The organism is Shewanella sp. 10N.286.48.B5 (genome assembly GCF_002874355.2).
Classification (GTDB): domain Bacteria; phylum Pseudomonadota; class Gammaproteobacteria; order Enterobacterales; family Shewanellaceae; genus Shewanella.
On sequence record NZ_MCVG02000001.1, the window covers coordinates 2,306,860 to 2,422,202 of the forward strand.

The 115,343-nt window shown below is 41.6% G+C and carries 94 protein-coding genes, 1 tRNA gene and 1 pseudogene (2 of these 96 only partly in view); 37 read left to right on the forward strand and 59 right to left on the reverse strand.

Features of this window, described 5'->3' with window-relative positions; all coding sequences use genetic code 11:
* From uvrC to rnm, 22 genes are all read right to left on the reverse strand, one after another.
* Nucleotides 1–309, reverse strand: the 5' end (the start) of a protein-coding gene (gene uvrC / locus BCU57_RS09895) for an excinuclease ABC subunit UvrC (RefSeq protein ID WP_102440277.1). Its footprint begins 1,524 nt before the window's first position; the window shows 309 of its 1,833 coding nt (coding positions 1–309); the start codon lies at nucleotides 307–309; its stop codon lies beyond the left edge, outside the window.
* 51 nt (nucleotides 310–360) lie between these two features.
* The gene (gene uvrY, locus BCU57_RS09900) at nucleotides 361–1,005 is read right to left on the reverse strand and encodes a UvrY/SirA/GacA family response regulator transcription factor (protein WP_102440278.1); all 645 of its coding nucleotides are present in this window, start codon (nucleotides 1,003–1,005) and stop codon (nucleotides 361–363) included.
* Nucleotides 1,006–1,269: 264 nt separating this feature from the next.
* The gene (locus tag BCU57_RS09905; RefSeq protein ID WP_102440279.1) at nucleotides 1,270–1,866 is read right to left on the reverse strand and encodes a hypothetical protein; all 597 of its coding nucleotides are present in this window, start codon (nucleotides 1,864–1,866) and stop codon (nucleotides 1,270–1,272) included.
* Nucleotides 1,867–2,142: 276 nt separating this feature from the next.
* Entirely contained in the window at nucleotides 2,143–3,165 is a 1,023-nt protein-coding gene (locus BCU57_RS09910; protein ID WP_102440280.1) for a two-component system response regulator, read from the reverse strand.
* Between the two features lie 45 nt (nucleotides 3,166–3,210).
* Nucleotides 3,211–8,001, reverse strand: coding sequence for a response regulator (locus tag BCU57_RS09915; protein ID WP_102440281.1), 4,791 nt, complete (start codon nucleotides 7,999–8,001; stop codon nucleotides 3,211–3,213).
* 155 nt (nucleotides 8,002–8,156) lie between these two features.
* The gene (locus tag BCU57_RS09920; RefSeq protein WP_157936096.1) at nucleotides 8,157–8,807 is read right to left on the reverse strand and encodes an ion channel; all 651 of its coding nucleotides are present in this window, start codon (nucleotides 8,805–8,807) and stop codon (nucleotides 8,157–8,159) included.
* A 20-nt stretch (nucleotides 8,808–8,827) separates the two neighbouring features.
* Entirely contained in the window at nucleotides 8,828–9,946 is a 1,119-nt protein-coding gene (locus tag BCU57_RS09925; RefSeq protein ID WP_102440283.1) for an AI-2E family transporter, read from the reverse strand.
* Nucleotides 9,947–10,169: 223 nt separating this feature from the next.
* Nucleotides 10,170–11,222: a DUF2955 domain-containing protein gene (locus tag BCU57_RS09930; protein ID WP_102440284.1), complete on the reverse strand. Its 1,053-nt coding sequence runs from the start codon at nucleotides 11,220–11,222 to the stop codon at nucleotides 10,170–10,172.
* Nucleotides 11,212–12,393, reverse strand: a complete 1,182-nt coding sequence (locus tag BCU57_RS09935; RefSeq protein WP_102440285.1) for an HlyD family secretion protein — start codon at nucleotides 12,391–12,393, stop codon at nucleotides 11,212–11,214. Before BCU57_RS09935 ends, BCU57_RS09930 begins: the two co-directional genes overlap by 11 nt.
* A gap of 518 nt (nucleotides 12,394–12,911) precedes the next feature.
* Complete coding sequence (locus BCU57_RS09940; protein WP_102440286.1) at nucleotides 12,912–13,883, reverse strand: phosphoribosyltransferase family protein; 972 nt, start codon at nucleotides 13,881–13,883, stop codon at nucleotides 12,912–12,914.
* A 983-nt stretch (nucleotides 13,884–14,866) separates the two neighbouring features.
* Nucleotides 14,867–15,370 carry a hypothetical protein gene (locus BCU57_RS09945; protein WP_413211424.1) on the reverse strand — a complete coding sequence of 168 codons (504 nt, stop codon included), beginning with the start codon at nucleotides 15,368–15,370 and terminating at the stop codon, nucleotides 14,867–14,869.
* An 87-nt stretch (nucleotides 15,371–15,457) separates the two neighbouring features.
* A tRNA-Ser gene (locus BCU57_RS09950) sits at nucleotides 15,458–15,548 on the reverse strand.
* A 132-nt stretch (nucleotides 15,549–15,680) separates the two neighbouring features.
* Nucleotides 15,681–16,016, reverse strand: a complete 336-nt coding sequence (locus BCU57_RS09955) for a hypothetical protein (RefSeq protein WP_102437417.1) — start codon at nucleotides 16,014–16,016, stop codon at nucleotides 15,681–15,683.
* A 559-nt stretch (nucleotides 16,017–16,575) separates the two neighbouring features.
* Entirely contained in the window at nucleotides 16,576–17,553 is a 978-nt protein-coding gene (locus BCU57_RS09960; protein WP_413211454.1) for a transposase, read from the reverse strand.
* 318 nt (nucleotides 17,554–17,871) lie between these two features.
* Complete coding sequence (locus BCU57_RS09965; protein WP_102436887.1) at nucleotides 17,872–18,351, reverse strand: type II secretion system protein; 480 nt, start codon at nucleotides 18,349–18,351, stop codon at nucleotides 17,872–17,874.
* Nucleotides 18,352–18,738: 387 nt separating this feature from the next.
* Entirely contained in the window at nucleotides 18,739–19,845 is a 1,107-nt protein-coding gene (locus BCU57_RS09970) for a DEAD/DEAH box helicase (protein ID WP_413211425.1), read from the reverse strand.
* Nucleotides 19,846–19,861: 16 nt separating this feature from the next.
* Entirely contained in the window at nucleotides 19,862–20,197 is a 336-nt protein-coding gene (locus tag BCU57_RS09975; protein WP_102437417.1) for a hypothetical protein, read from the reverse strand.
* A gap of 244 nt (nucleotides 20,198–20,441) precedes the next feature.
* Entirely contained in the window at nucleotides 20,442–21,314 is an 873-nt protein-coding gene (gene rluB, locus BCU57_RS09980; protein WP_076537086.1) for a 23S rRNA pseudouridine(2605) synthase RluB, read from the reverse strand.
* On the reverse strand, nucleotides 21,315–21,902 hold the full coding sequence (gene scpB, locus BCU57_RS09985) for an SMC-Scp complex subunit ScpB (RefSeq protein WP_102437419.1): 588 nt from the start codon (nucleotides 21,900–21,902) through the stop codon (nucleotides 21,315–21,317).
* A 33-nt stretch (nucleotides 21,903–21,935) separates the two neighbouring features.
* The gene (locus tag BCU57_RS09990) at nucleotides 21,936–22,724 is read right to left on the reverse strand and encodes a segregation and condensation protein A (RefSeq protein ID WP_102437421.1); all 789 of its coding nucleotides are present in this window, start codon (nucleotides 22,722–22,724) and stop codon (nucleotides 21,936–21,938) included.
* 241 nt (nucleotides 22,725–22,965) lie between these two features.
* On the reverse strand, nucleotides 22,966–23,586 hold the full coding sequence (locus tag BCU57_RS09995; RefSeq protein ID WP_076537094.1) for an L-threonylcarbamoyladenylate synthase: 621 nt from the start codon (nucleotides 23,584–23,586) through the stop codon (nucleotides 22,966–22,968).
* Nucleotides 23,583–24,443 carry an RNase RNM gene (rnm, locus tag BCU57_RS10000; protein ID WP_102437423.1) on the reverse strand — a complete coding sequence of 287 codons (861 nt, stop codon included), beginning with the start codon at nucleotides 24,441–24,443 and terminating at the stop codon, nucleotides 23,583–23,585. The genes BCU57_RS09995 and rnm overlap by 4 nt, the downstream gene beginning before the upstream one ends.
* 475 nt (nucleotides 24,444–24,918) lie before the next feature.
* On the opposite strand from rnm, the gene BCU57_RS10005 reads away from it, so the two are divergent.
* The 9 genes from BCU57_RS10005 to xthA all read left to right on the forward strand — a co-directional run bounded on the left by BCU57_RS10005 (nucleotide 24,919) and on the right by xthA (nucleotide 33,716).
* Nucleotides 24,919–26,469, forward strand: a complete 1,551-nt coding sequence (locus tag BCU57_RS10005; protein WP_102437424.1) for an anthranilate synthase component 1 — start codon at nucleotides 24,919–24,921, stop codon at nucleotides 26,467–26,469.
* A gap of 38 nt (nucleotides 26,470–26,507) precedes the next feature.
* Nucleotides 26,508–27,143, forward strand: coding sequence for an aminodeoxychorismate/anthranilate synthase component II (locus BCU57_RS10010; RefSeq protein ID WP_102437589.1), 636 nt, complete (start codon nucleotides 26,508–26,510; stop codon nucleotides 27,141–27,143).
* Nucleotides 27,143–28,183, forward strand: a complete 1,041-nt coding sequence (gene trpD / locus BCU57_RS10015) for an anthranilate phosphoribosyltransferase (RefSeq protein WP_102437425.1) — start codon at nucleotides 27,143–27,145, stop codon at nucleotides 28,181–28,183. Before BCU57_RS10010 ends, trpD begins: the two co-directional genes overlap by 1 nt.
* Nucleotides 28,183–29,634, forward strand: a complete 1,452-nt coding sequence (gene trpCF, locus BCU57_RS10020) for a bifunctional indole-3-glycerol-phosphate synthase TrpC/phosphoribosylanthranilate isomerase TrpF (protein WP_102437426.1) — start codon at nucleotides 28,183–28,185, stop codon at nucleotides 29,632–29,634. The genes trpD and trpCF overlap by 1 nt, the downstream gene beginning before the upstream one ends.
* Nucleotides 29,635–29,707: 73 nt before the next feature.
* Nucleotides 29,708–30,913, forward strand: coding sequence for a tryptophan synthase subunit beta (trpB, locus tag BCU57_RS10025; protein ID WP_102437427.1), 1,206 nt, complete (start codon nucleotides 29,708–29,710; stop codon nucleotides 30,911–30,913).
* A gap of 10 nt (nucleotides 30,914–30,923) precedes the next feature.
* Nucleotides 30,924–31,748 (forward strand): tryptophan synthase subunit alpha, encoded by an 825-nt coding sequence (gene trpA, locus BCU57_RS10030; protein ID WP_413211426.1) that lies wholly within the window; start codon nucleotides 30,924–30,926, stop codon nucleotides 31,746–31,748.
* Nucleotides 31,749–32,043: 295 nt separating this feature from the next.
* Nucleotides 32,044–32,589, forward strand: coding sequence for a septation protein A (locus BCU57_RS10035; protein ID WP_076537104.1), 546 nt, complete (start codon nucleotides 32,044–32,046; stop codon nucleotides 32,587–32,589).
* 18 nt (nucleotides 32,590–32,607) lie between these two features.
* Nucleotides 32,608–32,907 (forward strand): YciI family protein, encoded by a 300-nt coding sequence (locus BCU57_RS10040; RefSeq protein WP_102437429.1) that lies wholly within the window; start codon nucleotides 32,608–32,610, stop codon nucleotides 32,905–32,907.
* A complete protein-coding gene (xthA, locus tag BCU57_RS10045) occupies nucleotides 32,907–33,716 on the forward strand; it encodes an exodeoxyribonuclease III (protein ID WP_102437430.1) in 810 nt (269 codons plus the stop codon). Before BCU57_RS10040 ends, xthA begins: the two co-directional genes overlap by 1 nt.
* Nucleotides 33,717–34,009: 293 nt before the next feature.
* Here the strand turns inward: xthA and BCU57_RS10050 are convergent, their stop codons facing one another.
* The 6 genes from BCU57_RS10050 to BCU57_RS10075 all read right to left on the reverse strand — a co-directional run bounded on the left by BCU57_RS10050 (nucleotide 34,010) and on the right by BCU57_RS10075 (nucleotide 41,181).
* Entirely contained in the window at nucleotides 34,010–35,506 is a 1,497-nt protein-coding gene (locus BCU57_RS10050) for a pepsin-like aspartic protease (protein WP_102437432.1), read from the reverse strand.
* Nucleotides 35,507–35,801: 295 nt separating this feature from the next.
* Complete coding sequence (locus BCU57_RS10055; RefSeq protein WP_102437433.1) at nucleotides 35,802–38,045, reverse strand: xanthine dehydrogenase family protein molybdopterin-binding subunit; 2,244 nt, start codon at nucleotides 38,043–38,045, stop codon at nucleotides 35,802–35,804.
* A 2-nt stretch (nucleotides 38,046–38,047) separates the two neighbouring features.
* A complete protein-coding gene (locus tag BCU57_RS10060) occupies nucleotides 38,048–38,512 on the reverse strand; it encodes a (2Fe-2S)-binding protein (RefSeq protein WP_102437434.1) in 465 nt (154 codons plus the stop codon).
* 3 nt (nucleotides 38,513–38,515) lie between these two features.
* Nucleotides 38,516–39,148: a nucleotidyltransferase family protein gene (locus tag BCU57_RS10065; RefSeq protein WP_102437435.1), complete on the reverse strand. Its 633-nt coding sequence runs from the start codon at nucleotides 39,146–39,148 to the stop codon at nucleotides 38,516–38,518.
* Nucleotides 39,148–40,191, reverse strand: a complete 1,044-nt coding sequence (locus tag BCU57_RS10070) for an XdhC family protein (RefSeq protein ID WP_102437437.1) — start codon at nucleotides 40,189–40,191, stop codon at nucleotides 39,148–39,150. The genes BCU57_RS10065 and BCU57_RS10070 overlap by 1 nt, the downstream gene beginning before the upstream one ends.
* A 345-nt stretch (nucleotides 40,192–40,536) precedes the next feature.
* Nucleotides 40,537–41,181, reverse strand: a complete 645-nt coding sequence (locus tag BCU57_RS10075; RefSeq protein WP_102437439.1) for an MBL fold metallo-hydrolase — start codon at nucleotides 41,179–41,181, stop codon at nucleotides 40,537–40,539.
* Between the two features lie 269 nt (nucleotides 41,182–41,450).
* On the opposite strand from BCU57_RS10075, the gene BCU57_RS10080 reads away from it, so the two are divergent.
* Nucleotides 41,451–42,749, forward strand: a complete 1,299-nt coding sequence (locus BCU57_RS10080) for an alpha/beta fold hydrolase (RefSeq protein WP_102437441.1) — start codon at nucleotides 41,451–41,453, stop codon at nucleotides 42,747–42,749.
* A 284-nt stretch (nucleotides 42,750–43,033) separates the two neighbouring features.
* Here BCU57_RS10080 and BCU57_RS10085 read toward each other — a convergent pair whose 3' ends face one another.
* The gene (locus tag BCU57_RS10085) at nucleotides 43,034–45,019 is read right to left on the reverse strand and encodes a DNA topoisomerase III (RefSeq protein WP_102437443.1); all 1,986 of its coding nucleotides are present in this window, start codon (nucleotides 45,017–45,019) and stop codon (nucleotides 43,034–43,036) included.
* Between the two features lie 403 nt (nucleotides 45,020–45,422).
* On the opposite strand from BCU57_RS10085, the gene BCU57_RS10090 reads away from it, so the two are divergent.
* The gene (locus BCU57_RS10090) at nucleotides 45,423–47,372 is read left to right on the forward strand and encodes a multiheme c-type cytochrome (RefSeq protein ID WP_102437445.1); all 1,950 of its coding nucleotides are present in this window, start codon (nucleotides 45,423–45,425) and stop codon (nucleotides 47,370–47,372) included.
* A gap of 171 nt (nucleotides 47,373–47,543) precedes the next feature.
* Here BCU57_RS10090 and purF read toward each other — a convergent pair whose 3' ends face one another.
* From purF to fabB, 9 genes are all read right to left on the reverse strand, one after another.
* Nucleotides 47,544–49,055: an amidophosphoribosyltransferase gene (gene purF, locus BCU57_RS10095; RefSeq protein ID WP_102437447.1), complete on the reverse strand. Its 1,512-nt coding sequence runs from the start codon at nucleotides 49,053–49,055 to the stop codon at nucleotides 47,544–47,546.
* Between the two features lie 39 nt (nucleotides 49,056–49,094).
* On the reverse strand, nucleotides 49,095–49,583 hold the full coding sequence (locus BCU57_RS10100; RefSeq protein WP_076537127.1) for a CvpA family protein: 489 nt from the start codon (nucleotides 49,581–49,583) through the stop codon (nucleotides 49,095–49,097).
* A gap of 115 nt (nucleotides 49,584–49,698) precedes the next feature.
* Nucleotides 49,699–50,325: an SPOR domain-containing protein gene (locus BCU57_RS10105; protein WP_102437449.1), complete on the reverse strand. Its 627-nt coding sequence runs from the start codon at nucleotides 50,323–50,325 to the stop codon at nucleotides 49,699–49,701.
* 4 nt (nucleotides 50,326–50,329) lie between these two features.
* Entirely contained in the window at nucleotides 50,330–51,631 is a 1,302-nt protein-coding gene (folC, locus tag BCU57_RS10110) for a bifunctional tetrahydrofolate synthase/dihydrofolate synthase (RefSeq protein WP_102437452.1), read from the reverse strand.
* 90 nt (nucleotides 51,632–51,721) lie between these two features.
* A complete protein-coding gene (gene truA / locus BCU57_RS10115) occupies nucleotides 51,722–52,507 on the reverse strand; it encodes a tRNA pseudouridine(38-40) synthase TruA (protein ID WP_102437454.1) in 786 nt (261 codons plus the stop codon).
* A 143-nt stretch (nucleotides 52,508–52,650) separates the two neighbouring features.
* The gene (locus tag BCU57_RS10120; RefSeq protein WP_102437456.1) at nucleotides 52,651–56,052 is read right to left on the reverse strand and encodes a FimV/HubP family polar landmark protein; all 3,402 of its coding nucleotides are present in this window, start codon (nucleotides 56,050–56,052) and stop codon (nucleotides 52,651–52,653) included.
* Between the two features lie 197 nt (nucleotides 56,053–56,249).
* Nucleotides 56,250–57,266: an aspartate-semialdehyde dehydrogenase gene (locus tag BCU57_RS10125; RefSeq protein ID WP_102437458.1), complete on the reverse strand. Its 1,017-nt coding sequence runs from the start codon at nucleotides 57,264–57,266 to the stop codon at nucleotides 56,250–56,252.
* Nucleotides 57,267–57,268: 2 nt separating this feature from the next.
* Nucleotides 57,269–58,402, reverse strand: coding sequence for a 4-phosphoerythronate dehydrogenase (locus BCU57_RS10130; protein ID WP_102437460.1), 1,134 nt, complete (start codon nucleotides 58,400–58,402; stop codon nucleotides 57,269–57,271).
* A 230-nt stretch (nucleotides 58,403–58,632) separates the two neighbouring features.
* The gene (gene fabB / locus BCU57_RS10135) at nucleotides 58,633–59,844 is read right to left on the reverse strand and encodes a beta-ketoacyl-ACP synthase I (protein ID WP_076537142.1); all 1,212 of its coding nucleotides are present in this window, start codon (nucleotides 59,842–59,844) and stop codon (nucleotides 58,633–58,635) included.
* A 136-nt stretch (nucleotides 59,845–59,980) separates the two neighbouring features.
* Here fabB and mnmC point away from each other — a divergent pair, with 136 nt between their 5' ends.
* Together mnmC and BCU57_RS10145 are read left to right on the forward strand one after the other, a co-directional pair.
* Nucleotides 59,981–62,161 carry an FAD-dependent 5-carboxymethylaminomethyl-2-thiouridine(34) oxidoreductase MnmC gene (gene mnmC / locus BCU57_RS10140; protein ID WP_241903487.1) on the forward strand — a complete coding sequence of 727 codons (2,181 nt, stop codon included), beginning with the start codon at nucleotides 59,981–59,983 and terminating at the stop codon, nucleotides 62,159–62,161.
* A gap of 33 nt (nucleotides 62,162–62,194) precedes the next feature.
* Nucleotides 62,195–62,722 (forward strand): hypothetical protein, encoded by a 528-nt coding sequence (locus tag BCU57_RS10145; RefSeq protein ID WP_102437462.1) that lies wholly within the window; start codon nucleotides 62,195–62,197, stop codon nucleotides 62,720–62,722.
* A 102-nt stretch (nucleotides 62,723–62,824) separates the two neighbouring features.
* Here BCU57_RS10145 and BCU57_RS10150 read toward each other — a convergent pair.
* The 6 genes and pseudogenes from BCU57_RS10150 to prmB form a co-directional block, all read right to left on the reverse strand.
* Nucleotides 62,825–63,346 (reverse strand): annotated as a pseudogene (locus BCU57_RS10150) (RNA methyltransferase); the annotation flags it as partial.
* Nucleotides 63,347–63,364: 18 nt separating this feature from the next.
* Nucleotides 63,365–63,640: a YfcL family protein gene (locus BCU57_RS10155; RefSeq protein ID WP_076537149.1), complete on the reverse strand. Its 276-nt coding sequence runs from the start codon at nucleotides 63,638–63,640 to the stop codon at nucleotides 63,365–63,367.
* A 3-nt stretch (nucleotides 63,641–63,643) separates the two neighbouring features.
* Nucleotides 63,644–64,783 (reverse strand): ATP-NAD kinase family protein, encoded by a 1,140-nt coding sequence (locus tag BCU57_RS10160; RefSeq protein ID WP_102437466.1) that lies wholly within the window; start codon nucleotides 64,781–64,783, stop codon nucleotides 63,644–63,646.
* Nucleotides 64,780–65,946 carry an MFS transporter gene (locus tag BCU57_RS10165; protein ID WP_102437468.1) on the reverse strand — a complete coding sequence of 389 codons (1,167 nt, stop codon included), beginning with the start codon at nucleotides 65,944–65,946 and terminating at the stop codon, nucleotides 64,780–64,782. The genes BCU57_RS10160 and BCU57_RS10165 overlap by 4 nt, the downstream gene beginning before the upstream one ends.
* Entirely contained in the window at nucleotides 65,946–67,040 is a 1,095-nt protein-coding gene (aroC, locus tag BCU57_RS10170; RefSeq protein WP_102437470.1) for a chorismate synthase, read from the reverse strand. Before aroC ends, BCU57_RS10165 begins: the two co-directional genes overlap by 1 nt.
* 56 nt (nucleotides 67,041–67,096) lie before the next feature.
* Nucleotides 67,097–68,041: a 50S ribosomal protein L3 N(5)-glutamine methyltransferase gene (gene prmB, locus BCU57_RS10175; RefSeq protein ID WP_102437472.1), complete on the reverse strand. Its 945-nt coding sequence runs from the start codon at nucleotides 68,039–68,041 to the stop codon at nucleotides 67,097–67,099.
* 80 nt (nucleotides 68,042–68,121) lie between these two features.
* Here prmB and smrB point away from each other — a divergent pair, with 80 nt between their 5' ends.
* Nucleotides 68,122–68,649 carry an endonuclease SmrB gene (gene smrB / locus BCU57_RS10180; RefSeq protein WP_102437474.1) on the forward strand — a complete coding sequence of 176 codons (528 nt, stop codon included), beginning with the start codon at nucleotides 68,122–68,124 and terminating at the stop codon, nucleotides 68,647–68,649.
* A 140-nt stretch (nucleotides 68,650–68,789) separates the two neighbouring features.
* On the opposite strand, the gene sixA is transcribed toward smrB, so the two are convergent.
* Entirely contained in the window at nucleotides 68,790–69,263 is a 474-nt protein-coding gene (sixA, locus tag BCU57_RS10185) for a phosphohistidine phosphatase SixA (protein ID WP_102437476.1), read from the reverse strand.
* 374 nt (nucleotides 69,264–69,637) lie between these two features.
* On the opposite strand from sixA, the gene BCU57_RS10190 reads away from it, so the two are divergent.
* From BCU57_RS10190 to BCU57_RS10200, 3 genes are all read left to right on the forward strand, one after another.
* Complete coding sequence (locus tag BCU57_RS10190) at nucleotides 69,638–72,370, forward strand: insulinase family protein (RefSeq protein WP_102437591.1); 2,733 nt, start codon at nucleotides 69,638–69,640, stop codon at nucleotides 72,368–72,370.
* Nucleotides 72,371–72,660: 290 nt separating this feature from the next.
* Nucleotides 72,661–76,947 carry an EAL domain-containing protein gene (locus BCU57_RS10195; protein ID WP_102437478.1) on the forward strand — a complete coding sequence of 1,429 codons (4,287 nt, stop codon included), beginning with the start codon at nucleotides 72,661–72,663 and terminating at the stop codon, nucleotides 76,945–76,947.
* An 88-nt stretch (nucleotides 76,948–77,035) separates the two neighbouring features.
* Nucleotides 77,036–78,265 (forward strand): hypothetical protein, encoded by a 1,230-nt coding sequence (locus tag BCU57_RS10200; RefSeq protein WP_413211427.1) that lies wholly within the window; start codon nucleotides 77,036–77,038, stop codon nucleotides 78,263–78,265.
* 198 nt (nucleotides 78,266–78,463) lie between these two features.
* Here BCU57_RS10200 and BCU57_RS10205 read toward each other — a convergent pair whose 3' ends face one another.
* The 3 genes from BCU57_RS10205 to fadI form a co-directional block, all read right to left on the reverse strand.
* A complete protein-coding gene (locus tag BCU57_RS10205) occupies nucleotides 78,464–78,652 on the reverse strand; it encodes a hypothetical protein (protein ID WP_241901111.1) in 189 nt (62 codons plus the stop codon).
* A 263-nt stretch (nucleotides 78,653–78,915) separates the two neighbouring features.
* Nucleotides 78,916–81,036 carry a fatty acid oxidation complex subunit alpha FadJ gene (fadJ, locus tag BCU57_RS10210; protein ID WP_102437484.1) on the reverse strand — a complete coding sequence of 707 codons (2,121 nt, stop codon included), beginning with the start codon at nucleotides 81,034–81,036 and terminating at the stop codon, nucleotides 78,916–78,918.
* Between the two features lie 5 nt (nucleotides 81,037–81,041).
* Nucleotides 81,042–82,352 carry an acetyl-CoA C-acyltransferase FadI gene (fadI, locus tag BCU57_RS10215; RefSeq protein ID WP_076537168.1) on the reverse strand — a complete coding sequence of 437 codons (1,311 nt, stop codon included), beginning with the start codon at nucleotides 82,350–82,352 and terminating at the stop codon, nucleotides 81,042–81,044.
* A gap of 400 nt (nucleotides 82,353–82,752) precedes the next feature.
* Here fadI and BCU57_RS10220 point away from each other — a divergent pair, with 400 nt between their 5' ends.
* From BCU57_RS10220 to BCU57_RS10285, 14 genes are all read left to right on the forward strand, one after another.
* Complete coding sequence (locus tag BCU57_RS10220; RefSeq protein ID WP_102437486.1) at nucleotides 82,753–83,709, forward strand: AAA family ATPase; 957 nt, start codon at nucleotides 82,753–82,755, stop codon at nucleotides 83,707–83,709.
* Nucleotides 83,710–83,727: 18 nt separating this feature from the next.
* Nucleotides 83,728–84,675: a DUF58 domain-containing protein gene (locus BCU57_RS10225; RefSeq protein WP_241903488.1), complete on the forward strand. Its 948-nt coding sequence runs from the start codon at nucleotides 83,728–83,730 to the stop codon at nucleotides 84,673–84,675.
* Entirely contained in the window at nucleotides 84,676–85,227 is a 552-nt protein-coding gene (locus tag BCU57_RS10230) for a DUF4381 domain-containing protein (RefSeq protein WP_102437488.1), read from the forward strand.
* Complete coding sequence (locus tag BCU57_RS10235) at nucleotides 85,215–86,219, forward strand: vWA domain-containing protein (protein WP_102437489.1); 1,005 nt, start codon at nucleotides 85,215–85,217, stop codon at nucleotides 86,217–86,219. The genes BCU57_RS10230 and BCU57_RS10235 overlap by 13 nt, the downstream gene beginning before the upstream one ends.
* Nucleotides 86,219–88,207 (forward strand): vWA domain-containing protein, encoded by a 1,989-nt coding sequence (locus tag BCU57_RS10240; protein ID WP_102437491.1) that lies wholly within the window; start codon nucleotides 86,219–86,221, stop codon nucleotides 88,205–88,207. The genes BCU57_RS10235 and BCU57_RS10240 overlap by 1 nt, the downstream gene beginning before the upstream one ends.
* Nucleotides 88,201–89,823: a BatD family protein gene (locus BCU57_RS10245; RefSeq protein WP_102437493.1), complete on the forward strand. Its 1,623-nt coding sequence runs from the start codon at nucleotides 88,201–88,203 to the stop codon at nucleotides 89,821–89,823. Before BCU57_RS10240 ends, BCU57_RS10245 begins: the two co-directional genes overlap by 7 nt.
* Before the next feature lie 96 nt (nucleotides 89,824–89,919).
* Nucleotides 89,920–90,483, forward strand: coding sequence for a sigma-70 family RNA polymerase sigma factor (locus tag BCU57_RS10250; protein ID WP_102437495.1), 564 nt, complete (start codon nucleotides 89,920–89,922; stop codon nucleotides 90,481–90,483).
* Nucleotides 90,476–91,180 (forward strand): DUF3379 domain-containing protein, encoded by a 705-nt coding sequence (locus BCU57_RS10255; RefSeq protein WP_102437497.1) that lies wholly within the window; start codon nucleotides 90,476–90,478, stop codon nucleotides 91,178–91,180. Before BCU57_RS10250 ends, BCU57_RS10255 begins: the two co-directional genes overlap by 8 nt.
* Nucleotides 91,181–91,341: 161 nt before the next feature.
* Complete coding sequence (putP, locus tag BCU57_RS10260; RefSeq protein WP_102437499.1) at nucleotides 91,342–92,793, forward strand: sodium/proline symporter PutP; 1,452 nt, start codon at nucleotides 91,342–91,344, stop codon at nucleotides 92,791–92,793.
* Between the two features lie 404 nt (nucleotides 92,794–93,197).
* Nucleotides 93,198–94,490: an OmpP1/FadL family transporter gene (locus BCU57_RS10265; RefSeq protein WP_102437501.1), complete on the forward strand. Its 1,293-nt coding sequence runs from the start codon at nucleotides 93,198–93,200 to the stop codon at nucleotides 94,488–94,490.
* Nucleotides 94,491–94,704: 214 nt separating this feature from the next.
* Nucleotides 94,705–95,778, forward strand: coding sequence for an efflux RND transporter periplasmic adaptor subunit (locus BCU57_RS10270; protein ID WP_102437503.1), 1,074 nt, complete (start codon nucleotides 94,705–94,707; stop codon nucleotides 95,776–95,778).
* A 3-nt stretch (nucleotides 95,779–95,781) separates the two neighbouring features.
* A complete protein-coding gene (locus BCU57_RS10275; RefSeq protein ID WP_102437505.1) occupies nucleotides 95,782–99,045 on the forward strand; it encodes an efflux RND transporter permease subunit in 3,264 nt (1,087 codons plus the stop codon).
* A 22-nt stretch (nucleotides 99,046–99,067) separates the two neighbouring features.
* Nucleotides 99,068–99,277, forward strand: coding sequence for a DUF2892 domain-containing protein (locus tag BCU57_RS10280; RefSeq protein WP_102437507.1), 210 nt, complete (start codon nucleotides 99,068–99,070; stop codon nucleotides 99,275–99,277).
* A gap of 61 nt (nucleotides 99,278–99,338) precedes the next feature.
* Nucleotides 99,339–99,707, forward strand: a complete 369-nt coding sequence (locus BCU57_RS10285) for a rhodanese-like domain-containing protein (protein ID WP_102437595.1) — start codon at nucleotides 99,339–99,341, stop codon at nucleotides 99,705–99,707.
* 100 nt (nucleotides 99,708–99,807) lie between these two features.
* Here the strand turns inward: BCU57_RS10285 and purU are convergent, their stop codons facing one another.
* The 5 genes from purU to BCU57_RS10310 all read right to left on the reverse strand — a co-directional run bounded on the left by purU (nucleotide 99,808) and on the right by BCU57_RS10310 (nucleotide 104,374).
* Nucleotides 99,808–100,680 (reverse strand): formyltetrahydrofolate deformylase, encoded by an 873-nt coding sequence (purU, locus tag BCU57_RS10290; protein WP_102437509.1) that lies wholly within the window; start codon nucleotides 100,678–100,680, stop codon nucleotides 99,808–99,810.
* Nucleotides 100,681–100,880: 200 nt separating this feature from the next.
* Nucleotides 100,881–102,353, reverse strand: a complete 1,473-nt coding sequence (locus BCU57_RS10295; RefSeq protein WP_102437511.1) for a PTS transporter subunit EIIC — start codon at nucleotides 102,351–102,353, stop codon at nucleotides 100,881–100,883.
* On the reverse strand, nucleotides 102,305–102,769 hold the full coding sequence (locus BCU57_RS10300; RefSeq protein ID WP_102437512.1) for a flavodoxin: 465 nt from the start codon (nucleotides 102,767–102,769) through the stop codon (nucleotides 102,305–102,307). Before BCU57_RS10300 ends, BCU57_RS10295 begins: the two co-directional genes overlap by 49 nt.
* Nucleotides 102,770–103,209: 440 nt before the next feature.
* Nucleotides 103,210–104,055, reverse strand: coding sequence for a tRNA pseudouridine(65) synthase TruC (gene truC, locus BCU57_RS10305; RefSeq protein WP_102437514.1), 846 nt, complete (start codon nucleotides 104,053–104,055; stop codon nucleotides 103,210–103,212).
* Nucleotide 104,056: 1 nt separating this feature from the next.
* Nucleotides 104,057–104,374, reverse strand: coding sequence for a YqcC family protein (locus BCU57_RS10310; protein ID WP_102437516.1), 318 nt, complete (start codon nucleotides 104,372–104,374; stop codon nucleotides 104,057–104,059).
* 119 nt (nucleotides 104,375–104,493) lie between these two features.
* Between BCU57_RS10310 and BCU57_RS10315 the strand changes: the two genes are divergently transcribed.
* Nucleotides 104,494–105,522 carry a DUF3549 family protein gene (locus BCU57_RS10315; protein ID WP_102437518.1) on the forward strand — a complete coding sequence of 343 codons (1,029 nt, stop codon included), beginning with the start codon at nucleotides 104,494–104,496 and terminating at the stop codon, nucleotides 105,520–105,522.
* A complete protein-coding gene (locus tag BCU57_RS10320; RefSeq protein ID WP_102437520.1) occupies nucleotides 105,519–105,905 on the forward strand; it encodes a DUF3301 domain-containing protein in 387 nt (128 codons plus the stop codon). The genes BCU57_RS10315 and BCU57_RS10320 overlap by 4 nt, the downstream gene beginning before the upstream one ends.
* A 1,607-nt stretch (nucleotides 105,906–107,512) precedes the next feature.
* On the opposite strand, the gene BCU57_RS10325 is transcribed toward BCU57_RS10320, so the two are convergent.
* A complete protein-coding gene (locus BCU57_RS10325; protein ID WP_102437522.1) occupies nucleotides 107,513–107,827 on the reverse strand; it encodes a DUF962 domain-containing protein in 315 nt (104 codons plus the stop codon).
* Nucleotides 107,828–108,466: a GNAT family N-acetyltransferase gene (locus tag BCU57_RS10330; protein WP_102437597.1), complete on the reverse strand. Its 639-nt coding sequence runs from the start codon at nucleotides 108,464–108,466 to the stop codon at nucleotides 107,828–107,830.
* Nucleotides 108,467–108,631: 165 nt separating this feature from the next.
* Between BCU57_RS10330 and BCU57_RS10335 the strand changes: the two genes are divergently transcribed.
* Complete coding sequence (locus BCU57_RS10335) at nucleotides 108,632–108,862, forward strand: DUF2789 domain-containing protein (protein ID WP_102437524.1); 231 nt, start codon at nucleotides 108,632–108,634, stop codon at nucleotides 108,860–108,862.
* On the opposite strand, the gene BCU57_RS10340 is transcribed toward BCU57_RS10335, so the two are convergent.
* Nucleotides 108,859–109,245 carry a DUF3192 domain-containing protein gene (locus tag BCU57_RS10340; protein WP_102437526.1) on the reverse strand — a complete coding sequence of 129 codons (387 nt, stop codon included), beginning with the start codon at nucleotides 109,243–109,245 and terminating at the stop codon, nucleotides 108,859–108,861. The genes BCU57_RS10335 and BCU57_RS10340 overlap by 4 nt on opposite strands.
* A gap of 191 nt (nucleotides 109,246–109,436) precedes the next feature.
* Between BCU57_RS10340 and BCU57_RS10345 the strand changes: the two genes are divergently transcribed.
* Both BCU57_RS10345 and BCU57_RS10350 read left to right on the forward strand, forming a co-directional pair.
* Nucleotides 109,437–109,769: a hypothetical protein gene (locus BCU57_RS10345; protein WP_102437528.1), complete on the forward strand. Its 333-nt coding sequence runs from the start codon at nucleotides 109,437–109,439 to the stop codon at nucleotides 109,767–109,769.
* A 44-nt stretch (nucleotides 109,770–109,813) separates the two neighbouring features.
* Nucleotides 109,814–110,587: a Zn-ribbon-containing protein gene (locus tag BCU57_RS10350; protein WP_102437530.1), complete on the forward strand. Its 774-nt coding sequence runs from the start codon at nucleotides 109,814–109,816 to the stop codon at nucleotides 110,585–110,587.
* A gap of 139 nt (nucleotides 110,588–110,726) precedes the next feature.
* Here the strand turns inward: BCU57_RS10350 and syd are convergent, their stop codons facing one another.
* Nucleotides 110,727–111,380 (reverse strand): SecY-interacting protein, encoded by a 654-nt coding sequence (gene syd / locus BCU57_RS10355; protein WP_102437532.1) that lies wholly within the window; start codon nucleotides 111,378–111,380, stop codon nucleotides 110,727–110,729.
* A 121-nt stretch (nucleotides 111,381–111,501) separates the two neighbouring features.
* On the opposite strand from syd, the gene queF reads away from it, so the two are divergent.
* Nucleotides 111,502–112,356 (forward strand): NADPH-dependent 7-cyano-7-deazaguanine reductase QueF, encoded by an 855-nt coding sequence (queF, locus tag BCU57_RS10360; RefSeq protein WP_102437534.1) that lies wholly within the window; start codon nucleotides 111,502–111,504, stop codon nucleotides 112,354–112,356.
* 106 nt (nucleotides 112,357–112,462) lie between these two features.
* On the opposite strand, the gene BCU57_RS10365 is transcribed toward queF, so the two are convergent.
* Together BCU57_RS10365 and fusA are read right to left on the reverse strand one after the other, a co-directional pair.
* The gene (locus BCU57_RS10365) at nucleotides 112,463–113,290 is read right to left on the reverse strand and encodes a 4'-phosphopantetheinyl transferase family protein (protein ID WP_277869087.1); all 828 of its coding nucleotides are present in this window, start codon (nucleotides 113,288–113,290) and stop codon (nucleotides 112,463–112,465) included.
* Between the two features lie 192 nt (nucleotides 113,291–113,482).
* Nucleotides 113,483–115,343 carry the 3' portion of an elongation factor G gene (gene fusA / locus BCU57_RS10370; RefSeq protein WP_102437538.1) on the reverse strand. Its footprint extends 170 nt past the window's final position, so the window shows 1,861 of its 2,031 coding nt (coding positions 171–2,031); its start codon lies beyond the right edge, outside the window — the gene reads right to left on this strand; it ends in the stop codon at nucleotides 113,483–113,485.

Sequence of the window (115,343 nt, forward strand, 5' to 3'; positions counted from 1 at the left end):
AGGATAGGATTTGTCATCTCGCAGCAATACATTGTATTTGGGCATGTATTGCTTGATGTAATCATTTTCGAGCAATAACGCATCGGTTTCACTGTGGGTCAGTGTGACATCAATATTGGCAATACGCGCCACTAATGCTTGAGTTTTTACATGGGGAATATTGGCTCTGAAATAAGATGATAAGCGCTTTTTAAGATCTTTTGCTTTACCAACATAAATGACTTCGCCCTTGTCATCGTACATCCGATAAACACCTGGCGAAGAAGAAACATTCTTGAGAAATAACTTTGGATTAAAACGAGATGGCATCAACTATCCTAAAATAGGTGTGAAATACCAGTTTGATTCAACACCTATTAACTAAAAAGAACTGGCATCAAGCATTTTGTAGCGAATCGCCAAACGGGTCAACTCTACATCACCACCAATATTCAACTTGGCAAATAAACGATAGCGATAACTGTTAACGGTTTTCGGGCTTAAATTGAGCTTTTCAGAAATGTCGTTGACTTTTTCACCATTGGTGATCATCAACATAATTTGAAGCTCACGTTCTGACAGGCTGCTAAAAGGGTTTTCGTCTGTTTGACTAAACTGACTCAAGGCCATTTGCTGGGCAATCTCTGGAGATAAATAACGTTGCCCCCGAGATACCTGCTGAATGGCTCTTAATACCTCAGGCTGTGTTGCCCCTTTGGTTAAATAACCAGAGGCGCCAGCTTGCATGACTTTGGTAGGAAAAGGGTCTTCAGTTTGTACGGTTAATACGATGATTTTAGCTTCAGGTTGATAACGTAAAATTTTACGGGTCGCTTCTAAACCGCCCATACCGGGCATGTTCATATCCATCAAAATAACATCAGCTTCATTTTGACGTGACCACTGCACGGCGGTTTCGCCATCCGGCGCTTCGCCAACCACTTTTATACCACGCTCATCTTCCAATAAACGTCGAATACCGGTTCTCACTAGCTCATGATCATCAACTAAATATACTGAAATCAACTTCAACCCACCTTAAGCGTATTCTTCCTGAATTTTTATCATATCCTTACCGTTGTAATTTAGCCTATTGAACGAGTATCGCAAAGCAATATTAACCACAATAATGGCATAATTGTTCACTCCTTATGCAACCACTAACAACTAGCCCCTGTTGGCGGTTAATTATTAGACTGTTGCGATATACAAATATAACAACCAACAAAAAACCGTAGCAGTTGCCTACTACGGCTTTTAATTTTTTGTGCTTCAAGTCATTAGAAAAAATTAGTCTTCACTATTTTCCATGAAATCATCAGAAAAATCGGTTTCCCAATACTTATAACCTTGTACGGTTGCCTGAGCTGCGGCGCCCATTAAGTTAACTTGATAGGTTTTTACACCTGTTACATCAACTGATTGGTTAGCTGAAGCTTGATCGCCACTGTCTTCATATTTAGCGCTCGCTTCTGCTTGAGCTTGGCCTTCATAGCCTGACTCTTTAAAACGTGTCATAGCATTATTATTCATAAATGCTTGCACGAATGCCATTTGCTTCCAGCCAATGCCAGCACCGACGCCTCCGGTTGCAAAACGGTAATAGGAGTTTTGGCCTTTAGAGGTGAGTACGCAAACACCGCCACCGGTTGATAATGCAAATAAGTAACTATTGCTGCCAGTGCACACGACATATCCCACAGAGCTCGCTACCGCAGCTTTAGCTTCATTGTGCTCAGCATAAATTTCTTGCAATGCGGCTTGGGTTTCTTTGCGGGCATTGGCTTTTTTAGCCTCTGGTGTATCACCTGTAGCACAGCCGGTTAACAGTGCTGGAAGCATAACCGCAGCCAGCAGCATTTTTTTACTGAAAAGCGTATTAGACATTGATATTTCCTCTGTTGAACAAGTATTGCGATATGTATTTAGCCATAGCAATTATCGAGTGTATTTAATGACAGCATTTAACGGCACATCAAGAATATGAGCCGCTTATATTCGGATCATACTCGCTATTCATCGTTTAAAATCACAAATGGCTTATTTAGCCAATAACTGCTTGTGAATCCAACAATAACTGACGATAACAGTACCTAATCCATAGCAAAATTTTGACAAACACCCCCAACACCTCAACTTTTATTACATGCTTTTAAACTGCTACTATGTATCGCTTTCATTAAATTTAGCCTTTATTTCAAGAATTTGATCTAATTTTTCAACAAAAAGTGGCACAAGCTGCGGATCAAAGTGTGTTCCAGCTTCTTTTTTAAGTAATTCAAGCGCCTTTTCAACGGGCCAGGCTTCCTTATAAGGACGCTTACTGGTGAGTGCATCAAACACATCTGCCACTGCCACAATACGGCCATAAAGCGGTATATCCTCTCCGCTTAAACCATTGGGGTAGCCACTGCCGTCCCACTTTTCGTGATGGGTTAAGGCTATAGTTTGCGCAACATCCATTAATTCAGAGTCTTGCTCGCCTAAAATTTCAGCGCCGATTTCACAGTGCTTTTTCATTTGTTCAAATTCGTCAAAATCTAATTTGTCGGTTTTTTTTAAGATGGCATCCGATATGCCGATTTTACCCACATCATGCATGGGAGCGGCGTGCATTAATAGCTCGGCATCGTCTTCGCTTAACCCTGCTGCAAGGGCCAATATATGGGTGTAATAACTCATACGGATAACATGCATGCCGGTTTCGTTATCTTTATATTCAGCAGCGCGCCCAAGGCGGCGGATCACGTTCAATTGATTTTGGGCAATTTCAGCTGTTTTTTGCCTTACCTGTATGGCCAACAAGCGGCTTTGACTGGTTAAGGCTAACTGGGTTTGCACTCGCCTAAGCACTATGGGGGGATTAAAGGGTTTGGTGATGTAATCTGCTGCCCCTAACTCGAGCCCTTTTAATTCATCTGCCGCAGATATTTTTGCGGTAACAAATATAATCGGAATGTGCTGGGTGCGTTTATCTTGTTTCAATTGCCTGCAAACTTCAAAACCGTCAATACCGGGCATCATAATGTCGAGCAAAATGAGGTCTAATGTCATTGCCTTAGCAATTTTTAACGCGAGTTTGCCGTTCTTGGCAATTTTAATCTGATAGTCAGATTTTAATACACCGGCCAACACATCAATATTTTCAGCGGTATCATCGACCACTAAAATGGTTTGCCTTTCCATTTGAACTCCTATTAAACGCAAAAATTTTTAGTGAATAAGCCTCAATTACATGGCTGTTACTTTCTCAAGCATTTGGTTGGCAATTTCGAGACCACGATCCAACTCGTATTCCGACAATTGATAATCAAGCTGTTGATACTCATGTATTAATGGTTTTAAGTTTAAGCATTGTCCGTGGCTAATAAAATACTCTGTGGCTTCCATATCAAAATTCGATAGCATTGAAATGAGGACTTCTAAGGTTTCAATTGCTAATGACTTATTCAAAGTTTGATTTTCTAATGCAGTTTGGGCGAAATCAGCACCTATTGGTTGTCGCTTTGATAATTGCAATGGCTCTGATATTTGTAGTCGCTTAGGCAATAGCCGTTCAATGTCATGACATACTCCTTGTAACTCTATTGATAGTTTTGTAAAAACCCGCTCATAGTGTGCTTCAGATAGACTATCAAGCGTTTGTTCAAACTTTGCTGCCAATGTGGCAAGCATTTGTGCGCCAATGCTGCCAGCAACCCCTTTTAAGGTATGTACCAACCGCTGAGTCAGTTCGGTATCATTATCTATAACAGCTTGTTCAACATACTGCGGAAAAGCTTTTTGCCCTCGGATAAATCTTACTAATAATTTGTGATACAAGCTTATATCACCTTGAATTCGGCTCAAGCCTAGGGCTACGTCAATATGATCACAGGCAATTGAATTGAGGTTTAGGGCAAACTTAACGACATCGGCATCTGTCGTTTCTATTGCCGATTTCGCTGGCTTAGTCGTGTTAGTGGCAACCGTTGGGCTTATCCATTTGGCCATAGTGATAAACATCGACTCAACGTCAATAGGTTTAGAGATATGATCATTCATCCCAGCGGCTAACGCTTTTTCACGGTCACCAGCCATGGCATTCGCTGTCATGGCAATAATGGGCAAGTGTTGAAATTGTGGCTGCAGCCTGAGTAACGAGGTCGCAGTGTAGCCATCCATCACCGGCATCTGGCAGTCCATTAACACCCCATCAAAATCTTGCTGCGCTAAACACTCAATGGCTTGTTGACCATTCTCAGCCAAAACAGTATCAATTTGCTTATTAATTAATAACTCTTCAATTAACTCTTGGTTGAGATCATTATCTTCAACAACAAGCACCTTTGCTCCTACCAAAGAGGTGATCGCCTTATCGAATGGGCTTTGAACCTTAGTTCGAGGATCTGCTAAAGATTTCCCAGACACTAATGAAGATAGGCTTTGGGTTAATGTTGTTAACGTAATAGGTTTAGTTAAAATATGGTCGATGTGAACAGACATTACACTCATGAGTAGCTCTTCTCTACCAAAAGCGGTAATCATGATGAGTTTAGGTTTAAGCTCGGGCGCAAGCTCGCCAATAAACTTAGCTACATCAACACCGTCAACCCCTGGCATTTGCCAATCGATTAAAGCAAAATCTGGCTTATTACCTGCCGCAATATATTGTATAGCCTCACGGCCACTGGCAACGGCTACTACTTGTAAACCTATTGAGCCCAATAGGTTAGTCAGTATCGAGCGAGCGATATCATTATCATCAGCCAGCAACACTGATTGCCCATCAAAGCGACGTTTTTCCAAGGTATCGAGAGTCACTGACGTTGAACGACTTAACTCAAAAGGACAATACAAACTAAACGTACTTCCCTGCTCAAGCTCACTTGTTACCGTTATGCTGCCCTGCATTAATTCGGCTAAATTCTTACAAATGGCTAAACCTAAGCCTGTGCCGCCGTATTTTCGGGTAGTTGAAGCATCAGCTTGGGAAAAGGCTTTAAACAATCTTGATTGTTGTTCTTGACTCATTCCGATACCGGAATCTGTTACTGAAAAGCGAATGAAAGCCTGTTGGCTGGTTAACCTTTCGAGTTTGACTGCAATAATAATATTGCCACGTTCAGTAAACTTTACCGCGTTATTGGCGAGGTTAATGAGCACTTGCCCTAGGCGAAGTGGGTCTCCTAATAGGTTTTTAGGGATAGTATTATCAATATCAAATAGCAGCTCTAAACCTTTATCTGCGACCTTGATCCCAATGAGGTTATTAACATTGTTTAACACTGCTTCGATATCTAATTCGATATGTTCTAAAGCTAGCTTACCCGCTTCAATTTTAGAAAAATCGAGAATGTCATTAATAATCCCTAATAAGGATTGTGCCGAGCGATGGGTTTTTTCAATATAATTGCGTTGCTGAGGGGTCAGCTGGGTGTCTAATGCTAAATGGGACATGCCAATTATGGCATTCATCGGTGTACGAATTTCATGACTCATATTGGCTAAGAAGTCACTTTTTGCTTGATTTGCACTATCAGCGGCTGAAATAGCGGCGGCAAGTTTAGTTTGTAATGCTCGCGCTTCATTAATGTTGATATGAACCCCACTGATCCGATCGGGAACCCCATGCTTATCAAAAGAGTAAGGTTGTCCAACGCTTAAAATCCAATCGTAACTGCCGTCTTTTCTGCGCATTCTCAGTTCATGGCGAAGAATTTTATTGTCACTTGCAGCCAATGCTTGTTGCGGATTGGAGATCAAGTTTTGCTCATCGGGGTGGACTAAATCAATAAAGGTTTGCGCGCCATTGATTAATGGCGACCACTTGTCATCCTCTTGACATAAATCAGTTGGTTCATAACCTAGCATCTTTGAATACATGCGGTTAACCACGACTTGTTGCTCATTAGGATAAAAGTCCCACATTCCCATTTGCGCACTTTCTGAGGCCACTTCTAACTTTTCTTCTGATGCGAGTAACCGATTGGCAGCAATTTTTTGTTCGGTAATATCAAACACAATGCCATCAAAAAAACCTGACATGTTATTGCCATTACCGTCAAACTGAGCATTCATTTGTAAATAGCGTAGCTCACCTGAGCGATTAATAATTCTAAACTCCGCGACAATTTTATCTTGCGCTTTGATGGTTTGTTCAACCATGACTTTTAAATGCTCTATATCATTTTCAAAAGCAATATCAGCAAGTCTTCTAACTGGATGTTCACCGATAAAGTCTGCCATTTTATAGCCAGTTATTGGTTCTATGTTGGGGCTAATGTACTGTAAATGGTAATGGTTTATGTCAAAATCAGTGACTTTATATCTAAATACTGCGCCTTGAATATTCTCAACCAATGTTTGATATTGATGTTGATTTTGTAGCATCTCAGCACGGACAGTTTCTTGCTCATTAATATCTAATAGAGATAAACGGATTTCACTAAATTCACCCGCAACATCGGTTTCAACACGGGTCGATAATGAAACAATTAAGGTATGACCTGAATGATTAACAAGCTCTACACGTGCATCAGACGTATCAATGCCTTGCAACGCTTGGCTAAAGATTTGTTCGCCTTTAGCGTGCTTAGTGGCGAGTACGTCATGCCAAGTTAACGACGAGAAGTCTTTGCGGTCATAACCAGTAATCTGTGCAAATTGTTTATTGTGTTTAGTGAAGCAGCCTTGAAGATCTAATGTGGCATAAGCTACAGCAGAGTTTTCATATAAATCCCATAAGCGCTCTTCACGCTCTTGTAAATCTTGGGTTCGTATTGAAATAGTTTTTTCTAACCTTTCATTGTCAGCTTTAAAGCGCCGATGTACATGACGACTTAGCCACCAACCACCAAATGTCAGAAGCAAGCAAGAAATGGCAATAATACCAATCAGCATCACGACAATATTTCGAAAAAATAAATAGTTTCGGCTGGCTTCTTCAAGGGTCATTTCCGTCACAATACCAAAACCGTAGCGCTCATCCCATGTCCAGACACCGATAACATATTGCCCCAAGTAATTACGATAAGGCTGATAACTATAACCATCGTGTTTAAGGCTAATTTCTTTTGCTGCTAGGGTTAACGCTCCCTTGCCCCGACGGCCGTTAGCAGGTTGCTTTTCTGATAATAATCTCTGCGGATTAGTCACAGTCAAATTAAGTACTGATACCTGACCTGCTTTTAATAAACCCAGTGACACCAAGTCATTTTCATAGCGACTGTGAGACAGCATTCTTCCTTGGGCATCGACAAAGTATGATTCACCAGTGTCACCCACCGCGCCACTTTGAGTCAGCTTGGCAAATTCAATGTAAGGGTCAATACGAAGTGACAAAATGCCACTGATACTGCCATCATCTTGAGTAATGGGGCTTAAGGCAAACATGGTGAGTGTTTCAGCTTGCTTCAACCCAAATGGGTTTGATAACGCCACTTCTGATGGCATAGGTGGAGTAATGACAATATTACCGGCCAAGACTTGATTAAATAGCATCGGATACTGTTGTTTAACGATATTGATTTGACCTAAATTGCTGTCACGACTTGAAGATATATTGACTCCATCAACTGAGATAACAAAAAATCCTAAGGTGCCAAAGGCCTGACTATAACGCCCGTAAGCTTCGCGAGACCAAAGCACATGTTGATTTCCGACAAGTGGCGCTTTTTTCGAGTCTAACTTAGCTAACATTGCAGTGCGCTTAAGTAATAAAGGATTTGTGGCCACTGCACTCACTCGGTTTTGCCAGCCTAAAAACCAAGATGCCAAGGCTGCATCAGTGGTTCTAGACACCGACTCCAAGGCTAAGCCACTTTTTTGCAAGTCATGCTTATAAGCAACATTCAAACTAATTGCAGCGATAGATGAGATGAGCAGTAAGAAAGAAACAATGATGAGGCTAAAGTAAATCCTATTTTTATCGCCTTCAAAATAGCGGGCAATATCATGATTAACTTGCGCCTTTAGACGCCAAAAACACCAACCTAGTAATAGCAATAACCCAACAATGACGAGGCTTAATAATAGATTCATGTTTATTGTTCCCCATACTGTTGTGCGAGACGGTTGACCTTGAATATCACGTCGCAATGAGTGCTTTTTGAGTAATAGTTAGTTGCGTAATCTCTCAGCTTTATTGCAGTTATCGCTATAAATATTGCGTACAGTTGATGATAAGTCACTCCAGGTTATTTCGGTTCGTGGTTGGACATTTTGGCTCCAACTAAACTGGCAACAATGATCGCCATATAAAACTGACCTGTAATCGCTTCAGAAAAAGCGAAAAAACGCGCCATTGGCACTGCTGGTGATATTTCACCATAACCGACTGTAGTCAAAGTGATGTAACTGTAATAAATCACAGTCGTTAAATTATCGGTCCAATTTTGGGCTTCAATACCATTGAAAGCCACACCAAAAATCTCAATCAGCAATAGATAAATAAATGCCCAAATAAGCCCTAGTAACAGAAATATACAAATAGATCCGATAATTTGATTAGTTGAAATAACCCCGCTAAACAAGACCTGCTTAGCGGCGCGCCAGGTGGCCAAAATAAAAAAAGTTAAAATGGTAAATAGCGCGATAATATCAAGGTTCAACAATTCAAAAACTGAGCCGATACTGGCTACCACTAAGATAGTAAACATCACCCCGAAACTTGAGCGAAACCAGTGTTTATTCGCGCCTAATCCAATCACTGAAATAGACAAACTCATCACAGTTGTCGAAACAACAATGAGCTGGCCCTGTTCAAAAAACTGTTCCACAAAAGCTGAACTTAACAGCACTAACACCAACGACCCCAGTAGGTAGCTGAAGTTATCTTCTTCAGACATAGGTTTAACCATTGCAACAACTACCCTTGTGAGTTCTCTGAGTTCGGTAACACTTCATCACCATCAACTTCAGCCGTTTCAACCACTAGCCATGCTGAAAATAATTTATAACTTAAAGCTAAAATCACCGCGCCAACAAACAAGCCAACAATACCCGAGAGGATCATCCCACCGATAGCGCCTAACAAAATCACCAACATAGGTATATCAACGCCACGGCCCATCAACATCGGTTTTAAAAATGCATCACTGGCACTCACTAAAATGCTCCAAATCATAAAAATAATCGCGGTGGTTGATGATTCAACAGAAAAGACATACGCAATAATAGGACCTAAAACCAAAATCGGTGGCAATTGAATAATCGCGAGTATTAGCACCAGTAACATCCAAATCCCGGTTCCTGGCACCCCGACTAAAGCAAGCCCAACACCTGCTAATATTGATTGAATAAAGGCTACCCCAATCACCCCCTGAACCACACTTCTGACGGTTGCAACGGCCAATTCAGAAAACTCTTCACCATGTTTGCCAGCTAGCCTGACTGAGACTTTATGGAACATTTGGCTTGAGCCAGATGCTTTACCCATAAACACCCCTGCGATAATGATTGAAATTAAAAATTGCAAAATTGTCATACCAAAACTACCAAAAGCACTGGCAGCCTTAGTCGAAAAGCTTTTTATTTCATCGGCATAGGTTTTTACCACATGCTCGAGATCTGCAGAGACGTCTGACCAGAATTCATATAGTTTCTCACCAACAATCGGGAGTTCAGCTACAGAGCTTTTCGGCGCGGGGATAACTAAAGTGCCGTCATGTATTTCTGCGACAAAGTCCTGCGTGCTTGAAACTATCGCACCTGAAAATAAGTAGGTAGGTACCAATAATATGGCTAAGGCCAGCAAGGTAATTAACAGGCTAGATTTACTCACCGACAATCGCAGCTTGCTACTGATAAATAACACCACTGGATACAGCGCAATGGCGATAATACCGCCCCATAAAATGGGCATAATGAAAGGCTGAATAATCTTAAAACACCATATGACCATGATAAAAATCAGGGCTATTTTAATCGCGGCATCCACTGCCGCATGAGTAAACTCTTTCGAGCTTGATATTGGTTTATCACTCATAACTTATCTATCCCTAATTAAATGCTGTTGCGTTTTAAAATTAAACCTTAGTTAATGTATTGACACCTTTATGAACATCGAACTTATTGCAGTGAAAAGCCATCACAACAATAGGTGATTTTTCAGTAAACCTAGTATTGATAAACGAGAAAATTTGATTTCCGCCATTAAATCAACACTTAGCGTTCAATAAAATATAGCCTAGCGGCTACAATAAAACCGCCTAATCATGATTAGTTTGTAAGAACTTCCAATTTCTGGTTTCTAAAAAAAATGAAGCCACAACCATATAAACACCGACAATAAATAGCTGCGCAATACGAATATAGAAGTTGGTTGCGACATCGGCATCTGTTGACGAAGCCGTCGAGCCGACAACCACTAGCAAGGCTGAAAATATCCCCGCAAAAATAGGCGCTTTAGCAGGATCATCATAAATTTTTTGTGCAAAAAATAACGCGGCTATCATAGTGAGCCCGATATAAAACGCTAACTCAGGCACGACAACTAACATGTTATAAAAAATAATCGCCAGCACACCACCTATGCCATTAGTGAGTAATAAAAACAAACTCACTTTAACGCTCTTAGTGCCGGCCGTTTGCAAAGATAAAATTGCAATAAATATCATGGTCAGTAATGCGCCGGTCACCTCAAATAAAAAGAAAAAGGTGATCACCGGAAATGAAATAATTAATGCCCTAACTGACTCGTAAAGCCGCTCGTCATTAGATAATTCTGACTCAGAATGAGTTTCTTTTTCTGGTGCTAAATCAGGCAACAAAATATGCAATAAAGTAAAAATGATGACCGCCACCACGCCTGAAAAGCTTAAGCCGACACCAAAAAAAATCGCCGCACCTGGATGTAAAATCCCTAAATAGGGTAATACTAATGTCGAGACAATTAATATAGTGGCGAAAAAATTCCACTTGGGATCAGAAAACAGGTAATAGGCCCATAGCATCATTAATGCGAGTAATGGCAACAGTACAAATGGATATTGAACCGGCCCAAAACTCACCATCCAAGCAATGGCAATAGTGACCACCATTGAAATAAGCAATTCGTAAATGGTTTGCACTGTCGGCACCACTCTATCAACTAAAAACTTAGCGACAAACACCGGTAGTATAAAAGCTAATTGCCAATCAAACACCGCAGCTATGGCCACTGCAATGCCTATCCCCAAAGTGAAGCGTAATACTCGACGGGTAAATATCGCCTCAGCAAATTGAGCATTAATGGCTTTAAAGGCTAGCTCGCTATCTGACATAGGAGAACCAGCTAACGACTCGGATCCAAAACTTACCAAATAAGTTCATCAGTGAACTTTCTTCGGTATACACCATGACATCCGCTTGACCGCCGACACGTCGCAACCCTTTAGCCTCTTCGTCATCAAAATGAATGGTTACAGGAAATCGCTGAGATTGTCTTAACCAACCTGTTTGGCCTGTTGTTTGAGCCAGCTTTCCCGTTTGTTCACTTTGTCCCCAATCAACACCATAATCGATATAGGCTACTTTCCCAGTAAAAACCTCACCCGGAGCATAATCCAGTGCAAACTCGACTTTATCGCCCGCTTGCATATTGCCTAAGCTATTTTCTCTAAAGTTCGCTTCAATCCACACATCTTCAGATGAAATAAAGGTCATTACCGGTTGACCAGCGTTAGCATAAAAACCTTCTTTTAAACGAAAGTTTGATGCCACGCCATCGGTGGGCGCTTTAATTTCGCTGCGTGCCAGGTTAAGTTCAGCTTGCTCTAAGGCCAATAACGCTGATTTTACCGCGGTATTGTTTTCACCTTCTGAGCCCAACCTTTCTTCTGCTTTGGCTAAATCTGCTTTAGCACTAGCGACACCCGCTTCTGCGCTAGCAAGTTCCGCTCTAGCATTGTCGGCATCAGCCTCTGACATCACCTGCTGCTCAACCATGGTAAAAATACGCTTAGATTGTACTTTTGCATTAGTAAAGTTTGCCTCCGCATTAACAACCTTTGCTTTTGCAGCGGTGACATTAGCGGTTAAAGCTCCCATATTTTGCCCAGCCTGCGTCACATTTTGCTCAGCGGTAAATAATGCAATCTCATAATCTCTTGGGTTAATTCTCGCAAGCACCTGCCCTTTACGGATCAAGGTATTTGGCGTGGTTAAAATTTCAATTACCTCCCCTGAGACTTGCGGGGTAATGGGGACCACAAAACCGCGAACTCGACCTAAATCAGTTGAAGGAATATAACGATCAGCAATAAGATGGAATACAAACAAAAAAGCGACCACTATCAGTATGATATTGGTCGCTTTTCTTATTTTCTGATTTTTGGACTTATCCGCTGCGCCATTAGCAACATGAATGTCATCTGTAGGCGTTGATAAAACGGCTTGCTCCGGTGTATTTGCCGGTAATTCAGTGGATGAAATATCGTTATGCTTATCTGCCATACCCTTCCCTTGCATTGAAATCAATTGCATTACTTTTTAAATTAACGGCTTGCATGAGCCAATAATGTTAATAAATAGTAGAGTTGTTACATTAACGTCAGTATAGGATTATTTTTGCTCAAAACTCAACACTCTAGCTCAATGAACAAGCAAGAAAGCTGTGTTTAAGCCCTTTACTTAAGTTATTGATTTAACATTTTGATTTTAACTAATGATTTGAACGGCCGTTTGAGAAGGCCCTTGCTGGGGAATTGCATTAAATTGCGATGTATATTGTTACTATTACTACTTAAGAATCTATTTTAAATTAAGTGTATTCTTTAAAAGCTGCTTGGTTTTAATTGCCTAATATTAAAAAAGCAAAGCAAGTATAAAGATCAACTCAAAAGCATTCCTACAGAATGAAAAATCCTAATTAGACAAATCAAGACCTTAATTTCACCACTAAAAATCTAACATCTGCAGCTGGTAATAATCTGCCCATTTTTCACGCCAGATAAAGGTTTAGAGCTTATAGATTAAGCCCTAGCCAGATTTTTAACTTTTTTGTATATCGCTCTTAATGGCTTAATTTTTGAAAATTGCATTCTAATCGTCTCAGCAAGGTATTTTTTATTTTTAAACCGCTTAAGACCATTAGGCGCAATCATTTGGTTTGTATCAACACAATAAACAAACTTGTTAGACCGATTAGCAATTTCAATTGCTTGCTGATAATCACTTTCGATAAATAACACATTTGGGCTACGCTTAAAGTAGTCTGCCTTATGGGAAAAATAATCTACTTGGGCCCGTCTTGCGGCTTTTGAAGGCAAATCTAACATTTCTAGTTTGTTATAATTAACGCCATGTTTTGCCAGCCATTGCTCAGTATGTGGTCGAAATTTTTCTAACCTATTAGTTATCAGCACATCAACTTTCATGGTTGGGATAAATCGAGGAGTCGCATCAGCGAGAAACTGAATATATTTCTCCCCATCATCATTTTGTTCCTCAGTTGGATCCTGGCACAGGACACCATCAATATCGACACAAGCCTCAGTCACGATAGGATGATGGAATAAGTTCCATTCAAAAACCCGTGGAAAGTCCACATGCTCAAAAAAGATATCAACTTTGTCACTGACAAGCGCAGTGGTGTAAATCGCAGCTGTGGTCACCTTGCCTTGGAAGCTGCTAGGTATTTTGGCTAGCGCATCTATCATCGAACCACCAGTTAGAATGCTGTCATCGACAATTAAAATGTTGCTTGCTTCATGGGGGAAGTTTAAGGATTTTTTGGCATCACGAGTAATGCCTTTACCTAACTTATCATTGCGAATAAAAGCAGGTAAATCGATACAGTTAGCATTGAGCAATAACGCCACCATATACGCAGGTACCATTCCACTTCTTGGAATACCTACAATTAAATCAAAGTCTTGTTGATTGATTTTGTGAATATTATTTTTAATATCATCACTCAAATCACAAAAGGACTTATAATTCATAGCAAACTCCAATGTTCATAGATTACAGCCTGATGCTTCAAAGCAGACGCTGTTAAGCTTAAATTCTACTAAATACTCATAGAGTATTGGTCCGTAGCCGCAACTACTATGCCGCCCAATACATACCGAATCATTAACCTATGTTGTTTGAGTAAAGTTCAGATTCGATCCCTCAAGACTCGACTCTAACTAATGCAATTTATTGAATTTAGCCATAACAGCAAGCTTTATCAATTGTAGCTTGGTCTAATAAAATACAAATAACCCTTTAACAGCCTAAATTAAAAATACGCCATAAAAATGACAGTTTTAAGTCTAAATCAGATTAGTAAATTATCAAATCTACAAATATCAACAAACAGGATAAACATCAACCTTGCCTGTAGCACTACACAGTTTCAGCCAATGAACAATTAAGCGGATAAAAAAATGCCACAGATAAAAACAGATATTATCTCATATAATCAATAAGTAAGTGACTCATTCAAAAATAGACACACTATATATATATTTTATTAAAGCAAAATAACGACTCAAGATGATAATTATTTCAACCATAAGTCGTAGCTAAGAGTTGAGTTCAATTCACTTCAATATGAGTAAATCGCGACAAGCTTCGAAATTACCAATTAAAGCTGATCTTAATCATAAAATTAATTAATTTCAGTTTTAAAATCTAACCTCTAGAACTTCTTATTTTTTATTGTCTATCTTGAGTTTTATTACCCTGTGGAACTTCAAATTGACTATCATGATTTTGTTTTTCAGAAACTGAAATTACTTCATATATATAACGTGCTAATGCCTCTTTTTCCACTCAATTACTATGTCATCGACCATACGAATTAAAACTGAAATACGCCAGCTAAGTATTCTTTATAGCGTTAACCCTGCATGAGTAGCTCATCACGATACTTCATGGCATCAGCCGAAGTAATATCGTTAACGCAAATAGCTTAGGTATCTTTTTGATGATCGATTTCCTATTTTGGGCAGCAACTCAACGAAGTGACGGGGTCTTTGCGCAAGCTGGTTAATAGATGCAGGTTAATAAGTAGTGGACTAAAACCTGATTTCTCTTTTGAGGTAACAAATGCTGCCAATGCATTATTCAAGCTCATAACTGGCAGTGGTTTGGCTACTGAGTAAGTTTCACTGTGTTGTGGCAGCTTAGTGTCTCTGATGGGGATACTAAAACTTGCTGGCTTTGTACTGATGGCCGACTTGTTTTTCTCAAATTCACTGCGAAGACTGTTAATCACTTCATCAACATAACGAATAAAGTCATTGATACAGGTTTGATGGTCTATGGTATTGATGATTTTTTTCAGCGTGCCTGCGACATCGATATTGCGAATAACCGCTTGTGCTCTGTCACGAGTCAACAAAGAAACTTTAATATCAAAAGGAAAGCCTTTATCGCGTAACGATTTGGCTAAACAGATACGTGTGAAGTACACACTATTGGGAGCTCTATAAAGGTACATTGTCTGAGTCAATCCTCTCAGAAAGCCCCTCAAATGCCAGAAACAAAAAAAGCCGTTGATAATCAACGGCTTTTCTCGTATTTAATATGGCGGAGAGATAGGGATTTGAACCCTAGATGGGCTACAAACCCATGCCGGTTTTCAAGACCGGTGCATTCGACCACTCTGCCATCTCTCCGAACGAGCGAGATAATAGCTATCTCACTGTCTGGTGTAAAGCATAAATTGTCATTATCTTTCTGTTTGACTATTTCGGCAGCAATTTTGTGGTTTGTGCTGCCATTTCGTACTCACTATTTGCGATCTGATACTAGTTATCCATTTTTACTGGGGTTAGGCCTTTAGCTCGATCTTCTATGGCATCTTCTAATTCAAACCCTGACTGCTTCCATGTACCCGCTTCTTCTGGATTAAATTTCTCTTTTGACCATTCAGCTGCTGACTCAACATTAAAGCTCGCTTCGCTCCATTGCTGTGATTGTTCAGCATTAAAGCCGCTCTTACTCCATTTTTGAGCTTTAGCTGCATCAAAGCCTATCGCTTTCCAATCTGCAATATCTCTTTCTGACATTCCTTTCCAGGTTGCTGGCGATGAAGCACAGCCATAGATAAGACACACAAAGATGGCACCGATTAACTTTTTCATTGAATACTCCCTTAACTGTAAGTGTACGTAATTGATGAAAAAATCATCAACATTAAATATAGTTAGCAGATATCACAGTTTCAAGTTAGCGATAGGGAATTATGAGATTAATAGCAAAACACCACGAAATGACTAACTAATAATGCTTTATTACGGGTGTTTTAATAAGTAGGCAGAGGTTTTAGGTATTAAAAAGGCCACATAGTGTGGCCTTTTGTGTCAAACAAGCACGTACTAAAACGTATTAACTACGCTGGCGGTTTGATTTAGGACGCGCTGCGGTAGTTTTGTGCTTACGCACGGCTCGGCGGATCTTAGCGCCTTTCACTTTAGCACGAGCGACACTGAACTAATACATAGCCACCCATTATTTTGAAGTTATAACATAACGCCTTTCATTTTGAGTTGCCAACACCAAAATTCATTTACTGATGGCCAAAGGACTGAATATTTCATCATTAATCACCAAAATTAACTCATAAACTAAATTCAATCCAGCAGAAAAGCTTGATATCAATCAAGTGGAAAATGCTTTTATTTGAAATTAAGAAATGGTGTATTAAGCGCACAACCAGCGCTGACAGTTAGCTGCACCTTGTCGTCGTTTTAGGTCTAAATGCTCACAATAATCTGTTAATGCAGGCAACGCCCCCACCGCACCTTTGAATAAAGCGCCAAACTCAGTGGTGATTTTAAGCCAATTCTCTGCGGGAATGTTCAGCCTATTGAGGATATCCTGACTACTCGCGCTAATGACGCCGCGTTTATCTTCTCGAATAATCCGCCCTGTATCTTCAACCAGCACAATGTAGTCTTTAACACTAAACATCAGTCCATTAGGCATATCTAAACGTTCATTTCCTACAAATGGTAGTAACTCTTTTGGTTGCTCACCTTTAATCGCTGAATTTATGCGTCGTTGAATACTTGTGTAATCTGAAGTTTCAGGTGTTGCAGCCATTTGTGCGCGAATTGGATTCAAATCAACATACGCCATACAGGCGAGTACGGCCGCATCATCTAACAAGGCTTGAGATTTAAACCGCCCTTCCCAAAAACGGCCTGTACACTTGTCTTCTTTATTGGCCATTCTAGCAATCGGTTCACTCAAGGAACGCATAAACCAACTAATATCGGTTAAACGTTCTCGATATAGCCCAATACAATCATTAACCGTCTTTAATTCAAACTCATTAAGGACTTCAGCTTTAACAAATTTATGCGTCAACAGGGTGCCTTTAAAGCCTTTATGCCATTGGGTAAGCACATCTATATCAGACCATTCTTTGGCTTTATCCACATCGACTTTAAGCACCACATGTAAATGATTACTCATCACCGCATAAGCACAAATATCAATCGCGAAAATCGTCGCTAATTCAATAATTCGGTTATCTACCCACTCACGGCGATGTTCATAGTTTTCGCCTGTCGACTTATCAAACCCACACAAAAATGCCTTACGTACCACACGCGAACAACAGTGGTAGTAAGGCGTATCTTCTAAACTCACGAGTGTTTTTCTAGGTCTGGCCATCATTAATTACCGAAAATTAAGTAATAACTAAAGCCTAGTAGAGTGTTTGATATTTAGCTAATTAAAATGGGTGGCAATGTTAATTGATTGCATAACAATTAACAGGGGAAGTTTTTGCTATTGTAATATCAAGTGTTCATTGAGCGCTTGCTGTTACCTCATGAATAAAGATCCAAAGGTCAGGTCTTTAATCTTGAATTTCGACAAATTGTAAGTTTATTTCCTAAGTCGGTATGTGCCCCGAAGCGCCCCCCCCACTGTTTTAGTTCCGTTTTAAGCGTCTTGCTGGATTCTCCGACGAAGGTCCCATTTGGACTCTTAGCAACCCGATTCGTCAATCTCTACGACATATTTGGTCATATCAACATTTATATGGTAATAAACACGGCATTTTCTGCTGTAAGTCCCGTCAGACTCCACCCACATATATTCAGCGTAATTGTCCGCACCGTACCAAGAGCTAGGATTACTAGGGTCCTCTAGTTCCCATCTCCCCCCCGAAGCAAGAACTAAGCCTCGCATGCTCCTAGGAGAGGGGTAACCATTAATCATGGTTATTGTGGTACCGTCTATTTCAATATCATCATTGAGTTGCTTACCTTTAATACGCTGCTTGAGATAGGCCATGTCTGCAGCTGCATGTAACGCCCCTGTTAAACCTTCAAACGAAGCTGTACGCGCTGAATCTGTCAGATTAACGAACTTGGGGAGCACCGTTGATGCCAACACCCCTAAAACAACAATCACAATAATCAACTCTATAAGAGCGAAACCTTTAGAAGGCGCAGTTCGATTCATACATTCACTCCAAAACTCAGTGTTGAACGAAGCCGCTGTGCGGCAGAAAACAAAATACAAACAACACGCATACTTATATTTACATCACTTTTCGGTGATACCTAATAGGAGAATAAGCGATAAACACCTCAGAGCAACAAAACTTTAACCTTTTATATCAACAATATTTGAGCAATCTCACACTACAAGGAAAGCGACCAGACACGATCACTAAAGCTGATTTACCAGTCACCGGCTGCATTAGCGCAGTGATTTTGGCCACTAATTTAGAGGCTTAATAGTAACTTTTCTAAGTCGCTCTGTGCCCCAAAGCGCCTCAGTTAGTAAAAATATTCACGCTCGTTTTTTCCCGATAGCAAGCAATATTTCATGTTAGTATTGAGTTTTTTATATATTCTTGGTAGTAAACAAATTCAACTCAATAGTTTCTTGCTTAAAACGACCAAAAATATCCATCACCTTTTCATATGATTGAGTAAGTGGATTTTTATCTCCAGATTCTGGGTTTGATTTAGTAAACGTCATTGAATCACCAATCTCCATGGATACAGCATGCTTATCTAGATCCCCCTCCAATTGCATTTCATTGCAATTATCATCGAGTAATTCCCCCTCTAAACTCACATGCATTTTTTCAAATTTAACAATACTGACCTCAGTGGGTACATCTTTACCAACCCTATTTGCAAATTCAACCAATTTTGGCTCTGCTGGCATATACATAACCGCCTCTTGATTAATCGAATCTGTTATTCTCAACACACGGCCTAAAATCTGTCGGTAGTGCATCTCTGTTTTGATATTGGTTAAATGGCAGCAAACTTGAAGCCTTGGAATGTTGGTCCCTTCACTGATCATTCCGACACTAATTATCCATTTCTCATTACTATTGCGATATTGCTTTATAAGCACCATTGGCTCATCTTCACGATAAGTCACCACAATCGCCTGTTGCTTTAAATTATCCGCCAAAATTTGCTGTATTTGTTTTGCATGTTTCACCGAAGACGCGACTATCAGACCACCTGCATCTGGGCTTTCAGCCCTCAGCTCATCTAGCTTTGTATTTGCACTCAGAAGTACATGATCGATCACCCTTTCATTTTCAATAATGTCGGAATGCGGCAGAATTGAGGTAGATAATAAATCAAAAAAACTAGAAAAATGTTTTTTATCTTCTCCTGCCTCAACTGTTATATTGTCATTATCAATGGCAATAATTTGAGGAACACGGCAAACATTATCTGTTATTGCGTTCTCTAGGCCGTAGATATAATCACATTCAATTTCATTTGTAACGCTGCCATATTGAGCCAATACAATTGGAGCAGCGTCAGAGCGCCATGGCGTCCCTGTTAGCGCAATTGAATATTTTGATTTATCCTGAATATTCAATATTATTTGCTCCCCCCAAGAATTAGCATCTTCTACATTAGATCCGCGACAATGATGAATTTCGCAATTTTGTGGTTTGTGCTGCCATTTCGTACTCACTATTTGCGATCTGATACTAGTTATCCATTTTTACTGGGGTTAGGCCTTTAGCTCGATCTTCTATGGCATCTTCTAATTCAAACCCTGACTGCTTCCATGTACCCGCTTCTTCTGGATTAAATTTCTCTTTTGACCATTCAGCTGCTGACTCAACATTAAAGCTCGCTTCGCTCCATTGCTGTGATTGTTCAGCATTAAAGCCGCTCTTACTCCATTTTTGAGCTTTAGCTGCATCAAAGCCTATCGCTTTCCAATCTGCAATATCTCTTTCTGACATTCCTTTCCAGGTTGCTGGCGATGAAGCACAGCCATAGATAAGACACACAAAGATGGCACCGATTAACTTTTTCATTGAATACTCCCTTAACTGTAAGTGTACGTAATTGATGAAAAAATCATCAACATTAAATATAGTTAGCAGATATCACAGTTTCAAGTTAGCGATAGGGAATTATGAGATTAATAGCAAAACACCACGAAATGACTAACTAATAATGCTTTATTACGGGTGTTTTAATAAGTAGGCAGAGGTTTTAGGTATTAAAAAGGCCACATAGTGTGGCCTTTTGTGTCAAACAAGCACGTACTAAAACGTATTAACTACGCTGGCGGTTTGATTTAGGACGCGCTGCGGTAGTTTTGTGCTTACGCACGGCTCGGCGGATCTTAGCGCCTTTCACTTTAGCACGAGCGACACTGTGTTTATCAGTACCTAACATGGTGCGAGTTTCAGGCTCTAGACCTGCAACTTGGCGCAAGTAGTTTACTTGCTCCATATCCAGTTCAACCCAACCGCCACGAGGTAGTGACTTAGGTAGCTCAACCATGCCATAACGAATACGGATAAGACGGCTAACTTGCACTTCTTGTGATTCCCATAAGCGGCGAACTTCGCGGTTACGCCCTTCTTTTAGGGTCACATGCCACCATTTATTAAGGCCTTCACCACCAGCAGCTTTGATGGTGTCAAAGTTGGCAGGACCATCTTCTAATGTCACGCCTTTACGAAGACGTTGAACTGCCGCTTCAGGTACATCACCAAATGTGCGCACCGCATATTCACGGTCAACTTCATTTGATGGATGCATTAAACGGTTAGCTAGTTCACCATCAGAGGTAAATAACAGTAAACCTGAAGTATTGATATCCAAACGCCCTACCGCTACCCAACGTGAGTCACGTATTGTCGGTAAACGTTCGAAAACCGTTGTTCTGCCTTCAGGATCTTTACGACTACAAATTTCACCTTCTGGCTTATGGTATGCCAACACACGACAAATAATGTCATCTTCGGTTTTGATGGTTATAGCACGGCCATCGATACGGATTTTAGCTTCTGCTTCAACGCGATCACCTAAGTTGGCAATTTCTCCGTCTACACTAACACGGCCTGCAGCAATCCATGCCTCCATCTCACGACGGGAGCCATGGCCTGCACGGGCCAAGACTTTCTGCAATTTTTCGCTCATCTAGTTCGACTCTTCTGTTTGTTGTGACGCCATTGAGACTTTCTCAAATAACGCCTGCAATGACTCTTCATCCGATAGCGACGGTAAGTCTGCTAGGGTTTTCAAGCCAAAATAAGATAAAAATTCACTGGTGGTGGCATAGAGTGCCGGTCGCCCAGGCACTTCTTTATGACCCACTGTTTTTACCCAGTGTCTATCAGCTAAACTCTTTATTATGTGGCTGCTGACGGCCACACCTCTTACATATTCAATATCACCGCGAGTAACTGGTTGCCTGTATGCAATTACTGCTAAGGTTTCTAAGGTCGCACGTGAATATTTAGGGGATTTCTCTTGCCACAATGGTTGTAAGAATTCACTTAACAGCTCTTGGGTTTGAAAGCGATAACCACCAGCCACTTCGACCAGTTGTACCCCACGCTCTTGATAATCTTGTTGTAATTCATCGAGGCATTCTTTAATTCGTGCTCGAGAGACATCAAATTTCACTAATACTGTGTCTTTTAATGCTTTTACGGTTAGTGGTTTACCCAACACAAATAAACTGGCTTCGATTAATTGTTTTAATTGAATCATGTTTATTTGCATGGTCATCCTTTATCGTATCTTGTGCAATGCAGCTTAAAACGCTTTGACATAAATGGGGGTTAACGGCTCGTTTTGAACCAAATCAACCAATAGCTCTTTAACCAGTTCCATTAAAGCTAAAAAGCTCACTACCACGCCAGCTCGGCCTTCACTAATGTCAAATAAATCAGTAAATGACACATAATGCTCGGTCGATAGTAAAGCTAATATCTGACTCATGCGTTCACGGGTCGATAATAGCTCGCGTTTTACATGGTGATGTTCGTTGGCATCAATTCTTTTGAGTACCTCTGAAAATGCTTGAGCAATATCAACTAAAGACACTTCAGGTGGCATCACCATTGGTTTTACATTGGGCGAGAGTGTCGCTTTCGCTAAAAATACATCTCGCTCTAGCCTCGGAAGTTCATCTAAATCAGCTGATGCCTGTTTGATAACTTCATAAGCTTTCAATTGACGAATCAACACTACCCGAGGATCTTCATCATCGTCTTCTTCGGTTGCCATTTTAGGCAACAGTAGTCGTGATTTTATCTCAGCTAATGTGGCTGCCATGACTAAATAATCAGCGGCAAGCTCTATTCGCGCTTCGGTTAAAATTTCAATATAAGCTAAATATTGGCTGGTGATTTTTTCTATTGGTAAGTCAACAACGTCGAGTTTTTGCTTACGAATTAAGTACAACAATAAATCTAGCGGGCCTTCGAATGTTTCTAAAAACACCTCAAGGGCTTCAGGAGGAATGAATAAATCATTAGGCATTGCGTCAAACGCTTCGCCTCGAACAACCGCTAAAGGTAAACTTTTCTGGATACCTTGCATTGCCGTCCCTTAATTTAATGATTAAAATCAGCTTTCTAAGTCAAATAACTTATTAAACTACATTACTACTGTTTGGCTATATCTGTTGTATTTCACAAAGATTAAACTTATATCAACTAAGTATTCAGAAAATATCTGCATCTAATTTTAGCGAGAAATTACCAAACGCGCGATTATACGCACTATTGACTGTGGTTGAAACCACTATCAATCAAACTTGTGCATTCAACCGTTGCAAGGGTTATTCAAAAATACTGGTATCGCCGGCGCCTTGACGAATTATATCGATATCGCCTTCAGACATATCTATAACCGTGGTTTGATTTTCAGCAAGGTAACCACCATGAATAATAGCATCGACATTGTGCTCTAAAATATCTCGAATATGCTCAGGATCAGACTCAGCAAATTCTGCATCTGGCATCACTAAACTGGTAGACATAATTGGCGCTTCTAACGCTTCCAATAATGCCAGTGCAATTAAATTGTTTGGCACACGAATACCAATGGTCTTTTTCTTGTCACATTGTAGTCGACGCGGCACTTCTTTACTGGCTTTAAAGATGAAGGTATAAGGCCCAGGTGTGCAGCTTTTCAATAAGCGGTAAGCTTGATTATCCACTCGAGCGAAATTGGCTAATTCTGATAAATCGCGACACATTAACGAAAAATTATTGTCGTTATCAATCTTACGAATGCGCGCCATACGGGTCATGGCATCTTTTTCACCGATCATGCAGCCCAGTGCATAACCTGAATCGGTAGGATAAACAATCACCCCACCTTGTTTTAAAATATTAACCGCTTGGCTAATTAATCTCGCCTGCGGGTTTTCATCATGTATATAAAAAAATTGGCTCATGTTCGCTCCGTCCAAGATTCTGCTTGCCACACCCACTGTATTCCAGCAGGTTGGAATAAATTTTTACCCAACTCAATCCAATTACTTGGAAAATGAAAATCACTGCCAATTGACCCCATTAGGTTATTCAAATGACTTAATGCGACCAAGTTGGCTCTATCATCAATACTTTGTTGTCCTAATACGACTTCCATCGCATCACCGCCCGCTTCTTTATATTCACGGACTAATTTTTTAAGCCATTTAGCAGATAGCTTATACCCGCTTGGGTGAGCTAATACCGCAACGCCACCACTACGGTGAATAATATTAATCGCGCTGGCCATATCGCCCCAATTATTGGGAACATAACCGGTTTTATTGCGGGCTAAATACCGTTTAAAAACACTCGGCATATCTTTGGCATAGCCTTTTTCAGCTAACCAGCGCGCATAATGGCCTCGACTGATAGCTGCGCCTGCTGCAAATTTTTGTGCGCCTTCATACGCACCTTCAATACCCGCCTTAGCTAAACGAATACCAATGTCTTTAGCCCGTTGCTCACGTAATTCACGTTGGTTTGTTAAAAACGCAAGTAGCGCAGCATCGGTAATATCCAAATTTAAACCGACAATATGAATATCAAAGTTATTCCAACGAGTTGAAATTTCAACGCCATTAATCAGTTTTAATGGCGTGGAATGTTGGTTATTGTATTGATGCGCTTCAGCCAATCCAGCAACGGTGTCATGATCAGTAATAGCGAGCATTTGCACGCCTTTATCAATGGCACGTTCAACAAGTTCAGCAGGAGTGAGTACGCCGTCAGATGCGGTCGTGTGGCTGTGAAGATCGGCCAATAGGGAGTCTGTTATCATTAGGTTATTGTACTTTAAACTTTGTTAGAATGCTTAGCCATCTAGCGTTTATTTGCTACATATACATCAAATTGCTACTGCTTTAGTCGCTAGTTGTAAAAAAATAATAAATTTGAGAAATATTCAATTGACTTTATAAGCCAGCTAAGGTCTTCTATAGCTAGTTACAGAATATAAAACCCATTATAAATGACTTCGCAGTGAAATGACCTGCAAATGACATAAAGAGAACCTTTTTAAATGACAAACTTTAACGCGTTAAACATCAGTTGGTGGTGGCACTTCCCAAATTAACGGGTGGTGTGAAGCGTTGTGGTTATTTAAATAACACAAGATTTTACTAAAAAGCCCGCAGAGATGTGGGCTTTTTTGCTATTTACGGCTTGCACTCTCCAATAAAACTAACGCAATCCAAGCTAAAATGAAGAGAACAGAGTATGAAAAAGCACACTATAAGCGAGGCGCAATAAGCATTATGGAACATCAATTTGCCCATGTGGTAACCCAAAAGCAGACCTTAGCATATCACGCTGACCCGCTTAGTCTTTATCAGCATATTACTGCTAATGCGCCGCATACTATGTTGTTAGAGTCAGCAGAAATAGAAAGCAAAGATCATCTTAAAAGTATTGTATTGACCCATGCAGCCATGATGGTCCGCTGTGATGGTTACCAGCTCACCTTTACTGCATTAACTGATAACGGCGCCAGCTTACTTACGCCAATCAGTAACTTTTTCCAATCCAGTGAGCAACAACGCCAAGATAATGTTATTACCATTCATCTTGCTAAAGCCAAAGAGCTACAAGATGAAGATGCCCGCTTAAAGTCCACCTCACCCCTTGATGGTTTAAGAATGTTTGTCCAGCACATACAAACTGATCAAAGTGATGCTTTTGAGGACTTATTTTTAGGCGGTGTGTTGGCCTATGACTTGATTGATACGGTAGAGCCGCTACCTGATGTTCCTAATGCCGACAACGATTGCCCTGATTACTTATTTTATTTAGCTGAAACCTTAATCTTGGTTGACCACCAAACCCAGCAAGCCGACATTATTACTCATCAATTTTTCGACAGTGCAGCTCAAGCCTCGTCACTGCTTGAGCGAGTTACTCAGCTTAAAGCCAATTGCCAAACATTGGCAGCAGTAGCGCCATTGGTCAGTATTGATGCCCCGACTCAAGTCAATATCAGCGATGACGCCTTTAAACAAACCGTGGTTGATTTAAAAGAGCACATTGTTGCTGGCGATATTTTCCAGGTTGTCCCCTCACGTAGCTTTAGCTTGCCTTGCCCTAATACTCTAGGTGCATACCGCGCATTAAGACTGACTAACCCAAGTCCATACATGTTTTACTTTCGTGGTCCTGATTTCACTTTATTTGGCGCATCACCTGAAAGCGCCCTTAAATATGAAGCCGCCACCAATCAAGTAGAAATCTACCCTATTGCGGGTACCCGCCAACGGGGTAAAACTGCCGATGGCCAGATTGATTTTGATTTAGATAGCCGTATTGAACTTGAACTGCGCCTTGATAAAAAAGAGCTCTCTGAGCACTTAATGTTAGTGGATTTGGCCCGTAACGATATTGCTCGTATTAGTCAAAGCGGCAGTCGTAAAGTGGCCGAGTTATTAAAAGTTGACCGTTACTCTCACGTGATGCATTTGGTGAGTCGGGTGACAGGTCAATTACGCGAAGATTTAGACGCGCTACATGCCTACCAAGCAAGTATGAATATGGGCACCTTAGTTGGCGCGCCTAAAGTTCGTGCTTCACAGTTAGTTAGACAAGCTGAACAAGCTCGTCGTGGCAGTTATGGCGGCGCTGTCGGTTACCTTAATGGTTTAGGTGATATGGATACCTGTATTGTGATCCGCTCAGCCTTTGTAAAACATGATGTTGCCCATATTCAAGCTGGTGCGGGTGTGGTGTTTGACTCCGATCCCCAAGCTGAAGCCAACGAAACCCGTCAAAAAGCACAAGCCGTTATTTCAGCAATTAAAATGGGAGGCGGACTATGAGCACTCTTTTAAACACAACTGCCAGCCAAGACAATAATATGAAATTGTATTTACTCGATAACTTCGACTCATTTACCTATAACTTAGTGGATCAATTCCGCTGCTTAGGCTTTGAAGTGATGATTTATCGTAATGATGTCAGTGCTGATTATTTAGCAGAAAAGCTAATAAGCGAAAACGGTAAAGCCGCATTAGTATTATCTCCCGGCCCCGGTGCGCCTCACGAAGCAGGCTGCATGATGGAGCTTATTGCAAAAGTGGCGGGTAAAGTCCCTATGTTGGGAATTTGTCTGGGTCATCAAGCCATGGTTGAGCATTACGGCGGTAAAGTCGAACGCGCTCCTTTTGTCGTTCATGGTAAAGCCAGTCCAACCATTCATAATGGCGAAGGTGTATTTGCTAACCTGCCTTCACCTCTGCCCGTTGCCCGTTATCACAGCTTAGTCGCCACTCAAGTGCCGGCATGTTTAGAGGTCATTGCCAGTACAGATGATATGCCAATGGCAATTTTGCATCCTCAAGATAAAGTGGTGGGTTTTCAATTTCACCCAGAATCAATATTAACCACTTTAGGCAGCACCTTATTAACGCAAACGCTTACCTACCTAACTCAAACATCTGCAGATGTTGATACGTCAGCTAGTGTTGATTCACCAGTTAAAGGAGCCCTGTAATGGCTGAGCTACAACCACTTTTAGACTCGCTATACCAAGGTAATGCCCTTACTCGCGGCCAAAGTGCGCAATTATTTAGTGCTATTGTTGCTGGCGAAATGGATCCCGTCGCCATGGCGGGCATGTTAGTGGCGCTAAAAATGCGCGGCGAAACCATTGATGAAATAACAGGTGCTGCAGATGCGCTGCGTCGAGCGGCTAAACCTTTCCCACGAAGCGCATCGTCGTTAAGTCAAGGCGTAGTCGATATTGTTGGCACAGGTGGCGATGGCCATAACACCATTAATATCTCTACTACCGCGTCTTTTGTTGCTGCAGCTGCAGGAGCAAAAGTCACTAAACATGGTAATCGCGGCGTATCGAGTAAATCGGGCGCATCTGATGTGCTATCGCACTGCGGCATAGCCTTAACCATGAGCCCTGAATCTGCCAGTAAATGTGTTGATGATTTTGGTTTATGTTTCTTGTTTGCGCCCCATTACCATGCCGGTGTAAGACATGCTGTGCCTGTAAGGCAAGCCCTTAAAACTCGCACCATTTTTAATATTCTAGGCCCGCTGATTAATCCAGCAAAACCTGAAGCCATGTTACTTGGGGTGTATTCACCGAAACTAATCGCGCCGATTGTCAATGTGCTTAATGCCTTAGGCGTGAAACGTGCAATGGTGGTGTATGGCAGCGGTTTAGATGAAGTTGCGTTACATGGCGAAACCCAAGTAGCTGAGCTTAATGATGGCAAAATTCGTTTTTATAAATTAACCCCACAAGACTTAGGTGTTGAGCCTGCAGAAATTAAAGCACTAGAAGGTGGTGAGCCAAGTGACAATGCCCTTATCACCCAAGCAATTTTAAAAGGTGAAGGCCAACCTGCTCATCGTGACGCTGTCGCCATTAATGCCGGCTGTGCGCTTTATGTCAGCGGTGTGTGTGACACGGTACAGCAAGGCACAGCGTTAGCACTTGAAACCATCAACAGTGGTAAAGCTTATGAAGTATTAACCCAACTCGCTGCAGCAAGCCAACAAGAGGATGCGAAATAATGACTACCACTAACTCTGGCGCTAATACAGCGGATAAAGAATCAAACGTATTAACCAAGATTGTTGATACCAAAGTAGCGCATATTGCCTCATTAAAATTGCGCTACCCTGAAGCCAGCTTACAGCCAAAAATTTCAGACCGTAGTTTGTTTGATGCGCTTAAGGCACCCAATGCCGGTTATATTTTTGAATGTAAAAAAGCCAGCCCTTCTAAAGGCCTCATTCGCCCTGTGTTTGATGTTGAAGCCATTGCCGACATTTACGTCAAATATGCCGCCGGTATTTCAGTATTAACCGATGAGCAGTTTTTCCAAGGCGATATAGACTATATTCCGTTAGTACGCGCTCGCGTTAGCCAACCTATTTTATGCAAAGACTTCTTTGTTGACCCATACCAAATCAAGCTTGCGGCTCATCAAGGCGCCGATGCAGTGCTATTAATGTTGTCAGTACTTGATGATGAGCAATACAAGCTTTTAGCCGCTGAAGCCGCAAAATACAATTTAGATGCCTTAACTGAAGTCAGTAATCAACAAGAGTTAGACCGAGCAATTGAACTTAATGCCGCTATTATCGGTATTAATAACCGTAACTTGCGTGACTTAAGTACCGACCTTGCCATGACAGAAGCCTTAGCGCCGCAAATTCCAGCTGACCGAGTTATTATTAGTGAGTCTGGCATTTACACCAACCAACAAGTTAAGCGATTAAATCCACTGGTTGATGGCTACCTTGTTGGCAGTTCAATTATGGCCCAAGATGATATTGATTTAGCCTGTCGTCAGCTCATTTTTGGCAATAATAAGGTGTGTGGTTTAACCCGTTTTGAAGACATTAGCGTGGTAGCTCAAGCGGGCGCGGTATTTGGCGGATTAATCTTTCATTCAAAATCGCCACGTCATGTCAGCGTTGAACACGCGGCAGACCTTGTTAACCAAAGCCAGCAAGCAGGCATTGGACTTCATTTTGTCGGCGTATTTGTCAATCAAGCCAATGCTGAAATCGTTGCAACCGTCAAGGCTGTTGGTTTAAAGGTAGTGCAATTACACGGTAATGAAACCAGCGCCGACATAAGCGAGCTAAAACAATTACTCGCAAGCGCCAAGCTTGATTGCCAAATTTGGAAAGCGGTGAGCGTAGACAGCAGCACCAATACCGTTGGCGATAAAGCACAAGGCTGTGGCCGATACTTATTCGATAGTAAAAATAGTGCTGGATTTGGCGGCACCGGCGAGACATTTAACTGGCAAGGGTTACTCGATTCATCAGTTATAACAGCGACTGAACGAGATAACGCCATGCTTGCAGGTGGGCTGACACCCGAAAACATATTTGAAGCCAACCAGCAAGGCTTTTATGGCTTAGATGTTAATTCAGGGGTTGAATCTGCGCCCGGAATTAAAGATGCACACAAAATTAATTTAGCCTTTAACGCCATTAGAAAGAATTAGTGCCATTAGGCAAGACTGAATGGCAAAGCGCCTGCTAAACAACAAAATTAAACAGAATCATTAAGGAATACCCATGACAAAGCTTAAGTTAGACCCTTATTTTGGTGAATATGGCGGCATGTATGTGCCACAAATTCTAGTCCCTGCTCTTAAGCAACTAGAAACTGCCTTTGTTGATGCTCAAGAAGATCCTGAGTTTCAAAAAGAGTTTACTGATTTACTGAAAAACTATGCTGGCCGCCCAACTGCGCTGACATTAACCCGTAATTTAAGCCCTAACCCAATGGTAAAAATTTACCTAAAGCGTGAAGACTTACTCCACGGCGGCGCCCATAAAACTAACCAAGTATTAGGTCAGGCATTACTGGCAAAACGTATGGGTAAAAAAGAAATTATTGCAGAAACCGGAGCAGGCCAACATGGCGTTGCATCGGCATTAGCCTGTGCGTTATTAGGGCTTAAATGTAAAGTTTACATGGGCGCTAAAGACGTTGAGCGTCAATCACCTAACGTATTTAGAATGAAGTTAATGGGCGCAGAAGTTATCCCTGTCACCTCAGGCTCAGGTACCCTTAAAGATGCTTGTAATGAAGCCATGCGTGACTGGTCTGCAAGTTATGACAAAGCACATTACTTATTAGGCACAGCTGCTGGGCCGCATCCATTTCCGACAATTGTACGTGAATTTCAGCGCATGATTGGTGAAGAAACTAAACAGCAAATTCTTAAAAAAGAAGGCCGTTTACCAGATGCCGTGATTGCCTGTGTCGGTGGAGGTTCAAACGCCATTGGCATGTTCGCTGACTTTATTGATGAAAAAGACGTTGAGCTTATTGGCGTTGAGCCGGCAGGTAAAGGCATTGATACCCCAATGCACGGCGCGCCGTTAAAGCACGGTAAAACTGGTATTTTCTTTGGGATGAAAGCGCCGCTAATGCAAAATAGCGATGGCCAAATTGAAGAATCATACTCAGTGTCAGCAGGTCTTGATTTCCCATCTGTTGGTCCACAGCATGCTTATTTAAATTCAATTGGCCGCGCTCGATATGAGTCAGCAACCGATGATGAAGCCTTAGAGTGTTTCCAGTTATTGGCTCGCACTGAAGGGATTATCCCAGCATTAGAGTCAGCTCACGCGATCGCTTATGCCGTACGATTAGCAAAAGAGGCAACCAAAGAAACCATTTTAGTGGTTAACCTTTCGGGCCGTGGTGATAAAGATATTTTCACCGTCTCTGACATTCTAGAACAACGTGCTTCAGCTGATGCTGCGAAATAAGGAAATCAACATGTCTGTAAATAATACCAATCGTTATCAAGCTGCTTTCGCTGAATTAGCCGCTAAAAAACAAGGCGCTTTTGTGCCTTTTGTGACCTTAGGCGATCCATCGGTTGAAGTATCACTTAACATCATTAAAACCCTAGTGGATAACGGCGCTGACGCATTAGAGTTAGGCTTTCCGTTTTCAGATCCATTAGCAGATGGCCCAGTGATCCAAGGCGCAAACTTACGTGCCCTAGACTCTGGCACCACAGTGGCTGATTGCTTTGCGCTGCTCACCCAAGTGCGTGAGTTATACCCAGATATGCCTATTGGCTTATTGTTATACGCAAACCTTGTGTTTACTAATGGCATTGATGCGTTTTATAGCAAAGTGCAACAAGCCAGTGTTGATTCTGTGCTAATTGCGGACGTGCCCGTTGAAGAGTCAGCTCCCTTTAGTGAAGCTGCTAAAAAACACGGGATCTCGCCAATTTTTATCGCCCCGCCTAATGCTGATAGCGACACCTTAAAAATGGTCAGCGTTGAAGGTCAAGGCTATACCTATTTGTTATCTCGTGCTGGGGTAACAGGAACAGAGTCAAAAGCTGGCCAGCCCATTGATCAAATACTCGCTAAACTGGCTGAATATAATGCACCGCCACCATTATTAGGTTTTGGTATTGCTGAGCCAAGCCAAGTCAGTGAAGCTATTAACGCTGGCGCTGCTGGCGCAATTTCAGGTTCTGCTGTAGTGAAAATCATTGAGCGAAACCAGCACGATGAAGCGGCATTGCTACAACAGTTAGCTGAATTTACCCGTAATATGAAAGCGGCGACGCATAAGGGCTAATTGAGTAAGCTTACAAGTCAACGGACATAAGCTGACGTTAATTAAAGCAAAACATTGAAACTAAATATGCCGTAATCCAATAGGATTGCGGCATTTTTTTATATTAATGGGGCCAAACATACACAGCGCCAATACCGATCCTCAACGATCAATAAAAACTTATCAAAATTTCCCCAAGTTCAGCCGAACGACGGCGAATCAACTTCAGATCAGCTGCGGTAACTGCTACACTTTGAGCCATTATTTTCCTTTAGCAAACGGACTGCTAACACTTACTTTTAGGTTATTGCATCTAATGAAACAACTGCTTGATTTTCTGCCATTGGTTATCTTTTTTACCGTCTATAAATTTTATGATATTTATACTGCAACAGGTGCGCTAATTGCTGCCACAGCCGTGCAGCTTATCGTGACTTATTTGCTCTATAAACAAGTCGAAAAAATGCATTTAATCACCTTTGCCATGGTGACCTTTTTCGGCACCTTAACCTTAGTGTTCCATGATGACGCATTCATTAAATGGAAAGTCACCATAGTCTATGCCTTCTTCGCCATCGCATTACTTGTCAGCCAGTTAATTGGCAAGCCAATTTTAAAAAGCATGCTTGGCAAAGAAATGAAGTGTGCTGATAACATTTGGGCCAACGTCACTTGGTATTGGGTTACCTTCTTTGTTGCCTGTGGTTTGGCTAATATCTATGTTGCCTTCAGTTTGCCGCTAGAAACCTGGGTCAACTTTAAAGTCTTTGGCTTAAGTGCATTAACACTGGTCAATACTGTTATTACCGTTGTGTATCTGTATAAACATATGGAACATGATGAGTCTGAACAAGCAAAATAAACTTAAGGAAACTTACTTATGTGGTACATGATTTCGTCACAAGATGTTGAAAACAGTTTAGAAAAGCGCATGGCTGTCCGCCCTGCTCATTTAGCGCGCCTAGAAGCATTGGCTGGCGAAGGTCGTTTGCTTGTTGCAGGCCCTCATCCTGCTATTGATAACGAAAATCCTGGTGAAGCAGGCTTTACCGGTTCGTTAGTAGTTGCTGATTTTGAGTCATTAGTCGCTGCACAAGCTTGGGCAGATGAAGACCCGTATATTGCAGCGGGCGTTTATGAAAAAGTTATCGTTAAGCCATTTAAAAGAGTACTGGTTTAATGAAAATAGTCTCATTTAACATTAATGGTATTCGAGCACGTTTGCATCAGCTGCAAGCGTTAATCGACAGCCACCAGCCTGATGTTATTGGCCTGCAAGAAACCAAAGTCCACGATGAAGCATTTCCAATCGCTGACGTTGAAGCAATGGGTTATCACGTACATTATCACGGTGGTAAAGCCCATTACGGTGTGGCTATGCTGTCAAAAGCTGAACCTGTTGAAGTCATTAAAGGTTTTAGTAGCGATGCAGAAGATGCCCAACGCCGGATGATCATGGGTAAGTTTACTCAAGCTAATGGCCGTATTCTAACTGTGATAAATGGCTATTTCCCACAAGGGGAGAACATCAGCCATGAGACTAAATACCCTGCTAAACGCAAATTCTACCAAGACTTAATGCAGCATTTAGCTGACAACCACACCCCAGATGAAGATATCGCGATTATTGGTGATATTAATATTTCACCGATTGATTTAGATATTGGTATTGGTGAAGTGAACGCCAAGCGTTGGCTTAAAAGCGGTAAGTGCAGTTTTCAACCTGAAGAACGTGAATGGTTAGCGACATTAAAAGACTGGGGCTTTGTTGATAGTTTCCGTGAATTACACCCAGATCGCACTGAGCGTTATTCTTGGTTTGATTATCGCAGTAAGGGCTTTGTGGATAACCGCGGTTTACGTATTGATGTGGTGATGGTGACCAAATCTATGTTGCCAAGGCTGACTGAATCAGACGTAGATTACGATTTACGCGCTATTGAAAAACCATCAGATCACGCCCCGATTTGGAGTACTTTTTCAGACTAGTTTTCTGATGCGAATGTAAAACCTTAAGGTTGGCATTCCTATGTCTTGTCCTAAAAAGCCTAACTACACCTTGAGTATATAGTAGTTAGGCTTTTTGATAACTGCCTCGCTTTAAATGACCAAGGTGGCTTTATTGATGCCTAGATTAATCAGCATAAGTTTCAGTTGATGCACAAACTTTGTTTCGGCCAGATTTCTTAGCTTGATACATGGCATGTAAAGCTGCACAAATATGTCAAAATCGCCTTGCTGTATTAATCGCATCGACAGGCGTTGAGTGTTAAAGCTGTAATTCATTTAACCGCACCCGTTGATACTGATAGCTGATGTTTGGCTGCCCCTTGCACCAGTTTTGATTCAAAGGGTACTTGCTCTGCAAAACGAATCACTCCAGTTTTATGCTCCTCCCGATCAAAAATAACGTAGTAATTGTTGAGTAGCGGTAAGCCAATTAATGACTGATTACCCCACTGAGGTAACTTGCCAATAATTTTGAAACACGCTTTACCTTGTAAAGGACTATTAAGTTGCCAGTAATCATGGGGCTTGCAAGTTAATGTGATGGGTTCTGGTTGGTGACTATTGGTTTGAGTATGAGTTTGAGAGTGAGTATGAGAAGCTGGCGCACCGCCATGACCATCACACTCAGAATGACCCGCAAAAATAAACTCAATATCTGGCCACTGCGTTAAATCCAGTAATTCGGCATCGATCCCCACTTCTTGTGCTGCAAGGTCGGTAAAAGGCGCAATTAAGCTTAAAAAATCCTGTGGAATGCCAGTGTGTTTGTTTGGTTTGGACGCCGCTACAGTTTGAGTCAGTGTGTGTAAGTTCTGCTTTAACCCCTCGAATAACACATCGGTTAACATGATACCGCTAGTGCCGGTATCGATAATTGCATTGGTTAAGTAGTAGGCAAATTCAGGTTTAAGATCGGCGGCATTAATTTGCGCAAAGTCACCCACTTTAATCCCAACTAAGGTGATATTGTAGTGTACGTTATGTTCAACCTTTATGTGCTTGAATTGACCTTGATATAAGTGTGTTTGCTCTTTGCCACCACCAAGAATTAACCAGCCCTGATTTAAAGGATCTGCAGCAAGTGATGCTTTTGATGGCGTTGCACTTGCCACATGCACACTGGATCGCTGAGAGTAAAAAGCGAACTTGTTTGCACATAATCCTTGAGTTTCTAACTGGGTAAAATACGGCAAAATATCCTGCTCTGGCTGAGTTTTTAAAAAAGCCTTAAAGCGGGTTAAATCATTGCTACTAAAGTGCTGATGTTCATCAGTGTGGTGATGAGTATCATTTGGGCAAACCGAATCCTCTTCTGAAAATGGCCAAGGATAGGTAACTGGCGGGGAAACATTACGTTCAACTAAATAATCATGCAGGTCATAGCTTGAATTCAGTTGATAGTAAGCTAGGCCTAAAATACCATTGGCTTCGCCAAATGTTTTGCGTTGTGCCAGCGAAGACACCACTGCTACAGGACACGGATTCAAAGTAAATGAAAATGTATCATTGCCTATGGTGACATTCGTATTTATGACAGGTCCGTCCCAACCACCGATACCGTAAGTCACTTCCTGAGCAAAACTGGTGGCCGTTAAATCTGTATCATCTTCGGGGTGATAAGCGACTTGACCGACAACTAATGTGCTACTACCTGAATCAACAATTAAGTTCACTTCCGTTTGTTGACTGCCAATATGTAACTTTACTGTGTAACCGCCTTTTGCATAAATATTGATGAGAGGTAAGGCCAATGGATGTGTTGCTGTCATGTGTCGCAGTCCTGTGCTGTTGAGATTTACTTTTAAAATCGATAATTTAGCTTTAGCTTATATTAAATAAAATTACCTTACTTGTTTTAATTAACTCTTAGCCAAAACATTAGCATGGCCCCTTTTTACAAAAAGCGTCACTGTTGACCTTCTAAATCGAATATGTGCTCACTTCAATAAAGCCTGTGCTGGTCTTGCAAATTTCAGTGTTATTTATACTTTATTATTAAAAATACTTACAAAAAAACGCCCAAATTCTATCACCAATTTGGGCGTTTAAACTTGCTGGCTAAAGTTACATTTTTAACACTTTATTCAGTGGTAAATCACGATAGCGCTTACCGGTAGCAGCAAAAATCGCATTGGTTAAACTTGGCGCCACAGGCGGCACACCGGGCTCACCCACACCAGCGGGTTTTGCGCTTGATGCCACGACAATGGTTTCAATTTCAGGTGATTGCCCCATTCGTAATAACCGATAGTTATGGAAGTTTGATTGCTCCACTTTACCGTCTTTGTAGCTAATCTCGCCCATCATCGCGAGGCTTAAACCAAATATAACCGCACCTTCTGTTTGCGAGTGCGCTCTATCAGGGTTAACCACTGTACCCGCATCAATGGCGGCGATACTCTTTAAAACCTTGAGGTTATCGCCGTTAACTTCAACTAATGTCGCAACCGCCACGTAGCTGACAAAGCTACGATGTACTGCAAAACCCCAGCCTTGACCGTCTTTGACTTTAGGGTGTTTCGCCATCGCTTTTTCTACCGCATCGATAACACCAAGAAAACGACCAATATCGATGGGAAAATCATCTAAGGTTTCACCATAGTTACCGTATTTGACGATTTGGTTCTCAAGCTTTTCATAGCGTGGCGTACCGAGCAGCTCACGCCACATTGCAATGCAAGGTTTACCTGCATTGACCGCCAGTTCATCGACAAAGCTACCGATCCCAAAACCGTGTTGAATATTACACACAGAGCGCATCCAACCGATACGAGAGTGAGCCGTGGCTTTCACTGACTCTAATTGAATTTGAGGTAAATTAAACGGCATATCGGAAAAGCCCAGGTCCAATTCGCCAGCCGATGGCATATCAACGCCTTCAGCAAAGGTTGAACTAATAGACGGGAAACCACTGCGAGCCAGTAACGCCTGCGGCACTTTGTTGCTATCTAACTTAGCTTGATAATACTGAGCGCTAATTGCATGGTAATAGCCATTTTGAATTTCATCTTCACGGCTCCAGCTGACTTTTACTGGTTTATTCAGTTGCTTAGATAATATCGCCGCTTCTACACTAAAGTCGGGCTTAGATTTACGTCCAAAACCACCACCAAGTAGGGTGACATTGACTTTAACTTGCTCGTCTTTAAGCCCTAAAGTGCCGGCAACATTTTTCTGAGTGCTTTGGGGCGTTTGAGTTGACGCCCACAGCTCGCAACCTTCTTTGGTTACTGAAGCGACCGCTACAGGTGGCTCCATCATCGCATGGGTGAGATACGGCACTGTGTACACCGCTGATAAGCTATTATCTTTATTCCAATCAGTAACACTGTCACCCAATTGGCGAATAACTTGTCCAGGTTGGCCAACCCGAGTCACTAGCTGAGCTAAATCTGCATCAGAGTCATAACGGCTATTAGCTGATTCGGTCCAAGTTACTTTTAATGCTTTTCGACCTTGAATTGCGCTCCAGGTGTTACTCGCAATAACAGCTACCCCGCCAAGGGCTTGAAATAACGGCGCGCCTTTAGCAATAGGAATTTGAATAACATCTAGCACTCCTGCAACCGCCCTTGCTGCACTGTCATCAATTGAGGCAACATCGCTGCCTAAAACTGGCGGGCGAGTGATTGAGGCGTAAACCATGCCTTCAACCTTAATATCATAACCAAACACCGCTTTACCGCTGATCATGTCGTCCATATCAACAATTGCGGGAGATTTACCAATGTGGGTAAATTTTGACGCAGGCTTTAAAGTCACATTATCAAGTGCTGGCGTAGTTAATACACTTGCTGCAAGCGCTAAATCGCCAAAACTTAACGACTTTGAGGAGGACTTGTCATGGACTTTACCCGCCTTGGCATACACTTGCGATGGCGGTACTTTCCACTCATTCGCAGCAGCTTGCTCAAGCATGACTCGGGCAGTAGCACCCATTTGACGCATTCGCTGATAATGCTTACGTATACTGCGACTGCCATCGGTATTTTGACTGCCAAACTCTTCGTTAGCGAGACCTTGCACGACGACGATTTGTTCCCAGTCAGCTTCTAACTCATCTGCTAATACTTGAGGAATACCCGTTCTGATCCCTTGGCCCATTTCAGAGCGGTGACAGGTCAAATACACTTTATTGTCTTCACCAATGGCAATAAACAAGTTTAGCTGCGCTTGTTTGCCTTCTGCCATGGCCATTGGGCTCCAAGCAAGCCCAGATGCTCCAAGGGCTAAACCACCTCCTACGGCGCCAAATAACTTCAACACCCCACGGCGACTCATATTTTCTACGGCGGTAAAGGTAGTCATAATTACGCCTCCGCTTTGCTGTTAGCAGCAGTAAAAATAGCTGCCTTAATACGTGGATAGGTGCCGCAACGACAAATATTACCGGTCATCGCTTGATCAATTTGTGCTTCTGTTGGATTAGCTGTCGTGGTTAATAATGCCGCTGCAGACATTAACTGCCCTGCTTGGCAATAACCGCATTGCGGTACGTTATGTTCAACCCAAGCCGCTTTTAACTTGTCAGCTTCAAGGCCTTCAATGGTGGTAATTTGCTTACCTGCTGCTTGCTTAATACTGGTCAGGCAGCCTCTAACCGGTTTGCCATCAAGGTGAATAGTGCAAGCGCCGCATAAGCCAGCGCCGCAACCAAACTTAGTCCCAGTTAAGCCTAAGATATCGCGCAGCGCCCATAAAATGGGCATATTCGGGTCGGCATCAAGGCTAAAATTTTTGCCATTTACCTGCAACGTTTGTGTTTGTTGTGTCATAACTTACTCCTTGTTGACCAACCACTGCTTGAGATCGGTTTGAGTATCAATATCAATTGCCGCTTGCGCTAATGGCAAAACAGTCAATTGTTGCTGTTCTAAATGTCGTGTTAATATTTTTTTCGCACCACTGTCGCCTTCAAGTTGCTGTAATGCTTCAAAGTCACTGGCGAGAAAGATGGCTGGTACACCGGGGCTTTGCTGGTAATAAGCCGCAGTGGTTTTACCAAATTGGCAAAAAAGCCCATACAGGCTTAAATAATCTGAATGAGAGATGGCAACTTGATCTGCTAATGTCAGTAGTAATGCATCAACCTGTTGTGATTGGGCATAACTTGCCGCCATAGCCACTGAACTTGCCAAACCTGATTGCCAGTTTTGATTGGTTAATATCTCAATGTCATTGGCGAGTAATGGGCTAAGTAGGTCTTTATGGCCGCCAAGTACCAAAACTGGAGGCGATAGATCTAACTCGGTTGTCGCCTTACTCAATATTGCATAACTCTGTTGAATTAGGCTTTGCGCGTTATTATCAGCGCTTAACGTTGTGGCAAGTTTTGTCCCATTAAAGCGAGTACTACCCCCTGCGGCTAACATCACGGAGACCACATTAGGGGGAGTAGAAAATAAATTCATCAAAGCATGACCTTATCAAGATTACTTAACTCACCTTGCCGCTTAAGTCCGTGATGTAATACCCCGTGGCATTGAGACAAGATACTTAAGGCCACAGAACTTGGTAGCTCTCCGCCTAATGCCAGCCCTGCAGGGGCTGAGAAAAAGCCACTAAAATCATCAGTTGAAAGCTGACATTTTTGCAACACCTTATCTCTTCGATGAGTTGGCCCTAAAAGCGCGATATAAGCGAGGTTTGTTCCTTGCAATAGGCTTAATGCTGCAGCGTCCATATCCAAGTTATGATTCATAACTACGGCCGCATCAAGGTGTTGTATTTCTAACAAATCTATCTGCGTTAGTGGTTTTTTACAAATCTTAGCATCTGGAAAATCATAGCCTCTTGCATACGCAGAGCGACTATCAAATACGCTGACTTGCCAGTCAAGCTGCTGCGCCATAGCCACCAAAGGCTGTGCATCCAACCCGCCACCAAACACCCCTAAATGAAATGGGCTTCTGACTGGGATACGTAACAAGTTGAGGTTATTGTCAGAACTCACGTCAGTAACAATACCAGTAATAATGTCTGCTGCAGTTTGCTTGTAAGCTATGTCATCAGCAACGAACTTACCTACGACTTGGCCAGCATGGCTATGATGCTCAACTATCGATAATTGGTACGAGCCTTTTTTACCTAGCGTCAGCTGGTGATGTAACTCGGCTAAGCCGAGGTAATGATTATCACCTAATAGCGGCACCATCATAATGTTGACCAAACCACCACAACCTAGTTGGTAACTGGTGTCATTTTCATCAGTGGCGTCATAGGTTAATTGCTGAACTTGCTGGGTTTGTATGGACTTTTGTGCGTGACGACGTAAGTCTGCTTCCAAGCAGCCACCACTTAACATGCCTAAGGTTTTCCCCAAAGGGTCAAACAACATAATGGCGCCAGGTTTTCGGTATGAAGAACCTTCAACAGAAGTGATGACTGCTAAGGTCCAGTCTTGTTGCGGTTTTTCAGCCCAAGTGTCTAACAATGATAATAAATGATGTGCCATGAGTCCCTGCCAGCATGCTGATTGATATGAAAACACCGCTCAGCAGTAATTAATCAAAGCAGCATAAGTGCTTTAAGTGACTATAAGCTAGCAAAGCCGCTAAACAATGCAAAGCCTTATGGCACTTAACAAAGTATTAACTGTATTAATTTAAGGGCAGGAATAACTATGTTTGAACCAGCAAGTCAGGCTACTCGCTGGTTTAAGGGATGTGAAGCTGATGTAAGATAAAATGTAACGGTTTATGCCAATTGGGCTAGCAGTGTATTTTACATTACAGTAAGTGCTAGCTTGCTGCGTAAGCCACCGCAAAATATAGCCAGCAGCTGAAAAATATGCTTGAGCCTAGCCCAATAATTGATCAGCAACAAATGGATTATGCTGACGCTCTTCTTCAAAAGTCGACATAGGGCCATGACCTGGAATGAAGCTGACTTTTTCCCCTAGAGGCCATAATTTTTGAGTAATAGAATGGATAAGTTGTTGATGGTCCGATTGCGGAAAATCAGTGCGGCCAATGGAGCTTCTAAATAGCACATCACCAACCCATGCAAGGTTTGATTTATTAGAGTGAAACACCACATGTCCTGGAGTATGACCGGGACAATGCACCACCGATAAACGCTCTTCGCCAATGGTCACTTCATCGCCTTCATTTAAATATTGGCTAGGCTCAAACGAGTCAACATGCGCAAAACCAAAGTTCTGGCTTTGCTTTGCTAGCCCTTGTAGCCAAAATTGGTCAGCGATATGTGGGCCAATGATAGGAATATTAAGCTGATTAGCCAGTGTTTTCGCGCCGCCAACATGATCAATATGACCATGGGTTAATAAGATTTTTTCTAAGCTCAGACCTAACTTATTAACTTCAGTAATAATACGTTCAATGTCACCACCGGGATCGACAACGGCTGCCAGTTTGGTTTTTTCACACCAAATAACACTACAATTTTGTTGAAACGGGGTGACTGGAATGATTTGGTACTTCATTACTTCTATCCTCAAATTGAGAAAATTATCGCGACCAAGTTATTATGCGTTAAAGCTTAATAAAATGTTTGATCTATCTATAAGAATCAAAAAATAAAACCAATTAGTTGGTTTGAACACAAGCATTTTTACTGAGCTTGCATCGCTGCCCAAACAAATGAATAATTTAACATCACCACTTCATTTAATTAGCATCATATTTTCATTGTGACCAAGGACTAACCTTCATACAATACTACCTTTCTGAATCCTATTTTCACAGGCACACCATGCAAATTGACAGTATTCTTTCTGGGATCGTTTCCACAAAACACTTTTTTAGCGTTCCATTAGATTATCAGCAGCCCGAAGGTGAGCAATTATCAATTTTTGTTCGGGAAATCGTCAGTACAGAAAACCAAGATTTATCCTTACCCTATTTAGTGTATTTTCAAGGTGGACCGGGCTTTGGTGCAGTGCGCCCTGTTGAGAATAGTGGCTGGATAAAACGCGCCCTAAAAGAATATCGAGTGCTGTTGCTTGATCAGCGCGGCACCGGTCTTTCAAGCTTACTAAATAGCGCCACACTGGCGCATTTAACCGCGCAAGAACAAGCCGATTATGTGTGCCACTTTAGAGCCGATAACATTGTTCGAGATGCTGAAGTAATTAGAGCTCAATTAGCAAATAATCAGCCATGGAGTATTTTAGGCCAAAGTTTTGGCGGCTTTTGTGTTTTACGCTATTTAAGCGCAGCGCCACAAGCACTAACTGAAGCCTTTATCACAGGTGGTATTCCATCATTAACCCGTCAAGCAGATGACGTCTATCAAGCAACCTATAAACGGGTACTTGCCAAAAACGCTGATTTTTATCATCGTTTCAAAGATGCTGAGTCATTAACAGCAGAACTGGCTGACTATATTGCTGATAATGACGTTTACCTTGCCACAGGCGAAAAACTCACCGTTGAGATGCTACAGCTGCTCGGGGTTAATATAGGTATGGAGCAAGGCCCTGAAGCCCTCTATTACTTACTTGAGCAAGCCATGATCGATACTGCCCAAGGTCGCACAATAAACCCGCTATTTTTGCATCAATTTAGTCAATTTTTGGATTACAACACCAACCCAATTTTCGCGTTATTGCATGAATCGATCTATTGCCAGCAGTTTCATCAACAAGGGGCTAATTGGTCAGCCCATAGAGTCAGAGAGCAGTTCCCTAAATTCAATTATCAACAAGGGCAGCGCTTACTGTTTACTGGCGAAATGATTTATCCATGGTTCTTTGAACAATTTAATCAGTTAAAGCCTCTCAAAGAGGTGGCAGAATTAATTGCGCAAAAATCAGATTGGAGCAATTTATACGATGTGGACGTGTTACTGCAAAACACCGTCCCGGTCACTGCGGCTATTTACAGTGAAGATATGTATGTTGATATGAATTACAGCCTTGAAACTGCGCAGCTAGTGAATAACCTCAGCTATTGGCTAACATCAGAATATGAGCATAATGGCATTCGTATGGATGGTGAGCATATTTTAGATAAACTCATTTCATTGAGCCGAAAGGATAGCATTCGATAACAAATGTAATTTAATGTTCAGTTTTAAATTGATTAATATTGAAGTCGATCACACTCCACAGCACGTCGACAGATTAAATTAATTTTCAGTTAAGTAAGTTCGGCCATAATCTAACCTGTTCCGCCCTTTATGTTGTGAACTAGTGAATTTTTATGAGTAAACCCTAATTCGGTTTACTCATTTTTTTTGCCTAAAATTCCGCTATTGCCTTTAAGAACAATCGAGTGCGAGCGATGCAATACCTGTATCCCATGATTTATTCATACAAACTCTCTTTTATCGGCTTATTTACTCGAGCTGCGCTTACGGGAAGTTTTAGCCGTAGAGGTTTTGCTTGCTGCACCTTTGCGCTTATAGCCACTACTGGCGCGGCGTTTTTTATAGCCAGGCCCTTTAATGCCCTCAAGAGCTGTAGGTAATTGATTTGAAGCTTGCTCAATCAGTTGCTGTAATTGCGCTAACAATGGCTCCATAAAGGCATCATACCTAAGCTGCTTTTGACTTATGGCATCAAGGCTACTTTCCCACAGCGCAGTCATATCCGGTGTGGTGGCTGTTTCTGGTAATGAATGGATCAAGCCAACGCCAACTGGGGTGGCAATGATTGATTTACCCTGCCTTAATAAGTAACCGCGATTAAACAGTAATTCAATAATGCCTGCTCGGGTTGCCTCGGTGCCCAAGCCATCGGTGTCTTTTAGGATCTTCTTCACTTCAGGGTTAGTGACATAGCGATTGATACCCGTCATGGCGCCAAGCAAGGTCGCATCTGTAAAATGTTTTGGCGCTTGAGTGGTTTTTTCAAGCAATTCGCCACGCTCACAATGGAGTTGTTGACCTTTTTTCAGTGGCGGCAAAGTCGCTAAATTTTCATCATCACTGCCATCTGCATTATCTTTACCCTGCATTTTCGCAAATAAACATTTCCAACCTAATGACAGTTCTTGCTTAGCTTTAGTGGTGAATAAGCCACCCGCAATGGTCACTTCAACTTGGGTTTCATCATAAGTATAGGCGGGGTAAAACTGGGCTAAATACTGCCGTGCAATATGAGAATATAGCTGTGATTCTTTGGCTGATAAGTTTGCCAAATTAGTGGTTTTTTCAGTGGGAATTATCGCGTGGTGAGCATCAACTTTACTGTCATTCCAGGCTTTGGACTTTAGCTTGGCATTAGGTTTATCTGCTTTAGCGGTTAAACCGGCATCATTACTTAATACTGCGCGAATGACTTGGGGTGCAAGGCCATGTTGCTCAGCAGGTAAATAGCGACTATCTGAGCGCGGATAGGTAATTAATTTATGCCTTTCATATAGACTCTGACAGGTATCAAGTACCTCTTTAGCGCTCATGCCAAAGCGTTTGGCGGCATCTATTTGCAGGCTGGATAAACTATAAGGCAATGGGGGGGGCTGACGCTTATTTTTTGATTCAAGCTTGGTCACTTCAGCTGGCTTGTTAGTTATCCGTCCCACCACATTTTCAGCTAAGCCTTTGGCGAGCACTCGCCCCTCTTCATCCATATATGGCTGACATGCTTCACTGGGTTTCCACTTAGCCGAAAAGCCTTCTTGGTTATCGGTCAGTAAATGCGCCAATACTTCATAAAAAGCTTTGGGCTGAAAATTGGCAATGTCTTCATCTCGCCTTACCACTAACCCCAGTACCGGTGTTTGCACGCGGCCAACCGACAATACGCCCTGATAACCTACTTTTTTGCCTTGAATGGTATAAGCGCGGGTCATATTCATGCCATATAGCCAATCTGCGCGGCTGCGGGCTAAGGCTGAGGTAGATAAGGGGACAAACTCTTTATTAGTGCGCAATTGCCCTAAGGCGCGTTTTACCGCCGAAGGGTTAAGATCGCTAATAAGTAAACGCTGGGTTTGAGCAATCTTGTCGGCCTTTACACCTGCATAGGAAATGACTTCATCCACCAGCAGCTGCCCTTCTCTATCAGGATCGCCAGCATTAACTAAACTCGATGCTTGTTTGATGAGCTTTTTTAAGATGCTCAACTGTGAGCGGGTATTAGTTTTAGGTTTTAACTGCCATTTACTCGGAACTATGGGTAAATGGGCTAATTGCCATGATTTAAAAGCGGGATCATAGACATCAGGTTCTGCTTGCTCTAACAAATGCCCTATACACCAAGACACGCAATCCCCATTGGCGCTCATGATAAAACCATCACCTTTTTTATGGGGCTTTGGTAATACATCGGCAATTGCACGGCCTAGACTGGGTTTTTCAGCAATATAGAGGATCATAGATTTATTAGACTTTTAAAACACTGTATGAAATTACAGTGTAATTTAGCGAATAGCAAAAATAAGTGCAACTGTTAATGTAATGGCAGGTTTCTTAGAAAGATGGGCTGCTACTCAAAACACTAGGCCAAAGCATTAAAAACCACGTTAATAAGGCGCTAAATTTAACCAAAAAAAATTAATACAAATTTACTTTAAATTGTGATCTTAATGCAAAAACATATCGGGATATTAAGCTTTAATTCAGAATGTTCAGCTAGGAGGTTTGCATTCAAACTATTGAATATAAACAATTAAACTAGTAATACCCCTAGTTTGCGATCTAGTCAACAGTTGCCAAGCAATCTTTACATTACGCTCCAATTACCCATTAAGAGGTAAGAAAAACATTTTGGAGTATGAGATGAAATTAATGAGCAAATGTCGTGTTGCTTTACTTGTGGCTACTGCACTGGGGATGAGTGCTTGTAATGATGGTAAAGATGGAAACGATGGCCTACCTGGTGCACCTTGGGTGCCACCAGTAGTGACCACATCAGCAGTAGCAAAAGTCATGGAATGGCAATATGCCGAGGGTGTCGTGAATGTTGAATTTTCGGTGGAGAACCAAGATGGGGTTCCAGTAGAAGATTTAGATAAAGTCCAGTTAATGTCAACCATCAAAAATGAAGCAGGTTTACTTGCTGACACTGTTGATGTGACTTGGGTTGCGGGTGATGATAACGCACCGGGTACGCTAACTCACGCTGGTGAGGGTATTTATAACCTTTCTATGCCACATGAAGCTGCGACATCTGAATCAATTGGTACTGGCTATATTCGACCAGGTAATGGCGAAAATGGTATGCCACGTACTAAACGCGTGATGTTTACCAAAAACGATTATTATGCACAAGTTAGCACCACTGACGATGCTAAATGTGTCGCCTGTCACGGTGAATTTGAAGATGCTACTAGCAACGCAACTTGGGGTTGGCATCAACATCACCATGCAATCGACAATGACCAAGAAGTTATTATTGTTGAAGCATGTCTAGTTTGTCACACTCAAACTGAACAAAAAGATGGCGGCTGGGCTGAAAACACCATGGCAATGCTGGGTCATGGTTATAAATATGACGATGATGGTGTGATACAGGCTTCTGGCCATGCTTCATTAAGTACAAGTTATTCAATGGATAAATACCGTTGTTCAACTTGTCACGTTGACGATGTGGTATTTACTGCGTCACTCAATGGCTGTGCAACCTGTCATGCTGATTTACAAGATGCAGATAAAGATTTAACTGTTAATCACAGTAACTTTACTGACCTTGATTGTGCAACCTGTCACAATTCGTTCCAACATGAACATGAAAACGGTGCAAATCGTGATGAAGCATTAAACCGTTATAACTTTGAAATTATATCTGTTGTTCGTAGCGAAGATAAAGCGACCATCGAAGTAACAACTAAAGCCACTGACAGTGAAGGTAAAGTTGTTGACATTAACGCACTCACTGACGCTAGCCCTAATGGTTGGGCAACTGTGATGAGAAACGGCGAAGCGATGCTTCCTGGTCGCGATGAAGGTCATGTTGCTCGAGCAAAAACAGCGCCTATTGCTGGTGAAAACGGTGAAGTAACCTATATCATTACCCACGCATTACCCTATGTTGAAGGTGAAGTATTAGTCGGTGGTGTAGATGGTCGTATTAGCTATACTCACCGTTGGGGATACCCTGCTAATGCCCCTATCTCGGTATCGAACATCAAAGATGTCCGTCGTACTAGCTCTGATGGCATGAAGTGTCTAACTTGTCACACTGAGGGCTTGGATGGACATGGTTCTGCTCGAGGTGGTTTTGATTTAGGTGGTGATGCTTGTACTCAGTGTCACTCTGCTTATAACTGGGCTCCAGGTAAAACACAGGATGATGGAACCATAGGAGACTACGCGATGGCGTGGGGACCATTTGTTCACAACATGCACTTTGGAGCATACAAGCAAGACCGAGGTCTAAATGACATGCCAACAACCGACAGAAACATGCCGGTAGACTGTCAAGCTTGTCACACTGGTATGATTGACCTTGAAGATGTAGCACCAGCGGTTGTGTTAAACGGTATGGATGAGAGCAGTGTTTACGGTATCACGGCGATTTCTGCTAACTGTGCCACTTGTCATACAGGTGATGCTGCGAAAAATCACATGATACAACAAGGTGGTGATTTCAATGTGGCTATCACGCCAGAAGCTGATATACACACGGGTGAAAGTGGCGACTTTGCCGTATTTGACCCTGCACCTATCACTGAATCATGTTCTGTATGTCATTCCCCTGCAAGACTAGCTGAAGCTCATAATTACTAATATTTTTATATTAATAATCTGAGATTGATTCATCATCAATAAACCGAGCAAAATGCCTGAAGTGATTCAGGCATTTTTTTATCTGTAGTACTAGTTTCGATTACTGAAGGAAAAGAAAAACAAAAAAGCCAGCGGCTAGCTGGCTTTAATCAGTTACTTAGAAAGTATCGTTTAAGGATGACAAACGTTATGCATTTCTAAGTTAGTACCAATGTCTTTATTATTGGCTTTGGCATCATCATTTCGCAGTTGAGTCAGGTGATCCAAGTACGCCTGGTCAACATCGTTAGTGATGTAATGACCATCAAATACTGAGGTTTCAAAGCGCTTAATTTCTGGATTTTCCATTCCAACGGCTTCAACCAAGTCTGATAAGTCTTGGAAGATAATCCCATCAGCGCCGATGATTTTAGCGATTTCATCAGCATCACGGCCATGAGCAATCAACTCATTGGTGGTTGGCATATCAATACCGTAGACATTCGGGAAGCGAATTTCAGGTGCTGCTGAAGCAAAATACACTTTCTTAGCCCCAGCTTCACGAGCCATTTCAATGATTTGCTCAGAGGTGGTACCACGAACAATTGAGTCGTCAACTAACAATACGTTCTTACCAGTAAATTCAGTTTTAATCGCGTTTAGCTTACGGCGAACAGATTTCTTACGCTCTTGCTGACCCGGCATAATAAAAGTACGGCCAATATAGCGGTTTTTAACAAAACCTTGGCGATATGGCAGGTCCATTCCACGAGCAATTTCTAGGGCGATATCACACGAGGTTTCAGGAATTGGGATCACCACGTCAATATCATAATCTTCCCATTCCTTTTGAATTTTTGCGCCTAATTTAGCCCCCATGTTTACACGGCTGGCATAGACAGACACTTTATCAATACTCGAGTCTGGACGAGCGAAATAGACGAATTCAAAAATACAAGGTGCATAGCTTGGCTCAACCGCACATTGGCGAGTAAATAGTTGACCATCAAGTGAAATATAAACTGCTTCGCCTGGCGCAACGTCGCGCATCACTTCAAAGCCAACTGCATCAAGTGCCACTGATTCAGAGGCGACCATGTATTCGGTACCTGTTGGGGTTTCGTTCTTACCAAGTACTAAAGGACGGATCCCAAATGGGTCACGAAATGCCACTAAGCCTTGGCCAATAATCATCGCCGCAGCAGCATAAGCACCGCGAGTTTGTGAATGAACTTTCGCTATTGCATCAAAAACTTCATCAGCGCTTAAGGTTAAGCTGCGGGTTTCTTGCAGCTCATCAGCAAGCAAGTTTAATAACACTTCAGAATCTGAGGTGGTATTTACATGACGGCGCTTTTTGATCAGTCCTTCAGCAAGCTCAACTGTATTCGTCAAGTTACCGTTATGGGCTAAGGAAATACCAAATGGAGAGTTAACATAGAATGGTTGTGCTTCAGAGGCACTCGAGCTGCCTGCTGTTGGATAACGTACGTGTCCAATACCTGCATTACCTTGAAGGCGTTGCATGTGTTTGATTTCAAATACGTCTTTAACGAGTCCATTAGCCTTACGTAAACGAAATGCATTTTTGTCCACGGTCACGATGCCTGCAGCATCTTGACCACGGTGCTGAAGCACGGTCAACGCATCATAAATGGTTTGATTAACCGATGACAGACCAACTATTCCGACGATACCACACATGGGTAAGCTTCCTCATTGTAAGATGTTTTATATTTATATTTATATTTTGGGTACAAAGCTGGAGGTATTTTCCAGATAGTCAAAAAACCACTGAATAACCACACCAAATTGGGGTACAAGCTCTGAATCCGTCCACCAGTCTTGACTTGAAGCACCGGTAAACGCATCCAGAAAAAATAATATTGCGCTGACGATTAACGCCCCGCGAAGCGCGCCAAAGCACAAACCTAATACGCGGTCTGTGCCTGACAAGCCGGTTTTTGACACCAGTTGGCCTAATATGTAATTAACTAAGGCACCAAGAATGAGAGTAGCGATAAATAAAATAGCAATTGCAACGCCATTTCTAAGCATTTCGTCATTCATCTGCGTTAGGTGAACAGCGAGATCTTGATAAAATTGGCTAGCAACAAAGAAAGCAGCGAACCATACCACTAGCGACATGGCTTCTTTGGCAAATCCACGTATCAAACTGATAACAGTTGATAGGCCGATGATAATGAGAATAGCGTAATCAATCCAAACCATTGAGAGAGGGATCCGGTATAGATGTTAAGACGGCGCGATTCTAACAGAGACTGAAAAGTTTCACACCTCTAGCAGAATAAATTGACTGTGCGCTGAAAAAAACAATGATGAATAGTTAGTTTTCTAGGGGATTGTATTGCACAATCTTGCCTTGAAGACCGGTTATTTTCTGTATTTTTTGTTGATAACTTTTCAGTTTATCTGCTGAGAGTTCAGGGCCGACAAACACTTTTGTTAAAGAACCATCAATCGGTTTAGTCGGTAATGTATAAGCGGTAAAACCATTAGTGCGCAGCTTTTGAACTAAGCCTTCAACATTTTTAGCGTTATTAAAACCACCCAACTGCAAGGTAAATCCCGCTTTGATGGGCTGAGCTTGTTTTATGGCTGATTTAACAGTTTCAGGCTTTGAGGTTACTGCTGTTAATGCGGTTGCGGTGTTGGCACTTGTGACTGACTTTGTTCCACTGTCAGTTTTAGTCGCTGGCGTAGTGCTGGTTTTTTCTGAAACTTGAGCTAAATCTTGGGTTGCTGCAATCTCTTCAACTTCAAAGGTTTCAGGAGTGTAACCCTCGCCAATTTGATCGCTTGCTTGCTCAGTAATCACTGGGCGTAAAGGAATTTCTGTAAACTCTTCAACTTGGCGCTGCTTTTTACCGTCTAATAAATCAGGTAAAAATATAACCCCAAGAGCAACGATCACTATGGTGCCAACTAAACGGTTTTGAAATTGACCAGACAAATCTTTATCCCTTTTTTAATAATTCACTAAACGCTGCCACAGTGTAAAATGAGCCAAAAACAATTACTACATCATCTGCATTTATATTTGACTTAATACTGCGCCAAGCCAAATCCATTGAGTCAAATTGTGATGCAGACAAGCTTGTATTTAACTCCTTGGCTAATGTTTTAGCATCATTTCCGCGCTCAACCGGTAATGATACAAAGTTCCATTCATCAATACTGTCTTCAAGCTCCTTTAAAACTGCAGCGGCATCTTTATCTTTTAACATACCGCATAAGGCAATAATGCGCGCAGGCTTAAAGCCTTGCAGTTGCGTAGCAAGGTATTTCGCAGCATGGGGATTATGTGCTACATCAACCCACACTTTTGGTTGTTCTAGTACTTGCTCAAAGCGGCCTGACAAACTGGCATTGGCAATGCCCTGTTTAATATCGTTATCACTGAGTTGTGGGAAAGCCTGCTCAATAACAGCAATGGCAGTGGCGGCATTGGCTAAAGGTAATCTCGGTAATGGTATAGCCTCTATGCTGCGATTAGCACTGCTATAGTGCCAAGTTGAGCGGTTATCTGTGCTAGTGTCATTTGCAATAACATAGCTAAAGTCTTTATTAACACTATAAGCATACGCATTAATCGCTTGGGCATATTCGGTTATGGAATTAGGGCAATCAGGTTCGCCAATCACCGCTAAACGCTCAGTTCTAAATACTCCTGCCTTTTCACGGCCGACTAGCTCTCTGGTATCACCTAGATACTCTTGATGATCAATATCAATCGAGGTAATGACACTGACATCGGCATCAATAATATTGGTTGCATCTAAACGACCACCTAAGCCCACTTCCAGTAAAATAATCTCAGGTTTAGCCAGCTTGAAAATATATAATCCTGTTAAGGTGGCAAATTCAAAAAAGCTTAATGAGATCTCAGAGCGGGCATGTTCAATGACACTAAAGGCTTCAATAATTTGCGCATCTGTCACGTCAATATGATTAAGCCTTACGCGCTCGTTAAAGTTAACTAAGTGCGGCGAGCTATAAACCCCAACCGTTTTACCGGCTTGCAAAAATACCGCCTCAAGCATGGCGCAAGTGGTACCTTTGCCATTGGTTCCGGCAACGGTAATCACTTTAGAGTCAGCTAAGGACAATAGACTTAAACGCTCAGCAACGGCCGTGACTCGGGTTAAGCCCATATCTATTTCAGTGGGGTGAATCGATAATAAATAATCTAACCATTGGGACAAGCTTGCGTCTTTTGCAGGCTTAACGGTTAATTGCGTGTCATTATCTGTCTTCATTGTATCCCTTTTGAATTTGTCCCATGCTCACATTGTTGTTTCGTAAACAGTAAAAATGCGACTATTTAGCGATCAGTAGCAGCTAAGTGTCTAATCTTGCATAAATAGCGGCCCCATTGGCGGCTTAGGTAAGTTGTAGTGCTCTGGGTAAGTCACATCCACCAGATATAAGCCATTGGGCTTTGATGTCGGCGCGGCAAATTTTCTATCTTTTAATGCTAGAAGTTCATTAACCCACTCAATTTTTTGATGTGACTGGCCGATTTCAAGTAAGGTGCCAACAATATTACGCACCATATGATGCAAAAATGCATTGGCTTTAATATCGATAATAATGAATGTTCCTTGACGAGTGACATTAACAAATTCAATGGTTCTTACCGGGCTATGGGCTTGGCACTGTAATGCTCTGAAGCTGGTAAAGTCATGTTCACCAACAAACAATTGCGCGCCTTGGTGCATCAAATTGTGATCCAGTGGGTAGTGATAATGGGTTAAACCCTTATTTAAAATACCCGGTCTAAATTCACTGTTATTGATAATATAACGATATCGACGTGCAGTCGCTGAAAAGCGAGCATGGAAGGTCTCATCCACTTCTTTCGCCCAGCGGATTGCAATATTATCAGGTAGCTTGGCATTAACGCCTAATGTCCACGCTGACATAGCTCGATTAGCTTGAGTATCAAAATGTATGACTTGACCTGTTCCATGTACCCCAGAATCTGTACGTCCCGCACAGATAATTTCAATCGGTTCATTGGCAATTGATGATAACGCCGCTTCGATTTGCGCTTGCACAGAATCAACTTCTTTCTGTCTTTGCCAACCAAAATATTGACTACCATCGTATTCGACGCCTAAGGCCACACGCATTGATTAAACCCTCTAATTTTAAGTGCGCGCATTTTATAACAAATTAACTGAAGATGTAATGCAAAAGCACAACCCACTGTCAGAGTCTGTATACCTGATACAAAAACGGCGCAGTTAACTGCGCCGTTTTATGTACTTTATGATTAGCTTATATCATTCAGTAGTTTTGAGGCTTCACTTTGTTGGCGTTCATTACCGTCAATTTTGACTTCAGTGAGTAATGCTTTGGCAGCATCTTCATCTTCAATCTCAATGTAGGCACGGGCCAGATCTAATTTGGCATTAACTGAATTTTCTTCGTCATCAACATCAATCATTTCCGCATTGCCAATAAGGGCATTAACTTCGCCCATATCCACTTCAACATCTTTGTACTGATCGCTTACTTCAACTATTTCATCGGCATCATTTAATAATACGTCAATATCGATGAAACCGTTTTCTTGTTCAAAGGTATTAAGAGTCTCTTCAGATGGTGTTGATTGCTTTTCTTCAGCGTCAAGGGCTGCAAGGGCTTCATCAACAGTTAAATTATCTTCAGTAAGAGAATAACTGCCATCATCTGCACTATTAACTTCATCTGCACTATCAACATCATCTTGGTTGCAGGCTCGTTTAAATAATTCTGACTCCCAATCTAATTTGGCCGGCTCAGCTTTTTTTGATTTTAGATCATCAAAAAAGCCTGACTCTTTTGGCTCAAATTCAGGGTTTTCGTTAAGCTTGCTGTCATGGTCAGTGTCAGTGTCTTTATCAGCGACTGTGTCTGGAGCTGCATCAGTTTCAGCTAAGTCATCATCAAGTGCTGAAAGGCCTGCCAGCATGTTATCAAATTCAGCTTCAGAGCCTCTTTCGTCCTCCGAACACTCATCGATTGAAAATAATGGCGGTTCATCATCCTCGGCGAGCTTATCGACATCAAAGTCTGCCAATAACGCATCAAGATCGTCGGCATCTGTATTGCTATCGTTATTAGACTCTGTTGATTTCTCAGCCGCTAATAACTGGTTAACGAGGGGATCATCGTGCTGATCATCATCTAGGCCAAGAGTGACATCATCACCAGAGGCAAATGTGAGTGGCTCGGCTTGGCGCGTATCTGTATCTGCAAGGCTGGCTTCTGGCTCATTATTCATGTCAGCAAGCAAGGCATCTAAATCGGCATCCGATGTGGTGGCGTGTTCGTGCTCGCCTTGTTCCTGCTCAAGCTCGGCGGCAATTTGCGCGGCGAAATCATCTGCCCCAGTAAATGACTCTTCAGGCTCTGCTGTCTGTTGAGGTAACTCGGTTTGTGTTTCTAAATCTGAAATGAGTGAGTCAAGATCGCTATTGTCGCTATCAATTTCAAGCTCTGATTCAATTTGGGCTAGCTCAGAAGCTAATTGCTGCTCGACATCGACATCTGAAGTGGCTAGCGGAGTAAACTCTTTTTCAGGATCGACTGTTGCCAGTAACTCATCAAGATTCTCGCTGTCATCTAATGTGGTGGCAACATCGCTTTCTAATTCAGCTGCAATTTCGGCAGAAAAATCTTCTGCCCCTTCAACATCATCAGTAACGTCGATGGATGCAAGTAAGGCGTCAATATCATCAACTGAATCATCAACTGCGCTATTGGCAGATTCATCAGCCTGTGTATCGACAACATTTGATGATTCAGGCGCTAAATCAAAGTCAGCTAGTAAGCTGTCGATGTCATCTTGAGTATCTGTTTCTGGCGTTTGCTGTAAAGATCCGCTATCTAATTCACCGTCTGCTTCACTGCCTGCTTCGGTTATAGCTTCATCTGCCGGTAAATCAAAATCTGCCAGTAAGCTGTCGATATCATCTTGGGTATCTGTTTGGCTTGGTTCTGGTGCGACTTCAAATTCAGCTTCTGCAGCAACTTCACCAGCATTATCCGTCGGTAAATCAAAATCTGCCAGTAAGCTGTCGATGTCATCTTGGGTATCTGTTTGGCTTAGTTCTGGTGCGACTTCAGATTCAGCTTCAGCAGCAACTTCACCAGCATTATTCGTCGGTAAATCAAAATCAGCCAGTAAGCTGTCGATGTCATCTTGAACATCTGTTTGGCTTGGTTCTGGTGCGACTTCAGATTCAGCTTCAGCTTCTGCAGCAACTTCACCAGCATTATCCGTCGGTAAATCAAAATCAGCCAGTAAGCTGTCAATGTCATCTTGGGTATCTGTTTGGCTTAGTTCTGGTGCAACTTCAGTAGTATCCTCTGCTGGTAAATCAAAGTCTGCAAGTAAACTGTCTAAATCTTCTTCGTCTGTTTGTTTAACTTCTGCTGATTCATCAAGACCGTCAAGTAAGCTTTCAAAATAGTCTCCTTCGTCTTCTATAGACGCCAATTCGACTTCTTGCTCATTCATGGCTTCAGACCACAAATCATCTAGTGAGGTGCCTTCAGCTATTTGTTCGCTAGCCTTTTCATCTTCGATATACATATCAACATCATCAGCACCATCTAAAGATAATTGCGTTTCGTTGGTGATATCTAGATCAAGCAAATCTTCCGTAGAGTCTTCTTCATCTAAATGAATCGCTAAGTCATTGAGATCGTCAATATCATCCGTAACGGCTAAGGGTTCTGAACTAGTTTCAGCTTGAGGTGTTTCATTGATGCTTTCATCCTGCTCATTTTTACGGCGCATCAGCCAGAAAATAATCAGAAAGATTATAATAAGCGGTAATGCCGCGATAACGGCAAGCAATATCATGTTGTCAGCAATTGACCGCCAAAAGTTAGTTGGCTGCTCAATGACTGTTGGCTTAGCATTTTCAGCAACCAATAGCGCGTAGGCCGCTTCAAGTTCAGTGTGCTTTTCAGAAAGTAATTGTAACTCTTCTTGTGAGACAGAAAGCTGCAAAGACAGCTCTTTTATCTTCGCTTTTAAGGCAGCGTTGTCAGCGTCCTTAATCATTAACATATCTTCTGAACGCGCCAATTCATCGGTTAAAGATAAACTTTTACTTTGTGCGTTCTCGAGTTTAACGGTTAACTCATCAATGAGAGGTTGGTTAACCTCGACTGTATTTTTAAGTGTTTTTTCAGCTACGATGGCTAACGGTTTTTGAGCTGAAGTTGCGCTCGTTTGCCCAGCACTTACCGCAGGCTTTTGCGGCGCTTTGACCGTTATATTGGCATTCGCGAAGCGTTTATCATTATCTTCAGCCCGAAGCTTGGCATCCGCTTTGGGGATTTGCGCCATCACATCTGCAGAAGGGACCAACAGCGTCATCCCCCGCTCTAAAGAATTATAATTATCACTGCTAAAGGCATGGGGATTAGCATCAAAAAGTGCCGCCATCACTTGGTATATGGTGATATTTTGATTGGGCCTAACCTTTTGCGCAATACTCCAAAAAGTGTCGGCTGAAGTTGTAGGACCATATTGACGGGCAACGATAGAATTGACTTCGCCGTTGGGGCCGGTAATTTTTAGCGTCTGAGCATGGACAGGCTCAACCGTAGAAGAAGCAGAAACAGCGGCCAAAGCACAGGCCATTATGCCAACAAAATAAGCAGTACGAAGAATCATCAATCTTTCCTTTGAGCGCTATGGGGTTGTCATCATGACAACTGGCTTTAGGCAATTGTATTTATTAGTTTTAGTATTCATAAGACTATAAACCAGATTTAATTACCCTGCTACTGTGAACCACGCTAAAATGAAAAAAGCCTGCAGGCTGCAGGCTTTTTAATCTAAATAGCTCTATTTATAGGGATATTATCGTATTAATAATAATCTCTAATCAAGACTTCGGCTATTTGAACACTGTTTAAAGCAGCACCTTTACGGATGTTATCGGCAGTCACCCATAAATTTATACCGTAATCATGAGAAATATCTTTTCTCACACGGCCAACAAATACTGGATCGGTACCTGCAGAGTCTGTCACTACCGTTGGATAATCTTCATCATTTTCAAATAACACGATACCTTCAGCATCACGTAGGACGGCTTTTACTTCTTCTGCTTCAACAGGTTGGCGAGTTTCAAGGTGCACTGCTTCTGAGTGACCATAAAAAACCGGAACACGCACCGCTGTTGGATTAACCACGATATCGTGATCACCAAAAATCTTTTGCGTTTCCCACACCATTTTCATTTCTTCTTTGGTGTAACCATTGTCCATAAACACATCAATTTGCGGTAATACGTTAAAAGCAATTTGCTTTGGGTATACTTTATTTTCAGCTGGTAAACCTTGAAGTAGTTTGGCCGTCTGACCCGCTAATTCTTCAATAGCTTGCTTACCTGAACCTGATACAGACTGGTAAGTTGCCACGTTAATACGTGAAATACCAAATGCATCATAAATAGGCTTTAGCGCCACTAACATTTGAATGGTTGAACAGTTAGGATTAGCAATGATATTACGATTACGGAAGTCTGCGATGGCCTGCGGATTAACTTCTGGTACCACTAATGGCACATCGATGTCATAACGAAAATGTGAGGTGTTATCAATCACCACACAGCCATGCTCTGCAGCAATCGGGGCCCACTTAGCTGAGACGTCACCACCTGCGGAGAAGAATCCAATTTGAGCCGTGCTCCAATCGAACGTATCCACATCTAGAATTTCGACTTGTTTACCATTAAAGCTAACGGTTTCACCTGCACTGCGGCTACTGGCTAATGGGTATAAGTTTGCAACCGGAAAGTTTCGCTCTTCAAGGATCTCAATCATAGTTTGACCCACTGCGCCCGACGCACCTAAAACAACAACATTAAATTCCTGTGACATAATTAACGCTCGACTCCTGAAAAACCTAATTTATAGACCCAATTTACCTTACAAGCACCCGTGTTGACTAGCGACAATGCACTAAATTCACGTCGATGAGTGTGATTTTTTCTCATATGATCGAAGCCATTGTGATTTAGAAAGGTTTTTCTAAATAATTCGTCATCATCTTTGAGGTTATAAACCTGTCTAGCAAGGGTAAGTAACTGACTTTCTGTCGGTTGCTCTGCCACGGATAATTGATTAATAAAAAATGACGGTAACAGGCTCGATACTGATTTCTCATGGGGCAACTTTAGGATGTCACACAATTTTTCAAACAACATAAAGGTGCCCCGAGCTTTGCCTTCTAAGCTATATCCAGCAATGTGAGGAGTCGCAAATTCAGCTAACGGCACCAGCTCAGCCATTGGGTGTGGCTCACCTTCCCATACATCTAAAACCAGTTTTAAATCGTCACGTAGACGCTTAACTTTTATCAAGGCTCGGTTATCAATGACCTCACCTCTGCAGCAATTTAATAACCAGGTATTTTCTCTTAGCTGCAGTAATCGAGCTTCATCGAATAAATACCAGGTTTTATCTGCGCCTTCTTTGGTAATTGGCACATGTAAACTGATGATGTCGGCTTGCTCGATTATGGTATCTAATGACACGAACTGGCGTTCATCCGCAGCACTTTTTTCTAAAATAGGATCACATAACAGTACTTTCATGCCATAAGCGTTTAGGCACTTTTCTAATGCTGAACCGGTATTACCCGCACCGACAATGCCAACAACTTTATTTTTTATTGGCTGCTTAAAGCGTTTAGCCAATTCAAGCATGGCGATAAAAGCATACTCGCCCACCGCTGTGGCATTGCATCCAGGGGCATTAGTAAACGGGATATTACGCTGCTTAAGATAGGCTAAATCAATATGGTCGGTACCTATGGTGGCACTGCCAACAAACAGTAATTTGTTTGCTTTAGACAATAAGCCTTGATTGACCTTAGTAACTGAACGAACTAGCAGCACGTCAACATCAATCAGTTGCTCTGGTGCTAATGAGCGACCATTTACGCGCTCAATTGTCCCTAGGTGCCCAAATAAGGCTTCCACATAAGGCATGTTTTCATCGGCAACGATTTTCATAAGTGTAATTAGCCATAAATACTGTGATTATCTGCTTATTCTATCAAGTTATTAGAATGCATAGGTATCAATGAATTAGAAATATTGTTTTCGAGCCGCATTGATTAGCTATGTGTAAAAATAGTTTTAATCTGCTTTAAAGGTCAAAAAACACAAAAAAGCCTTCTAGTCTGTCGACTAGAAGGCTTTGATTACTTTATACGAACGACTAATAAAGTCGCTGTCTAAGCTTATTTATACTTGCGCATAACCAAAGTGGCATTAGTGCCACCAAAGCCAAAGCTGTTGCTCATCACAGTCGTTAGCTTTGCATCACGATACTCAGTGACTAAAGGAATACCAACGGCTTGTTCATCCAAGGTATCGATATTGATACTTGGTGCAATAAAGCTATCTTCCATCATCACTAAGCTATAAATGGCCTCGTGAACACCGGCTGCACCTAATGCATGGCCAGTCAATGATTTAGTTGATGCAACTGGAGGCATGTCTGTCGGAAAAACCTCACGCAAAGCTTCAAGCTCACGCACATCACCAACTGGGGTTGAAGTACCATGAGTATTGATATAATCAATTGGGGTATCAACATCAGCTAGCGCCATTTGCATACAACGCACAGCACCTTCACCTGACGGTGCAACCATGTCGTAGCCATCAGAAGATGCGCCATAACCAATGATTTCCGCATAGATTTTTGCGCCACGAGCTAATGCATGCTCTAACTCTTCAACGACAACAATCCCGCCGCCACCAGAGATAACAAAACCATCACGGTCAGCATCGTAAGTACGTGAAGCCTTTTCAGGCGTGTCATTATACTTAGTTGACAATGCCCCCATAGCATCGAAGCCCATGGTTAGGGTCCAATCTAGTTCTTCTGCACCACCAGCAAATACCATATCTTGCTTACCCATTTGAATAAGCTCAGCTGCATGGCCAATACAATGTGCTGAAGTTGCACAAGCAGAACTAATTGAATAATTCATACCTTTAATTTTAAATGGGGTCGCTAAACAAGCACTCGCCGTACTGGCCATAATGCGCGGTACAATATAAGGGCCAACACGTTTTACGCTTTTTTCACGTAAGGTGTCAGCTGCTTGTACTTGATTTTTAGATGATGCGCCGCCAGTACCGACCACTAAACCCACGCGATGGTGAGAATACTGCTCTTCTGTCAAATTAGCATCACTGATTGCTTCTTGCATTGCAATATAAGCGTAAGCTGCTGCGTCTCCCATGAAGCGTAATGCCTTACGGTCAATATGCTCAGCAGGGTTTAATTTGATATCCCCCCAAACATGACTACGTAATTTCATTTCTTCAAATTGATCTGAATGGGTGATACCACTACGTCCAGCTTTCAATGACTCTGTCACTTCTTGCTTGTTATTACCGATGCTAGAAACAACACCTAAACCTGTAATTACGACTCTTTTCATTTTATGCTATCCATTTTGTACATGTCAGTACCTAATTTTGCTGTGGCAATGATATCCGCTTTAGATGAATAAAGTGGTCAGCTTTCAGCAAACACAGGTAAAATAATCTCAATTGAATCATTTTGAGTAACGAACTTTGACCAAATTAACCACTGACTTCCTTTTTATAGACCGAGATTGTGCAACATTTTCGGCAAAATATCCAAGTAGTTACTGTCAAAATCCTGATTATGCCTCTAGCATAAGGCATTATCATCAAACTGTCCTGTCTGATGCAGCAGTCTCAAATAAAACCTTATCCATTGCTCAAATAGGCTTCGGTATTGGTATGGAGCTCATGTCACTATGGCAGTTATCTCTAACAAAAAACCAAAAAACACTGCTCAGCATATTTGAACCTAATCCTATAAATTCAGCTGAATTAGGCTTTTTACATCAACATCTTGATAAACAAGATCCATTTTATGAATTAGCCTTAGTCCTTCAGCAAGCTTGTATCGCCAAAATATCTGGTTGCCAAAGATTGGTGTTAGCCAAAGGTTTATTCACTGTTGATCTGTATTTCGGTTCATTGTTAGAAAATTGCCAAGGTATTCCCAACGCCGAAAAAATGTTGATATCAAACTGGCATTGCTTACCTCATACGATTACAAGCCAATATATAGATCAATACCTTAGTGAAAAGTTACTGTGGCAAATGGGCAGACTGAGTGAAGATACAGCCAATATTCACTATTTTGACTCTGCCAGTGACAATGATAACGCAACGCGCTTTAAACAACTTAACCTATTAGCCAGCAGAAGCGGTTTTGGCGTAAATAATATTTTTAACCAGAAAAGTGAATGTCAACCTGATACTCAAAAACACGATTCTATTGCCTTACAAGAGCGCCAAGCGCTGCGCCGCAGTACTGATAGCCATTACGCCTATTGCTTGAGCCCTTGCAGTGAACATCATCAAAGCAGTGACGACACTATCGCCATTATTGGTGGCGGTATAGCTGCAGCCCATTTGGCGTTATCACTGATTGAACGTGGGCAGAGTGTCACCATTTATTGCAAAGATAACCAATTGGCTGATGGCGCATCGGGTAATAAGCAAGGCGCTATTTATCCCCTACTCACTCCTGATAACAACCTGATGAGTCAGTACTTTCAACAAGCTTTTTTATTCAGTCGCCGTAGGTTGCAGCAATTAACAGCGTTAGGTCACCAGATTGACCATCAATTTTGTGGTGTACTGCAAACTGGGTTTGATGAGCGCAGTGATGCCAGACTGAATAAAATTATGCTTGGTCAGCAGTGGCCAAAAGAAATTGCTTTTAGTGTTAACGCTGAGCAAGCCAATCAACTGGCAAGAATCGACATCAACAAAAATGGCTTTTACTATCCTTGGGCTGGTTGGATCTGCCCTTTTGAATTTGCTCAGGCAGCCATTGCTCATGCCACTTCAGTTGCAGAAAAAAATGGCTGTAAATTAATAATTAAGCTCAACACTAAAATTAACAGCCTTGAGCGAGTTAACAGTCCTGAACGGGTTAACAGCCTTGAGCACGACATTGACTTAACACAAGATGGCAAAGTGCCCTCTCAGAGTGCTTACTGGCAACTTAACGCCAGTCATGACAACGAGCAACATGATAGCTTTAGACATTGTAAAGTCGTCATCGCTTCAGGGGCTCAATTAACTGATTTTAAACAAACTAAATTATTACAGGTCACAGGCTTTCGTGGCCAAGTGAGCCATATACCCAGCCAAGGTGAACTGGCTCAACTTGATACGGTGATTTGCGCCCACGGCTATCTCACTCCCAGTAATAATCAGCGCCACTGTGTTGGGGCAAGCTATGTAAAGTCGCCCGATAATGTAGATTACAGTCCCACTGAGCAATTAGAAAATGCCCAAAAAATGCATCAGAGTTTTCCTGAGCGTAACTGGCTGTGCGATATTGATGTATCAGCTGCCAGCGCCAGAGTGGGCGTTAGAATGGTTACTCGTGATCATTGCCCTATGATGGGACTCGCCCCTAATGTTGAAGCCATTTATGCCCAATATAATCAGCAGCCATTAGAGCAACATCAGCATAGTCCCGCTAGCCGAAAGTTTTGGCAGCAACACCAAGCACCAAGCTATGACAATTTATTCATTTTGGGAGGACTAGGCTCAAGAGGCCTAAGTTCTGGGCCTTTAGCTGCAGAGGCATTAGCGGCAATGATATGCAATCACACGCCACCACTTAGCTATGAAATGCTGGCAATGCTTAACCCCAATCGAATGTGGTTAAGAAAGTTACTCAAAGGTAAAGCGTTAAGCTAATTGAGCGTTTTAATTCAATCGACAGAGATAACAATGAATCATCTAATCCATCAAGCTTACGAAGGCGAGATTTACGGCATTGCATTTTTTAGTTACTTTGAAAATGTTGACGATAATGATGAGCAAAATAAGCTCTGGAAGGCGTTAGTGGAAGTAGAAACGGTTACCGCAGAGTTATTACTACAGCATCTTTTGAAACAACCTCAAAAATATGTGTTTAAAACCGCTGAATTAACCGCACAAGGCGATGACGATGCCAAAAAGTGGATCGACTTACCTTGGCTTGAATTAATGCAGACCTTAAGCCAATGGGTTGAACCTTATGAAGTAAAATATCGACAATGGTTACAGCAATGTCAGCTTCAAGATAGTCAAGAGAGCCGTCAATTAGCACCGACATTTGAACTTATAGCAGAACATGAAACTGCAATTTATCACTGCTTACAAGCTGAGCTAACTCGAGCCTATGCACAAGCAGAAACTCAAGTAGCAACACAAGTAGCAACACAAAAAAGTGGCTTGGAATATTTAAGCTCTTTTTTGAACAAATACAACAAATAGCCACTTAAGCATCTAAAAATCAGGCATAAAAAAGCTCAATAGGACATTATCTTATTGAGCTTTAGTTATTACCAGGCGATTAACGCTGATCCAATTAACCGTTTACTTTTTTAGCCAAGTTTTGACTTTGGTACGATTATTATTGTCGCGACTTTCACGAATTAATTCATCGTCTGCCGCTATTTGAGTACTTTTTGATAAGCGGTCATAAAGCAATACATTCACTGACGCAGCTAAGTTCATACAACCGACAGTTGGCACATAAACCACATCATCCGCGGCATCGATAATTTGCTGGGGTATGGTGCCATCTTCAGGGCCAAAAATATAAAATGCATCTTGCGGGTGCTCAAACAAAGGCAGCGGCGTTGCGCCAACCACTAGATCAACACAAATGATTTTTGCGCCTTGTGGCACTTGCTCAAGTAAAGACTCAACAGCGGTGAGCGGAATAGTAGCGGCCGCATTTTTGGTATCGATGTCATATTGCGCTTCACCAGAACGTGCCGCCAATGCATAACGATTGCCAGTGTAAAAAACCGAATTAGCTCGGTAACAGCCAGCAGCGCGCATAATGCCGCCAACATTTACTGGTGTTTTTGGGTTAACAAGCCCAATTGAAACAGTTTGCTTAGTCATAGATTATTTAATGTCGCTAATAATTTGACGAAGCTGTAACCATGCAGCCTTGACTAGACTGAAATCTGCTTCATCTAGTTCATCGTTTGCTAGCGCTAAACAATCGACCATTTTATCATCTAATGCATCGATGCCAGAAGTCTGCTCTTGCTCAAGCTGTGACAATACAACAGCGATATGGCCTTGCAAATAACCACTGGCAAATAACGCATCATCATCGCCATGGGCAACGTTACTTTCAATCCATGACTCTAATGCAGCATCATATTTTTCTAACATGGTTTAGCTCTCCGATAAATCTGGATTTGCCACTTGGTACATCACGTAATCGTGGTATCCAGTAACAATTTTATAATAGCCCGTAAGCTCTCTATCTAATTCTGGGTCGCCACTATCCACAATTAATGGCCTGCCTTCAAGTGCTTTTAACTTAGTTTTTGTAGCAAGGATAATAATATTGTCTTTACCAACTTGTTTTATTAGCTCTGGAGACAACTGCTGATTACCTCGACCTAATATGTGGCCTTGACCGCCAATGAGGGTAATAACCAGTTTTGTGGGTTTATGCTGAGTAAGCTCAATTAACTGCTTAGCAGTAACATCACTGGCTACTAAGGTTTGATCATGAATCACATCAACACCTAATAAGGTGTTATCAATATTGAGCTCTTCCATTAACGCAGCAACAGTAGAGCCACTGCCTATGATATACAGCTCATCTTCCATCTGACTAATCACATCAGCTGCGATATCAGCTAACACCAGTTCATCGACTTCCTTGCCGCCCATTTTTACCGCTTGAATATAACGTGGCTCTGCAGGCACCTGCATTTCACCGTATCGTTTGGCTTTTACCACACCTTGCCTAAACGCCACTTCATCAATATCCATCACGTCAGCATCCATCAAGCTCACCAATTCACGTTTTAACAGCATTTCAACCACAACACCGGCAGCATGGGGGGTAATCGCATACACCCCAGAGTGAATCTTAACCCCAGCAGGCACACCTAACACAGGTAAAAGCGCAGTATCATCTTGCTCAATGACACTATAAATATCTCTGGCAGTGCCGTCACCACCGGCAAATAACAGTAAATCTAACGATTCATTGATCAGTGCTTTAACGGCTGATTGAGTGTCTTTAGCTTCGGTTATATTCGCAGACTGATAAACGCACTCAGTATTAAACCCAAGCTGTTGGGCTAAATCATGCCCCATCGCGCCGGATGCGGTAATAATATCGATTTGATCTTTAAATGGCAGCACAACCTCTAAAGCTTGTTGCATTCTAAGCTGCGCTTTGGGCTCAGCGCCTTTTGCAATAGCTTGCGTCGCAACACCGTCAGAGCCTTTTAACCCGACACTACCACCTAATCCAGCAAGCGGATTGATAATCAAACCTAAACGAAAACGCTTCACGAAATAACGTCCTTTTTTTTCTCTGAAATGGCCATAACGGCAAGCATAGATAAAAATGCACACATAGCGGCAAAAATCCAAGTATTGGTAGAGCCAGAACCATCACCCCAAATAAGCCCGCTTATCCAAATACCGAGCGCGCCACCAAAACCAAAGCTGATACTGGCGTACATGGCTTGGCCTTTGCTGCGATGGGCAATATCAAAATTACGATGAATAAACTGAATAGAAGCCGCATGGGTTAAACCAAAAGTAAAGGCATGCAGCGCTTGGCTAATGGATAAAATTAAGATGCTCTCAACCCCATAAGCTAACAACAACCAACGAACAGCCGTTAATGCCACACTGAGTAGCAGTAATAATTTAACCCCAAACCGACCCAGTAACCTTGGTGCTAGCATGAACATTAAGATCTCGACCACAACACCAAAAGCGACAAATAACCCCGCGCTCGCTTCAGAGTAACCCGCTTGCTTTAGGTAAAGTACGAAGAAGCCATAAAATGGCCCAACACTCATCTGTAATAATAAGGCTGAGACTAAAAACCAAAATATAGGCGCGGTAATTTTTAAAGGGGGCCTTAAAGATGCGTCAGCAACTTTGACTCGATTAGCAGGCAACGCCAAGGAACACAAAAACATACCGATGAATAACAGCATGCCAATTGAGGGCAATATGTCAGCGCCAAACTGGCTGATAGCAAAGCCACCAGCCACCACTAAACAAATGTAACCGACACTGCCCCAGCTTCGAATCGCGCCATAGCGATGCGCTTCATCACCCAAACTTTCAAGGGTAATCACTTCTAACTGAGCGAGAATTGCATTCCAAAAAAAGGTATAGATAAACAAGCTAATGGCAAGGTAAACCACACCAGCATCAAAGAAAAAACTGATGTAAGTTATCGCCGCGGCAGCTGATCCAAACTTAACTAACTCACTGCGCATGCCCGTTCTATCAGCGACAAACGCCCAAACGTTAGGTGCAATGATGCGTGTTCCCATGAGTATTGCCATGAGAAAACCAATTTCTTGCGCATTGTAGCCTCGGTTATCGAAAAACACACCGAGATAAGGAACCATTAAACCGAGGATGGAAAAGAAAAAGAAATAACAAGCACTGAGCCAAACTGCTTTTGGCTCAGTGCTTAACAAATTAGGCATTACTTCATTCCGATGACAGGGGTTTGGGAAACCACGTCCTGATTTTGCGCGCGATGACGAAGTAAGTGATCCATCAATACGATAGCCAGCATGGCTTCGGCAATCGGTACAGCACGAATACCAACACATGGATCATGACGACCTTTAGTGACCACATCTGCTGTGGTACCTTGAGCAGTCATACTTTGACCAGGTACTGAAATACTAGAAGTTGGTTTTAATGCAATATGCGCAACAACAGGCTGACCAGAAGAAATACCGCCAAGTACTCCGCCCGCATGGTTAGACTCAAATCCTGCTGGCGACATTAAATCACGTCCTTCTGAGCCTTTTTGGGTTACCACACCAAAGCCATCACCAATTTCAACGCCTTTAACCGCATTGATACCCATTAACGCATGAGCAATATCGGCATCTAAACGGTCAAATACTGGCTCGCCTAAACCAACAGGAACACCTGTTGCTGCCACGGTAATTTTAGCACCGACTGAATCGCCAGATTTTTTCAAATCACGCATGTATTCGTCTAGTTGCTCAAGCTTACTGGCATCAGGGAAGAAAAAGGCATTTTGCTCAACTTCATTTAAATCAACTGATTCAGCGCAGATAGGACCTAGCTGAGACATGTAACCATGGATTTCAATACCATGTACTTGCTTTAAATATTTTTTAGCTACAGCGCCAGCAGCAACTCGCATCGCCGTTTCACGCGCTGATGAACGTCCACCACCACGATAATCACGCAAGCCATATTTTTGCTGGTAAGTGTAATCAGCATGACCAGGACGGAATAAGTCTTTAATATTTGAGTAATCTTGGCTACGTTGATCGGTATTTTCAATCAATAAGCCAATCGATGTACCGGTAGTTTTATCTTCAAATACCCCTGACAAAATACGAACTTCATCAGCTTCGCGACGCGCGGTGGTATAACGAGATGTCCCAGGGCGGCGACGATCGAGATCATGCTGCATATCTTCAACGGTTAACTCAAGCCCTGGAGGGCAACCGTCAATAATACAACCTAACGCGACACCGTGACTTTCTCCAAAGGTAGTCACTACAAAGTTTTGACCAATACTATTTCCTGACATGCGTTCTGATTACCTCAGCTAAATTTTATGCTAATAGCTATTATTCACTATCCCTATTATTCACTATCTTTGTAGATGGCGAAAAGTGATTCATTTTCAACTAGCTGATCATAAGTCAATACAAACACGCCATCGCCGCCATGTTCAAACTCAACCCATGTAAATGGTACGTCTGGGAACTGCTCAATTAAATGCACCATTGAGTTACCCACTTCAACCACTAACAGACCATCTTTTGTTAGGTAGTCTGATGCATTAGCTAAAATACGCTTGGTTAAATCTAAACCATCACGACCCGATGCCAGCCCAATGGCAGGCTCATGATGATATTCATCTGGCATATCGCCAATATCTTCTTCATCTACGTATGGTGGATTAGATACGATCAAATCGTACTGCGGCCCTTTTGGGATAGCAGAAAACATATTTGACTGAATAGGGAAAACACGATCTAGCACGTCTAAGGATTCAATATTAATTTGAGCAACTTCAAGTGCATCTTCACTGATATCTAATGCATCGACTTCTGCATCTTCAAATGCATAGGCACACGCAATTGCGATGCAGCCACTGCCGGTACATAAATCCATCACACGATGAACTGGCTTGTTATAAAGCCAAGGGCTGAAATTATTGTTGATCATTTCAGCAATTGGAGAACGTGGTACTAACACACGTTCATCAACATAAAACTCTAAATCAGCAAAGCGTGCTTTATTAGTCAAATATGGAACAGGTAGACGCTCACGAACACGGCGAATAATTAATTCCACTATTTTATGCTTTTCACTGCTGGTTAAATTGGCATGAACCACTTGCTGGCCGATTTCTTCAGGAAGGTGCAGTGCGTAAAAAACCAAAGCAATCGCTTCGTCCCAAGCATTATCAGTTCCGTGACCATAATAAATGTTGGCATCGTTAAAACGGCTAACGGCCCAACGTAACATATCGCCAACGGTTCTTAATTCGGTGACAGCTTCATCTACAAAGATTTTATCCAAAACATCGCTCCTGAAAAATTGTTCCCACACATTGTAACTGAAGTCTATTAAGATGACCTAGAATTCAATACAATAGCAGCATGAATAAAGAAAATAACCCTGACTTTGCACTGTTTTCAGAGCACTTGGATGGTATTAGGCCATTAAACCAAGATAAGCATCATTTTAAACAGTCAGTCAAAACTAAACAACAAGTCGAAATCAAAGAACAGCAGGTTTATGCCGACAGTTATTTTTCAGATAACTATCAGCCGTTACTCCCCGTTGAAGGGCCGATGCGCTGGTTAAACGATGGTGTTGAAAAGATTGAATTAAAACGACTTCGCCGTGGTGATTACCAACCTGACTTGTTACTTGATTTGCACGGCATGCGACAAGCTGAAGCTAAACTTGAGCTTGCAGCCTTAATACAAGCCTGTGTGAAACAGCATGTTATCTGTTGCTGCGTCATGCACGGCTATGGCTCAGGGATTTTAAAACAGCAATTACCCATGTGGCTGGCTCAACACCCAAAAGTCAAAGCCTTTCATCAAGCCACCAAAGAATGGGGCGCTGATGCTGCGCTACTGGTATTGATTGATATTGGTGAGCATCCCCATAGAAGATAGCGGCTATTTACAGTTAATAACGACAAGCATTTAAATAATTATCTTGAGCCAAAACTAAAAAGAGCCTTAAAAGGCTCTTTTATATTAAATACTCAACCAAGATTCAATAACTGCAGTTACCAATCACTCATTGGAAGAACTTAAGCGCTTATTTGAGTTGGGGTTTGCATTAGCTCAAAATGAAAACCGTGTTCGTTTTTATCAATCGATACAATAGCCGATGTAGCAAATATCGGAGGCTCCATACCTGCAACTAATTCACTGACCATATAACCTAGAATAGGCATGTGAGCGATAACTAACACCTTTTGAGCATTGTAATGTTCAGCATAAGCTAAAATAGCATCAACAGCGATTTGAGGGCTGCCAGAAGGCGTTATATCATCTAACACTAACCATTTGTTTGGTTCCGGTAGATGTTTAGCCACTTCTTGCCATGTTTGTTGTGCCCTTAGGTAAGGACTTACTATCACTAAATCGACACTGTTTACTTTCTGCGTTAACCAATTGGCCATGGTATTTGATTGATTACGCCCAACTTGAGATAACATACGCTCTCTATCAGATGGGGCGTCAAAACTTGCTTCGCCATGGCGCATTAAAAATAGCTGCATACTTCTCTCGCTACTCATTATTATAGTGTTTATTGGCTAATTGTAGCCTTAAATAATTCATCCACAAAGAAACTATGAAGTAAAATTAATTAGTCTTTAGTCGATGTTTCTATGAATTTTATGCGTATTATTCTGAAAAGCTATTAAACTCTTTCAACAGTGTGACTAAAAGTTGCTAAAAACCGCTAACAATATCACTATATATATTCAAACTACTTTTTTAATAGTTGCAAAGTGAGCAACAAAGAACCCAAGTAGTTACTCAAGTCGTTATACAGTGCCTTCTCATCTGGAGCATTATCTTGACCATAAAACCAGACACTACACAGCCTGAAATAGTGAAAAGCCCAAATGATCATCGCCAATACCAATATATGGTTTTGGAAAATGAATTGCGGGTGTTATTAGTTGAAGATACCAAGGCTACCCATGCGGCAGCGTCCATGACCGTATCTGTGGGTCACTTTGACGACCCCACTTCGCGACCCGGCATGGCGCACTTTTTAGAGCACATGCTGTTTTTAGGCACTGAAAAGTATCCAGATTCTGGTGAATATCATCAGTTTATCAATCACCATGGTGGTACCAACAACGCTTGGACAGGCACTGAACAAACTAATTTTTTCTATAGTATTGATGCTGAGCAATTTGAAGAATCTTTAGACCGATTTAGTCAATTTTTTATCGCTCCTAAATTTGACTTAGAACTCGTTGATAGAGAAAGGCATGCCATTGATTCTGAATACAGTTTAAAGCTTAAAGACGATATTAGACGGGTTTACCAAGTACAAAAAGAATCAATCAATCCAGCACATCCATTCAGTAAATTTTCAGTGGGCAATCTGCAAACCTTAGCAGGCGACGAAGCTGATGTGCGCCAAGAATTACTGGATTTCTATCAAGAAAAATACAGCGCCAACATTATGACATTATGCCTAATATCGCCGCTATCGTTAGACCAGCAAGCTGAAAAAGTACAACAATATTTCAGTGCTATTAATAATAAAAAGATAATAAAGAGCTACCCTGACACCCCTTATTTAAGCCAAGAGTTATTACTAAAAAAAATTAATATCATGCCAGTAAAAGAGCAAAAGAGGCTCAATATTAGTTTTGCCCTGCCTAGCATGGAACCTTTTTATAAAACCAAACCACTGACTTTCATTAGTCACTTATTAGGCAATGAAAGTCCTGGTAGTTTACTGTCATATTTAAAAGAGCATGGTCTAGCCAATAATTTATCGGCAGGTGGTGGGGTCAGTGGTTACAACTTCAAAGATTACAGCATCAGTATCCAGCTAACCGACAAAGGTTTAACGCAAGTTGATGAAATCGTAACCTGCACATTTGAATACCTTGAATTAATTAAAGAGTCAGGCATTGAGCCTTGGCGTTATCAAGAAAGAGCAAGCCTGTTATCTACAGCCTTTAAATTTCAAGAACAAATCAAAAATCTAGATCTTGCCAGCCACCTTAGTATCAACATGCAGCACTATGATGTTGAAGATGTGGTTTACGGTGATTACCGAATGGATAAACTTATTGAGACAGAAACTCATGAGTTACTTCATTATTTTAATCCTAACAACATGCGTACTCAGTTACTCTCAAAGGAAGTAAGTACTGACACTCAGGCGCAATGGTATTTTACCCCTTACTCTATTGAGGAGATCTCAAAAGAAAAAGTGGCCCATTGGCAGCAGGTAAAACCAAGAAAAGAACTAAAATTACCCCTTAAAAATCCTTTTATCGTTGACGACCCACAAGCTAGAAGTGAACTAAGTACCAGTGCTGTGCCGACCATTGTGGCTGAAGATGAAGGTTACCGTTTTTGGCATCGTAAAGATGATGAGTTTAACGTACCCAAAGGACATTTATATTTATCCTTGGACTCAGATCAAGCTAGCCCCACCCCAAAGCATGCCGCGTTAACAAGACTGTATGTTGAGATGGTGCTAGATTACCTCGCTGAAGCCACTTATCAGGCTGAAGTAGCAGGACTAAATTATAATATTTACCCTCATCAAGGTGGAATAACACTGCATCTAACCGGCTTTACCGGTAATCAAGAAACGCTATTAGCTTTAGTAATTGAAAAAGCCAGAGAGCGAAACTTTACCCAAGATAGGTTTAAGCTTATCAAAAAGCAGCTTATCCGTAGTTGGACTAACGCAGCCCAAGCCAAACCCATCGCGCAGCTCTTCACTAGCTTGACTGTGACACTGCAGAAACGCTCTTACGAGCCCACTAGAATGGCAGAAATGTTAGAGGAAGTGACACTAGATGAATTACATGAACACGTAGGGGCATTTTATGAAAAAATTTATGTTGAAGGTTTAGTCTATGGTGACTGGTTAGCGAGTGAAGCCCAGCAACTGGCGAGACGCTTAAAACAGGTTCTGTCATTGGTAACAAAGCCCAGTAACGAATCTAGTCGCGAACTCATTAATCTGTCTAATCGCGGCATGTTAATGCGCGAACTCAACATTGAGCATCAAGACAGCGCGATCATTATTTACTACCAATCAAAACAAACAACTCCCCATCAAATTGGGCTGTTTAGTTTATTAAATCATACGATGTCTTCGACATTTTTCCATGAACTCAGAACAGAAAAACAACTTGGCTATATGGTCGGAACGGGCTATTTACCTTTAAATCGACACCCGGGGATGATTTTCTACATCCAATCACCCACAACTGCGCCACGAAAGCTTCTTGAAGCCATCGATGAATTTATCGCGGACTTTAACTATGCAGTCATGCAGATAACCAAGGGGCAGTGGGAAGCTACTAAGCAAGGTTTGATCAACCAAATTTCAGAAAAAGATGCTAGTTTGAAAAGCCGAAGCCAACGCTACTGGGTCTGTCTTGGTAATCGTGATTATGAATTTAATCAAAGGGAAAAAGTAATAGAGGAAATTAAAAAGCTCACCCGCGCTGATTTGATTAAGTTTATCGTAGAAAATATGCGCTCAAAGCACAGTGACCGATTAGTGTTATTTAATGTTGGAGAGCAGCATCAACAACTTGAGCCTATTGCTAACACTCAAGTGATAACAGACTTGAAAGGCTTTAAGCAGCAAGCAGAGAAGTTTAATTTTTGAGAAACGTAATATTTTTCACCCGTAACTTAATCACATAATTAATTGTTACTACTTTACTAAACTGCGCATAAATACAGCAACCCAGTGGAATACGCTATAAAAACGTTAAAATTAGATAATTATGAAACAAATAACACTAAATAAACACTATATGCCCTACAAAGAAAACACTATACTAATCATTCACAACCTTAGAAATTAACCATTTTTTGACAAAGGCTTAACTTTCTGAAAAAGTGGTACTTTATTGTAAATAATTATCAATTGCAGCAGACAAAAGTATCCTTAATATGTCAATGATTAGACCATTCTTAATATGCGCATTTTTTATTCTTCAAAGCATTTCTCACTCAGCTATGTCTGCTGGCGCAGATGACTATGAATTAGTCCTAAATACCGATCGATATAATGTTGAAGACGGCTTATCACAATCAAATGTCACTAGTATTGTAGAAGATAGGCAGGGTTATATATGGCTTGGTACCGTCAATGGGCTTAATCGGTTTGACGGTGTTAATTTTAAACATTTCTATGCAGATGACAGCCAATCCAGTTTACCTAGTTCATTCGTAAAAACATTGCTAATTGATAAAAAAAATAGACTCATTGTTGGTACCGATAAAGGGCTTGCTGTCTTTGATGAGAATTCTGAAAAATTTAACCCTATTTTAATAGAAGGTAAAAAAATTGATGAATCAATTTGGTACCTATCCCACCTCTCTGAAGGCATTGCTCTAGGTCTCAACAACAAGGTTATCATCCTAAATGAGAAATTAAATAGAGTAATCTGGAGTTTTGAAAGTAAAGTGTTACATGAAGTAAAAAGAATAATTCAAATTGGTGATATTTTTTATATCCGAAACTATACTGGTACAGTATTCAAATTATTCGAGAATAACTTAACGGTTATCGAGCACCAATCAAATGATATAGGACAGTTGAACGAAGAACTTATCATTTCATCCAACAATGGTTTATATAGTTACAAGAGTGATATTAAAAGTAAATTCTCAAATTTAGTTTTAACATATCTAGAAACGTCTCAAAATGAAAACGAACTTACCTCAATAGCAGATTCAAGTATTGTAAAACTACTAAAAAACAAAGAAATAAAAAATGTAGGATACATTAATAAAGAAGGTTCAATAAAACGCCCTTTGATAAAAGAAACCAAATCAGCAATTTTCGTAGCTGATGTCCATGTTGGTTTAATCATAATAAAAAGAAGTAAAAATCTGATAAAAAACTCGAAACTAATAACAAGTAACATTTGGTCAATAACCAAGAACAATGAAAATATTTTTATTGCAATGGACTCATCTGAAGTAAAAATATTAGACAATACGCTCAAAGAACAGTCATCGATAATACTTGATGATACTGCAGGACCTAAAAGTATTGGACTACTCAATAGAGAACTATATATAGGTAGTATAAATGGCCTCAGCACAGTAAATCTAGATACATTAGCATTAGATATGCTACTTGATGAGCCGGTCACCTACATAACAAGCGATCCTGGCAGGCAATTAGTCTACATATCAACAGCTAATGGTAAGATTTTAGTTTTAAAGAATAATCAAGTAATAAAATCGATGTCAACAGGTGAACGTTACCCTATATTTCAATTATTAAGGAAAGGTGACACTTTCTGGGTTGCTAGCCAAGGAGGTTTATTCAGAATAACTGATGATAAATCCGAAAAGGTATATAACGAAAGTATGGTGACTAGTCTTGCTTTGGATGGAGAGAATTTGCTATTTGGAACTAGACATTCGCTGCTGAAACTGTCCACCAAAACCCTTAACCAACAGACTATTTTTAAAAATAACAAATTGATATTTTCCATTGAAGTTTTAAATAACTTTATAGTTTCTTCTTCTGCCACAGAAATAAATATCACAAACAAAATAAATCTTTCAAACACCACTATAACGAACAAAAATGGTGCTCAAAGTGATTATAACTCTGTCGGTTCGATAATCATTGATGATTATAGCTTATTCACAGGTTCTAATGGCATTAGTATTATTAACCCTAATGAGATTTATAAAGAAATTATTAGTAGCAACTCTTCAAATGTTGCACTAATTGACTTCCAACTGTTCAACATCTCAGAGAAAGTTGGAGGAAGAGTATTATCAAAACCAATTAACAACCAAGAAAATATAACATTAAAGTACTCAGACTACCCCTTCTCTTTTACCTTCACAGCTCCAGGAAAGTCTCTAGAAGACTATAAATTCTTTTATCAAATGGAAGGTCTAAATGATGATTGGTTACCCGCACAGAATATTAACTCAGCCACTTACACGAATCTATCTGCCGGAATTTATTTTTTTAATGTTTACGCTATAAACAAATTATCAGGTAAACAAGGTGCTACAAAATCAATTAAAGTTATTATTACCCCACCTTGGTATTTATCTTTTGAAGCAAAACTATCCTATACCGTATTGGGCTTATTAATATTGCTACTCATAGCCAAGACAATTTTACGCAGACGAGAAATACAAAAACAAATAGCCCTTAGTGAAGAAAGATTAAAATTATCACTATGGGGTAGCGGTGATGAAATGTGGGATTGGGATATTGAAACCGGTGAAATTTACCGATCCAATATCTGGGGAACATTAGAGTTTCCTCAAGATGGCCATCGCTCAGGAAAACCTGGAGAAGAAAGCAATATTCACCCCCTCGATCAAAATAGAGTTAAAACAGCCCTTAATGACCACTTTAAAGGGCTAACAGATCATTTTGAAGTTGCATACCGCGTTAAAAGCCTTCAACACAAATGGGTTTGGGTACTAGATAGAGCAAAAATTGTTGAAAGGGATCACAAAGAAAAACCGCTGCGTATGACGGGTACCATCAAAAACATCAATAATATTAAACAAACCGAAGAACAATTAAGACTATTCGAAAGAGCAATTGAAAACATTTCTGAAGGCATGTTTATTCTAGATGACAAATTTCATTTTGTTGAAGTCAACGATGCTTGTTGTCAATTAACCGCCCAAAACCGAGCTGAATTTCTTGGACAATTATTTAACTTTACTCGTTACCCTGACAGCTACTCTAACCAAATTCACGCAGCTTTGGCCCAACAGGGCAGCTGGAGTAATGAAGTAGAAGCTAATCGCGGCGATGGTAGTTATTTCTTAATGGAGTTGACGATTGATGCAATATACAACGAGCAAGGCGAAACCAGTCATTACGTAGGGGTATTCTCAGATATTACTCGTCGTAAACAGCAAGAAGAAGAACTACGCAAATTAACCAATAGTGATTTGCTCACCGGGCTACCTAACCGTTCTAGTTTACAAGTAACCTTGAACAATCTAGTGAAAAAAGACGTCCACCATACATTAATGGTATTGGATTTAGATAATTTCAAACGTATTAACGACTCGCTAGGCCACCAAACTGGTGATGCGTTACTTATTGATGTCGCTCGTAGGCTTCAAGAAAATATTCCAAATCACGTTAGTTTATATCGTCTTGGCGGTGATGAATTTGCCATCTTAGTTGACCATAACCCTGATATTGGTTCATGTGCGGCTATCGCCTCTCGAATAATAGACTCATTGAAACAAGAGTTTAAAGTTGATAACGAATCCCTCGTTATTAGCTTAAGTATCGGGATAGTTTTATACCCTGAAGATGAGCAAAATGAACAAGCCCTATTAAGAAAAGCAGATATCGCTATGTATCATGCCAAATCAGGGGGTGGCAATCGTTACCAATTCTATTCAGAGTCTTTAAACAAAAATGCGCTACGCCAATTAGAAGTAGAAAACTTGATCCGAGAAGGATTAAAAGAAGATTACTTTGAAGTCTATTACCAACCCAAAGTCGATTTAAAACAAGACAGCCTTGCTGGAATGGAAGCTTTAGTTAGATTAGTTCATCCGGAATTTGGTGTCATCCCGCCAAATGAATTTATTCCACTTGCTGAAGAAAATGGTTTAATTGTAGAAATTGGCGATCTGGTTTTACGTAAAGCCTGCTTTGCAGCACAGAAGTGGCGCGAACAAGGTGTATTTAACGGCCGTGTAGCCATAAACTTATCTTCAAGACAGTTTGCCCTACCTGATTTACAGCAACGCATATTAAGTGTATTAGAGCTCACAAAGCTCCCAGCTTGTCACCTTGAACTAGAAATTACTGAAAGTACCATTATTAAAAATCCAGATAATGCCATCAAAGTAATGAATCAGCTTGCCCAAATGGGGGTGACTCTAGCCCTTGATGATTTTGGTACTGGGTATTCATCGCTTTCATATCTCAAACATTTCCCAATTCATTGTTTGAAAATTGATAAATCTTTTGTGGATGATATCGATAAATCAGATCGTGATTTAAAAATGGTCGATAGCATTATTACTATCGCACATAACATGGGCTTATCTGTTGTCGGAGAAGGTGTAGAAGAAACCGCGCAATTAAATATATTAAAAGCCTTAAAATGTGAAGAAATCCAAGGCTACATCTTTAGTAAGCCTGTTCCAGAAAAAGATTTCACCGAATTATTAAACATCAATCAAAAAAAACAAAGTAAAAAAACCGCCATTTAAGCAACATTGGCATAACAACTGCAACTCTCTATTCAGATGTCAAATAAAAGTTAACACTTTAATTAACCCTGAATAGAGAGATTTAAAAATGATTAATGGAATTATCGTAGCTGCAGTATTATCTTCAACTTCTAACGCCGCTATTAATACAACGGAAACAGTATTAGTTAACCTACCTAACCAAGGTCAATATATTGGCACCCCATATAGCAAACACTTAAAATTAAAAACTAAGCTAGCTCATAACCCTTATATCAAGTATTCAGAAGCAACAACTGAGTTAGCCCATAATCCTTATATCAAGTACTCAGAAACAACGACTGAATTAGCTCACAATCCTTATATCAAGTATTCAGAAGCAACAACTGAGTTAGCTCATAATCCTTACATCAAGTATTCAGAAGCAACGACTGAATTCGCTCACAACCCTTATATCAAGTACTCAGAAGCAACGACTGAACTTGCTCATAATCCTTATATCAAGTATTCAGGAGCAACGACTGAACTTGCTCACAATCCTTATATCAAGTATTCAGAAGCAACGACTGAATTCGCTCACAACCCTTATATCAAGTACTCAGAAGCAACGACTGAACTTGCTCATAATCCTTATATCAAGTATTCAGGAGCAACGACTGAACTTGCTCACAACCCTTATATCAAGTATTCAGAAACAACGACTGAATTAGCTCACAACCCTTATATCAAGTACTCAGAAGCAACAACTGAGTTAGCTCATAATCCTTATATCAAGTATTCAGAAGCAACGACTGAGTTAGCTCATAATCCTTATATCAAGTATTCAGAAGCAACAACTGAGTTAGCTCACAACCCTTATATCAAGTACTCAGAAGCAACGACTAAACTTGCTCATAATCCTTATATCAAGTACTCAGAAACAACGACTGAATTAGCTCATAATCCTTATATTAAGTATTCAGAAGCAACGACTGAGTTAGCTCATAACCCTTATATCAAGTACTCAGAAGCAACGACTGAACTTGCTCACAATCCTTATATCAAGTATTCAGAAGCAACGACTGAATTAGCTCACAACCCTTATATCAAATACTCAGAATCAACGACTGAACTTGCTCACAATCCTTATATCAAGTATTCAGAAGCAACGACTGAATTAGCTCACAATCCTTATATTAAGTATTCAGAAGCAACGACTGAGTTAGCTCATAACCCTTATATCAAGTACTCAGAAGCAACGACTGAACTTGCTCACAACCCTTACATAAAGTATTCAGAATCGACAACAAAATTTGCCCATAACCCATACATTAAATACACCAATTCAAGCATCGCTTAAGGAGATAAAATTATGTTTAACTCTTTATTAAAAGCACTAGGAATTGCACAGCCGCAACGTAAGAAAGTTAAATTACCTGAAGGCCTTGAGCATCTAGAGGTCATCCCAGCTAAAGCATGGTGGAACTAAGTCTTGTAGTGATATTTTACAGGCAAAGAAAAAGGGAGCATTAGCTCCCTTTTTAATACGCGGAATTTGCTAAAAGTATTGTTGCTGTTCATTACTAACCGCTAGTTTACGGGTTAATAAATATTTATGACTGTTGAACAATGGGTAAGCCAGAGGGCCCATCAACAAACCGGCAAATGACCATCTTTTTACTGCCATACCTTGAGCAAAAGCACAATTGCCAAGATAAATCGCCGATAAGATTGAAATAATAAACACTAGAAATACCACTGAAACCTCTACAATTCATTCAGTTAACATCATTTCTTAAGCTCGTAGCATTAAGTTTTTGTGTTCAATGCTAGCTTTGGTCACATTATAACCAAGCCAAATACTCAAAGCTATGGGGATTTTTAATTGAGCCACAGTCAAAATATTCCGCAGCGTACATAAAACAGGCAAATCCCTGCCACTTTAGAATGAAAAAGCGGCATCCTGTTGCCGCTTTGTTAAATGTGTAATCCTTAAAGTCTTAGTTTAGACTAATAAAAACTCGCTCCCTCATCAGCCATTTTGACTAACCTTTCACAAGGGGCAAATCTTTCGCCATGTAATTGCTGATACTGACGTAATTTTGACACTAGATTATTGATCCCCATGGTATCCATATAACGGAAAGGACCGCCTAAGAATGGCGGAAAACCAATTCCAAAAATAGCACCGATATCACCGTCTCTTGCATTGGCAATAATGCCTTCATCTAAACAACGAACAGCTTCGTTTAGCATCTGCACAACACAACGCATAGCAATATCGCTTTCACTACCACTTAACTGATTATTAATGCCTAGTACTTGATATACACTTTCATCCACTAGCTTAGCTTTGTTTTTCTTGTTGCCGTATTGGTAAAAACCTTTGCCGTTTTTACGGCCTTTACGGTCATCTGCAAGTAACTTATCAAATGCACTTGGAGCTTCAAAGCGCTCACCCAGTTCTTTAGTTAAGATCGGCGCGATCTTAGCACCAACATCAATACCTACCTCGTCTAGCAAAGTAATAGGTCCTACAGGGAAACCAAACTTAACTAACGCTTTATCTAAAAATTCAATTTTTTGCCCTTCAAGAAGCACTTGCGCAGCTTCATTCATGTATAAGGCTAAAATACGATTTACATAAAAACCGGCCCCGTCTTGAACAACAATCGGTGTCTTACCTTGCTTACGAGCAAAGGCCACTGTCGTAGCAATGGTTTCTGGAGAGGTTTTCTTGTGCGCAATCACTTCCACTAACGGCATTTTCTCAACTGGCGAGAAATAATGCAGACCAATCACATTTTCAGGTCGACTGGCCGCTTCGGCAATTTGGCTGATTGGTAATGAAGATGTGTTAGATGCAAAGATAGTATTTTCATGACATTCACGTTCTACATCTTTCACCATTTGATGTTTTAATGCTAAATCTTCAAATACTGCTTCTACTACGATATCAGCATCTTTTACGCCGCTATATTCAGTGGTTGTCGTCATTAACGCCATTAGATTATCTCTAACTGCCGGAGTCATATGACGGCGCTTAACGCCTTTGGCTAACAACTTATAAGCATAAGCCAACGCATTACTTAAGCCGGTTTCATTGATATCTTTAACACGAGCAGGAATTTTAGCTTTGGTTGTCGTCACAGAGGCTATTCCGCCACCCATTAAGCCACCACCAATAACCAGTGCCTTGTTCACTTTGCGAGGTTTGCCCCCTTCTGCACCGGTTTCTTTTTTCATTTCTGTGGTTGCAAGGAATATACTACGAAGCGCTTCTGACTCTGGTGACATAATAAGTTCAGCAAAATGACTTGCTTCAACTTCTAAGCCTTTGATCATGCCTTTATTCATACCCTGCTTAACACAATCAATGATTTTAGCAGGAGCTGGATAATTACCCTGGGTTTTCTTCATCACTTGTTTAGCGGCTTGATCAAAAATAATGTCACGAGTCGTACTGGTTGATTCAAGCAACTTGTTTAAAGCAGACTTTTTAACCACTTTAGCAGCAGACTTGCCTTTTTTTGCCATGGCAACTGCAGTCTCAAGCAAAATAGACTCTGGAACAACGTCATCAACCAAGGCTATTTTCAGTGCTTGTTTCGGACGCAGCTGCTTACCTGTTAGCATCATATCGAGCGCTGTAGTAATACCGACTTTTCTTGGTAAACGTTGGGTTCCCCCGCCACCTGGTAATAACCCAAGTTGAACTTCAGGCACACCCATAATAGTTTTCTTACTGTCGCTGCACACACGCAAATGACACGCTAGCGCTAGCTCTAATCCACCACCTAAGCAGGCACCGTTAATAGCAGCAACAACCGGTATAGTGAGGTTTTCTAATTCATTAAATACCACATGCCCTTGTTGTGATAGTTCTTTGGCAGCAGCAACACTGGTACAGGCATCTAACATGGTGATGTCAGCGCCAGCAACAAAAGAGTCAGATTTTCCTGAAATAATCACTAAACCTTTAATGCTAGCGTCAGTTTTTATCTCGGTAAAAATGTCACTAATTTCTGGGCCAAATTCTGCTTTTAAGGTGTTCATGGTTTCACCAGGAACATCCATAGTCAAAACCGCAATACCGTCTTCACGGCGTTGTAAATTAAATGTCTTTTCCATCAGAATTACTCCACTTCTACTATCATTGCAGCGCCAAGACCACCTGCTGCACAGGCTGTGGCTAAACCGGTTCCACCACCACGGCGTTTAAGTTCACGACATACTTGAGTGATCAAACGCGTACCCGTAGCCGCAAATGGATGCCCATAAGCTAATGAACCACCTAGTACGTTAAATTTACTCATATCGATTTCACCAATCGCACGATTTTGGCCTAACTTTTCTGCAGCAAACTTTTTAGAGCCAAACATTTGCATGTTGGCTAAGGTTTGCGCTGCAAATGCTTCATGCATTTCAATTAAGGTTAAATCTTCTAACTGCATACCAGCACGCTTTAGTGCTAGCGGCGTAGCATAAGATGGCCCCATTAACATATCTTGCCAAACATCAATGGCAGTAAAGGCATAGCTCTTAATGTAACCAATAGGCTGATAACCTAATGCTTTGGCACGGCCTTCACTCATTAAGATAATTGCTGATGCGCCATCAGTTAGCGGCGTACTGTTGGCTGCGGTAACTGAACCATGTTTGCGATCAAAAGCTGGACGTAATTTAGCGTAAGACTCTAAAACTGAGTTTTCACGAATGTTGTTATCACGATCAATAAACTGCTTATAAGGAGGCACATGAGCCGTCATCACTTCATCGCGTAAATTACCTGAGTTCCAAGTTTCTGTTGCCAGAGTATGTGAGCGATGAGCCAGTGCATCTTGATCGGCGCGGCTAATTGAATAGGTCTTAGCCATTTGCTCAGCCGTTTGCCCCATTGACAAACCGGTAGAATATTCTGCAACCGCTGGCGGTACCGGCATTAAGTCTTTTAAACCCAAACGACGTGCAATGGCGAATTTTTGTTTAAAGGTACGGGCCTTATTTAAGTCCACTAGCGCATGAGCCAGCTTTTTTGACACGCCAATCGGTAAAACAGAAGATGAATCTGCGCCGCCAGCAATACCAATTTCAACATTACCAGTCATGATTGACTCAGCCACATTCACTGCCGATTGAAAACTTGTCGCACAAGCACGAGTGACACTGTAAGCATCCGTTGATACATCCATGCCAGTGCCTAATACGATTTCACGAGCAATATTTGGCGCAGCAGGCATTTGCACAACTTGACCATAAACTAATTGCTCAATGGTTTTTGGGTCTAACTCTGAGCGAGAAAGCAATTCATTAACCACCATTTTGCCCATATCTAAAGCTGAAACGCCATGAAATGCGGTGGCTTGTTTGGCAAAAGGCGTTCGTAAACCCGCTACAATTGCAATGCGCTCGCCGCGGGCATTGGTTACTTGTTGTCTATCACTCATTGTTCACCCTCTTTTAATTGTTTAGCCTTTATAGGCTTTTCAGTGAAAATCCATTTTGTCAGCGTTATCTGGTCTGACCATAAAAGTGTGATCTGATTCTAACTTTTAATTAGCAAGTTTAAAACACCCGTATGAAAATAACCTGACAATTTCCAACAAAATTAACAACCCAATTGAGATTTATATATTAAATACAGAAGGTTAAACTTTAGAGCATTAGCTTTATTAATATATTTAAGTATCGATTAAAGCTAGCTAACGCACCTTTAGTTGCAGCTAATGAACACCACGAATAAATAAAAATGAAATTCTGTTAATGCTACTAGCCAAAGGCCAATAAAATTCATTAACATAGAGTGAATTAGATAACGTTTTTTAGACAATAAATTTGAGTATCATCATGCCTTTGAGTCGATTTCATTCTTTACGCGCTTATTTAGATAATGTCATTTTGGGACAACCGGTTTTAACTGAAAATATGCTCATCGCACTTATTGCCGATGGTCATTTACTGGTTGAAGGCCCTCCAGGTTTAGCCAAAACCCGTGCAGTAAAAGCATTATGTGATGGCGTTGAAGGCGACTTTCATCGCATCCAGTTCACGCCTGATTTATTACCAGCGGACTTAACCGGCACCGATATCTATCGCGCTCAAACGGGTACCTTTGAATTTGAAGCGGGGCCGATTTTCCATAACTTAATCCTTGCCGATGAAATTAACCGCGCTCCAGCGAAGGTACAATCCGCTTTACTTGAAGCCATGGCTGAAGGACAAGTAACCGTAGGTAAACACAGTTACCCGCTGCCAAAACTCTTTTTAGTGATGGCAACCCAAAACCCACTTGAAAACGAAGGGACTTACCCGCTACCTGAAGCGCAATTAGATCGCTTCTTAATGCACTTAAATTTAGATTACCCAAGTGCCGATACCGAGCGTCAGATTTTGCGTCAGTCTCGTAACGAAGCACTGACTCATCAGTTACCGACCATCGAGCCTGTGGTACAAGCAGATGTATTTTCTGCCCGTGAACAAGCGATGGAACTGTACTTAGCTGAGCCCCTTGAAAGCTATATCGTAGAAATTATTATGGCCACTCGTCAGCCAGAGCGTTATAGCCCAGAACTAGCCAAGTGGCTTGAATACGGCGTGAGTCCCCGCGCTTCAATTTCATTAGAGCGCTGCGCGCGAGCCAGAGCCTGGTTACATCAACGCGATTTTGTCTCACCTGAAGATATTCAAGCTGTGGCGCCTAATGTTTTACGCCACCGTCTACTGTTGAGTTATCAGGCACAGGCAGAAGGGATTAGTGCAGATCACGTCATTAATCATATTTTAAGCCAAGTGGCTGTACCTTAATGTTGAGTTATAGCCACTATGTCAGTAACCGCTATGTCAATTGAAAAAGAGTTGCCGCTATTTAGTAATGGCGTCAACCTTAATGAGCAAGAGCTAATAAGTTGCCAGAGTATTGCCCGTGCGATGCCTGAGAAACGTAGCCGCGCAAAAGCCAGCCTTGCAGGCCATAGAAGCAGCCTCATAAAAGGGCGTGGAATGGAATTTGCCGAAGTGCGACATTATCAAAATGGTGATGATGTGCGCACCATAGACTGGCGCGTTACGGCCAGAACTGGCAAGGCCCACACCAAATTATTTATTGAAGAACGTGAACGCCCTATTATCTTGCTGGTCGATCTAAGTCATAGCTTATTTTTTGGCTCGAGTTTGCTTTTACAGTCTCTGCAAGCCGCCCATGTCGCAGCAACACTTGGCTGGAACGCCATTAACCACGGTGACCGTTTGGGGGCATTGATTGCCAGTGAAACCGAACATGTGGAGTTAAAACCCCGCAGTCGCCGACAAGGTATTTTGCAGCTCACATCAGCATTAATCAAAGTGCATCAAAACCAGTTAAATCACTTTGATGAATTACCCCAAGATCCCCAGCATATTTTACGGGCTTGCCAGCGATTGCAACGCATCGCTAAACCCGGCTCACTGGTATGGATAATTACTGATGGCCAGCACTTTAGCCAAGAATGTTTAGCGGCACTCACCGAGCTTAAACGCCATTGTGATGTGGGTGCCTTTATTATTACAGACCCATTACGACAAGGCACTTTAGCGTTACCAAAGCGATTTTCACTGCCTGTACGTGATGGTAAGCAACAACTTACCTTAACTCGCCATAGCTACAATGTGTGGTTAAATGAACAGTTAGCTCGTCAACAACAGTTTATTGAATTAATGAAAATGCTCAAAGTTCAAACCCGCTTTATCGATGCAGGTAAGAGTCTTAGCGATCAATTGGAACTATTACGTTAGATGAATGCTCCTCAAATCAATCCCGCATTAATGCAAATGGAAGATATCGTGCTGCCGCAGCCAATATCACAATTGCCCATTGCCCCCGGTTATTGGCTAGTGGCGATTATCATTATCGCGGCTGGTGTCATCACTTTCATCAAGCTGCGAAAACGTGCCAAATATCACGCCCCGAGAAAGGCCGCATTAGCGCAACTACAGCAACTTGATATAAATGACAGTCAATACCCAAGCCAGATTAATAGCTTACTAAAACGAACTGCCTTGAGTTATTTACCCAGACAGGATTTTGCACAACTTGATGGCGACCAATGGTTCAAATGGCTTGAGCTAAGGTTACCGCAAGCAGAGCAAGGCCAAATTGGCTTGTTATTAGCCAAGCGTTATCAAGCTTGTGGCTTAAATGCAGCTGAAAAGCAGCAGTTATTTAAGTTAGCCAAGTCTTGGTTAACTAAAAAAGCTCGCTTTGCGCCCCTTAATGCCATCAAAAGCAACGCTAACAGCGCAAATACTCAAGCAAATAGTCCACAGGAGGCATCATGTTCTCAATAGCATGGCCGTGGTTATTGCTTTTATTGCCATTACCTTGGCTGTTAAAACCAAAGCGCGTTTCAAAAAATAATGGCGGTCACCTGCAACTTCCTGGCATCGCTAATGCTGATCAGGTCATATCAAGCCATGCTGACAAACCATCCCGTAAATTGTATTGGTTAATGTGGGCATGTTTATTGTGCGCACTTGTCAGGCCCCAATGGTTAGGCGAGCCTATAGAGCTGCCATCTGAAGGGCGCGACTTAATGCTGGCAGTCGATTTATCCGGCAGTATGCAAATTGAAGACATGGTTGTTGAAGGCAAAACGGTTGATAGATTGACCCTTATTAAACATGTGATTGGCGACTTTATCGAACGCCGTAATGGCGATCGCCTTGGGTTAATTTTATTTGCCGATCACGCCTATTTACAAGCGCCACTGACCCAAGATAGACGCTCGGTGGCAAAGTTTCTCGCCGAGAGTCAAATTGGCCTAGTGGGCAAACAAACCGCCATTGGTGAATCAATTGCATTGGCGGTGAGACGCTTTGATAACGTTAACGACAGTAACCGAGTGCTCATTTTACTCACCGATGGTTCAAATAACGCAGGTAACATAGAACCTGAAGTGGCAGCTCGCATCGCTGCAGAGCGCAATGTCACTATTTATACCGTCGGTGTTGGCGCTGAAATACTGGAAAGACGCAGTATTTTCGGTACTGAAAAAGTAAACCCGTCAGCAGATCTTGATGAAGCGCAATTACAACAGCTTGCAGAAATGACCAATGGTCATTACTTTAGAGCCCGTAATAGCGAAGAGCTAGAAGAAATTTATCAAAAAATTGATGAATTAGAGCCTGTCAGTCGCGACCAATTAACCTACCGCCCCCAAAGCGAGTTATTTTACTGGCCATTGTTGTTAGCGTTATTAATCAGTTTAAGTATTAGTCTACGTAGTCAAATGAATTTACCTAAAAATCTGACTTCAGCCTTTTACAAGGAGGATAAATAATGAGTTTGCATTTTATCCGCCCTGAATGGCTATTGGCCTTAATTCCATTAACCATTATTGGACTATTTTTGTGGCGCCAGAGTAAAAATAACTCTGCATGGCAACACTATATTGCCCCTCACCTTGCTAGCACCCTGATCAGTGAGTCTGCACACATCAAAAAACAACCCAAATGGTTATTAATGCTGTGTTGGTTTATTGCGGTTGTGGCCATATCGGGCCCTGCCGTGAATAAACAAAGCCTACCTGTGTTCGCTAGCGAGCAAGGGCGTGTACTGGTAATGGATATGTCTTTATCCATGTATGCAACCGATCAAAAACCTAATCGACTATCCCAGGCCAAATATCGAGCCACCGATTTTTTAACCAATTTAAAAGAAGGTGAAACTGGGTTAATCGCTTTTGCGGGAGATGCATTTACTATTAGTCCGTTAACCCGTGATAGCTCTACCCTATTAAATCTGCTCCCAACCTTAAGCCCGGACATTATGCCCGTTAGAGGCTCAGATTTAGCCGCCGCCCTTACCCTTGCCCAACAGTTATTAGGTCAAGGCGGGCATATCAGCGGTGATATTATTGTGATGACCGATGGTGTTAATGCAGCCCAATATGCGCAGGCAGCAAAAGCGCTGGATGGCAGTCGATATCGAGTATCGGTGATGGCATTTGGTAGCCAACAAGGCGCAGCAATACAGCTGCCAGATGGTCAGCTCATGCGCGATAATGCCGGTGAGATCGTGGTTGATAAAACTGACTTTTCATTGCTTGATAAATTGGTTACTCCCACTGGCGGTTTAATGTTACCAGCACGGGCAGACGGCGCAGCACTGGGCCAACTCGAAGCATGGCTTGCTAATGATGGTAATGCAAAAGCCACCGAACTTGAAGGTGAAGCTTGGCAAGATTTAGGCCCTTATATTGCCCTCCTGTTGATTATTCCAGTACTGCTGAGTTTTAGGTTTACAGTACTGCCTATGGTGAGTGTCCTCACGCTAGGCTTATTGATGCAGCCAACTCCTGCTTCAGCTAATAGCTGGGATGATTTATGGCAAACCGCCGATCAACAAGCCTCAGAGCAATTTAATCAGGCTCAATCAGCAGAAGACTATTCTAAAGCTGCCGAGCAATTTGACCAGCCTCAATGGCAAGCTAGCGCCCAATATAAGGCTGGTGACTATGAAAATGCCTTAAGCGGTTTTGAGCAAGATGACTCTGCCAATGGTTTATATAATCAAGCCAATAGTTTACTGCAGCTGAATAAAATTGATCAGGCGATAAAGCGTTATAAGCAAGCATTAACTCAACAAGCAGATTTTCCTCAGGCCGAGAAAAACCTCGCTTTGGCTGAGCAAATGAAGCAGCAACAAGAGCAACAGTCGGAGCAGGATCAGCAAAGTGATGACAACCAATCATCTGACCAGAAGTCAAATGATGAGCAGTCATCAAATGATCAATCTCAAGGAGATCAATCACAGCAAGATCAATCTCAAAGTGATGAGTCTAGCTCTGAGCAATCTCAACAGCAGCAGTCTCAAAATGACCCGTCACAAGAAGAGCAATCTGCGAATGATTCTCAGCAGGATCAGCAATCTAGTGACTCTCAACAAGATGACAGCCCCAATGAGGCTGACGAAAGTTCATCAGCTTCATCTCAACAAAATGAGCAACAAGCCGATAATAATGAAGCTGAAATGCAAGCTAACAGTCAAGATAACCAAGCTCAAGCTGAGCCTGAAACTGCTGAGCAACAAGACAAGACTCAACAACAAGCTCAAGCTGCTGAAACATCAGAACAACAGCCAGAATCTGAGTCTGGCACACCAGTGGCCTCATCGGCTTTATCTGAAGAGCCGCTGCCAGCAGATTTAGAAAGAGCACTTCGCGCAGTCAGTGAAGATCCACAAGTATTAATTAGAAACAAAATGCTATTGGAATATCAAAAGCGTCGTCAAAACGGCCAACTTCCTAAGGATAAACAACAGTGGTAAACAGAATCATTTTAGCCCTAGTCGCTATTCTTTTTACAGGGCAAGCACTCGCGGTCACTAACATTCAAGCAACGGTGGACCGTAACCCCGTCATGCAAGGTGAGTATTTTGTATTAAACGTCACCGCAGATGATGATGTTAATGCAGGCTCATTAGACACCTCAATATTGCTAAAAGACTTTGTTGTCGGCCGCACTAGCGTAGGACGAAGCACGCAAATCGTTAACTTCAACTCCAGTAAAGAAACCCGCTGGCAAGTATTATTATCGGCTAAAAATAGCGGCACTGTGACTATTCCTGCCTTTACTATGGAAGGTATTCAATCTAATCCCATCGAGTTAACGGTTTTAGATGCTGGCTCCCAGCCTCAGCAAATGCGCAATTTGTTTGTGGAAGGCGAAGTTAGCACTCAAGAAGCTTATGTGGGCCAATTAATTACCTATAAAGTTAAGCTATTTTTAGCTGCTGAATTACAGCGTGGTGTCATTAGCGCCCCAGAAATATCAGGTGCTGAGATCAAGCAGCTTGGCGAAGATCAAGACAGTGTTGAAGTGGTTAATGGCCGCCGTTTTCGCGTAATTGAGCGAACCTATGCCATGATTGCCGATACTCCAGGTAAACTCGCCATTAAAGGTGCGAGTTTTTCAGGTGATATTTTAGTTGAAGCACCACGACGTGGCGGCATGTTTGGCTTTAATGAAAGCCGTCCGATGCAAGCTGCTGCTGAAGATACTGAAATCATAATTAAACCCATACCTGACAGCTATCAAGGTGATTGGCTCGTCAGTGATTTATTAATCGCTAAAGAAGTGTGGCCTGAAGACAGCAGTGAATTTGAAGTGGGTAGCCCAATCACCCGCACCATTAATATCATCGCATCTAATGCTGACAGTAATAGCCTGCCTGACATTGAATTAGCTATGCCAAGTGCGCTGAAATCATATCCAGAAAAACCAGTTAGACAAACTGTACTTAGAGAAAACCATGTAGTGGCTCAGTACAGCCTTACCACGGCTATCGTGCCAACCAAAGCTGGAACATTTACCCTTCCTGAAATTACAATTCCGTGGTGGAACTCGCAGCTACGCCAGCAGCAATTTACCACCATTCCAGCAAGAACAGTGACCATTGCGGCTAATCCAGAACAAGCACCAACGCCAATTACACCTGAGGTTACACAGCCCAGCAATAATCCTGGTTTTTGGCCTTGGTTAACACTGCTATTTGCCGCATTATGGCTTATCACAATCGCCCTGTGGTTAAACGCCCGTAAGCAAAAGTCGCTAACAGTTACCTCTGAAAATGTTGATGTTCAGTCCTCCTCTGCTCGAGTGAGCATCAAAGACATTAGCAGTGCCTGTGATAAAAATGATGTATCTCAAGTCATTACATTACTGCAGCAGCATTTTTCTACATTACTAAACAAACCAATGAACTTGGCTGATATTAGCCAGTTATCAACTGCGCTAGCTCAAGCAACTCATCAATTACAGCAGGCTAAATACAGCCAATCTTCAACATTTGTTGATAAAGCGGCTTTATTAAAAGCCATTGAGAGTTACAGTCATAATTCTGCAGTAAACTCCCCATCTGCACTGAGTTCGTTAAACCCTTAACGAATAAACTGATTGAATAGCAAGCATAATTATACTTGCTATTCATCAGTAACCTTTTAAGCTATCGAACATAATATTTTTAACAAAAAGATAAAAATGTTTGATAGCTTGCGAAATAAAAAGTCCGAACCCACGGTCATATCTGACATGTTAACTAAACAACGACGATACGACAGCCTCGTCCGGGCACTTCACGCAGATATCTTCCGATATGCCTATTGGCTTATCGGCGATAAACATGTTGCTGAAGACGTCACTCAAGAAACCTTTTTACGTGCATGGCGTGCGCTTGACTCTTTAAAAGATGACAAAGCCGCTAAAGCATGGCTGATCACTATCTTGCGCCGAGAGAATGCCCGTCGATTTGAACGTAAGCAGTTTGACTACAGTGATGTAGAGCAAGAGTTGCTTGAAGACCAAAAGTCTTCCACTACCGAAGAGCAAACAGAGCAATATTGGCTACGTAAACAGATCGGCTTATTAGAGATTGAATATCGAGAGCCATTACTGCTGCAACTCATTGGCGGTTTTAGTGGTGAAGAAATTGCAGAGTTGCTTGAACTTAATAGAAACACCGTCATGACGCGATTATTTCGTGCCCGTAATCAATTAAAAGACGCTTTAGAGTCTCCTGAAGTTAGAGGTCAATCAAATGGATGATCTACAATTTCGTCGCCATGCCTATGACGACCCCAACAGCCAAGATGAAGATTTCTTGGCACAAATTGCTGCGTCTGAGTCTGATGCAAAGTTAGTCAGTGAATTAAAAACATTAGACAGTAAGCTTACCCATGCGCTTAATATTGATGTGCCTAATGATTTAGCAGATAAATTATTATTACGTCAGCAACTGAATAAACATCAGGAGCAAAAAAAGCATACTCGTTATTTAATGGCTATGGCTGCATCCGTGGCATTAGTCATCGGTTTAAGTTTTAGCATGTTAAAATTTGCCCCCGTTGACTTAGCTGAGCATGCGCTCGCTCATGTATACCATGAACCCAAATCAATGCTGGTTGATCAAAATGTTGGCTTTGAAGATGTTAATTTTAAACTGGCTGGTATTGGCGGTTTAGAAAACGCGAAATTCATTCAACAGCCCGGAAAAGTGTTTTATACCTCCTATTGTGACTTTCAAGGAGTTAAAAGCTTGCACTTAGTGATGGAAGGTAAAGACGGTAAAGTCACCCTCTTTATTGTCCCGGCTGAAAATAGAATGGTCACCGAAGAAACTTTTGCAGATCAACACTATCAGGGCTTGGGCTTTCAAACAGCTGGGGCATTCATGATGTTAGTTGCAGAGCAAGATACTGATTTACAGTTTGTTAAATCTGAAATAGAGCAAACCTTTATCTAGTTATAGTCACAACCTGTAACCATCTCCTATCAATTAGATAATAAGCAGTCAATGTAAACTTATTGAGTGCTTGTTATCACATCAAATTTACTTCCCAAATTGTGCACTGGCTCATACATCTGCTAGCATATGCGCCACAATAATAAAAATACGGAAGTATCATGACCATAGAAACCCCCATTCTAATTACTTTTATCGGCTACCTCGCGTTAATGATGGGGATTGGCTACTGGGCTTATCGTAAAACAGATACCGTTGACGACTATATTCTGGGTGGCCGAAAAATGGGCCCTGCTGTCACCGCCTTAAGTGTTGGTGCATCAGATATGTCAGGTTGGTTATTACTTGGCTTACCTGGTGCAGTGTATTTAGGCGGCTTAGGTGAAGCTTGGATTGGTTTTGGACTGATATTTGGTGCCTGGCTCAACTGGCTTTTTGTCGCCAAACGTTTACGTATTTACACTGAACTGGCTGACAACTCGCTGACATTACCTGACTTTTTTGAAAATCGCTTTCATGATAACCAAGGCGTATTAAAAATGGTTGCTGCGGTCACCATCTTAGTCTTTTTCACCTTTTATACCTCATCAGGTATGGTTGGCGGCGCAATATTATTTGAAAAAGTATTTGGCCTTGATTACACCTTAGCACTCATTATAGGTTCAGTAATCATCGTTTCTTACACTTTTGTAGGCGGTTTCTTTGCCGTCAGTTGGACTGACTTTTTCCAAGGCTGTTTAATGTTAGTGGCCTTACTTATTGTACCTGTAGCCATCTTCAGCCAACCTGAGACTCAAGAAAACCTGCAGCAACTTGACCCTGCCATGCTGTCGTTTGTCAGTGAAAACACCACAGTCATCGGCTTAGTGTCATTACTGGCTTGGGGCTTAGGTTATTTTGGCCAGCCACATATTCTATCTCGCTTTATGGCCATTGGCAGCGCTAAAGACATTAAGTTATCTCGTCGCATTGCTATGAGCTGGATGGGTATTTCTCTGATTGGTGCATTGGCAACGGGTATCGCTGGTACCTTGTATTTTGCCGACACTCCCCTAGATAACCCAGAAACTGTATTTATTCACCTTGCCCATGCTGCGTTTAATCCATGGGTTGGCGGCTTGTTAATTGCAGCAATTTTATCCGCGATCATGAGCACCATTGATTCACAGCTTTTGGTTTGTTCAAGCGTAATAACTGAAGACTTTTATCGCAAATGGATTAAACCCGATGCGAGTAATAAAGAGTTAATGCTCGTGGGCCGTTTGGGGGTTATCGCCATTGCTATTGTGGCCGCAGTCATTGCACTTAATCCTGAAAGCAGTGTCCTAGGGTTAGTGAGCTACGCATGGGCAGGCTTTGGCGCAGCATTTGGCCCTGTGGTATTACTATCACTATTTTGGCAGCAATATAGTCGTAACGGCGCTGTAGCAACAATTGTTGTCGGAGCGGTGACCGTGGTGGTCTGGAAACAACTCTCTGGTGGTATTTTTGACTTGTACGAAATAGTCCCTGGATTTTTGCTCGCCTCATTGGCAGGTATCTTAGTCAGTAAGCTATTTCCTGCAAGCACAGAGACGGTGGCCTCATTCAAAGCCTTTCGCCAGTCACTTTAGTGCTTTACAAGGTTAACCCTTAGTAAACACCTGCCGACTTTTTCGTTAACAACAATTAGTCGGCTGGCTCATTTCTAGAGTAAAGATTCTAAACTCAGCGTACAGGTGTTAGCTAAAAAGCAGCCCTAGTCACAATTCTTAATTACAGCAACCTAACAAAGTTATCATTATAAAATCAAACTCAAACCACTGAAATTACAGCGTTAACTCCCACAAAGGTTTGTAAGACCTTCTCACAATTATATTTAACAGCTCAAATTATTAACAAAAATGCAACACCAAAAGTCACTGGTCGGAGTTGTATAGCTTACTTGTGTTACCTAAGATGCGCTCAAATATAAGTGGCAGTGATATGAACACATGCAGTATTCATGCATATGCGACAATAAAGATGAGCAATAATTATGACTAAATTCAACAAGACACTACTGGCAGCAGCTGTAGCTTTAGCAAGTACTCAAACATTCGCAGCGGGTTTTCAACTCAACAGCCAGTCTGCAACCGGTTTAGGCCGCGCAATGGCGGGGGATGCCATCATCGCAGATAACGCTTCAGTATTGGCTCGCAACCCAGCGGCAATGGCATTATTTGATAAATCAGCAATTTCGGTTGTTGGTAGTTATGCCGATGTGAATGTTGAAGTTAGTGATGTCATGATTGGCGATGATCAATATTTAGGCGGGATTGATAATGCTGCAGAAGCTAAGCTTATCCCAAGTTTTTATTACATCAACCCGATTAGCGACAAATGGGCTTTTGGTATCGCTGCATTCAGTAACTACGGTACAGGCACTGATTTAGCCCCGCTAAATTCAGGTCATGACATCAATACCCCAATTGATTTATTGGGTAATACTGAAGTGACCACCATTAACTTTAATGCTAGTGTTTCATATCGTATTAACGATTCTTTGAGTTTAGGTCTGGGTATTGATGCCATAAAAGGTATGGGAACACTGACTAGGCAAGGTAATTACACATTCTCTACGCCTATTGGCGATTTACCTGCAGATCTAGACCTTGTCAATATTGATGCAGATGGTTGGGGATTTGGCGCCATTTTCGGTCTTGCTTATGAAATTAATGAAAATAACAGAATCGGCTTAAGCTATCGCAAAAGCCCGAACATGAAGGCTTCAGGTGACATTACATTTGGTCAAGATATTAACCTAGGCAAAATACCACTTATGGTAGCCGAAAATTTTGATGAAATAGATATCCCTCTGGCCGATATTGCCCAGCTTGCTGGTTTTCATCAGCTAACTGACAAGTTCGCTATCCATTATACAGCCCAGTGGACCAGCTGGAGTAACTTCGACAACATCGAATTAACAGATGGTGATAAAGGCTCTGATAGTTATATTCTTAAGCATTATAACTGGGATGATTCTTGGTTCTTAAGCCTTGGTGCCACTTATGACATCAATGATAAATGGACTGTAAGAGCGGGTATTGCAAAGGACCAAGGTGTGGTTGGTGAAGTATCATCGCTATCAATCCCTGATTCAGACCGTATGTGGTACTCAGCAGGTTTTAGTTACCACATTAATGAAAAATCGAGCATTGATTTCGGTTACACCCTGGTTGCTGGCGAGAAAGTCCATGTTATCGAAGATAGCCTGTTAACTCCTTCTATTGGCGCTTATACAGAATCAGGTGCAAACTACTACTCATTACAGTACAACTACACTTTTTAAGCAGACAGTGACTTAAACAGACTTCATTAAACAGATTGAGTAATTAAAACTTATTCTATATCACTAAAACGGTTAATAATTTAAAAACCATCGATGATCCATCGGTGGTTTTTTTATATCTGCTATACTTTCATTAGATTTTTCTCATAAATGAATTGCGCTTAACATTAAAGTCCATTAGAATTTTCTCATAAACAAATTTTTGAGGTGGTACATGGCAACCTTTCACAAACGCTTATCTTTATTTAGTGCAGTAATACCTACTTTGCTGGCTATTGTTAGCTATAGCGCTATAGCTGATACAGACAAACTAAAAACCGATAAAGCTTTTGATACCCTAACAGTCACTGAAACAGAGTCTGTTTCATCAATAATCATTGATGGACAAGTGGAAGCGATTAAAGCCGCTACCGTGTCAGCACAAACCTCAGGGCGCATTATTCAGGTCAATTATGATGTCAATGATGTGGTCACCGCGGGCGCGTCTTTACTTGAAATTACCAGTGATGAGCAGACCGCAGAATTTAATGCGGCAGAGGCTCAGCTTGCCAGTTCAGAAGCCATGAACTTTGAAGCACAAGCGACACTGACTCGTTATGCGGCGCTGTTTCCTCAAGGGGCCATATCTCAAGGGCAAATGGATGAAGCAACCGCCAATGCCAAATCCAGTAGACAAGCGGTATCCGCGGCAAAAGCTCAGCTTAATAAAGCAAAACAAAGTTTAAATTACACTGTGGTTTCTGCGCCATTTGAAGGCCGAGTGACTGAACGCTTTATTGAACTCGGTGAAACCATTTCATATGGTCAGCCATTATTTTCCGGTTTTGATACCCGAGAGTTACGTGCCACTTTTAATGTTCCCTCGCGTTACTTAGCCAACCTGCAAGCGGCTAAGCAGCTTGAATTAACCTTAACCAATGGTGAAAAAGTTATCAGCAACGATATCAATGTTTACCAATTTGCCGATGCCAACAGTCATCAGCATCAAGTAAGAATTAACTTTAGTCATCCTCAAGCACTCACCGGCCAATGGGTTAAAATCGCGGTACCCGTTAAAACCAGCAACGTGGTCATTATTCCCTTAAGTGCTCTTTATCAGGTCAATGATCTGGATGGCGTGTACCGAAAAGTGGGTCAGCACACCTTGTTAACACAAATTCGCCTCGGAAAAATTGACAAGCAACAGCAAACCGTTGAAGTGTTATCAGGTCTTGATAAAGGTGATGAAATTATCCTTAACGCCAGTCGCTACGTGTTACTGCGCGCAGCTAACCAAAGTAAGGAGTAGTTCATGGCTAATTCAGAACCTCGTTTAGGTATTTCTGGCACCATTGCGAAGAACTTTCAAACCAGTGCTATCACCCCTTTACTGGCTATTTTGGCATTACTACTCGGCTTATTTGCGGTGCTCATAACCCCTAAAGAAGAAGAGCCGCAAATTGATGTCACCTTTGCTGATGTGTTTATCCCCTATCCAGGTGCAAGTCCTACGCAAGTCGCTAATCAGGTTACCTTACCTGCCGAAAAAATTATTTCAGAAATTAAAGGTGTTGATACCCTTTATTCATTCTCACAGCCTGACGGCGCCTTAATCATTGCCATCTTCAAAGTGGGCATTGCTCGAGAACAAGCTGTTGTCGATTTATACAATAAAATTTATTCTAATCTTGATAAATTCAATCAAGCCGCAGGCATTGGTGAGCCGCTGATAAAACCTCGCGGTATTGATGACGTACCTATTTTTGGTCTCACCTTATGGTCAGATGATCCCACCATGAACCCTGAGCAACTCACTAAAGTCGCTACGGTACTAGAAACTGAACTAAAACGTATCCCAGGCACCCGTGAGATATATTCTCAAGGTAGGCATGAGCTTATTGCCAATGTTCGCTTAGATCCTAGTAAGCTAAACAGTTTTGGGGTCACGATTGAACAAATTGAGCAAGTGCTAAACAGTAATAATTCCGTCTCAACAACAGGTTCATTAACCCAAAATAATCAAGAGATTAAGGTTCAAACTGGACAGTTTTTAGACTCAGTTGACGATCTTAAAAACCTGGTTATCAAAGTAATACCCGCTAATAACTCAATCACTGAGCCTGCCAGCGCCAAGGTGGTTTATTTAGCCGATGTTGCTGATATCACCTTAAAAAGCGATATTCAAAAGCAGCAGGTCTGGTATGCTAATCAGCAAGGTCAATTCCCTGCTGTAACCATTGCTATTGGTAAGCAAGCCGGTGAAAACGCGGTAGATATTGCCGGTTTAATTACAGATAAAGTTGCCAAACTCGATAACTTACTTATTCCTGATAACGTCAATGTCGCTGTTTCCCGTAACTATGGCGCTACCGCGGGCGAAAAAGCCAGCACACTGATATTTAAATTAATTTTTGCTACCGCTGCAGTGGTGATATTGGTGCTATTAACTATGGGCGCCCGCGAATCAGCCATTGTTGGCGTCGCTATTATTATTACCTTAGCACTGACATTATTTGCCTCATGGGCATGGGGCTTTACCCTTAACCGTATTTCACTTTTTGCACTGATATTTTCAATTGGGATCTTAGTGGATGACGCCATTGTTGTGGTAGAAAACATTCACCGTCATATGGCGATGAGTAATAAACCGCTCACAGAATTAATCCCACAGGCTGTGGATGAAGTGGGCGGGCCGACAATTTTGGCCACCTTTACCGTTATTGCGGCATTACTGCCAATGGCGTTTGTTTCTGGCTTAATGGGGCCTTACATGAGCCCTATTCCCATCAATGCCAGTATGGGCATGCTTATCTCGCTATTGATTGCTTTTGTGATGACCCCATGGCTGAGTAATAAATGGCTTAATGCCAAAGCTCACCGAGGTAACACCAGCAGTGACCTAAATGAGCAACCCCATACAGAAACAGCCTCAACTAAATTACTGAGCTTTTTCACTTTCATCATGAAACCATTTCTTGATGGTGAACACGCCAGTAAGGCGCGTAAAGCTATGGCGTTAGGCATTGTGCTACTAATCGCACTCGCGGTGTCATTACCCTTCATGCAAGCCGTTGTGCTTAAAATGCTGCCTTTTGATAATAAATCGGAGTTTCAGGTGATTGTTGATCTACCTGAAGGCACGCCGTTTGAGCAAAATCAAAAACTGCTACAAGAGCTTGGACTTTATCTGACGACTGTTGAAGAAGTTGAACACTTGCAGTTGTACGCAGGCACCCACTCGCCAATGAATTTTAACGGCCTAGTGAGACATTACTTTTTACGTGAAAGCCAAGAAGTGGCTGATATTCAAGTCAATCTGGTTGAAAAGTCAGAACGTGATAGAAACAGTCATGATATTGCTATGTCAGTGAGAGAGCCTTTACAAGCCATTGGTGTCGCTTACAATGCCAATATCAAAATTGTTGAAGTGCCTCCAGGGCCACCAGTATGGTCACCGATTGTGGCTGAAGTTTACGCACCGACCACAGCGCTGCGCGAACAAGCGGCTAACGATTTAATGAGCCGTTTTCAGCAAACTGAACACGTTGTAGATGTGGATATTTATTTACCCGCACAGCAAAGTAAATGGCAAGTAAGTATTGATCGTAATCGCACTGCAATTGCTGGGGTGGCTTACTCAAGTATTGTTAATACTATTCAAGCGGCAATTGATGGCAAAGATACCAGTTACCTTTATCAAAGCAACTTGCACCTGCCAACACCAATCAGGCTGCAGCTTGATGAAGCCGCCAAGGTGGATATGCATCAGGTGATGTTATTAAAAATCCCTTCAGCCTCAGGAGCAATGGTCACCCTTGCTGATGTGGCTTCAATTAAACAAACCAGCATTGATACCACTATTATCCATAAAAATATGGTGCCCATGATCATGGTCATTGCCGATATGGCAGGCCCGACAGGCAGCCCTTTGTATGGCATGTTTGATATGGTAGGCCAAATAAACCATGAGCAAGAAAGTGGTGAAGCAGCATACCCAATGAGCCAATACTTTGCCAATCAGCCCGACGGCTTAGATGAAGTTGCCGTACTATGGGATGGCGAGTGGAAAATAACTTATGAAACCTTCCGCGATATGGGTATTGCTTATGCGGTGGGTATGATTGCGATTTACTTATTAGTAGTCGCACAATTTAAATCTTATACCGTGCCACTGATTATTATGGCGCCCATTCCATTAACCATTATTGGGGTCATGCCAGGACACGCAATACTCGGGGCGCAATTCACCGCCCCATCAATGATAGGCATGATCGCGCTGGCCGGTATCATAGTGCGAAACTCAATTTTGCTGGTTGATTTTATCCATCAACAGGCAACCGAAGGTGTGCCGTTTGAACAAGCCGTGATCAATGCCGCTGCAGTGCGCGCCAAACCGATTATGTTAACGGCCTTTGCCGCCATGATTGGCGCACTATTTATCATTGATGATCCGATTTTTAGTGGGCTGGCAATCAGCCTTATTTTCGGGATATTTATTTCAACCATTTTAACCTTGGTCGTTATCCCAGTGCTGTATTACGCAGTAATGAAAAACCGCCAAGGGATCCACAACTAATCTAACGTTTAAGGAGTTACTTATGTCTATTGAAAGATCAATTATGGCTTTTGCCGGCTTTATGGTGCTGTTATCTTTAGTGCTTACCGCTACCGTCAGTCACCATTTTATTTGGCTGACAGCATTTGTTGGTGCTAATCTATTTCAAAGTGCTTTTACTGGTTTTTGTCCCGCCGCTATGGTGATGAAAAAACTCGGTCTAAAAACCGAAGCTGAAAAAGCAACCCAATAGCATTGCAAAAATATATCAATAAGGAGCCACAGTGCAGCTATTAGATTGTAATAAATTGACCATGCAAACAGTTAAAGCGCTCACCCTACTTGCCATGTGCTTAATGGTATTAACAGTGAGTAAAATCAGCGTTGCCCAAGATATGAATCCCGTTATTGCGTGGGAAAAAATTAACAAGGGTGCGATGATATTGGATGTAAGAACCGCTGAAGAGTTTGCCGCAGGTCACCTTGAGGGCGCGATTAATATTCCCTTTAATATCGCCCTTAAAGAGCTAAATAAACAAAATATTGCCAAAGATACAGCCATCGTATTGTATTGCCGCAGCGGCCGCAGAAGCGGTATTGCCAACGATGAGTTAGCCGCTGCAGGCTACACTCAAACTTATAACGGTGGCGGCATTGCTACTTTATCAGCAAATAAGCAATAACCCGCTTTATTAACGCTTACAGCTAAATGAGCCCCTTATTGGATATAAAAAAGGTCTGCCAGATAACTCTGACAGACCTTTTTGTTACTTCATTAAAAGTCTAAAAAACCACGGTTTTGTTACCATAGACTACTACTTGTTCATCAAGGACAAGCTGCAGGGCTTTACTCAGCACGCTTTTTTCAACATCGCGGCCATTATGAGCGAGTTCTTCTGCGCTGAAACTATGATCAACATTAATCACATCTTGTTTGATAATAGGCCCTTCATCTAAGCAATTATTGACAAAGTGGGCTGTCGCACCAATGATTTTTACCCCACGCTCCCACGCTTGACGATAAGGTGAGGCGCCAATAAATGCCGGTAAAAATGAGTGATGAATATTGATAATGGTATTGGGAAACTCAGCGACAAACTCAGGAGTTAAAATTCGCATATATTTTGCCAATACAATGTAATCAGCATTATAGTTTTTTATAACCTCAAGCATCGCTTGCTCGTGCTGGGCTCGGTCTAAACCTTCATGACTAACATGATGAAATGGAATATCAAACTTTTCAGTTAAGCCTTGCAACACATCGTAGTTACCCACCACTGCAGCGATCTCAACATCTAAACCGCCATAATAGGACTTCATTAAAATATCACCTAAACAATGGGCTTCTTTGGTGACTAAAATGACTATACGTTTTCGGCCTGCATCCACCAGCTTCATGTGATTTTGTAAAGGTAACACCTCAGTTAAGTCGGCCAATAACTGCTGATCGTTAATTTGTCCTTCAAGGACTGTACGCATAAAAAAGCGCCCTTGTTCATGGTCAACAAACTCGGTGTTTTTAATAATATTTAGCTTATGGGCAAAACACACCCCGGTAATTTTAGCGATAAGGCCTTTTGCATCTTCACAATCAGTGATCAAAATTTTTCGCTCTAGGCTTGCTGTATTGTTAACTGGGTTACTTTTAGACTTCATAAACTATTGGCTCACAAGAATTAAATCGATGACGTTTACATTCAAATAAAATGCAGCTGGCTAAAAACTATATTTTACTTTTAACATAGCTTTTATGGGAGATGTAATTAAATAACCAGATATATCAATAATTGATTTTTTTATAGCAACCTAATTATTAAATAGTTAAAAGAGTTGCTATATTTATGAGGTTTTAATAATCATTTACGGGTGTCGATGTACTTTTGCAGTAGTTTGCGCAAACTTTCCGCCTTAGTCCCAAATACCACCTGTACTCCATGCCCCACTTTGATCACCCCTTTCGCGCCTAAGCGCATCAACCTGGGTTTATCGACAAGTTTTGGATTCACGACTGTAATCCGTAAGCGGGTTAAACAAGCATTTAATTCAACAATATTGTCTGCCCCGCCAAGAGCACTAATCATGCTGCGTAGGCTTTCTTTATTGCCGTGACCATCAGCTTCTAACCGCCCAGGGGTTTTTAAGTTAAATGCTACAATACTCACCCTAAATAAAAGATAATAAACAAACCCCGTTAATGGCCCTAAAAACCAAATCCATTGAGTATTACTTGATTGAGCAAACAACAAACTGAAATCAATCAGTCCGTGGGAAAACACCACACTGTGTTTTACTTCAAGCAAAACACAAACGCTATAGGCCACACCAGTCAGAATGGCGTGAATTAAAAACAATATCGGCGCCACAAACATAAAGGCAAATTCAATGGGTTCGGTGATCCCAGTTAACCAACTTGCGGTTGCCGCTGACAGCATAATCCCGGCAACGCGATTACGTTCAGATTTATCCGCGCTACGCCAAATAGCCAACGCTGCAGCAGGGAGTCCCCACATTTTTATGAGGTAACCCCCAGCAAAATTACCCGCAGCAGGATCACCAGCAAGATAGCGAGCTATTTCACCTCTCACCAATTTACCGTCATCAATATATTGTCCCACTTCCAAGTAAAATGGCGCGTTCCAAATGTGGTGTAGGCCCAATGGAATAAGTAATCGTTCAATGGCGCCATAAACACCAAAGGCGACAGCAGGCTCTTGATATACAGCCCATAAGGATAAAGAATCGATTTCATAGGCCAGTGTGGGCCAAATATGGGCCAAGATAAACGCCATCAGCATGGAAAATGGAATAATGATTAACGCAGCGCTTCGATGGCCTTCAAAAAATGAGAACACTGCTGGCAGTTTTACATTTTCACTCAATCGCACCACCAAACAAGTCAGCGCGCCAATCAGCACACCACCAGCAATTCCGGTATCCATTGTCTCCATCCCCCAAATGGGCCTCGAGGGTAAGTGATAAAGGGTTGTCATTGCTCCAAGGCTTGAAATATAAACGCCAAAGCCAAAAACTGCGACAAAGGCGGCAATACCTTGGTCTTGACAAAAGCCAATGGCAATAGCTATCGCAAATAATAGCGGCATCATGGTAAAAATTAGATTACCCACATTCGAAAGCACGATGGCGAGTTCGGTAGATATAAAAGGAAGGGGATTGGCAGAAAGCCCGAGCATGACACCTGCAGCGGGTAAAATGGCGATGGGAATTAACAGCGCCTGACTAAGACGCTGAGCAAATTTAAACCACCGCTGGCTTAATAACCTTAACTGCCTTGCGACTGGGTTACTGCGGTTTGCCAAGTTGTTATCCATTGTGTGGCTTCTGTTTCTGGTTCCATGGTTTCACAGGCATCGATTTCAAGGCGCGGCGTAATACTGGTTGCACCGAGTTCAGTAAGCAGTTCATCAAATTGTTTTCCTCCGCCGCAGAATGTTTCATAGCTTGAGTCACCTAAGGCAATAACGCTGTAGTTAAGCTTAGGCAAATAAGGCGCTATTGAGCGCAACTCATTAAACCATGGCGCAATATCTTCAGGTAAGTCACCGTGACCAGTGGTAGAGGTCACTATGATCAGTAATTCATCTTCAGCTGGAACATAGCCCAATAGCTCAGTTGGCTGAAACAATTGGGTATTAAAATCCAATTGTGCGATCTTATCGGTTAATGTTTCAGCAACAAATTGTGCACTTCCATATACTGTTCCGAACACTATATTAACTTTATCCATGATATACTTTTCCCCAAGCTCACTGACTGCATTGATTATTACAGCTTAAATGCTGACTAATTTGAGTTAATAGCTTCACCATACTGCATTCCAGCGCTGGGCTGCAAGTATGAAATACAAACAAAAGTAACAACTTATCTAAACGTTAAGGTTATTGTTATGCGCCAAGCCAACCGGCATAGATTGTTCAAACTCCAGCATAAGGCCGCCCATATTAGGCGAAACTTTTACTTTAGATGTGAACAACAAGATACTAGCGAGCCACTTGCAAAAATTGATGAGTTCGAGAAGTTGAAGGCATTATTGTTAAAACACAATAAAACCCCTTTAAAACAAAGTACTTAATAAGCGCACTTACCAAGTACTTGGATTTATCTTTAAGATTCTTACGTAACTTATTATTACGTGATAGTTTTTACGTAAGAATTTTTTATAGCCTACTAAGCAATATCCATAGGTGCTGAGCAATCAAGCGCATCATCCCAGCCAAACTGCTCAAATATCCTCAGCCATTCTTGCTCCAATTCTGTTTCTATATGCATTTTCTCTAAGGTCACAGGATGAGTAAAACGAATTGACTTAGCGATAAGCCATAAACGATTTATCTCAAAGTGCGATCTAAAAAACTTATTCTGCTTACCATCACCATGGGTGGTATCACCAATAATAGGATGACGTAAATGTGCCATATGTCGTCTCAGTTGATGTTTACGGCCCGTTTGCGGTGTAAGGTTAATTAAGCAAAAGCGGCTACTGGGATAACGTCCAGAACTGTATGGGATCTCTGCATTCATTAACGGCTTATAATCAGTTACCGCTTCTTGTGCGGGCTTATCTTTATTGGCCTTTTTGTCGGCAACATCATCTAGTTCTACTTTTAAAGCGTAATCTAAACGGCCTGCCTCATGCATATTGCCTCGAACCAAAGCGATATATTCTTTCGTCACTTGATGATGTTCAAACTGCTCACAAAGCGCTCTGGCGACTTCACTGCTTTTGGCAAAAACTAACACTCCTGATGTGGGTCTATCTAATCTGTGCACCGGAAACACATGGCAGCCCACTAGGTCTCGAGTCAGTTGCATCGCAAAAAAGCGCTCCTTTCTTGCAAGGTAACTGCGGTGCACCAACAAACCAGCCGGCTTATGAATAACCACCAGATGCTCATCTTCAAAAAGAATTTCTAACTCAGGCGGTGTTTCATCTTCAAGCCCCTCCGCTGCTAGCGTTTCAGCTTGAAGGCTCGCTGCATCTTCTTGGTCATCGAAATATTCATCATCTATCATGTTATTGCTCACTTAAAAAGGTGTCTAACTCAGCCAATAAACGTATCAAAGGATTAAGATCATCACGCTGACTCCACACATGTGCCGCCATAGGGGCTAAGGCTATTTGAGTAGGTAAAGCCTGCTTCATACAAATAAGCTGTTGCATCTTAGGGATAAAAATAAACTGCAACCATTGCTCAAACCCCATGGTATCGCAGGCAAAAGGAGAACTGCTCGCAAGCGCTTGAGCAGAAGGTTTAGTCGATGACCAAAAGTTTGCATCTTTAAGGTTTTGTTCTATCTGAATTAAGTATTGCTCTGTTTTAATATACGGCATAACTGTGATTTATCGCTCACACAAGTTTGAAATAACACGATTGTTTGTGCGACTAATTATATCATCAGGAGGCAGTTAACCCTATAATACGCACAAGTTAATCGCTATATAAAAACACCATGACACAACTCGAAACCCTAAGTGAATTTTTAGACACCGCTAATACTCAATTTCAGGTTTATGATTTAGGCCGCAGAGTCGAAAACATCGATATGATGTTGTTTAATCAAATTGAAGCATTAAAAACCCCTTACCCTTTTCCAACTCAAGGTCATGCACAATTTGCCATCGTGTTTTGGCGCGAAGCACAGCCACCTTTTATTTGGTTTTTAAAGCTGCCACTGGATGAGCAAGGCTTGTTGTCTCCAGCGCAGCGCAGTCAATTCATCAAAATGATCCTCGAAGCTCTAGGGCAAGATCCAACCAAAGCATTAAGTGATGAAGAACAAGAGCGCTATGCTAATCACCCTTTTAGCTTCAAGCCTAGCCAGGAAAAGCTAGCTCTATTTAATGCCTTAGTAAAACGTCAATTAAGCCAGCAACCATCAGCGCAATATCAATTTGCCGCTAGCTACTTTGCTGCGCTGATAGCAAGTCCAAAGAAAGTGGATGACTCGTGGCAGCAGTTAGGGCTTCAAGGCATTGCCGACATCTGTGTGCGCCTAGATCAACATAACCACGCTGCAGAAATTAATGCCGCTTTTGAATTTGCCCCAGTTGAAGTTCAAGCAGCTATTTGCCAATGCTTAGAACATGTGACCATTGATGCAGTGCTTGCACAAACCTTGTTTGATAAGTTATCTCAAGCGCCGGTTGAGCATAAGCATATCTATCTTAGAGCCCTTGCTTCACAAGCTGAGTTAACTCAAAAAGCCATTAAGCAATTGGTTAATTACCAACAACTTGATGAAAACTTATTGATCACCATTGCTGCCAGAAACTGGATTGCATTAAAAGATGACCAAACTCGCAAACTTTATCTAGAAGTCTTAGCAAATCAGCCACAAATCTTCTTTAACCAAGTATTTGCTGATATCGTGTCTATACCGAGTTTACGCCAGCCGCTGTTGCTTGAACTAAGAAATACCGAACGAAGTGAGAAACTATCAGCGGCTATTGGCGGTTTATTTAAGGCACTAAGCCAATGATGTCAGATTTTATTTTAATCGTAGCAGTCGTGGTTGTGGGCGCATTCTTTTGGCAATTACGACAAATGGCAGAAATTAGCCGTAAGTATGCTGAAAGCGCCTGCGGCAAGCAAAAAGTACAACTCCTTGCTATCGCAATGGAGTCAGCAAGACCTAGCCTGGGTGGTACTACTGGCCTTTGTTGGCGTGCTAAATTTTTGTTTGAATTTAGCACCGATGGCATGAACCAATATCGCGCGCATATCCAAATGCATGGTAAAAAAATAGAAAAAATAAATTGGCCTATTTTCCCAGAGCCAGAATGGATGGATGCGCCGATGGCAAAAGGTAAGTTTGGTGGTTGTGGCGGCGCATCTAGCTGCAACTCCGGAAAGTGTAAGTAATTTATTGGCTTAACGACTCAATAGGTAAGCCATACTGCATAAACCATTTTTTACTGGAAAATCGTTATTTATTAAACGCTAGCCAAAAGAAAGACCGCGACAAATCATTGCCGCGGTCTCTTGTGCTTTTGTTAAGCCATCCAGCTATTGTTGTGCTCCCTGCACCATCCATGCGTCTAACTTGCTCCGAGCGCTATCCTTATTCAATCCTTGATATTCCTTGTACACTTAAGTACTTTCCATCTTACTCGATTATCCATTGACCGAGCCTGCTCAAATCCTTAAGCGTGTCCTTAATTCATCCTTGGGGTTCTTCCATGACATCCTTTAATCAAGTTATTGCATCCAATGCAATCACCATAAATCCCTTATGGCGTAAATCCCTTAATTGATGTCCTTCAATCTAATAAAGTCGCTTATATCCATAAACTGCAGTGATGGGGTATTAGTTAACTCCTTGTCACTAACCTTTTAATCATGCCACTGTCCATAGCGTACATTTTACCTTGATTTGAAAGTCACTGTAGAGCAGAAAACACTTTACTTATAATCCTATTGATACAACTTAAGCACTTCCTGTGCATATTTGCTTTCTTGGTATCTATTATAGTTCATATGGTTCAACAGGTAAGTCATAAGTATTCACATTACAGCGTAATTACAAAGTAGTAACACCACTAAACCAACAGGCGTCAAATTAAAATCAATAAAAACAACAACTTTAAAATAAACCTAATTTAAGGCGCGTTTCAAATGCGATAAGGCTTACACCCCTTGTGAGATATATCGCACAAACACTCTGGCTATTAGGGAAATTAACCACTGCAAAAAAATTCACATATTTAACATTTGTATTTCTGAAATGTAAAAAAGCGCAATCCTAATAAATTAAGATTGCGCCTATTTTACGCTCTGTTAGCTTATCCGGCTAAATTGTGCTTCCCTGCTCCATCCATGCGATTATTTGCTCCCTGCTCCCTTTATTCCCTGTTACTCAATTTCCTTGTATTCTTGCCAGTTGCTGAATACTTGAGCTTTCAATCCATTGAACAGTCTATCCCTTTGACTGACAGTTTTACTCCTAGATTACCATCCTGGTATGCTGCATCCTGCAATCCGTCATCATCCTGAGAGGGTTCATCCTAGTTTCAGTTATCCATAACTGAGCTTATGCCCTTTCCTTGAGCGTGTCCTGACTTCGTCCTGAATTCATATTTTGAGATAGCTAATAAGAGGTTTTCTCATATAAATATCTCAATGAATAACCAGCCCCCTTCCTTTAATTGTCATCTCATCCTGAGACATTAACGACCAAAGGTTGTTGGCTTTACAATATGACTATTCATTATAAGTGCAATATTAAACAAAACACCCTGTTTTATTTATGTTGCGACCTTGTGGAATATTTTAGCTAAATTCATTGGCGAGAAAACACCCCATTTACTCACAAACCAATAAATTCTCGTCACCAAAACAGACCTGAAAACTTAAGGCTATGTTTTAATTGGTAAAAAACAAATTCAGCTAGAGAATGCATACAGACTAAAGTTAGATAACTTACAGGGTATGTGAGATAAGTCTTACACGCCAAAGTGAAACTTGCCTGTTTATGACTTTGAGAGGAATAGCTTTTTTAACATTTGCGCAAACATTACCCAGTCAGCGAACAAACTGTATAGCGGATATTCAAAAGTAGCAGGTTTGTTTTTTTCAAATACAAAGTGACCAATCCATGCAAATCCATAACCGATGACAGGGATAAATAATAGTTGCCACCATTGCTGGCTAACTAGAGTCACCAACAGCAATAACACTATCAGTCCAGAGCCGAGGTAATGTAAGCGCCGACATGTGGCATTTTGATGTTGTGATAAATAAAAAGGATAAAACGACTTAAAGTCTTGATACTGTTTATCAGCCATTTATTGCTCCGATTTACTTTGATAAATTAATATCTCACCATCAACAGAGCCAATGGTTTGATCAGACAAATGGCCAAAACCTTCACCAATAAAAAGCGCTGCATGTTTATCGTTGTTAACAAATACTCCGATCCCATCGAGCTCTAACTGCTCATCGCACCAACTTAACACCGCTTGAATTAATTTTGCCCCATTACCTTTTCTTTGCTCATTAGGGCTCAAAGCGATAAATTGTAAAATACCGTATTGTTTACTCGGTAAACTTTCTAAGATGGTATGCTCTTTTTTAATAAATGCTTGGGTTGAACTCCAACCAGTGCCGAGTACCATTTTTAAACGCCAGTGCCAGTAACGACTTTCACCAAGAGGCACTTGATGGGTGATCACACAGGCGACACCGATGAGACGTTTGCCTTCAAACCAACCAATTAATGGTTGCTCTTGCTGCCATAACTCTGTGAGCTCTTCTCTGATTGCAGCCCGCAGTTTTTGTTCGTAATTGGCTTTATTAGCAGTGGCTAAAGCTTCAATAAAAAATGGATCATCATGATAGGCATTATAAATAATCGATGCTGCAACTCTTAGATCTTCCGCAGTCAAATAAACCGCTCTAGGTTGATCGTTAGTTTGTTCATCCAAAGACGGCGCAGCTTGAGTTTTCGGGGGCAAAGTGTTGTTTTCCATGATGTCACTCTTAACTAATCCAGTTGATAGTCTCAACTTAACAACTTTGAAACATATTGCAATTTAAATAGGGTCACCTAATCTTAGTAAAGTAATATCATTCATACATGGTGAAAGCTCATGGATACGACAACGACAACATTTGAACACTTATTTCAGCAATTAGGATTAAGTTCATCTAAGGAAGATATTAACCAGTTTATCGAACAACATAAACTGGCTAAAAATAGCACCATTGCACAGGCTGGATTTTGGTCAGAATCGCAAAGACACTTTATTGAAGAGGCCTTACATCAAGACGGCCAGTGGTCTGAATTAATAGACCAACTGGACGTTTTATTAAGAAATTAAATGTTTTGGTAAGCAGTTTCACCCCAACCCACTAATTTGTTGTCACTTATCACAACTGGGGTACATTCACTTTTTGTGGTTTTGCCGTCACCTTTACTCCATTGAGTACGGTAGAAAAACACCTGAACCTCTTTCTTCGGACTTTGTGCATCTGCTTGGGTCACATAAGCCTCACTGAAATCAGCCGTTCCCATCAAAATGGTGACTTGATCTTTTGCCATTCCGATTGAAAGTTTCGCTAAGTTATTACGATTAGTTTGTTGTTGTTTTTGCCAATATGAATCACTACGCTTACCTTCGTGATCGCCCACATTCAATACGCAACCAGTTAGTGAAGTCGCTGCTATAGCCATAATTAATGCTGCACCCAATTTTGCTTTCATAATACGTCCCTTTCAAATGGTTCTAATGTAATTTCTACTGAAACTGTTTTTCAGAGTAAGTTATACTGTTCTCAATACTGATTAAGCTAAAAGTGTGCCAAAAGCTAAACCCTTGATTTTATTCATCATTTAAAACCAAGTCTCACTTTTTGAGTAATTTCACTACCAATATTTAAGGATTTTCACTAATTATGAGTCCAATTGAACAAGTCCTTGCGGCGGCAAAATCCATTGCTGTAGCAGGTCATACGCCAACATTAGCGTTAATAAAAGGTAAATTAGGTACGCGGATAGCCATGCCAACCCTTATTCAGGGGTTGCAGCAATTTAAAGCCATCCCCAAAGAGCAATGGCAAGACTTACCCGATTTAGCAGCCATGATACAGCCAGCTAATACTGAAACGGCTCAAGACCCATTAACGGCGCTAGAACAAAAATGGCAGGCTAAATTTGACGCTGTCGAAAGTGAATTTGCCCTAAAGATAGCAGCACTTGAAAAACGAATTGTACAATTAGAAAGTTAAGCACCACATCCTCAATACATTTAACCAGCTAAAAACGGAAAACCATGTTTGTCACTGAACTCAGATTTGAATGTTTCGCCGATACCACTATCACTGCGGCAGAAAAAGCCATTAATAACTTTCTAGAAGCACTCAGAGCCAATGGCCAAGTATTAGGACGAGAATTTGCTATCGCATTTAATGAAGGTGAGTTTAAAGTCAGGCTATTAATACCTGAAAAAAACAGTTTATCAGCCCGTAACAACAGCCCATGGGTCAAGCAAGCATTAACTATGCTAACTGAAGCAAAGTTATTGGCGCCACGTGAAAAGTTTATCGGCCAAGATATCAATTCAGAGCAAAGTAATGTCGGCACTCCCAGCTGGCAGGTGCTTTACACCAGCTATGTACATATGTGCTCACCATTAAGAAGTGGCGACAACCTTCTCCCTATTCCGCTATATCAAACTCCAGCAAGCTTTAATGGCGACCATAAGCGAGTTATTCGCTGGCAAACAGAGTGGCAAGCTTGTGATGAACTGCAAATGGCGGCGGCAACCAAAGCTGAATTTGCAGCATTAGAAGAACTGACCAGTCATAAAAGTGATTTATTTAGACGAGGCTGGGATATCCGCGGCAGAATTGAATTTATTACCAAAATTCCGACTTATTATTATCTTTATCGCGTTGGTGGTGAAAGTTTACAGTCTGAAAAAGAACGAGCCTGTCCACGCTGTGGATCGAAACAGTGGTTATTGGATGAGCCATTATTGGATATGTTTCACTTCAGATGTGAGCCATGCAGAATTGTGTCGAATATCTCATGGGATCATCAGTAATAATTTCAAACGTTATTGTTCTGAAGTATCTAACATCGATCAGAACAGCTGCATCATTAACCTTCTTTTCAACAAAAAGCCTGACTTAATTAATCTATAAGTCAGGCTTTTTGGTTTATCGCAAATTAATAACGTTGATCTATGACTTTCGTCTCAATAAGTCATTCCACATCATTTTCATTCGCTGCCAAATCCCCGGATGTGGCACATGGCCATGATCTTCTTCTACAGGTTCAATTGCTGGTGTGACTCTTGGCGTTAGGCTATCGATAAACCCAGCTAGGCTATTAGCAAGCTTTTCATGGGGCTTATTGCCTGGCACTTCAATCCACACACTGCCATCTTCATTATCAACCGTTAGCATGTTATCGCCATCACCCAATACACCGATAAACCAGGTTGGTGCTTGTTTGAGTTTTTTCTTCATCATCAAATGGCCAATGATATTTTGCTGCAAAGATTCAAAGTCTTGCTGATTCCAAACTTGCAGTAATTCGCCTTCACCCCAGTTTGAATCAAAATACAGTGATGCTGAAAAGAAGTGGCCGTAAAAATCATTGATATCATCATGCAGCTTAAGCTCTAAAGCATGTTCGACATTACTAAAGTCTGCGGTGCTTTTACGCTTAACAGTCTGCCAAAATACCGCTTCATCAGATTCAAGATCATACTGGCCCTCAATACAACTAGACCCTTGACCCATTGGGTAAAATCGCGGTAATTCCCCTAAGGTATCTTGGTAAGCTTGAATATAACGGTTAGAAAATTGATCCAATGATGTTGAACAAGACACTTAAGATGCTCCAATATTGTTTGTGACCAAATAGATTGGTGTATTTGTCACGTACAGTGATTACCTAATTATATAAATTGGTATTATAATAAAGGCCTATTTTGACACGGAAACACACTAGATGACACACAATCACGATCCCTATAGTGATGCTGAAGCACTTAAAGGTTTAACTTTAGGTCAAGCGACGCAATATCAAGCTGAATATGATGCATCATTGCTGCAAGGGGTTCCTCGTAAGCTAAATAGAGATGCCATTGCATTAACGGCTGAGTTACCTTTTCAAGGTGCTGATATTTGGACTGGCTATGAACTATCTTGGCTTAATGCCAAAGGCAAGCCTATGGTAGCCATCATTGAAGTTTACCTTGCCATCGAAAGTGATAACTTAATTGAATCGAAGTCATTTAAGCTTTATTTAAATAGCTTTAATCAAACCCGCTTTGACAGTGTTGAACTAGTACAACAAACTTTACAACAAGATCTTAGCCGCTGTGCCAATGGCGAGGTCACGGTAAAAATCATCGAGCCAAAACATTTTAATACCCAGCGCATTGTCGAGTTACCGGGTAACTGTATTGATGAACTTGATATTGAAGTTGATGATTATCAATTTAAACCTGAGTACCTTGAAGACAGCACTGAAGAGAAACATGTTGCTGAGACACTTACATCCAACTTGCTAAAGTCGAATTGTTTAATTACCTCTCAGCCTGATTGGGGTAGCGTGATGATCCGCTACCAAGGTCCTAAAATCGATCGAGAGAAGTTACTGCGTTATTTGATTTCATTCCGTCAACACAATGAATTTCACGAGCAATGTGTTGAGCGTATTTTTACTGACTTAAAACGTTATTGCCAATGTTCTAAATTAACGGTTTATGCCCGTTATACTCGCCGTGGAGGTTTAGATATTAATCCATTTAGAAGTGATTTTGAGCAGCCGCCTGAGACACATCGTTTAGCGAGACAGTAATTTCAAAAATGATATTACAACTTAAAAGGCACTTTTTAGTGCCTTTTTTGATCTGCAGGTAAACCGACTTAGCTAACGATCAATTTAGGCATGCCTTTAAGGCAACTTAATGAGAATCAATAATAAGCTCAGCCCAATCTATTACTTCAGCGTTATATTCAGGCTCGTTCGCAACACATCCACTATAAAAGCTAATGGCAAACCGATAGCTCTCATTAAGCTTACCTAAACTACAATGCCATTGGTTTTCAATCTCAAAGCGCTCTTTGTCATCATTTATCAGCCGCAAAGAGACATTGAATTGTAAAGGTATGACAGCGCCTTTATTCAGCTTAAGCTCGCTTTTTTCAGCCGATTGAAAATCAAATGCGAATGATTTAAGCGATAAAGCTAAGCCTAAGCCTTTGGCCTTAATGTAAGACTCTTTTAAGGTCCATAAATCAAAGAAACGTTCCCTATGCTCCACTGCTGGTAAAGCTAATAAAGCTGCCGCTTCAGGTTCAGAAAAGTAATGATTTAATATCGAATGAATATTGGTGCTATCACGGCGCCGCTCAATATCCGCCCCCAGCTCAAACGCTTGCATTGGGGCATTAGTTTGATAAATAGCCACCAATAACCAGTCACCACTGTGACTGATGTTGAAACCTAAACCCGTTTGCTGAAATTGCAGATCAGTTAAACGCGGTTTGCCTTTTTCGCCATATTCAAATACCCATTCATTGGGCTTTATATCGGCAAAACGCGACAACAAAGCCCGCAAGTAACCTCTAACCATTAAGCCTTTTTCACGGGCTGATTGTTGAATATAGCGATTCACTTTTTGGGTTTCATCTGCAGGCAACCAAGATGACACCAATGAGGTGGTTTCTTGATCCAATACTGCCGTGGTAAGCGGACAGAAAAATAGATTTATCTTGGTGTCAGAATTCAAAATCAACTCAATAGTAAAACAAAAAGCCATTGTCGCTTGTTTCTAACTGAATTTATAGTCTGTGTAATACGCCAAATAAATAAAAACGGCTGGAACATTACAGCCCCTGCCGTTTTAATCCTATTAGCTTGCGATTAAGACCCGTTTATTGCCGTTGGCAACGATTAACTACTCATAGTGAACCCTTGTCGATTAAGCCATCGCGGTGGTCTTTGCCGCTTGCTGAGGTTGTACGTCATAGCGACTAAAGCTCATCGAGAACTGACCGTCACCACCCGTCATCGATTTTAGTCTAGTAGAATAGTCACTGACATTAGCCAAGGGCACTTCGACTTCAACTGTAACCATGCCAGAGCTATCGGCTTGTGTGCCGCACACCATACCTCGCTCGCTACTGATATCGGCGGTGATATCGCCCACATGTTGCTGAGCAACACAAATATTCATTTCAACGATAGGCTCTAAAACCACTGGCTGAGCAAGTTTAACGGCTTCCATAAAGGCTTTTTTACCCGCCATCACAAAGGCAATCTCTTTAGAGTCCACACTGTGATGTTTGCCATCTAATACAGTAACTTTGATGTCTTGCATCGGAAACCCACCAAGCTCACCAGCTGTCATAGCTTCTTTAATTCCCTTTTCAACCGCGGGAATATATTGAGTGGGTACCGAGCCCCCGACCACTTTGCTGACAAACTCAAAACCTTGACCACGCTCAAGGGGCTCAACTTTAAGCTCTACTTCTCCAAATTGGCCAGAGCCACCGGATTGCTTCTTATGACGATATCTAAAGCTCGCCTCACCCATTATGGTTTCACGATAAGCAATGGCTGGAGTGTCAGTGTCCATATCAACATTAAACAGCGTTTGCGCTTTTTCTAATGCAATTTGCAGATGTAAATCACCTTGGCCTTGCAGCACAGTTTGTCCTTCTGCCTCATTACGGGTAATCTGTAAGCTTGGGTCTTCTGCCACTAACTTATGTAGCACTTCCGATATTTTTTGTTCATCACCGCGGCGCTTTGCAGACACGGCCAAGCCAAAAATAGGTTGCGGCAATACCAGCTCAGGTAAATGAAATTCATCTTCATCATGGCTGTCATGCAGCACAGCGCCAACTTCTAACTCATCAATTTTAGCAATGGCGCAGATATCACCCGGGATAGCCTGATTGACGTTACTATGCTGGTCCCCTTGTAACTTAAGAATGTTAGTCACTTTAAAGGGTTTACGGCTATGACCGATAAACAGTTTCATGCCCACTTCTATGGTGCCTTGGTATAAACGAAAAACGCCCATGCGGCCTAAAAATGGATCGATTGACACTCTAAAGATATGGGCTAATACATGGTCATCAGCTTTTTGGCTAACATCAATAGGGGTGGCATTTTCAGTAAAGCCTTTGATAAATTGCGGCGGATTAGCTTCAAGAGGGCTTGGCATCAACTTAGTCAGCATTTCCAGTAACGAGCTAATACCAATGTCTTGTTCTGCACTGGTAAAACATACTGGTACTAAATGACCCATTCGCAATGCGGCTTCTAGCGGCGCATGCAATTGCTCTGGGGTTAATGAATCACCTTGCTCTAAATACAGCTCCATTAACCGCTCATCTTCTTCAAGCACGGTATCAATGAGTTCATCACGGGCAGTTTCCACATCGCTGAATAAGGTTTTCGCTTTTAGATCGCAATGCAGATAACAATCCACCACATCATTAGCCATTTCATTGGGGAGATTAACGGGTAAGCAGCGATGACCAAATTGCTGCTGGATATCAGTCAGCAATTCAGCAACTAAAGCTTCGTTGCCATCTAAGTGGTTAATGGCAATGATCACTGCTTTGCCCTGCGCTCGGGCTGCTTCAAAGGCTCTTTTGGTTACCGATTCAATCCCAGTGCTGGCATTGACCACCAATAATACCGATTCAACGGCAGAAAGAGGCAATAATGCTCTGCCAATAAAATCAGGTAAACCTGGAGTATCAATAACGTTTAAATGGTGGTTTTGGAAGTCAAAATTAAGAAAGGAAGGTTCTAGGCTGTGGTGGTGG

Excerpts from the sequence above, each read along its gene's own strand:
- BCU57_RS09905 (WP_102440279.1), bottom strand. The coding sequence starts at position 1,866 with ATGTCTAATACGCTTTTCAGTAAAAAAATGCTGCTGGCTGCGGTTATG.
- BCU57_RS09910 (WP_102440280.1), bottom strand. The coding sequence starts at position 3,165 with ATGGAAAGGCAAACCATTTTAGTGGTCGATGATACCGCTGAAAATATT.
- BCU57_RS09915 (WP_102440281.1), bottom strand. The coding sequence starts at position 8,001 with ATGAATCTATTATTAAGCCTCGTCATTGTTGGGTTATTGCTATTACTA.
- BCU57_RS09920 (WP_157936096.1), bottom strand. The coding sequence starts at position 8,807 with ATGTCTGAAGAAGATAACTTCAGCTACCTACTGGGGTCGTTGGTGTTA.
- BCU57_RS09925 (WP_102440283.1), bottom strand. The coding sequence starts at position 9,946 with ATGAGTGATAAACCAATATCAAGCTCGAAAGAGTTTACTCATGCGGCA.
- BCU57_RS09930 (WP_102440284.1), bottom strand. The coding sequence starts at position 11,222 with ATGTCAGATAGCGAGCTAGCCTTTAAAGCCATTAATGCTCAATTTGCT.
- BCU57_RS09935 (WP_102440285.1), bottom strand. The coding sequence starts at position 12,393 with ATGGCAGATAAGCATAACGATATTTCATCCACTGAATTACCGGCAAAT.
- BCU57_RS09940 (WP_102440286.1), bottom strand. The coding sequence starts at position 13,883 with ATGAATTATAAGTCCTTTTGTGATTTGAGTGATGATATTAAAAATAAT.
- BCU57_RS09945 (WP_413211424.1), bottom strand. The coding sequence starts at position 15,370 with ATGTACCTTTATAGAGCTCCCAATAGTGTGTACTTCACACGTATCTGT.
- BCU57_RS09955 (WP_102437417.1), bottom strand. The coding sequence starts at position 16,016 with ATGAAAAAGTTAATCGGTGCCATCTTTGTGTGTCTTATCTATGGCTGT.
- BCU57_RS09960 (WP_413211454.1), bottom strand. The coding sequence starts at position 17,553 with ATGGCCAGACCTAGAAAAACACTCGTGAGTTTAGAAGATACGCCTTAC.
- BCU57_RS09965 (WP_102436887.1), bottom strand. The coding sequence starts at position 18,351 with ATGAATCGAACTGCGCCTTCTAAAGGTTTCGCTCTTATAGAGTTGATT.
- BCU57_RS09975 (WP_102437417.1), bottom strand. The coding sequence starts at position 20,197 with ATGAAAAAGTTAATCGGTGCCATCTTTGTGTGTCTTATCTATGGCTGT.
- rluB (WP_076537086.1), bottom strand. The coding sequence starts at position 21,314 with ATGAGCGAAAAATTGCAGAAAGTCTTGGCCCGTGCAGGCCATGGCTCC.
- scpB (WP_102437419.1), bottom strand. The coding sequence starts at position 21,902 with ATGCAAATAAACATGATTCAATTAAAACAATTAATCGAAGCCAGTTTA.
- BCU57_RS09990 (WP_102437421.1), bottom strand. The coding sequence starts at position 22,724 with ATGCAAGGTATCCAGAAAAGTTTACCTTTAGCGGTTGTTCGAGGCGAA.
- BCU57_RS09995 (WP_076537094.1), bottom strand. The coding sequence starts at position 23,586 with ATGAGCCAATTTTTTTATATACATGATGAAAACCCGCAGGCGAGATTA.
- rnm (WP_102437423.1), bottom strand. The coding sequence starts at position 24,443 with ATGATAACAGACTCCCTATTGGCCGATCTTCACAGCCACACGACCGCA.
- BCU57_RS10005 (WP_102437424.1), top strand. The coding sequence starts at position 24,919 with ATGGAACATCAATTTGCCCATGTGGTAACCCAAAAGCAGACCTTAGCA.
- BCU57_RS10010 (WP_102437589.1), top strand. The coding sequence starts at position 26,508 with ATGAAATTGTATTTACTCGATAACTTCGACTCATTTACCTATAACTTA.
- trpD (WP_102437425.1), top strand. The coding sequence starts at position 27,143 with ATGGCTGAGCTACAACCACTTTTAGACTCGCTATACCAAGGTAATGCC.
- trpCF (WP_102437426.1), top strand. The coding sequence starts at position 28,183 with ATGACTACCACTAACTCTGGCGCTAATACAGCGGATAAAGAATCAAAC.
- trpB (WP_102437427.1), top strand. The coding sequence starts at position 29,708 with ATGACAAAGCTTAAGTTAGACCCTTATTTTGGTGAATATGGCGGCATG.
- trpA (WP_413211426.1), top strand. The coding sequence starts at position 30,924 with ATGTCTGTAAATAATACCAATCGTTATCAAGCTGCTTTCGCTGAATTA.
- BCU57_RS10035 (WP_076537104.1), top strand. The coding sequence starts at position 32,044 with ATGAAACAACTGCTTGATTTTCTGCCATTGGTTATCTTTTTTACCGTC.
- BCU57_RS10040 (WP_102437429.1), top strand. The coding sequence starts at position 32,608 with ATGTGGTACATGATTTCGTCACAAGATGTTGAAAACAGTTTAGAAAAG.
- xthA (WP_102437430.1), top strand. The coding sequence starts at position 32,907 with ATGAAAATAGTCTCATTTAACATTAATGGTATTCGAGCACGTTTGCAT.
- BCU57_RS10050 (WP_102437432.1), bottom strand. The coding sequence starts at position 35,506 with ATGACAGCAACACATCCATTGGCCTTACCTCTCATCAATATTTATGCA.
- BCU57_RS10055 (WP_102437433.1), bottom strand. The coding sequence starts at position 38,045 with ATGACTACCTTTACCGCCGTAGAAAATATGAGTCGCCGTGGGGTGTTG.
- BCU57_RS10060 (WP_102437434.1), bottom strand. The coding sequence starts at position 38,512 with ATGACACAACAAACACAAACGTTGCAGGTAAATGGCAAAAATTTTAGC.
- BCU57_RS10065 (WP_102437435.1), bottom strand. The coding sequence starts at position 39,148 with ATGAATTTATTTTCTACTCCCCCTAATGTGGTCTCCGTGATGTTAGCC.
- BCU57_RS10070 (WP_102437437.1), bottom strand. The coding sequence starts at position 40,191 with ATGGCACATCATTTATTATCATTGTTAGACACTTGGGCTGAAAAACCG.
- BCU57_RS10075 (WP_102437439.1), bottom strand. The coding sequence starts at position 41,181 with ATGAAGTACCAAATCATTCCAGTCACCCCGTTTCAACAAAATTGTAGT.
- BCU57_RS10080 (WP_102437441.1), top strand. The coding sequence starts at position 41,451 with ATGCAAATTGACAGTATTCTTTCTGGGATCGTTTCCACAAAACACTTT.
- BCU57_RS10085 (WP_102437443.1), bottom strand. The coding sequence starts at position 45,019 with ATGATCCTCTATATTGCTGAAAAACCCAGTCTAGGCCGTGCAATTGCC.
- BCU57_RS10090 (WP_102437445.1), top strand. The coding sequence starts at position 45,423 with ATGAAATTAATGAGCAAATGTCGTGTTGCTTTACTTGTGGCTACTGCA.
- purF (WP_102437447.1), bottom strand. The coding sequence starts at position 49,055 with ATGTGTGGTATCGTCGGAATAGTTGGTCTGTCATCGGTTAATCAAACC.
- BCU57_RS10100 (WP_076537127.1), bottom strand. The coding sequence starts at position 49,583 with ATGGTTTGGATTGATTACGCTATTCTCATTATCATCGGCCTATCAACT.
- folC (WP_102437452.1), bottom strand. The coding sequence starts at position 51,631 with ATGAAGACAGATAATGACACGCAATTAACCGTTAAGCCTGCAAAAGAC.
- truA (WP_102437454.1), bottom strand. The coding sequence starts at position 52,507 with ATGCGTGTGGCCTTAGGCGTCGAATACGATGGTAGTCAATATTTTGGT.
- BCU57_RS10120 (WP_102437456.1), bottom strand. The coding sequence starts at position 56,052 with ATGATTCTTCGTACTGCTTATTTTGTTGGCATAATGGCCTGTGCTTTG.
- BCU57_RS10125 (WP_102437458.1), bottom strand. The coding sequence starts at position 57,266 with ATGTCACAGGAATTTAATGTTGTTGTTTTAGGTGCGTCGGGCGCAGTG.
- BCU57_RS10130 (WP_102437460.1), bottom strand. The coding sequence starts at position 58,402 with ATGAAAATCGTTGCCGATGAAAACATGCCTTATGTGGAAGCCTTATTT.
- fabB (WP_076537142.1), bottom strand. The coding sequence starts at position 59,844 with ATGAAAAGAGTCGTAATTACAGGTTTAGGTGTTGTTTCTAGCATCGGT.
- BCU57_RS10145 (WP_102437462.1), top strand. The coding sequence starts at position 62,195 with ATGAATCATCTAATCCATCAAGCTTACGAAGGCGAGATTTACGGCATT.
- BCU57_RS10155 (WP_076537149.1), bottom strand. The coding sequence starts at position 63,640 with ATGTTAGAAAAATATGATGCTGCATTAGAGTCATGGATTGAAAGTAAC.
- BCU57_RS10165 (WP_102437468.1), bottom strand. The coding sequence starts at position 65,946 with ATGCCTAATTTGTTAAGCACTGAGCCAAAAGCAGTTTGGCTCAGTGCT.
- aroC (WP_102437470.1), bottom strand. The coding sequence starts at position 67,040 with ATGTCAGGAAATAGTATTGGTCAAAACTTTGTAGTGACTACCTTTGGA.
- smrB (WP_102437474.1), top strand. The coding sequence starts at position 68,122 with ATGAATAAAGAAAATAACCCTGACTTTGCACTGTTTTCAGAGCACTTG.
- sixA (WP_102437476.1), bottom strand. The coding sequence starts at position 69,263 with ATGCAGCTATTTTTAATGCGCCATGGCGAAGCAAGTTTTGACGCCCCA.
- BCU57_RS10190 (WP_102437591.1), top strand. The coding sequence starts at position 69,638 with ATGGTTTTGGAAAATGAATTGCGGGTGTTATTAGTTGAAGATACCAAG.
- BCU57_RS10195 (WP_102437478.1), top strand. The coding sequence starts at position 72,661 with ATGTCAATGATTAGACCATTCTTAATATGCGCATTTTTTATTCTTCAA.
- BCU57_RS10200 (WP_413211427.1), top strand. The coding sequence starts at position 77,036 with ATGATTAATGGAATTATCGTAGCTGCAGTATTATCTTCAACTTCTAAC.
- fadJ (WP_102437484.1), bottom strand. The coding sequence starts at position 81,036 with ATGGAAAAGACATTTAATTTACAACGCCGTGAAGACGGTATTGCGGTT.
- fadI (WP_076537168.1), bottom strand. The coding sequence starts at position 82,352 with ATGAGTGATAGACAACAAGTAACCAATGCCCGCGGCGAGCGCATTGCA.
- BCU57_RS10220 (WP_102437486.1), top strand. The coding sequence starts at position 82,753 with ATGCCTTTGAGTCGATTTCATTCTTTACGCGCTTATTTAGATAATGTC.
- BCU57_RS10225 (WP_241903488.1), top strand. The coding sequence starts at position 83,728 with ATGTCAGTAACCGCTATGTCAATTGAAAAAGAGTTGCCGCTATTTAGT.
- BCU57_RS10230 (WP_102437488.1), top strand. The coding sequence starts at position 84,676 with ATGAATGCTCCTCAAATCAATCCCGCATTAATGCAAATGGAAGATATC.
- BCU57_RS10235 (WP_102437489.1), top strand. The coding sequence starts at position 85,215 with ATGTTCTCAATAGCATGGCCGTGGTTATTGCTTTTATTGCCATTACCT.
- BCU57_RS10240 (WP_102437491.1), top strand. The coding sequence starts at position 86,219 with ATGAGTTTGCATTTTATCCGCCCTGAATGGCTATTGGCCTTAATTCCA.
- BCU57_RS10250 (WP_102437495.1), top strand. The coding sequence starts at position 89,920 with ATGTTTGATAGCTTGCGAAATAAAAAGTCCGAACCCACGGTCATATCT.
- BCU57_RS10255 (WP_102437497.1), top strand. The coding sequence starts at position 90,476 with ATGGATGATCTACAATTTCGTCGCCATGCCTATGACGACCCCAACAGC.
- putP (WP_102437499.1), top strand. The coding sequence starts at position 91,342 with ATGACCATAGAAACCCCCATTCTAATTACTTTTATCGGCTACCTCGCG.
- BCU57_RS10265 (WP_102437501.1), top strand. The coding sequence starts at position 93,198 with ATGACTAAATTCAACAAGACACTACTGGCAGCAGCTGTAGCTTTAGCA.
- BCU57_RS10270 (WP_102437503.1), top strand. The coding sequence starts at position 94,705 with ATGGCAACCTTTCACAAACGCTTATCTTTATTTAGTGCAGTAATACCT.
- BCU57_RS10275 (WP_102437505.1), top strand. The coding sequence starts at position 95,782 with ATGGCTAATTCAGAACCTCGTTTAGGTATTTCTGGCACCATTGCGAAG.
- BCU57_RS10280 (WP_102437507.1), top strand. The coding sequence starts at position 99,068 with ATGTCTATTGAAAGATCAATTATGGCTTTTGCCGGCTTTATGGTGCTG.
- BCU57_RS10285 (WP_102437595.1), top strand. The coding sequence starts at position 99,339 with ATGCAAACAGTTAAAGCGCTCACCCTACTTGCCATGTGCTTAATGGTA.
- purU (WP_102437509.1), bottom strand. The coding sequence starts at position 100,680 with ATGAAGTCTAAAAGTAACCCAGTTAACAATACAGCAAGCCTAGAGCGA.
- BCU57_RS10295 (WP_102437511.1), bottom strand. The coding sequence starts at position 102,353 with ATGGATAACAACTTGGCAAACCGCAGTAACCCAGTCGCAAGGCAGTTA.
- BCU57_RS10300 (WP_102437512.1), bottom strand. The coding sequence starts at position 102,769 with ATGGATAAAGTTAATATAGTGTTCGGAACAGTATATGGAAGTGCACAA.
- truC (WP_102437514.1), bottom strand. The coding sequence starts at position 104,055 with ATGATAGATGATGAATATTTCGATGACCAAGAAGATGCAGCGAGCCTT.
- BCU57_RS10310 (WP_102437516.1), bottom strand. The coding sequence starts at position 104,374 with ATGCCGTATATTAAAACAGAGCAATACTTAATTCAGATAGAACAAAAC.
- BCU57_RS10315 (WP_102437518.1), top strand. The coding sequence starts at position 104,494 with ATGACACAACTCGAAACCCTAAGTGAATTTTTAGACACCGCTAATACT.
- BCU57_RS10320 (WP_102437520.1), top strand. The coding sequence starts at position 105,519 with ATGATGTCAGATTTTATTTTAATCGTAGCAGTCGTGGTTGTGGGCGCA.
- BCU57_RS10325 (WP_102437522.1), bottom strand. The coding sequence starts at position 107,827 with ATGGCTGATAAACAGTATCAAGACTTTAAGTCGTTTTATCCTTTTTAT.
- BCU57_RS10335 (WP_102437524.1), top strand. The coding sequence starts at position 108,632 with ATGGATACGACAACGACAACATTTGAACACTTATTTCAGCAATTAGGA.
- BCU57_RS10340 (WP_102437526.1), bottom strand. The coding sequence starts at position 109,245 with ATGAAAGCAAAATTGGGTGCAGCATTAATTATGGCTATAGCAGCGACT.
- BCU57_RS10345 (WP_102437528.1), top strand. The coding sequence starts at position 109,437 with ATGAGTCCAATTGAACAAGTCCTTGCGGCGGCAAAATCCATTGCTGTA.
- BCU57_RS10350 (WP_102437530.1), top strand. The coding sequence starts at position 109,814 with ATGTTTGTCACTGAACTCAGATTTGAATGTTTCGCCGATACCACTATC.
- queF (WP_102437534.1), top strand. The coding sequence starts at position 111,502 with ATGACACACAATCACGATCCCTATAGTGATGCTGAAGCACTTAAAGGT.